Source organism: Pseudomonas sp. PB101 (assembly GCF_009764265.1).
Taxonomy (GTDB): Bacteria; Pseudomonadota; Gammaproteobacteria; order Pseudomonadales; family Pseudomonadaceae; genus Aquipseudomonas.
The window spans coordinates 1-115,343 of sequence record NZ_RWIR01000073.1 but is presented as its reverse complement, the minus strand read 5'-3'; the positions used below and the strand labels follow the sequence as shown (position 1 = coordinate 115,343).

General features: G+C 59.1%; 99 protein-coding genes, 4 tRNA genes, 2 pseudogenes and 1 riboswitch (1 of these 106 running past the window's edge). Of the genes and pseudogenes, 56 read left to right on the top strand and 49 right to left on the bottom strand.

Annotated features, from left to right (window positions below):
• From EI969_RS22735 to EI969_RS22710, 6 genes are all read right to left on the bottom strand, one after another.
• Positions 1-252, bottom strand: the 5' portion of a protein-coding gene (locus tag EI969_RS22735; RefSeq protein ID WP_056725897.1) for a TylF/MycF/NovP-related O-methyltransferase. Its footprint begins 471 nt before the window's first position; the window shows 252 of its 723 coding nt (coding positions 1-252); the start codon lies at positions 250-252; the stop codon falls past the left edge of the window.
• Positions 249-1,115 (bottom strand): hypothetical protein, encoded by an 867-nt coding sequence (locus EI969_RS22730; protein ID WP_160389743.1) that lies wholly within the window; start codon positions 1,113-1,115, stop codon positions 249-251. Before EI969_RS22730 ends, EI969_RS22735 begins: the two co-directional genes overlap by 4 nt.
• A 191-nt stretch (positions 1,116-1,306) precedes the next feature.
• Positions 1,307-2,920 carry an inorganic phosphate transporter gene (locus EI969_RS22725; RefSeq protein ID WP_160389742.1) on the bottom strand — a complete coding sequence of 538 codons (1,614 nt, stop codon included), beginning with the start codon at positions 2,918-2,920 and terminating at the stop codon, positions 1,307-1,309.
• 229 nt (positions 2,921-3,149) lie between these two features.
• Positions 3,150-4,172 carry a transporter gene (locus tag EI969_RS22720; protein WP_160389741.1) on the bottom strand — a complete coding sequence of 341 codons (1,023 nt, stop codon included), beginning with the start codon at positions 4,170-4,172 and terminating at the stop codon, positions 3,150-3,152.
• Between the two features lie 184 nt (positions 4,173-4,356).
• Positions 4,357-4,665, bottom strand: a complete 309-nt coding sequence (locus tag EI969_RS22715) for a PepSY domain-containing protein (protein ID WP_160389740.1) — start codon at positions 4,663-4,665, stop codon at positions 4,357-4,359.
• A gap of 214 nt (positions 4,666-4,879) precedes the next feature.
• Positions 4,880-6,007, bottom strand: a complete 1,128-nt coding sequence (locus EI969_RS22710) for a glycerophosphodiester phosphodiesterase (protein WP_160389739.1) — start codon at positions 6,005-6,007, stop codon at positions 4,880-4,882.
• 211 nt (positions 6,008-6,218) lie between these two features.
• On the opposite strand from EI969_RS22710, the gene EI969_RS22705 reads away from it, so the two are divergent.
• Complete coding sequence (locus EI969_RS22705; RefSeq protein ID WP_160389738.1) at positions 6,219-6,545, top strand: DUF2025 family protein; 327 nt, start codon at positions 6,219-6,221, stop codon at positions 6,543-6,545.
• A 141-nt stretch (positions 6,546-6,686) separates the two neighbouring features.
• On the opposite strand, the gene EI969_RS22700 is transcribed toward EI969_RS22705, so the two are convergent.
• Positions 6,687-7,397: a CTP synthase gene (locus EI969_RS22700; protein WP_160389737.1), complete on the bottom strand. Its 711-nt coding sequence runs from the start codon at positions 7,395-7,397 to the stop codon at positions 6,687-6,689.
• Between the two features lie 55 nt (positions 7,398-7,452).
• Between EI969_RS22700 and EI969_RS22695 the strand changes: the two are divergent.
• Positions 7,453-7,578: pseudogene (locus EI969_RS22695) on the top strand (LysR family transcriptional regulator); the annotation flags it as partial.
• A 6-nt stretch (positions 7,579-7,584) separates the two neighbouring features.
• Here EI969_RS22695 and EI969_RS22690 read toward each other — a convergent pair.
• The 3 genes from EI969_RS22690 to EI969_RS22680 all read right to left on the bottom strand — a co-directional run bounded on the left by EI969_RS22690 (position 7,585) and on the right by EI969_RS22680 (position 10,033).
• A complete protein-coding gene (locus EI969_RS22690) occupies positions 7,585-8,118 on the bottom strand; it encodes a DUF1003 domain-containing protein (protein ID WP_160389736.1) in 534 nt (177 codons plus the stop codon).
• An 81-nt stretch (positions 8,119-8,199) separates the two neighbouring features.
• Positions 8,200-9,267, bottom strand: a complete 1,068-nt coding sequence (locus EI969_RS22685; RefSeq protein ID WP_160389735.1) for a diguanylate cyclase — start codon at positions 9,265-9,267, stop codon at positions 8,200-8,202.
• Between the two features lie 157 nt (positions 9,268-9,424).
• On the bottom strand, positions 9,425-10,033 hold the full coding sequence (locus EI969_RS22680; RefSeq protein ID WP_160389734.1) for a TetR/AcrR family transcriptional regulator: 609 nt from the start codon (positions 10,031-10,033) through the stop codon (positions 9,425-9,427).
• A 218-nt stretch (positions 10,034-10,251) separates the two neighbouring features.
• On the opposite strand from EI969_RS22680, the gene EI969_RS22675 reads away from it, so the two are divergent.
• The gene (locus tag EI969_RS22675; RefSeq protein WP_160389733.1) at positions 10,252-11,307 is read left to right on the top strand and encodes an MBL fold metallo-hydrolase; all 1,056 of its coding nucleotides are present in this window, start codon (positions 10,252-10,254) and stop codon (positions 11,305-11,307) included.
• A 127-nt stretch (positions 11,308-11,434) separates the two neighbouring features.
• On the opposite strand, the gene EI969_RS22670 is transcribed toward EI969_RS22675, so the two are convergent.
• Positions 11,435-11,752 carry a helix-turn-helix transcriptional regulator gene (locus EI969_RS22670; RefSeq protein ID WP_160389732.1) on the bottom strand — a complete coding sequence of 106 codons (318 nt, stop codon included), beginning with the start codon at positions 11,750-11,752 and terminating at the stop codon, positions 11,435-11,437.
• Positions 11,753-11,871: 119 nt separating this feature from the next.
• A complete protein-coding gene (locus EI969_RS22665) occupies positions 11,872-12,837 on the bottom strand; it encodes a hypothetical protein (RefSeq protein WP_160389731.1) in 966 nt (321 codons plus the stop codon).
• 118 nt (positions 12,838-12,955) lie between these two features.
• On the opposite strand from EI969_RS22665, the gene EI969_RS22660 reads away from it, so the two are divergent.
• Positions 12,956-14,734 carry a SulP family inorganic anion transporter gene (locus EI969_RS22660; protein ID WP_160389730.1) on the top strand — a complete coding sequence of 593 codons (1,779 nt, stop codon included), beginning with the start codon at positions 12,956-12,958 and terminating at the stop codon, positions 14,732-14,734.
• Between the two features lie 789 nt (positions 14,735-15,523).
• Here the strand turns inward: EI969_RS22660 and EI969_RS22655 are convergent.
• The 10 genes from EI969_RS22655 to EI969_RS22610 form a co-directional block, all read right to left on the bottom strand.
• Complete coding sequence (locus tag EI969_RS22655) at positions 15,524-17,197, bottom strand: nuclease-related domain-containing DEAD/DEAH box helicase (RefSeq protein WP_160389729.1); 1,674 nt, start codon at positions 17,195-17,197, stop codon at positions 15,524-15,526.
• The gene (drmB, locus tag EI969_RS22650; protein WP_160389728.1) at positions 17,197-19,050 is read right to left on the bottom strand and encodes a DUF1998 domain-containing protein; all 1,854 of its coding nucleotides are present in this window, start codon (positions 19,048-19,050) and stop codon (positions 17,197-17,199) included. Before drmB ends, EI969_RS22655 begins: the two co-directional genes overlap by 1 nt.
• Positions 19,040-22,231 (bottom strand): helicase-related protein, encoded by a 3,192-nt coding sequence (locus tag EI969_RS22645; protein ID WP_160389727.1) that lies wholly within the window; start codon positions 22,229-22,231, stop codon positions 19,040-19,042. Before EI969_RS22645 ends, drmB begins: the two co-directional genes overlap by 11 nt.
• A 4-nt stretch (positions 22,232-22,235) precedes the next feature.
• On the bottom strand, positions 22,236-24,110 hold the full coding sequence (locus tag EI969_RS22640) for a UvrD-helicase domain-containing protein (protein WP_160389726.1): 1,875 nt from the start codon (positions 24,108-24,110) through the stop codon (positions 22,236-22,238).
• 687 nt (positions 24,111-24,797) lie between these two features.
• Positions 24,798-25,307: a Bro-N domain-containing protein gene (locus tag EI969_RS22635; RefSeq protein WP_160389725.1), complete on the bottom strand. Its 510-nt coding sequence runs from the start codon at positions 25,305-25,307 to the stop codon at positions 24,798-24,800.
• Positions 25,308-25,951: 644 nt separating this feature from the next.
• Complete coding sequence (locus EI969_RS22630; RefSeq protein WP_160389724.1) at positions 25,952-26,701, bottom strand: hypothetical protein; 750 nt, start codon at positions 26,699-26,701, stop codon at positions 25,952-25,954.
• Complete coding sequence (locus EI969_RS22625; RefSeq protein ID WP_160389723.1) at positions 26,698-27,483, bottom strand: hypothetical protein; 786 nt, start codon at positions 27,481-27,483, stop codon at positions 26,698-26,700. The genes EI969_RS22630 and EI969_RS22625 overlap by 4 nt, the downstream gene beginning before the upstream one ends.
• On the bottom strand, positions 27,458-29,386 hold the full coding sequence (locus EI969_RS22620; RefSeq protein WP_160389722.1) for a hypothetical protein: 1,929 nt from the start codon (positions 29,384-29,386) through the stop codon (positions 27,458-27,460). The genes EI969_RS22625 and EI969_RS22620 overlap by 26 nt, the downstream gene beginning before the upstream one ends.
• A gap of 27 nt (positions 29,387-29,413) precedes the next feature.
• Positions 29,414-29,635 (bottom strand): hypothetical protein, encoded by a 222-nt coding sequence (locus EI969_RS22615; protein WP_160389721.1) that lies wholly within the window; start codon positions 29,633-29,635, stop codon positions 29,414-29,416.
• Between the two features lie 221 nt (positions 29,636-29,856).
• Positions 29,857-30,306, bottom strand: coding sequence for a very short patch repair endonuclease (locus tag EI969_RS22610; protein WP_305989812.1), 450 nt, complete (start codon positions 30,304-30,306; stop codon positions 29,857-29,859).
• A 1-nt stretch (position 30,307) separates the two neighbouring features.
• Here EI969_RS22610 and dcm point away from each other — a divergent pair, with 1 nt between their 5' ends.
• Positions 30,308-32,053, top strand: a complete 1,746-nt coding sequence (gene dcm, locus EI969_RS22605; protein ID WP_256678353.1) for a DNA (cytosine-5-)-methyltransferase — start codon at positions 30,308-30,310, stop codon at positions 32,051-32,053.
• Positions 32,054-32,157: 104 nt separating this feature from the next.
• Here the strand turns inward: dcm and EI969_RS22600 are convergent, their stop codons facing one another.
• The 4 genes from EI969_RS22600 to EI969_RS22585 all read right to left on the bottom strand — a co-directional run bounded on the left by EI969_RS22600 (position 32,158) and on the right by EI969_RS22585 (position 34,664).
• The gene (locus tag EI969_RS22600) at positions 32,158-33,405 is read right to left on the bottom strand and encodes a ribonucleotide-diphosphate reductase subunit beta (RefSeq protein ID WP_160389719.1); all 1,248 of its coding nucleotides are present in this window, start codon (positions 33,403-33,405) and stop codon (positions 32,158-32,160) included.
• A 199-nt stretch (positions 33,406-33,604) separates the two neighbouring features.
• Positions 33,605-33,847 (bottom strand): hypothetical protein, encoded by a 243-nt coding sequence (locus tag EI969_RS22595; protein WP_160389718.1) that lies wholly within the window; start codon positions 33,845-33,847, stop codon positions 33,605-33,607.
• Positions 33,848-33,933: 86 nt separating this feature from the next.
• Complete coding sequence (locus EI969_RS22590; RefSeq protein WP_160389717.1) at positions 33,934-34,209, bottom strand: hypothetical protein; 276 nt, start codon at positions 34,207-34,209, stop codon at positions 33,934-33,936.
• A gap of 191 nt (positions 34,210-34,400) precedes the next feature.
• Positions 34,401-34,664 (bottom strand): DUF2790 domain-containing protein, encoded by a 264-nt coding sequence (locus tag EI969_RS22585; protein WP_160389716.1) that lies wholly within the window; start codon positions 34,662-34,664, stop codon positions 34,401-34,403.
• 474 nt (positions 34,665-35,138) lie between these two features.
• Between EI969_RS22585 and acs the strand changes: the two genes are divergently transcribed.
• From acs to argR, 7 genes are all read left to right on the top strand, one after another.
• Entirely contained in the window at positions 35,139-37,094 is a 1,956-nt protein-coding gene (acs, locus tag EI969_RS22580; RefSeq protein ID WP_160389715.1) for an acetate--CoA ligase, read from the top strand.
• A 700-nt stretch (positions 37,095-37,794) separates the two neighbouring features.
• Positions 37,795-38,568 (top strand): ABC transporter substrate-binding protein, encoded by a 774-nt coding sequence (locus EI969_RS22575; RefSeq protein ID WP_008154331.1) that lies wholly within the window; start codon positions 37,795-37,797, stop codon positions 38,566-38,568.
• A gap of 91 nt (positions 38,569-38,659) precedes the next feature.
• Positions 38,660-39,349, top strand: a complete 690-nt coding sequence (locus EI969_RS22570; protein ID WP_034151464.1) for an ABC transporter permease — start codon at positions 38,660-38,662, stop codon at positions 39,347-39,349.
• Positions 39,346-40,044, top strand: a complete 699-nt coding sequence (locus EI969_RS22565) for an ABC transporter permease (RefSeq protein WP_160389714.1) — start codon at positions 39,346-39,348, stop codon at positions 40,042-40,044. The genes EI969_RS22570 and EI969_RS22565 overlap by 4 nt, the downstream gene beginning before the upstream one ends.
• A 1-nt stretch (position 40,045) precedes the next feature.
• On the top strand, positions 40,046-41,158 hold the full coding sequence (locus EI969_RS22560; protein WP_160389713.1) for a M14 family metallopeptidase: 1,113 nt from the start codon (positions 40,046-40,048) through the stop codon (positions 41,156-41,158).
• 27 nt (positions 41,159-41,185) lie between these two features.
• Positions 41,186-41,950 (top strand): ABC transporter ATP-binding protein, encoded by a 765-nt coding sequence (locus tag EI969_RS22555; RefSeq protein WP_046042317.1) that lies wholly within the window; start codon positions 41,186-41,188, stop codon positions 41,948-41,950.
• Between the two features lie 249 nt (positions 41,951-42,199).
• Entirely contained in the window at positions 42,200-43,180 is a 981-nt protein-coding gene (gene argR, locus EI969_RS22550) for a transcriptional regulator ArgR (protein WP_160389712.1), read from the top strand.
• Between the two features lie 12 nt (positions 43,181-43,192).
• On the opposite strand, the gene EI969_RS22545 is transcribed toward argR, so the two are convergent.
• Positions 43,193-48,133: a dermonecrotic toxin domain-containing protein gene (locus tag EI969_RS22545; protein WP_160389711.1), complete on the bottom strand. Its 4,941-nt coding sequence runs from the start codon at positions 48,131-48,133 to the stop codon at positions 43,193-43,195.
• 309 nt (positions 48,134-48,442) lie between these two features.
• Here EI969_RS22545 and EI969_RS22540 point away from each other — a divergent pair, with 309 nt between their 5' ends.
• From EI969_RS22540 to astE, 7 genes are all read left to right on the top strand, one after another.
• A complete protein-coding gene (locus tag EI969_RS22540) occupies positions 48,443-49,663 on the top strand; it encodes an aspartate aminotransferase family protein (protein ID WP_160389710.1) in 1,221 nt (406 codons plus the stop codon).
• Between the two features lie 224 nt (positions 49,664-49,887).
• Positions 49,888-50,907: an arginine/ornithine succinyltransferase subunit alpha gene (gene aruF / locus EI969_RS22535; RefSeq protein WP_007971023.1), complete on the top strand. Its 1,020-nt coding sequence runs from the start codon at positions 49,888-49,890 to the stop codon at positions 50,905-50,907.
• 70 nt (positions 50,908-50,977) lie between these two features.
• Positions 50,978-52,003: an arginine N-succinyltransferase gene (astA, locus tag EI969_RS22530; RefSeq protein ID WP_160389709.1), complete on the top strand. Its 1,026-nt coding sequence runs from the start codon at positions 50,978-50,980 to the stop codon at positions 52,001-52,003.
• Positions 52,000-53,469: a succinylglutamate-semialdehyde dehydrogenase gene (astD, locus tag EI969_RS22525; RefSeq protein ID WP_371926013.1), complete on the top strand. Its 1,470-nt coding sequence runs from the start codon at positions 52,000-52,002 to the stop codon at positions 53,467-53,469. The genes astA and astD overlap by 4 nt, the downstream gene beginning before the upstream one ends.
• Positions 53,470-53,632: 163 nt before the next feature.
• Positions 53,633-54,979 carry an N-succinylarginine dihydrolase gene (astB, locus tag EI969_RS22520; RefSeq protein WP_150714771.1) on the top strand — a complete coding sequence of 449 codons (1,347 nt, stop codon included), beginning with the start codon at positions 53,633-53,635 and terminating at the stop codon, positions 54,977-54,979.
• Between the two features lie 60 nt (positions 54,980-55,039).
• Positions 55,040-55,330 (top strand): hypothetical protein, encoded by a 291-nt coding sequence (locus tag EI969_RS22515; protein WP_064119940.1) that lies wholly within the window; start codon positions 55,040-55,042, stop codon positions 55,328-55,330.
• 12 nt (positions 55,331-55,342) lie between these two features.
• A complete protein-coding gene (gene astE, locus EI969_RS22510) occupies positions 55,343-56,353 on the top strand; it encodes a succinylglutamate desuccinylase (protein ID WP_160389707.1) in 1,011 nt (336 codons plus the stop codon).
• 163 nt (positions 56,354-56,516) lie between these two features.
• Here astE and EI969_RS22505 read toward each other — a convergent pair whose 3' ends face one another.
• Entirely contained in the window at positions 56,517-57,029 is a 513-nt protein-coding gene (locus EI969_RS22505) for a 6,7-dimethyl-8-ribityllumazine synthase (RefSeq protein WP_150714775.1), read from the bottom strand.
• A gap of 103 nt (positions 57,030-57,132) precedes the next feature.
• Positions 57,133-57,305: riboswitch (FMN riboswitch) on the bottom strand.
• Between the two features lie 197 nt (positions 57,306-57,502).
• Here EI969_RS22505 and ltaE point away from each other — a divergent pair.
• The 8 genes from ltaE (at position 57,503) to mgtE (ending at position 65,374) form a co-directional block, all read left to right on the top strand.
• Positions 57,503-58,507: a low-specificity L-threonine aldolase gene (gene ltaE, locus EI969_RS22500; RefSeq protein ID WP_160389706.1), complete on the top strand. Its 1,005-nt coding sequence runs from the start codon at positions 57,503-57,505 to the stop codon at positions 58,505-58,507.
• Between the two features lie 146 nt (positions 58,508-58,653).
• Entirely contained in the window at positions 58,654-61,272 is a 2,619-nt protein-coding gene (gene alaS / locus EI969_RS22495; protein ID WP_160389705.1) for an alanine--tRNA ligase, read from the top strand.
• A 91-nt stretch (positions 61,273-61,363) separates the two neighbouring features.
• Positions 61,364-62,605: an aspartate kinase gene (locus tag EI969_RS22490; protein ID WP_007971040.1), complete on the top strand. Its 1,242-nt coding sequence runs from the start codon at positions 61,364-61,366 to the stop codon at positions 62,603-62,605.
• Positions 62,606-62,792: 187 nt separating this feature from the next.
• Positions 62,793-62,981, top strand: a complete 189-nt coding sequence (gene csrA, locus EI969_RS22485; RefSeq protein ID WP_002554426.1) for a carbon storage regulator CsrA — start codon at positions 62,793-62,795, stop codon at positions 62,979-62,981.
• Positions 62,982-63,043: 62 nt separating this feature from the next.
• Positions 63,044-63,134, top strand: a tRNA-Ser gene (locus EI969_RS22480).
• Positions 63,135-63,241: 107 nt separating this feature from the next.
• A tRNA-Arg gene (locus EI969_RS22475) sits at positions 63,242-63,318 on the top strand.
• Positions 63,319-63,390: 72 nt separating this feature from the next.
• Positions 63,391-63,467 (top strand) — tRNA-Arg (locus tag EI969_RS22470).
• A gap of 464 nt (positions 63,468-63,931) precedes the next feature.
• Positions 63,932-65,374 (top strand): magnesium transporter, encoded by a 1,443-nt coding sequence (mgtE, locus tag EI969_RS22465; protein ID WP_160389704.1) that lies wholly within the window; start codon positions 63,932-63,934, stop codon positions 65,372-65,374.
• Between the two features lie 329 nt (positions 65,375-65,703).
• On the opposite strand, the gene EI969_RS22460 is transcribed toward mgtE, so the two are convergent.
• The 3 genes from EI969_RS22460 to EI969_RS22450 form a co-directional block, all read right to left on the bottom strand.
• The gene (locus tag EI969_RS22460) at positions 65,704-66,030 is read right to left on the bottom strand and encodes an Arc family DNA-binding protein (RefSeq protein ID WP_003178899.1); all 327 of its coding nucleotides are present in this window, start codon (positions 66,028-66,030) and stop codon (positions 65,704-65,706) included.
• Positions 66,031-66,441: 411 nt separating this feature from the next.
• Complete coding sequence (locus tag EI969_RS22455) at positions 66,442-66,621, bottom strand: PA3371 family protein (protein WP_160389703.1); 180 nt, start codon at positions 66,619-66,621, stop codon at positions 66,442-66,444.
• Between the two features lie 23 nt (positions 66,622-66,644).
• Positions 66,645-66,878, bottom strand: a complete 234-nt coding sequence (locus tag EI969_RS22450) for a hypothetical protein (RefSeq protein WP_160389702.1) — start codon at positions 66,876-66,878, stop codon at positions 66,645-66,647.
• 290 nt (positions 66,879-67,168) lie between these two features.
• Between EI969_RS22450 and EI969_RS22445 the strand changes: the two genes are divergently transcribed.
• The 5 genes from EI969_RS22445 (at position 67,169) to EI969_RS22425 (ending at position 72,657) form a co-directional block, all read left to right on the top strand.
• Positions 67,169-67,245 (top strand) — tRNA-Arg (locus EI969_RS22445).
• Positions 67,246-67,472: 227 nt separating this feature from the next.
• Entirely contained in the window at positions 67,473-69,077 is a 1,605-nt protein-coding gene (locus EI969_RS22440) for a tetratricopeptide repeat-containing response regulator (protein ID WP_160389701.1), read from the top strand.
• A complete protein-coding gene (locus EI969_RS22435; protein WP_160389700.1) occupies positions 69,074-69,766 on the top strand; it encodes a sensor histidine kinase KdpD in 693 nt (230 codons plus the stop codon). The genes EI969_RS22440 and EI969_RS22435 overlap by 4 nt, the downstream gene beginning before the upstream one ends.
• 201 nt (positions 69,767-69,967) lie before the next feature.
• Positions 69,968-71,212: a glutamine synthetase family protein gene (locus EI969_RS22430; RefSeq protein ID WP_178120792.1), complete on the top strand. Its 1,245-nt coding sequence runs from the start codon at positions 69,968-69,970 to the stop codon at positions 71,210-71,212.
• A 62-nt stretch (positions 71,213-71,274) separates the two neighbouring features.
• Entirely contained in the window at positions 71,275-72,657 is a 1,383-nt protein-coding gene (locus EI969_RS22425; protein ID WP_160389698.1) for an MFS transporter, read from the top strand.
• Between the two features lie 63 nt (positions 72,658-72,720).
• Here EI969_RS22425 and EI969_RS22420 read toward each other — a convergent pair whose 3' ends face one another.
• The 4 genes from EI969_RS22420 to flgA form a co-directional block, all read right to left on the bottom strand.
• Complete coding sequence (locus EI969_RS22420) at positions 72,721-73,467, bottom strand: flagellar brake protein (RefSeq protein WP_160389697.1); 747 nt, start codon at positions 73,465-73,467, stop codon at positions 72,721-72,723.
• Positions 73,468-73,560: 93 nt separating this feature from the next.
• Positions 73,561-74,028 carry a flagella synthesis protein FlgN gene (locus EI969_RS22415; RefSeq protein WP_160389696.1) on the bottom strand — a complete coding sequence of 156 codons (468 nt, stop codon included), beginning with the start codon at positions 74,026-74,028 and terminating at the stop codon, positions 73,561-73,563.
• 48 nt (positions 74,029-74,076) lie between these two features.
• Entirely contained in the window at positions 74,077-74,403 is a 327-nt protein-coding gene (gene flgM / locus EI969_RS22410) for a flagellar biosynthesis anti-sigma factor FlgM (protein WP_160389695.1), read from the bottom strand.
• A gap of 167 nt (positions 74,404-74,570) precedes the next feature.
• Positions 74,571-75,329, bottom strand: a complete 759-nt coding sequence (flgA, locus tag EI969_RS22405; RefSeq protein ID WP_160389694.1) for a flagellar basal body P-ring formation chaperone FlgA — start codon at positions 75,327-75,329, stop codon at positions 74,571-74,573.
• A gap of 83 nt (positions 75,330-75,412) precedes the next feature.
• Between flgA and EI969_RS22400 the strand changes: the two genes are divergently transcribed.
• The 6 genes from EI969_RS22400 (at position 75,413) to flgE (ending at position 80,524) form a co-directional block, all read left to right on the top strand.
• Positions 75,413-76,345, top strand: coding sequence for a chemotaxis protein CheV (locus tag EI969_RS22400; RefSeq protein ID WP_007980130.1), 933 nt, complete (start codon positions 75,413-75,415; stop codon positions 76,343-76,345).
• Positions 76,346-76,389: 44 nt separating this feature from the next.
• The gene (cheR, locus tag EI969_RS22395; RefSeq protein WP_110662516.1) at positions 76,390-77,217 is read left to right on the top strand and encodes a protein-glutamate O-methyltransferase CheR; all 828 of its coding nucleotides are present in this window, start codon (positions 76,390-76,392) and stop codon (positions 77,215-77,217) included.
• Positions 77,218-77,568: 351 nt separating this feature from the next.
• Positions 77,569-77,976, top strand: a complete 408-nt coding sequence (gene flgB, locus EI969_RS22390; protein WP_160389693.1) for a flagellar basal body rod protein FlgB — start codon at positions 77,569-77,571, stop codon at positions 77,974-77,976.
• A 3-nt stretch (positions 77,977-77,979) separates the two neighbouring features.
• A complete protein-coding gene (gene flgC, locus EI969_RS22385; protein ID WP_007980123.1) occupies positions 77,980-78,423 on the top strand; it encodes a flagellar basal body rod protein FlgC in 444 nt (147 codons plus the stop codon).
• A 15-nt stretch (positions 78,424-78,438) separates the two neighbouring features.
• On the top strand, positions 78,439-79,161 hold the full coding sequence (gene flgD / locus EI969_RS22380; protein ID WP_160389692.1) for a flagellar hook assembly protein FlgD: 723 nt from the start codon (positions 78,439-78,441) through the stop codon (positions 79,159-79,161).
• A gap of 31 nt (positions 79,162-79,192) precedes the next feature.
• On the top strand, positions 79,193-80,524 hold the full coding sequence (gene flgE / locus EI969_RS22375) for a flagellar hook protein FlgE (protein WP_160389691.1): 1,332 nt from the start codon (positions 79,193-79,195) through the stop codon (positions 80,522-80,524).
• A gap of 253 nt (positions 80,525-80,777) precedes the next feature.
• Here the strand turns inward: flgE and EI969_RS22370 are convergent, their stop codons facing one another.
• Complete coding sequence (locus tag EI969_RS22370) at positions 80,778-83,672, bottom strand: ribonucleoside-diphosphate reductase subunit alpha (RefSeq protein WP_160389690.1); 2,895 nt, start codon at positions 83,670-83,672, stop codon at positions 80,778-80,780.
• A 736-nt stretch (positions 83,673-84,408) separates the two neighbouring features.
• Here EI969_RS22370 and EI969_RS22365 point away from each other — a divergent pair.
• Both EI969_RS22365 and EI969_RS22360 read left to right on the top strand, forming a co-directional pair.
• Positions 84,409-85,131 (top strand): winged helix-turn-helix domain-containing protein, encoded by a 723-nt coding sequence (locus EI969_RS22365; RefSeq protein ID WP_160389689.1) that lies wholly within the window; start codon positions 84,409-84,411, stop codon positions 85,129-85,131.
• Positions 85,128-86,738: an ATP-binding protein gene (locus EI969_RS22360; protein ID WP_160389688.1), complete on the top strand. Its 1,611-nt coding sequence runs from the start codon at positions 85,128-85,130 to the stop codon at positions 86,736-86,738. Before EI969_RS22365 ends, EI969_RS22360 begins: the two co-directional genes overlap by 4 nt.
• A 126-nt stretch (positions 86,739-86,864) precedes the next feature.
• Here the strand turns inward: EI969_RS22360 and EI969_RS22355 are convergent, their stop codons facing one another.
• Both EI969_RS22355 and EI969_RS22350 read right to left on the bottom strand, forming a co-directional pair.
• Positions 86,865-87,590, bottom strand: coding sequence for a 4'-phosphopantetheinyl transferase (locus EI969_RS22355; RefSeq protein WP_218575249.1), 726 nt, complete (start codon positions 87,588-87,590; stop codon positions 86,865-86,867).
• Between the two features lie 91 nt (positions 87,591-87,681).
• Positions 87,682-87,798 (bottom strand): annotated as a pseudogene (locus EI969_RS22350) (dienelactone hydrolase family protein); the annotation flags it as partial.
• A gap of 148 nt (positions 87,799-87,946) precedes the next feature.
• On the opposite strand from EI969_RS22350, the gene EI969_RS22345 reads away from it, so the two are divergent.
• From EI969_RS22345 to EI969_RS22335, 3 genes are all read left to right on the top strand, one after another.
• Positions 87,947-88,549 carry a hypothetical protein gene (locus tag EI969_RS22345; protein ID WP_160389686.1) on the top strand — a complete coding sequence of 201 codons (603 nt, stop codon included), beginning with the start codon at positions 87,947-87,949 and terminating at the stop codon, positions 88,547-88,549.
• A 119-nt stretch (positions 88,550-88,668) separates the two neighbouring features.
• Positions 88,669-89,346: a response regulator transcription factor gene (locus EI969_RS22340; protein WP_160389685.1), complete on the top strand. Its 678-nt coding sequence runs from the start codon at positions 88,669-88,671 to the stop codon at positions 89,344-89,346.
• On the top strand, positions 89,343-90,689 hold the full coding sequence (locus EI969_RS22335) for an ATP-binding protein (RefSeq protein ID WP_160389684.1): 1,347 nt from the start codon (positions 89,343-89,345) through the stop codon (positions 90,687-90,689). The genes EI969_RS22340 and EI969_RS22335 overlap by 4 nt, the downstream gene beginning before the upstream one ends.
• A gap of 137 nt (positions 90,690-90,826) precedes the next feature.
• Here the strand turns inward: EI969_RS22335 and EI969_RS22330 are convergent, their stop codons facing one another.
• Positions 90,827-91,825 (bottom strand): AraC family transcriptional regulator, encoded by a 999-nt coding sequence (locus EI969_RS22330; RefSeq protein ID WP_160389683.1) that lies wholly within the window; start codon positions 91,823-91,825, stop codon positions 90,827-90,829.
• Between the two features lie 337 nt (positions 91,826-92,162).
• On the opposite strand from EI969_RS22330, the gene EI969_RS22325 reads away from it, so the two are divergent.
• Both EI969_RS22325 and EI969_RS22320 read left to right on the top strand, forming a co-directional pair.
• Positions 92,163-93,497 carry a dicarboxylate/amino acid:cation symporter gene (locus tag EI969_RS22325; protein WP_160389682.1) on the top strand — a complete coding sequence of 445 codons (1,335 nt, stop codon included), beginning with the start codon at positions 92,163-92,165 and terminating at the stop codon, positions 93,495-93,497.
• 146 nt (positions 93,498-93,643) lie between these two features.
• A complete protein-coding gene (locus EI969_RS22320) occupies positions 93,644-94,825 on the top strand; it encodes a CaiB/BaiF CoA-transferase family protein (protein WP_160389681.1) in 1,182 nt (393 codons plus the stop codon).
• A 135-nt stretch (positions 94,826-94,960) separates the two neighbouring features.
• Here EI969_RS22320 and EI969_RS22315 read toward each other — a convergent pair whose 3' ends face one another.
• The gene (locus tag EI969_RS22315; protein WP_048394212.1) at positions 94,961-95,455 is read right to left on the bottom strand and encodes a SprT family zinc-dependent metalloprotease; all 495 of its coding nucleotides are present in this window, start codon (positions 95,453-95,455) and stop codon (positions 94,961-94,963) included.
• Between the two features lie 157 nt (positions 95,456-95,612).
• Complete coding sequence (locus EI969_RS22310; RefSeq protein WP_160389680.1) at positions 95,613-96,215, bottom strand: Yip1 family protein; 603 nt, start codon at positions 96,213-96,215, stop codon at positions 95,613-95,615.
• Positions 96,216-96,498: 283 nt separating this feature from the next.
• Between EI969_RS22310 and ttcA the strand changes: the two genes are divergently transcribed.
• On the top strand, positions 96,499-97,323 hold the full coding sequence (gene ttcA / locus EI969_RS22305; protein ID WP_160389679.1) for a tRNA 2-thiocytidine(32) synthetase TtcA: 825 nt from the start codon (positions 96,499-96,501) through the stop codon (positions 97,321-97,323).
• A gap of 86 nt (positions 97,324-97,409) precedes the next feature.
• On the top strand, positions 97,410-98,084 hold the full coding sequence (locus tag EI969_RS22300; protein WP_160389678.1) for a DNA-3-methyladenine glycosylase I: 675 nt from the start codon (positions 97,410-97,412) through the stop codon (positions 98,082-98,084).
• Between the two features lie 131 nt (positions 98,085-98,215).
• Here EI969_RS22300 and EI969_RS22295 read toward each other — a convergent pair whose 3' ends face one another.
• From EI969_RS22295 to arsC, 3 genes are read right to left on the bottom strand one after another with little or no spacing between them, the layout of a single operon-like run.
• Positions 98,216-98,641 (bottom strand): DUF2069 domain-containing protein, encoded by a 426-nt coding sequence (locus EI969_RS22295; protein WP_160389677.1) that lies wholly within the window; start codon positions 98,639-98,641, stop codon positions 98,216-98,218.
• Between the two features lies 1 nt (position 98,642).
• Positions 98,643-99,239 carry an NAD(P)H:quinone oxidoreductase gene (wrbA, locus tag EI969_RS22290; protein ID WP_160389676.1) on the bottom strand — a complete coding sequence of 199 codons (597 nt, stop codon included), beginning with the start codon at positions 99,237-99,239 and terminating at the stop codon, positions 98,643-98,645.
• Positions 99,236-99,589, bottom strand: coding sequence for an arsenate reductase (glutaredoxin) (arsC, locus tag EI969_RS22285; protein WP_160389675.1), 354 nt, complete (start codon positions 99,587-99,589; stop codon positions 99,236-99,238). The genes wrbA and arsC overlap by 4 nt, the downstream gene beginning before the upstream one ends.
• Positions 99,590-99,703: 114 nt before the next feature.
• On the opposite strand from arsC, the gene EI969_RS22280 reads away from it, so the two are divergent.
• Complete coding sequence (locus EI969_RS22280; RefSeq protein ID WP_160389674.1) at positions 99,704-100,171, top strand: TlpA disulfide reductase family protein; 468 nt, start codon at positions 99,704-99,706, stop codon at positions 100,169-100,171.
• Between the two features lie 77 nt (positions 100,172-100,248).
• Here EI969_RS22280 and EI969_RS22275 read toward each other — a convergent pair whose 3' ends face one another.
• The 4 genes from EI969_RS22275 to EI969_RS22260 form a co-directional block, all read right to left on the bottom strand.
• Positions 100,249-100,653 (bottom strand): META domain-containing protein, encoded by a 405-nt coding sequence (locus EI969_RS22275; RefSeq protein WP_160389673.1) that lies wholly within the window; start codon positions 100,651-100,653, stop codon positions 100,249-100,251.
• A complete protein-coding gene (locus tag EI969_RS22270) occupies positions 100,653-101,087 on the bottom strand; it encodes a hypothetical protein (RefSeq protein WP_160389672.1) in 435 nt (144 codons plus the stop codon). Before EI969_RS22270 ends, EI969_RS22275 begins: the two co-directional genes overlap by 1 nt.
• A 77-nt stretch (positions 101,088-101,164) precedes the next feature.
• A complete protein-coding gene (locus EI969_RS22265; RefSeq protein WP_160389671.1) occupies positions 101,165-102,157 on the bottom strand; it encodes a 2-hydroxyacid dehydrogenase in 993 nt (330 codons plus the stop codon).
• Between the two features lie 120 nt (positions 102,158-102,277).
• Positions 102,278-105,031, bottom strand: a complete 2,754-nt coding sequence (locus EI969_RS22260; protein ID WP_160389670.1) for a response regulator — start codon at positions 105,029-105,031, stop codon at positions 102,278-102,280.
• A gap of 215 nt (positions 105,032-105,246) precedes the next feature.
• Here EI969_RS22260 and EI969_RS22255 point away from each other — a divergent pair, with 215 nt between their 5' ends.
• From EI969_RS22255 to EI969_RS22220, 8 genes are all read left to right on the top strand, one after another.
• Positions 105,247-105,966 carry a response regulator transcription factor gene (locus tag EI969_RS22255; RefSeq protein WP_160389669.1) on the top strand — a complete coding sequence of 240 codons (720 nt, stop codon included), beginning with the start codon at positions 105,247-105,249 and terminating at the stop codon, positions 105,964-105,966.
• A complete protein-coding gene (locus EI969_RS22250) occupies positions 105,956-107,377 on the top strand; it encodes a sensor histidine kinase (protein ID WP_160389668.1) in 1,422 nt (473 codons plus the stop codon). The genes EI969_RS22255 and EI969_RS22250 overlap by 11 nt, the downstream gene beginning before the upstream one ends.
• Before the next feature lie 168 nt (positions 107,378-107,545).
• Positions 107,546-108,448, top strand: coding sequence for a cysteine synthase CysM (cysM, locus tag EI969_RS22245; RefSeq protein ID WP_160389667.1), 903 nt, complete (start codon positions 107,546-107,548; stop codon positions 108,446-108,448).
• Entirely contained in the window at positions 108,448-109,800 is a 1,353-nt protein-coding gene (gene rlmD / locus EI969_RS22240; protein ID WP_160389666.1) for a 23S rRNA (uracil(1939)-C(5))-methyltransferase RlmD, read from the top strand. Before cysM ends, rlmD begins: the two co-directional genes overlap by 1 nt.
• Positions 109,801-109,923: 123 nt before the next feature.
• Positions 109,924-112,167 (top strand): GTP diphosphokinase, encoded by a 2,244-nt coding sequence (relA, locus tag EI969_RS22235; protein ID WP_160389665.1) that lies wholly within the window; start codon positions 109,924-109,926, stop codon positions 112,165-112,167.
• A gap of 130 nt (positions 112,168-112,297) precedes the next feature.
• Positions 112,298-113,131 carry a nucleoside triphosphate pyrophosphohydrolase gene (gene mazG / locus EI969_RS22230; protein WP_160389775.1) on the top strand — a complete coding sequence of 278 codons (834 nt, stop codon included), beginning with the start codon at positions 112,298-112,300 and terminating at the stop codon, positions 113,129-113,131.
• Positions 113,132-113,159: 28 nt separating this feature from the next.
• On the top strand, positions 113,160-113,702 hold the full coding sequence (locus EI969_RS22225; protein ID WP_160389664.1) for a DUF2058 domain-containing protein: 543 nt from the start codon (positions 113,160-113,162) through the stop codon (positions 113,700-113,702).
• 186 nt (positions 113,703-113,888) lie between these two features.
• Entirely contained in the window at positions 113,889-114,836 is a 948-nt protein-coding gene (locus tag EI969_RS22220; protein ID WP_160389663.1) for a hypothetical protein, read from the top strand.
• A 55-nt stretch (positions 114,837-114,891) separates the two neighbouring features.
• Here EI969_RS22220 and EI969_RS22215 read toward each other — a convergent pair whose 3' ends face one another.
• Positions 114,892-115,080 (bottom strand): hypothetical protein, encoded by a 189-nt coding sequence (locus EI969_RS22215; RefSeq protein WP_056728002.1) that lies wholly within the window; start codon positions 115,078-115,080, stop codon positions 114,892-114,894.
• Between the last annotated feature and the right edge of the window lie 263 nt (positions 115,081-115,343).

The following is a 115,343-nucleotide window of genomic DNA, read 5'->3' as shown; positions in this document are numbered from 1 at the left end:
CTCGAGAATCATCGACAGGTGCATGTAGAGCATCAACGAGTTGCCCTTGTACACGCCGCACTCAATGATTGCGCCAGGCACTTCTGCAACCTTCTTGAACAGTTCCATGCGCGACAGCGCGGCCGTGACGCCAATGCGGTTGGCGAAGACGAACGGAGCGTCGGCCACGTATTCGGCATCGACCCGTTTCAGGACGTTGGTGCGGGTTTCGTTGTACTGGGCCTCGGCGGGCGTGATGCGACGCTTGGTCATTGCTGGATTCCCTGGAAGTTCGAAAAGTCGTGGACGTGGAAGTAGTCTTTGAAGCCGGCGCCGACATCCGGGCAGGCGCTGTCGACGTTGATCGCGCCGCGCCGGTGCTTGAGGTCGTCGAGGTGCATCAGGCGAAAGTCCACACTGAAGCGGGTTTGTTGCGTGTAGTTGGGCACGGTGCCGTGCAGGTGCGAACCCGAGAACACGAGCATCTCGGCGGTGTTGCCGGCGATGCGCAGTTCTGAGGTGGTGTTGATCGCTTCGGTGGGCACCGGGTGTTGGCGCGCCTCTTCCTTGACGTTGTCCTTGGCGCGCTGGCGCTGCACGTCGATCCAGTCAGTCAGGCTCCACTGCGCCGAGGTGTTTTTCACCGGGGCATCGAAGTAGGCCGGGTTGATCATCATGGTCTGGTCAGGCTGGATCGTGTAGACCGGCATCCAGGTATTGATCTGGCAGTCGACGCCGCCGTACCAGGTATCGCGATGGGGCTTGTAGGCATAGCTGACGCCGGCGTGCAGGTAGTCGTAGTTGGGCACGACACGGATGCGCGGTACGTCGAAAATGAATTCCTCGGGCGCGGCACCGATTTCGTCGGTGAAGCTGCGGATCAGTTCCTTGACCCGCAGGCTGTTGGTGAACTGACCCTTGAGGCGAGTCACCAGCACCACGAACTCTTCCACCGGCATCAGCGTGTGCAGCGCCTGGTGGTTGGTTTCGCCATCGAAGGCGGCCGTAATGCTTTCCTGCGCGAACGCACAGAGTTCTTTGGCGGCGCGTAACTGCGTGTTCAGGAAAATATCGCCCGCATAAATGGCTTCTTTGAAGTCAGCTTTGTGTTGCAGCTGATTGATGTACAGATTCACGGTTCCTCTCCTGAATACATCGAGTGCCTTATGAGTCGGCATCCCATTTACAAACTGAAGGGCTGGCGGACGCGTGGCGCGTCAATAAAGCGTAAGCCGTCGAGCATGTGAGCAAATGCCGTGCCGCTGGACGAAAAAAATCCCGGCGGGAAAACCCGCCGGGATGATTGCCTGCAAGCCCGTTCCCACATTCAGAACAACTGCGTGAACAACCAGTACAGGCTGCCCGACAGCAGGATCGCCGCCGGCAAGGTCAGCACCCAGGCCATCAGCAGGTTGCGGATGGTCTTCATCTGCAGGCCGCCGCCGTTGGCGACCATGGTCCCGGCCACGCCCGAGGACAACACGTGAGTGGTCGACACCGGCAGGCCGAACATGTCGGCGGCGCCGATGGTCAGCATCGCCACGGTTTCTGCCGAGGCGCCCTGGGCGTAGGTCAGGTGGGTCTTGCCGATTTTCTCGCCGACGGTCACCACGATGCGCTTCCAGCCGACCATGGTGCCCAGGCCCAGAGCGATGGCCACGGCGATCTTCACCCACAACGGAATGAAGCGCGTGGAGTTGTCGATCTGTTGCTTGAACAGTTGCAGCTTGCCATTGGTGTCGGCGTCGAAATTGCCGACCTTGTTCTTGTCCATCAGGCGAATGGTTTCGCTGGTCAGGTACATGTCGTTACGCACGTTGCCCACGGCTTCGGCCGGGACTTTCGACAGCGAACCGTAGCCCTTGACCTCGGCGCCGATGCTGCCGGTCAGTGCGGCCAGCGCCGGCACCAGTTGCGGGGTCGCTTCCTTGCTGCGCACGTATTCGGACAGCACCGGGCGCGGATCGGCTGGCGCTGGCAGCGGCGCCGCCTTGACCAGGGCTTGCTGGGTGACTTCGGCCACCGCCGCGAACTGCAAGGCCTGATCGGCCGGCATGGTGCGGTTCAACGCATACGCCATTGGCAGCGTACCCACCAGAATCAGCATGATCAGGCCCATGCCTTTCTGGCCGTCGTTGGAACCGTGGGCAAACGACACGCCGGTGCAGGTCAAGATCAGCAAGCCGCGAATCCACCAAGGCGGCGGGGTCTCGCCCTTGGGCTCCTTGTACAGCGCGCGATTCTTGACGAACGCACGCAGGGCCAGCAACAGCAGCGCCGCGAAGCCGAAGCCCACCAGTGGCGAGAGCAGCAGTGCGTAGCCGATCTTGGTCGCTTGCGCCCAGTCCACGCCGCTGGTGCCGTCGCGGCCGTGCATCAGGGCGTTGGCCACGCCGACGCCGATGATCGAACCGATCAGCGTGTGCGATGACGATGCAGGCAGCCCCAGCCACCAGGTGCCGAGGTTCCACAGGATCGCGGCGATCAGCAGGGCGAAGATCATCGCGAACCCGGCGGACGAGCCGACCTGCAGGATCAGCTCCACCGGCAGCAGGGCGATGATGCCGAACGCCACCGCGCCGCTGGACAGCAGCACCCCGAGGAAATTGAAGAAACCGGACCAGACCACCGCAACGTTCGGTGGCAGCGAGTGGGTGTAGATCACCGTGGCCACCGCGTTGGCGGTGTCATGGAAACCGTTGACGAACTCGAAGCCCAGGGCGATCAGCAGCGCCACGCCGAGCAGCAGGAACGGGGTCCAGGTGGTCACCACCGTGCCGAGTTCGTTCATGTCGTGCATCAGGCTGTAGGCGGTAAACAGCAAGCCGATGGCCATCACGGCAACAAACACCACGATGGTGATCAGGCCGGGCTTCTTGTCCAGTTGCGGTCTGGCGCTACCGGCAGGTGCCTGGGCGGCGGTGAAGGAGGGTGTAGCCATCACGGACATTCCTGAGAAGGGAGGTGTACCGGTGATAATCGTTGCCAATTGTTACAGGGAGACTGCTCTGGGTCAGTGTTTGGGTTTTTCGCAGGCTGCTGATCTGAAATCGAGCGCTTAAAACTGTGGGAGCGAGCTTGCTCGCGATGACGTCGGCAAATTCAACATTGTTGTCAGCTGATATATCGCTATCGCGAGCAAGCTCGTTCCCACAGGGGCCCGGGTGCGTTCAGTAATCCCGCTGCTTGCGAAACGCCCAGCGCCCGGCAATCACGGTAAAGCTTGCGACCAGCGCCACCAGGATCCAGAACCCCTGCGGATCACCGGCCAGCGGAATGCCGCCGACGTTCATGCCGAAGAAGCCGGCGATGATGTTGATCGGCAGCGCCAGCACCGTCACCACCGTCAGGGTGAACAGCGTGCGGTTGGTCTGTTCGTTGATGTTGGCGGCGATCTCTTCCTGCAGCAGCTTGATCCGCTCACCCAGCGCCGTGAGGTCGTTGATGATCAGGGCAAACTCCTCGGTGGATTTGCGCAGCTCCTTCACGTCTTCCTTTTGCAGCCATTGCGGCGGCCGGTTGAGCAGGCGCAGCAATGAGCCGGGCTCCAGCGCCAGCAGCCGTTGCAGGCGCACCAACACCCGACGATTGGCGCCCAGTTCGGCGCGGTTGGTCGACAGGCGCGAGGAGAGCAACTCGTCCTCGATCTGGTCCACGCTCTGGCTGGTCTTGCGCACGATCTGGGTCAGCACTTCACCCTGGTCGCGCAGCAAATGCACCAGCAGCTCCAGCGGGGAGCGAAAGCACTCCCGGGCCTTCACCGACGAGCGCAACTTGTCCACCGAGTGCAGCGGTTGCAGGCGGGCGCTGATGATCAGCCGGCTGCGGGCGCACACCCACAGCGTCGAGACATCCGAGGAGACCATGTTGCTGAGGTTGAACACCACATCGTTGACCACCGCCAGCAACGCCGAATCGACATGCTCGATGCGCGTCGAGCGCGAGCCTTCGTGCAGCGCTTCGAAAAACTCCTCGGGCAACTCCAGATGACTTTTCATCCAGCGCTCGCATGCGGCGTGGGCGAGGTTCAGGTGCAGCCAGAGAAATTGCTCGTCACTTTCCGGTTGTTGCAGATAGTGCAGGGCCTCGGCGGAGTTGATTTCCCGACCGGGTTCACCGGGGCGAAAGCTGAAACCGTAGAGCAGGCCGAACAGATCCGTATCGCGATGGCTGTGATCGATGCTGTGGTTCATGAGGGCTCGCAAGGGGAGGTGCCTGTCACGTGTTTTGCAGGTTCACTTGAGCGGCATCATCGCAAGCGCTGATGACAGCCTTGTGACGCAGGCCTTGCAGGATGAGGGCTTGGCACTTCGGTCTGAATCCTGGACGCAAAAAAGCCGCACGATCCGAAAATCGTGCGGCTCTTTACTGTGTGTATCAGTCGTCTTGCTTGTTCTTCAGGACTTCGCCGGTGGCGGCGTTCAAATCCACGTCCCATTCAACATTGCTGGCGTCACGCAGTTCGACTTCGTATTCGTAGATAGTCGAGTGTTTGTCCAGGTCGCTGTCGGTGATGGTGGCGCCCGGGTGCAGCTTCAACACGATCTGGTTCAACTCTTCCAGCGGCTTGATCTTGCCGTCCTTGACCAACTGAGGGATCTGGTCGACGGGAACATCTTTAGCCTGGGCCAGGCCCGCGGTGAGGGTCAGGGTTGCAGCGGTGAACAAGGCAGTCAGGGTCTTCATGGGATTCTTTCCTTGGGTGATCCGTTTAAGTGAGATCAGGTTAGCGTGTGTAACTTAATCCACCCTTAAAACCTCCGTCATGTCCTGCATCAATCCAATCCCTGTGGGAGCGCGGCTTGCCCGCGATAGCGGAGTGTCAGCCAACGTTGATGTTTGAGCTGATGGCCTCTTCGCGGGCAAGCCACGCTCCCACAGGGTTTTGCACGACTCTGGATTAGTAGCCGTTGTTCTTTAGCACCTGCGCCACGCTTGCCGCCGCCGGACGTTTATAGAACTTCAACAGCTCACTGGCGCGATTGGTGAAGATACCGTCGACCCCGGCGCCCATGACTTTCTGGTAGTCCACCGCATCGTCGATGGTGTAGACGTGCACCAGCAGGCCCTGGTCGTGGGTGTACTGGTTCATCCAGGGTTGCACCAGGTCCGAATAACTCTGGTCGCCGCCTTCGCTCAGTGCGGCGGACGGGCCGGTGCCGATGGCGCCCTGGGCCTTGGCGTAGTCGACCCATTGCTGGAATTCGGCTTTGTCCTTCGGTTGCTGTTTGGCGTAGTAAGCGGCTTTGTCCTTTTCGCCGGACTCGGCAAATGTCACGTTGGACTTGGGCTCGATACTGCCTTCTCCGACCCACAACAGCAGGATCTTCGGCACCTGCGGCATTTCCTTTTGCAGCAGTTCGAGGCTGCTCTTCTCGAAGGTCTGCAGGACCACTTTGCCGTTGCCCTGGCCGACCGCGAGCGGGCTGTTCGTCGGTTTCGATTCGCCCGGATTCAGCCAGCCGCGCGCCTGGAGTTTGGCCTTGAGGTCGTGCTCGATGCCGGGAAACTGCTTGGGCTCCTTGGTCTCGATGTACAGGCCGGGCTTGTGCAGGGCATTGCCTTCGGCGATGTCGATGATTTCATCAAGGGTCAGAATCTTCAGGCCGGCGAAGGCGGGACGCGCGCGATCCGGGAACGCGGCATTGAACCAGCTGCCCGCATCCAGGGTTTTCAGCTCGGCCATGGTGAACGCATTGGCCGGGCTGTCCTTGCGCTCGGGGAATTTGCTGGCGACGTCGGTGGTGCGTTGCAGATTGTTGTCGTGCAGGACGAACAGCACGCCGTCCTTGCTGCGCTGCAGGTCCATTTCCAGGTAGTCGGCGCCCAGGTCGCGAGCGGTCTTGTAGGCGGCGGCGGTGGATTCCGGTGCATCGAAAGACGCACCACGGTGAGCGATCACCGCTGGATACGGAATGCCCAGGCGCGTCGCGAGTGCGGCGGGAGTGGGCTCGCTGGCGGCCTGCACCTGGCCGAGGCCGAGCAACAGACTCAAGAACAGGGCGCTTTTGGTAAAGGTTGCAGGCATGGTCGAGTTCCTTTCGTGATGAGTGAGCAGTCCCTTTTAACAACTGATCTTTGCAGGCGCTATCGCGAGACCGACATAAACCTGTCTAAAGCTGATGTTCGTCAGCACTTTTGTGCACCCGTTTGCAGTACGCTGGGGCCCTGCAATTTCCCCGGCAGAGGGAAACGCAGGCCCTGCGTGCAAATCAATGCTCACCATTGCGGGGTTTACCATGCGCATCACCTCCCAGCTCATCTGTCAGGCTGCCGACCAACTCAAAGGCTTCGTTGGCCTCAACCGCAAGACCGGCCACTACATCGTGCGCTTCAGCGAAGACTCGTTCGGCATGGACGTGGCGGACGACGGCATCATCCCGACCAGCGAATTCGTCTGGGCCCCGGGGCCTGTACAGATCATGACGTTAAAGCGCGAATTGATTCAGTTGCTGCTGGACCAGAACATCGATGACCGGATCAACATCACCGAGCCGTTGCGGGTGTATATGAGTCGGGTGGAAGTGCCGGAGATTTCGGCGGTTCGTTGTTTGGTTCAGGGTTGAGTTTTTTTGGTGACTGTTCTGGCCTCATCGCGGGCAAGCCCGCTCCCACAGGATCTCTGGCGTTCACAGAATTTGTGTCCACTGGAGATCCCTGTGGGAGCGGGCTTGCCCGCGATGGCTGCCTCAAGCACACCGCATCATTTACAGGCTGGAGCGCCCCGAACAAGCTTCGACAAAGGCGCCAACCAACGGCGGCAAGACGCCCTTGAGCGCCGCCCGCTCGGGCTGGAACAAGGTCGCGACAAAAAACGGATGCCCGCAGAGTTCGACCGCGCGCAGTCCCTGTTCCGAATCGTGGCCGACAGCGTGCAGTTCGCGCTTGAGCAGCGCCTCTTCGAACTGCGGATTCACCCCATAACGACAGCGATAGCCTTCATGAATCTCGGCGCTTTCGTACGCCTGGGCGAGCAACGAGCCTTCACGTAAATGAATGGTATCGACCGCTTCCACCAGCGCGCACGTCAGCGGCGTGAGGATTGCCCGTGCGGCATCGGGCGCCGTCTCGCCGTGTTCGGCGTCCGACCAGCCCAGCACATTGCGCGCGTATTCCAGCACGGCGTGTTGAAAACCGCCGCAGGTGCCTAGGAAAGGTCGCTGTTGTTCGCGGGCAAAACGGATCGCCAGCAATGCACCGTCCATGTTGCGATAGGGGCTCGCCGGTACACACCAGAAACCATCGAATGCGTGCAGCGCTGCCTCGGCGTGGATTTCATTGGTGGCCAGCCACTGCCATTGCACATTCAGACCACTGTGTTCAGCGGCCATCTCAAGGGCTACGGGAATGGCTTGGTGGGCGGTGACTTGCGGGTCGTAGTCACCGATCAGGGCGATGCGAATCGGATGGTTTTCCATGGATAGCCTCTGCACTTGTTGATTCCTGGTGCCCACTATAGATTGGCGTTATTAGCCGCTGAGCGAGCCGTTGCACGGATACGACACCGCGCTGTGGCTGCTGACCCGTCCCGATTGCCGTGCCTTGCGCTCGGTGGTCACCTTGTTCGATGAGTTGGGACGGGCACTGAAACTGCCGTGAAACCGTTCAGGCCTTGGGCTCATGTTTGGGCACGAAATGTTCGTGCATTTGCGTGGTCAGGCTTTCGATGCGCTCGGTGAGGGCCTTGGTCATCTCCGTGAGACGGGTGTTCTGCTCAAGCAACTCCAGCAGTTGCGCGGCGTTTTTCGCGGCATCCGCCTGCCGCTCGCTGTTGGCGATCGCCAGCGCTTCGCGGTGCTGCGCATCGGCATCGGATTGGGCCTTGTCCCGCGCGGCCTGACGGGTCTGGGCCAACAGAATCAACGGCGCGGCATAGGCCGATTGCAGGCTGAACGCCAGGTTGAGCAGGATGAACGGGTACGCATCGAAGTGGGTGACACCGGACAGGTTGAGGCACACCCAGGCCACCACGATCAGCGTTTGTGCACCGAGAAAAGTCGGCGTGCCGAAGAACCGCGCAAAGGCTTCGGCGCGCAGGGCAAACTTGTCATTGCCGAACGTCGGCGCCAGGTGGGCATGCGGGCGATGGAAACGCAGATGATCGACGGGGGCGGTGGTGTCGTGGCGAGTGGTGGTCATGATGCTCTCTGTCTGGCGCTGGGACTGAGGCTCACTATAGCCTCAGCGTCATTCGAGCAGCGCAATCGTCAAGCTGCTACATCATGCGGTCGACGTTTCCAGGCCAATGCTGCCTGGGTTGACACTGACCTTGTTGCGCCCGGTGTTTTTCGCGATGTACAGGGCTTTGTCAGCGTCCTCGAGCCAGGTCGTTGCATCGGTAAACGACGATTGATAAGCCGCCAGGCCGATACTCAGGCTGACCCGCAACTCGGGCACTTCCCGATGCCGATAGTCTTGCAACACTTTGCGCAATCGCTCCATAACGTCCATGGCCTGGTTCAGCGGCATGTTGGGCAGGATCACGCAAAACTCGTCACCCCCATAGCGGCCGGCCAGATCGCTTTCGCGCAGGTTGCATTTGAGCTCAATGCTTAACTGGCGCAACACTGAGTCACCGATGATATGACCGTAGGTGTCATTGATGACCTTGAAGTGGTCGATGTCGATCAGCGCGATGGTGGCCTGCTGATGACGCTGGCTGCACTCGCGAAACTTCAGTTGCAGCAAGTCCTTCCAGGCACCATGGTTGAGCAACCCGGTCAAACTGTCAGTGCGACTCAAGGCGCTCAGCATACGTTTATGTTCAGATAACTTGATTGCCAACCGGTAGCAGACCATGCCCACCGCCAACGGGTAGAGCGTCAGCATCGGCAAGCACGCCCACACCTGCAGTTGCGTGGTCGACAGGGTGTATGACGCGCCGAACAGTGACCAGGCAATCATCATGCCTGCCACCTGACTCAGACTGCCCAACAGGAACATCCGATGGCCACCGGCGGCGACATTGTTCATCGCCATCATCGCCAGAATAGTCACGGTGCAAAGTGGATTGAACTGAAACGTCGCGACCCAAAACCCACCGCACAGCGAATCGTAAAGTAGATTGCGCCGTTCGGCCTTGTAGGGAAAAGCCGAGCGACTCGACAGTTGATAAGCGAGATGCGGCCAGACAAAACCATTGAGTGCCAACAAAACCCAGACCCAGACCGGCAGGTGCAACGGATACAGTGCGGCGGCCACACTGAAACTGCCGATGCCCAAGCCAATGGTTCGAGGCATGTAGATGCGTCTGGCAAATGACAAACCCTTGCCGTGTTGATTATCCATAATTCCCTGCGCCAGATTCATTCCGAAACACTTTACCCCATGGGGTTTAGAATCACCGTTCATCGGTAAAGTCGGCGCATATTGTCATTTATTCCAGTCGGAATAATCAGTGTCCTTCGAAGCCATTTAATTCCAGCCTGTGCTCCAGGCAACTGATCTACAGCTGGTAACAGGCCAGGAACATGTCCAGCGCGGAATCCGCCACCGTATTTTGCTCCTCGGCGGACAAGCTGGGCTGCCCCATGGAAATCTGCGGCCAGAATGCAAAAGACTTGAGCAGGCCATGGATCTGTTGAGCGGCGAACTCGGGAGCCACGGCCTTCAGTCGGCCATCCGCTTGAGCGGCCCGAATCCACACCGTCAGTCCCTCTTCGCGCGCGCCCATTCGGGCCACCATGTCCTGCGCCCGCTCCGGGGAATGAATGGTCGCGGCAATAGCGACCCGCGCTAGGTCGAGCAGATTGTCGTCACCCAGCATTTGCAGTTTGGCCATCAGCAACACGCGCAGTTGATCGCGTAGTGGCAGCTCGGGCCGGTAGAACGTTTCCTGTTCTGCCGTCACCCGGATCCATAACTGATTGAGGATCTCGGCGAACAACTCTTCCTTGCTGGGGAAGTGGTTGTACACCGTGCGCTTCGACACGCCGGCAGTGGCGGCAATCTTGTCCATGCTGGTGATCTCGAAACCGTTGTCACGGAATTCGTTGATCGCAGCCTGGATGATCGCTTGGCGTTTTCGGTCGGTGAGGCGCTGTGGAGCTGTCATAAGTACGCTTCGGCAGGGTGGAGGGGAAGAATTACACTCAGCAGTTTACTTGCGATCGACTTTGATGCAACCTAGAAACTACACTGTGCAGTGTAATGTTTTGTTAATCCTGCCCGGTAAAAATAGAAAGTCCGGCTGATGCGTGCGTGCCTTGGCCATTTAAATCGTCCCGAAGCGGAGAATCGCGTCAGACGCGGTTTTTCTGGAGTCATTCAGTCATGGCCAATTCAAACTCCCCGGCGGACAACGCCTCCACACCTGAAGCGTCCCGACAGGCTCAAGGGCAGTATCAGAACTTCACGCCGGTTCAACGCCTCGGCTTTGGCAAAACCATGGGCATCCTGTGGAACGCGCTGTTTAACAAACCGCAAAATACCCGCCCGAGCGCACCCGTCCCGGTGCAAGCCCTGACTCAAGCAGCGCTGATCGCCGCGCCCAACCACAGCGTGTATCGCCTGGGCCACTCCACGGTGTTGCTCAAGCTGCGCGACAAGTTCTGGATCACCGACCCGGTCTTCGCCGAGCGCGCCTCGCCCGTGCAATGGGCCGGCCCCAAGCGTTTCCACCAGCCACCGATCAGTCTGGAAGAATTGCCACCGATTGAAGCGGTGATCCTGTCTCACGACCACTACGACCACCTGGATCATCAGACCGTGCTCACGCTCGCGGACAAGACCCGATATTTCCTGACCCCGCTGGGCGTCGGCGACACCCTGATCAAGTGGGGCATCGACGCCAACAAAGTCCGCCAACTGGATTGGTGGCAAGGCACGGAAGTCGATGGCATCCAGTTCATCGCCACCCCATCTCAACACTTCTCCGGCCGCGGCCTGTTCGACAGCAACAGCACCCTCTGGGCCTCGTGGGTGATGATCGACGGCGATACACGCATCTTCTTCAGCGGCGACAGCGGCTACTTCGACGGCTTCAAGCGCATCGGCGAACAGCACGGCCCCTTCGACCTGACCCTGATGGAAACCGGCGCCTACAACGTCGACTGGCCGCACGTGCACATGCAACCCGAACAAACCCTGCAAGCCCACCTCGACCTCAAGGGCCGCTGGTTACTGCCGATCCACAACGGCACCTTCGACCTGTCGATGCACGCCTGGTACGAACCCTTCGACCGCATCCTGGCCCTGGCCTGGGAACGCAACGTATCGATCACCACACCGCAAATGGGCGAGGCGTTCAACTTGATGCATCCGCAGCGCGGTGGGGCGTGGTGGCTGGCGGTGGAAGGGGAGAGTGATCGGGTGGTGGCTGTCCTGTAGGAGCGAGCTTGCTCGCGATGGACGTTAACGATAACGCGGATTTCCTGACTAAACAGGTTGTCCTTTAGTCCATCGCGAGCAAGCTCGCTCCTACAGAAGGCCATTTATCGTCAACCGATGAATCGGCTCACTCCACCATCGCAAAATCCGCCCGCCCCACCGGATTCGGCGTTGACCCTTTCACATTCATCCCCCGACCCGGCGCGAACCCCGGGAAAAACACCAACCCTTCGGCCTCGAGCCGATAGGCCAACGCCAGGCGCGTGACATCCAGCACCTCCTGGCGCGCCTCGAAACGTTGAATGGCCTGTACCGAGACCCGGGATTCCCGCGACAGCTCTTCCACACTCCAGCCCAGCATCGCTCGGGCCTGGGCGCAGTGGGCCGGGGTGAATTGGAAGAGGGCGATACGTTCCAGGGTGATTTTCATCGCTTGAGAGGCCATGGTGTTCTCCGGGCTCGAGAGTGTTGGTCAAAATATACTGTGTTTTTGTACAGTTGTTTTGAGCCCGGATCAAATGCATTTTTTGATTTGTCTTTTCAGGCAGACGAACGGCACTGCCCTTATTTGTCCGCCAACCCCGGCGCCTCCCGCACGATAAAGTGATCCAGATTCTCGATGTTGGCGCTGAACACCCCGAACGTCTGCTCGGGGTTTTTCTTGCTCGGCACCTGCTTCAGCTCGGGCGTCACGCCATAAAAGAAGCAATACAACTCCCGCCCGCTCTCGATGGCATGCTTGATCTCCTCAAGGAACGCCTTGCGCTTGCGGTAGCTGTCGATGAGTTTCTTGCTCAGGTAGACGTTGACCGAGTAAGGCTTCTTCTCGAACCAGACCTTCTTCTCGAAATCGATGCGAAAGCTCTGGGTGTAGTCCTTGATCTCCTTGACCTTGCCCCAGTAAATCAGCCCCTTGTTGTCCTGCAGGTATTCGATCTTCTTGAAAAACGACCCGTAAGGCGCGGTGTGCTCGCCAATCTTCAGCGGCACGCGCTTGAGCAAATCCTTGTCGTCGAAGTTTGAAACGAAGCATTCCACCGGATGGGCGAAGACGCTGGTCTTGTCCGGTGTCGAATCCCGGCTCGGTTGCTCGACATGGCTGGCCGCCCTGGGTGCCATCGGCTCATCCCGGGCGCCATCCGCAATCACCTCCGGTACGCTGGGCTTGCGCACATACTCACGCCGGCTCAGTAACAATTCCGACGGAAAGTTTTCCTCGCGACTATCATCCGTTTCCGCCTCATCCACACCTGGCGCCGGTGTCTTCAAGCTGACATAAGGGCAGCCCTCGACATGCCGGGTACTCGGCAGGTTCTTGAAGTGCGGCGTGCGCACGTAATTCACATTCCTGGCGTTGAACGTGCCCAACTCATTGGTCGCATCGAACGCCAGACGGCAGGCATCGTTCGGGCACTGGAAATGCTCCTTCGCCGAATCGAACGCCATCGTCTCGTCGAAATTCAGATCCCGAACGTCATAGATCGACAGCTTTTCGTCGAGGCTGAGGCAGTAGGCGAGGTCGAATTTCATGTCGGGTTCCAAATCCATTAGGTGACCAGCTTCCAGTGATGGCGCATTCGAAGCAAGGGCTACAATGAGATCACTTCGATATCGCCGAGTCTGCATCGTCCATCAAACAGGGCGGTTTATGAGCCACTCAGATGCTTCGCCCCCTCTACCGGAACCGGGCCGCATAGCCCGCCGGGATGAACGGCACGGTTGGCGCCGCTGGCTACCGGGGCTGGGCGTGCTGCGCGAATACCAATGGGCATGGTTGCGTGACGACATCGTCGCCGGCCTGGTGCTGACCACCATGCTGGTGCCCGTCGGTATCGCCTATGCGGTGGCGTCGGGCGTGCCCGGCATTTATGGCCTCTACGCGACCATCGTTCCGCTGCTGTTCTATGCCTTGTTCGGCCCCAGCCGCATTCTGGTGATGGGACCGGACTCCTCCCTGGTGGCCGTCATCCTAGCCGTCATCATTCCACTCTCCGGCGGCGACCCGCAGCGCGCCGTCGCCCTTGCGGGAATGATGGCGATCGTCTCGGGAGCGGTATGTATCCTGGCCGGTATGGCGCGCCTGGGTTTCATCACCGAGCTGCTGTCCAAACCGATCCGCTACGGCTACATGAACGGCATCGCACTGACCGTATTGATTAGCCAGTTGCCCAAGCTGTTCGGTTTTTCGATTGAATCCGACGGCCCCTTGAGAAACATAGCGGCCATTGTCTCGGCGCTGACGGAGGGAAAGATCAACTGGATCACCTTCATGGTGGGCGGCCTCACGCTGGCGGTGATCCTGCTGCTCAAACGATGGCCGCGCCTGCCGGGCATCCTGATCGCCGTGGTGGGCGCGACAGTCGCCGTCGGTGTCCTCGACCTCGCGACACGCGCCGGTGTGTCGGTCCTCGGTTCGCTCCCGCAAGGCTTGCCCGGCTTCGCCATCCCCTGGATCACCCGCGCCGACATCGTCCCGGTGTTGATCGGCGGATGCGCCGTCGCACTGGTCTCGTTCGCCGACACCAGCGTGCTCTCGCGCGTCTATGCGGCGCGCACCCGAACCTACGTCAACCCGAACCAGGAAATGGTCGGCCTCGGCATCGCCAACCTCGCCGCCGGTTTTTTCCAGGGCTTCCCGATAAGCAGCAGCTCGTCACGCACGCCCGTGGCCGAGGCCGCCGGCGCCAAAACCCAAATGACCGGCGTCGTCGGCGCACTGGCGGTCGCCTTGCTGTTGGTGGTGGCACCCAACCTGCTGCAACACCTGCCGTCCAGCGCCCTGGCGGCCGTCGTGATCGCCTCGGCCATTGGCCTGATCGAAATCACCGACCTGCGCCGGATCTATCGCATCCAGCGCTGGGAATGCTGGCTGTCGATCGTCTGCACCGTCGGCGTGGCCGTGTTCGGCGCGATCGAAGGCATCGGCCTGGCCATCGTGATCGCGATCATCGAATTCCTCTGGGACGCCTGGCGCCCGTACTCCGCAGTATTGGGCCGCGCCGACGGCGTCAAGGGCTACCACGACATCAAACGCTACCCCGACGCACGCCTGATCCCCGGCCTGGTCCTGTTCCGCTGGGACGCCCCCTTGTTCTTCGCCAACGCCGAACTGTTCAGCGACCGCGCGCTGGACGCCGTGGCGGCATCACCCACGCCTGTGCGCTGGCTGGTGGTCGCCGCAGAACCGGTCACCAGTGTCGATGTGACGTCTGCCGACATGTTGGCCGAACTGGATGACAGGTTGCATGCGGCGGGGATCGAGTTGTGCTTTGCCGAGATGAAGGATCCGGTGAAGGACAAGCTGAAGCGGTTTGGGTTGTTTGCAAGATTGGGGGAGACGGCGTTTTTTCCTACGATTGGGACGGCGGTGGATAGTTATGTGGCGAATTATCGGGTGGATTATGTGGAGGGGGAGGTGCAGCGCTGAGCGGCGACTGGCTGAAGCGCTGGGAGGGCGGTTGGGGCGCACTCAATCGCCTTGATCAAGTGCAAATCCGGCGGGAGCCGATTCGCGCTTCTCAGATACAGCGTCAATGTAGGAGGTACCTCAGCAGTATTGCTCGTCTGCCACATCTACACTGTTTCGGCCTGAGCGTTTTGCATGGTACAGGGCAGTATCCGCAGAGCTGTGGGCCGTATCGGAACTGGTTCCCGCAGGATTGGCGCTCACACCGAAACCGGCAGTTTTTTCGTCGAGACTTAGGCAGCGGACGAGGTCGAATTTCATGGTGGGCTTGGGCTCACGCGGGGAAGGGCATTAATAGCGGGAGGCGGGCGGGTTGCACTGCCTTCAATACGCTGCAAATCAATGACTACCCACCAAACTTGTGTGAACTTGCCAGTTTGCGATGCCCACAATCACCACCTCTCTCAAGCCAACCACCAAGCTGTGGCGAGGGGATTTATCCCCGTTGGGTCACGCAGTGGCTCCAATGCGAAATTGCACTCCACTTGACCGCTTGTTGCGTTCGATCTGCCCACCGATTGAATCGGATTCCACCAGCATGTTTCGTAACCATGACGGGCAGAGAACTACCCATAACTGCCGGTGGCGATAGGCAAAAATCAGCCCAAAGTGGACACCCCAATATGTCCTAGTATCAGGGGCCATTCGCATGGCGTCTCTTGGTGGGCCTCGGAGGTTTCAGGGGATACGGAGCCTATTCAGTGTTGTTACGTACGAAAACCGAATGGTGGTACGTTAGTCATTGTGTTTTTACTTTTCTGAAAGCCACCGTGCGTCATTTTCGGAACACACAACGCACAAATAGGCCCGTGCTCTCGAGAACGCGACATAAGCCAGTTCGCGACGCTCCATTTCGTCGCCGCTGACAATGAGAATTATTGCCGGCCGTTCCAGCCCTTTAAACCTCCGTACGGTATCGACAACTACATCTTCGAGCACCAGTGTTTCGGCGTCTGTAAACGGAATATTTGTCCCGAAGCTTTTTTCGAGAAAGCTCGTCCGGCCGGTGGGTCCGTTGACAAGAACTGCTATGTCACCCGGAACCACTTCCTCCTTATTTATGAGCCGTCGAAGCTCCCTGTACGCAGCTTCAATTTTCGCCCCAGGATTATCAGCGTTGATCCAAGAAACCTCGAGGCCGTCGGGCCCATCGGCAATTATCTCGTGGCCCGAATAATGCACCGAAGCGGCCTCATGGATTTTCTTTGTGTTGCGAAGATTTCGGGAAAGCCGAACGGGAATTACGCTCAGATCATGAATGCCATTCCCTACGCTGTCGTAGACATTCTGATTGCTATCCATGAAAACACGGAGGTGACCATTGCTGTTCAGGCAGGCATCGATCGCGATCCACCATTCGGCACGGAAGTCCTGGCCTTCATCAACAATGATCGTGTCCCACTTAAGCGCAGGCTTGATTTCCATCGCACTGTAGAGGGCATCAGGCAGCACGTTCTCATAGAGTTCCCTTTCGCTGATGCCGGTAGGTGTCTGGACTCCTGCCTGACCTGCCATGCGCCCGCACAGCATGTGAAAGCTTGCGACCGTTAGGTTCGCTACGGCTTTCAGTCTTCGTTCAAGGACAATTCCCAACGGGCGACTGTAACAAGTCAGAAGTGTCTTCTTGCCAGTAGCGGCGGAGCGCAGCGCTTCCTCGATCGCCACTACAGTTTTGCCTGTGCCTGCACCACCCTGAATTAGTGCCCGCGGGATATCGGCGATGACATCGAGGATATGGTACTGGGAGGGCTCAAGGACGCGGAACGTTCCTTCAGCTTCAGCAAGTGCGGCACCGATGCGGAAACTCAGGGTGAAGGGATGTGCCAGCAATCTCTCCAGCGCCGCTATACCGTCGCGACCGAGAGAATCATAGTTATCAGGTAGCTGCCCTTCTTTCAGCCTATCTGCGATCCACTCATGCAGACCTCGCTGAAACTGATTTGAACAACAGAATATAAAAGCCGGGCGATCAGCGCCGAGATTGCCACGAGGTGATCCAGCACTTGGGAAAATAACCCCATGAGCAGCATGTATCACACGCTTTGTACCTCTCATTGATTCCTTGAGGCGCTTCAGAATCTCATGCTTTGCACTACGTGCCTGCGACACCGGGTCTTTGATCTTGTGAACGAAGCCACGGTGATCTGTACTGCGCCACTGAGCATCCATCGGGTCGAACGAGATTTCCCTCCCCCCTTTGACCTCGATCGCGAGGATACCGTAGCGGGAGTGTGCGATCAGGAAGTCGCATTCGCCGTCCTTTTCATTTCCCAACCTATCGGTCCCCAGCCAAGGACTCGAGTAAAAGACATGGAAAGTGTCGTCGAGAACTTCGGCGAGGCGGTTGTAAACCTGAACCTCGGCCCAGCGCTTCGAATCGTCCAGTACCGAACGTGGCAAACTCCTTGGCCAGAGCACCGCCATCAGCCTCTCCTCAGCATGTGTTCGAAATATCCAAGTCCCGAATCTGTCCCATCACCGATCAAGAGAGCGCGGTCAAGGAAGCTGTTGAAAGCTTCGCATGATGTCTCCGGAGCAAGACAGCAGGCGTGGCAAACTGAGTGTGAATAGCTGTTGATCGCCCCCATCATATCCGTGATGCAGAGTGGATCGGATGAGCACCACTCGATCGCGTCGATTGCACGCTGCAGAATGCCTTCGATGCGGCCTGCCTTTCCTTGCCGCTCAAGACCACCAAGAGTTCCGTCCGAGTCTGGTGTCGCGGTATAAATCAGAAGCCCGGCCATGCGCTCATCACCAATCCCGGCATAAATCCTCTCCTGCAGCGATGCGGAGGAGTAGCCGCACTCCAGAGTCAGTTGGCGCATAAGAGCGTGCGCGAGGGTGTGGCACAGCATGTATCGCGGGGTGATTTCCTGAGGTGGCTTTGCGTCGTCTCCGTACCGTTCCTTCCAGTTCGCTTGGTGCTTAGCCTCGCACTCGGATGCACGTGCACTGACATCCAGTCGATTCTCCCAATCGGACAGCCGCTTTTCATTCAGCGCAAGGAAGATGCCTTCACCACGTACCTCGATCGCCGGTAGCCAATCAAGCGGAACCTTGGAGAGCCGTGCCACTTCGGGCGAGTCCGGGTCGCCCGGCGGGTTGATCCGGGTGAACCCTTTGATTGCACGGACCTCGCGGAGGCGCACAGCCCGCACCACTCGGGAGATCCAGGGAGCTATTTCTGGGGATACAGCTTCTCTACGGGTTTCGAAGTCGGAGGTCCGGCTGCGACCGAGTTCGGTGACGAACTGCCGATATTCTGCCGGACGCAGGTCGTCGGTTTGCAACTGTTCGTACGACGTGAGGCGGATCCGGATCGCATCTGCCAACTCCGCGGGCGACATCTTCAGTTCCCGCAGAATGCTTTCCAGATCACCCATGGCAAGGATCCCGATGTACTCCTCCAACCTCGACGGGTCATCAAGATTCGTAAGAGAACTCCACCATTCACCTAGAACTTCCTGGAGACGGTCAGACCAAGGCGGGATGCTGAGGGCTGACTCTGTCACCGCAAAGTACAGATTGGAGGCACCTCGCTGAACGGCATACTGCTCCCTGTCGCATGTTTCGTAGCCGTCGCTCAGCCATGGTCGATTCCCCCGACATTTCGGACCTTGCTTCCAGGTTTGTTTCGAGAAAATGCCGTCCATCGACCGACGCGCACCACATTTCGGACAACTGAGGATGAGACCGGCAAGTCCTGGGCTTTCCGCTCGAAGTATAAGACCGGGATGGCGTTCCGGATTATCACGCTTCAAAGTCGAGCACTCCGACTTGTGCGCCACCCACCAGTCCCAAGGAAACTCGTCTAAGTGACCATGCTTGCAGGCCATGACAAAGCGAACCGGGATGACGAAGACCTTGTCGCGTCCAGGAGACTTTTCGGTGCAGGTCGGACAGTAGCGATAGGCCTCGCCCGGATCGTTTGCCCATCGGCGTTCCGGCTTGACGATATCGCAGCGCGGACATTGCAGCCATTTCGGAAAACGCACGGCGACAAGACGCCTGGTATCTGGTCCGTCATCTTTCCTCCGCTCAAACGTGACAGGGGGAGTCCTGAAACCTTTAACACCAAGCTTCTTCTGTAAGCGTGGCTCGCGGGTCACCTGTGGGTGGGCCAGTCCTGCAGGAGGAAACGAGCGATCCCACTCCTCCAGTCCAGCAGCTATGCCCGAAACAGCTCCTCCACCAGCCCTGAAGTCTACAACTGAGCCTGGGCCGAAAGTTGAAACAACTGCGCTGCGTCGCAGATCCTGAAGTTCATTCTTCATGCGTGTCATCCTTTGCCCTGAGAACAGGGGCCATCCTGAAAGGGGTTCCAGCTTCCACGGTCCGCATGGAGTTGAGGGTTGGCCAAGCAGCTCCCGTTTCGCGGTTGGCAGCCCGACGAGCCGCGGCCCGCTCTGCACTCTGGAGAAGAGAACCCCCTCCCTTGTAGTCGCTCCAGTACACCGCAGGGGATCTTGTTCGCCATGTGTCAAGACGGCGCTCAAGCTCTTCCCTTACGGCCGTCTCCTCGGGATCGACCCGCTTCGCGCGCTCGACGATCAGGTCGATGAGATCCATAGCCTCGTCCTCTGCATCATCATCCATTCGAGGAGAGTCGAGCATGTCGACAACAAGATGACGTACAGCAGCCACTAGCGCTGCATGCAATGCCCTGTCGCGAGCCCGTGAGGCGAATGGGGTGACGCTCGTTGCCTCTACATCCCTGTAGAGTGTGCGATGCCAGCTGCAGAACGTCTCGTAATGTGAACGGTCACGTGCTTTGGCGTTGTTGAGCACAGAGACTACAAGCCCGCTCACCTCACCTCGACCGACGCGGCTGGTGGACTGGATATATTCGGCAATTGTCTTGGGCTGCCCGTTGACCAGCATCAGTCCTAGCCGGGAGATGTCCACGCCAACACTGACCATATTCGTCGCTAATACCGCATCGACTGCACCAGGAAGCCCGACTTTAATGTCTAGGACGTCTAACATCTCGCGGATTTCTTCCTGTGTTCTTCTGGAAGTCAGCTCCTCAACGTTCCTGAGGGATCTTTTCTCTTCGCTGCGTGCGTTAGCGTAGAGCGCGATACTGTCAGTAACGTCGTCCTGCATGAGGACAAGCGCGCCACCAAGCTCACGAATTGAGTTGAAGTACCCGACGAGCGTCCAGTAGGCATCTCGGCGAACATCATCGCTGAATGCCGCGGAAGCAGTTTGCAACAATGAGCCTGCGACGGCCTGCAGGGTGAACTTTGCCGATCTACCGGCCGTAGTGATACCAAGATAGCGTCTTCCCACCGCTTTCGGCCGCCGATCACGAACTGCAAAGCCGGAGTCGTCGTGATCAATTGCTGGCGGGGGGAACTGGAATGCTTCACGATCGAACAGTGCCAGCACTTGCTCTGACGCCCTACGGATTGTTGCTGTAGAGCCGATGACCTTTGCGCGATATCCGCGCGCGGCGAATAGCAAGTCGAATGCTGTCTCATACAAACCAGCGATAGTTCCGAGAGGACCGGAGATAAGATGCAGCTCGTCCTGGATGATGAGATCAGGTGGAGATCCGTCTGAAATACTGAACAGTCTATTGGTTCTCTTCTCGCGGACGATCTGTGCGAACTTGTCGGCAGTTCCGATCAACAACGTCGGCCGGTTTTCGTAGACGTCATCGTCTACTGTAAAGACGGGCAATATTCCGCGTATCTTGCACGAACTATTCGTGCATTCGGCGTCAACGGGCGAGGTTGCACTCGCCATCGACCATTGCAGCTTCTCGCCACATGCGGGGCAGCAAGTGAGCTGCTTCGGTGATGCCACCTCCAATGCCCCTCGAAGAGAAGCAAATGCATCTGCGCGCTTGTTGGGGGTTGCATCTCCTCCGACCCAAAGGCCAATCGAGAATGGCGCATCACCTTGAAGTGGCAAGCCATCAGGAGATGCCGCCCGGCCAGAACGTATCGCCTCTAATGCCAAGATCATGGCCGCCGACCGTGCGAACTGCTGTGTCGTCAGCAGTCGTAGTGTGTAGCGCATGAGGGCACAGACACCACCATGGTCAGCCGGGTCATCGGAGAGCCGACGATATACAGCAATGCATGCGATCAGTGCGAGATAGGCCTCGGTCTTGCCTCCCCCGGTGGGGAACCAAAGGAGATCCATGATTCCTCGATGCTTGTGTTCGCGGATAACCGAGGACGGTGCACTCAGCAGAAGAAAGCCCAGCTGAAAAGGACGCCAGCGCAAAGGACCGTGTTGGCTCTTTGAGCTGTCCCACGAGTGCTGCAAGTGCATAGCGAGATTCGCCAGCTGAAATGCTCTCTGAAGTCGCGGATTAGTGTGGAGTTCGAGAACAGATGCTGAGATGCGTTCAAGCGCCTCATCACATCGGGCAAGATGTGCCTCAGCTATATACTTCAGCTCGGAGCTCACCTCCATCACACTATCGAGTCGCTCGCGCTGCACTCCTATCCAACGCTCGTAGGTATCACAAAAGAGTTGCAGTCCCTGCTGGAGCGTCGTTCTGTCGGCGGAAGCCAGAGATTCGGCCGAAAGCGGATCGAAGGCTCCGTGCTCTTTTCCAAGCTCGGTAAAGAAGACATGACCATTCGGGTCGACGCTCTCGACAATAGCGGAGGGGACCCACGTCGTTCCCACCCATAGTGCACAGGGTCGAACATCGGCTGCATGGTTGTCATGCTCCCATTCGGCCGAGCAGACGTGCCCGACAGCGAACTCGGCCACATTCCTGTACAGCAGTGCTCCGCTTTCCTCGTCGCTGATAGAGCTGGTCCTACCGCTTTTTACTTGAGGCAGCGAGATGACACGCATAGGGGGCTTCGGTACTAAAAGAGTGCCCTCGCAGGGCTCAATGCGAAGCTCTGTCTGGAATAGCGATGCGGCTTCGATCTCGTTTCGGCCCTGTTCTGGCACGACCGAATTCACGAGCGTCAGAGTAGCTAAGACGGCGTTCCCTGCATTGATGGATCGGACATTGAGCGAGACATCGGGTAGCCCCTTGCAGAGCGCTGCAAGCGCTATCTTCCGCGTTGGGCCTGCCGATAAATCGAGACTTGGAATATCGACTATATGTGGCTGTCGAACCCAAATATCGACATCGTCGAGCTTTTCGATCCGGTACGTAGCGAAGCTACAGATGACCCGTACTTGTGGTGTGCCGATGGAAGCAACGCTGAACGATATGCCTGCAACGGATGGCTTCTGAAGAGACCCAGTTCTGACTACTTCGGCCTCACCGTCGCTCTCCTCGCCCGAACCGACCCCCGCAGATCCAAGTCTCTCATCATCTTCCCCGAACATTGCCGTGTGCTGGGGCCATAGGATGCCGGTGAGATAGACATCGGATGGACGTGTCGTTAGTTTTTCACCCTCTGTACGTGGCCCGACCAAATCCTCGGCAAGTCTAATAGCAACGATATCTCTGTCCTGCGATTTGTCCTGCATGGCGCTACCTCCGGCCATGAAAGTAGAAGGGGGGGAACGCCGCGATTCTCGGTGCGAGTACGAAACCAGAGGAGGCCCAAGGCTCATGAAGGGTTTCGAGATCACTGTCGTCTGGGCCCAGAACGATCGTTTCACAGCCCTGACCTCTCACATGGTTCACGTAGCTCGGTGGCCTGTGGCTTTGCTTCTGGTTTCTGTACGTAAGTATCTCCCAGAGGTCGTGCGTGAGGTTGCGGGACAGTGCACCAACACAGAGGTTGTCGCTATCGGTATGGATCCTGTAGCGCCAATCTAGATTGGGGTCAGCTTCCAGCTTGTAGGTGGTGACAACATCGGCGACCCTGGTTAGAAAAGCTTGGCTTGCCGATGCATCCGCTGCGCTGAACTCGTTACAACCGACAAGACCACGCGACGTTATATCGCCGTCTCGCCCAATCTCGACCATCACCGATTGGCGTTTTCTCGTCGAGCGATGACCCCGTCCCGATCGCAATGTTGACGCTCTGAGGGAGCTACTCTCTCCAACAATGAGGGATGCGCGCGCGCGCGTAGCTCCGACAAAAAGCACGCGGGCCTCTTCGGCTTCATCCTCAATGCACTCGAATTCCGTAGCATTCGGTAGCAGCAGAACGACATTGCTCGACTCCCGTCCCTTGCTCGCGTGGATCGTCCCTACGATCGGCCCTTGTAGGCCGTAATCAGGGAGAGTCAGCTCGACCGGGGGCCGGGGCTGGCCTAGCCGCCGCCTCAGTTTTTGTATGTCGATCGACCCATCCTGACGTCCTGCGACGCGCATGAGATGCCGCCAAGCTTCGACAGGCCCATACTGAGGCGCAGCCTTTCCCTCTATGCGCGAGGCCCAGAGGTCGAGAAAATGCCGCTCTGCGAGGAATGGGTCTACGAAATCAAAAAAGCAGATCGCCAGCCATGCCGGCAGGGTTCCGCCATACCCTGATAGACGTAGCCGATGGGGAAGCTCACAGAACTGCGACGCCATGAGTACTTCAGCACGAGTTCTGAATAGAAGAAGATCGTCGCTGGTGAAATCGGCAACCTTCATATTGATCCAATTTAGCCCGCTCTGGTCCGCCAACTCTCGGATTCTGTCCGCTGTTTCGGCATGCAATCCGTCGCGGTGTTTTTTTTTGTCGAGGATATCGTGGCGCAATTCCGAGAAAATTTTCCGAAGCCCAGGAGAGGACGTACGATAAATCTCCTTCAGGACCAGTGTTGTGAAACCCAGAACTTTCTCGGACCGCAAACGGCCGAGCAACGACTGCCCTTGCTCGGCCCCATCCCCATTACGGCGCTCGATGCTGTTGTCAGAAAAGCCATAGATTGCTTGGGCCTCGTCGGAGAAAACGGTGACCCCGCAGTCCGAAGGCAGCCGCTCCACTAGAGCCTCGATCAGATCCGCTCGCCGCCCAACGAGGTCTTGCGCCTCGTCAATTACGACGTGTTCTATCTGTGACAGCTCGTCTGCCACATCTGGGTCTGTCTTCAACAGCTCGATGACTCGGTCTATGTTCTCCTCGTAGGATCCAGTCAGCCTGGCACTCGGATCATGCCCGGAATGGATGGACCACGCATGCGAGTCGATGGTCGCAATCCTGATAGCAAAGGAAGCATCGCCAACGTAAGAGTGCAGCCGCGCACGAATCTCCGCTACTGCAGCCCTCGTGAAGCTGATCATCCAAGTGTTGCTGGGCTCAAGATCTTCTTGAGCAATCAAATAGGCGAGGCGCGCGCAAGCGACAGCCGTCTTTCCCGTTCCGGGGCCCGCCTCGACGACGACCCGGGCATCCGGACTCCCCTCGATCACCCGAAACTGCTCTGCATCCCAGCCTGAATCAAGAACCGTATTTCCAGCAATATTCATGGCTAAAGAGTTCCTTACTTCAGCTCGAGGATCACTTGCAGTTGCGAGGAGTAAGAGCGGTCTCTTACTTTCAACCAGCATTCGGTCTTTTTGGCCCTCTCTGAAATCACTTTAGCTTGCGGAGGGCCAGAAAAAACATATTTTATTGCATTTGCAGGCAAAATGCCTTCATTAAGAAAGGCCTTATAGAGTTGTTTTTTGCGTAATCTCTACAGAAGGGCGCAGGAGGTGGTTCAGTGGTGGGCGTTTTCGGGTGAGTATTCCCGAGGGGTGAATGGCCCCGAGGCTAGAGCTCTGAACCAAAAAGAGAGGCCCTTCTTGGATGGGGGAGTCATCGAACCTTAGACAGCCCTAGCTGATACTGTCTGTGGCGGACACTATAGCTGGCTGTAACCGTTCGCTTTGTAGCGGTACTGTGTGGAGAGCTGGCGGACTGGACCGATTTCTACCGATGTCCGCCTGCAGCTCAGAGGCGTTCTCTACCGGTCATAGTTACGAAACGTGCTGGTCAAATCCGATGCGAATGACAGTTCAAGTCGAAAGCAAACGGGTGGGCAGATCCGTGCAATACCCGCAAAACAAGCAAATGCGGTGCATCAGATAATACGGATTGGGATCATTGAAGACAGGGCGAAATAAAAAGTCCGCTGTCTGAAAATTAAACAGCGGATTTTGAGATGGACGAAATCAGAATCCGCGCATCAATCGCGATGCCTTCCTCCACCAAGACTCACGCCGATTGAACGGATCATCCGCCAACACACACGGCATATCCCGCAACCGAATCCATGGTTCATCCTGCCAATGCAGCATACAGAGTGACATCTTCGGCCAATCAAGCACACTCAGCGTCGGACGCTCCACCATTCCAGATGGCCGTGCATCACGCAGCGCTGGTACCACCTGATGAGTCAGCCACTCCCGCAGTAATCGATTCTCAGGGTAGTAGTGATAAATCAGCAGCGCGTACGCACCTGACTCGCTCACCATCAAGCGCTCTTTCGCAGCGCCATAAACATCGACGAACATCATTTGTCTCTGATCTGCATCGAGTTTGCGCGTCATACGTTCATCAAGGTGTTTACCCATCAGCCGCCCTAGATCATGCGCGCAGAACCACGCCTGGTTCTCTAGAAGAAGAGCGTGCAGGTTGACGTTGTGACGGGTGAAAAGGGTAGGCTTGAGTGATTCAGGCATGGCGTGCCTCCTGGAGCGGAAGCGCGTGGCTGGATCTGTGGGTACGGCGATTCACCTTCATCGTGAAGGTCGGATAGTCAGGCATTTCCATTACCTCTGGCTGCTTTCTTAGGGCATTCGTTAAGGGTGTCGGGAGCTAAGAAACCCACCAGAGACGGGCCGGACATATTCCCCTTTCGGGTCTTGTATTCGCCCACTCCCGACATAACGGGGATTTTTCGCAGACGTAGAGAAACCGCAGACGAAAAAAAGCCGCATGACTGTCGGGTGCGGAGGACCGCTCTGGTTTAAGGCGTTTCTTAGGCGCCGAATCGAAAGCCTAGGGGCTCAACGCTGTATAGTCAACCCTACAAAAACGACAAACTTTTGAGGCAAAAGGTATGTAGGCCTTAGGCATCATACATTGAACGTATATTGGATCTTAAGACGTAGGAAATCTCTGTTTTTTGTATGGCATTCCCAGTGGTCACCCACCAGCTATAAATTGCCTAGTGTTTGCTGGGTTTTGAGATGTCTTTCAGTATTCTTCACTAGGCTTGCTCTGCCAGAAATCGACTCGCATGCACTCCTGTGCGATGTGAGAAACTGCGCACAACCAGTTTCTGGTGAATCTGTTTTTGAGTGCGCAGTTTCGGATTGTTTGATCAGCTTCCCGCACGCCACTTGACGTACTCACTCGGCAGCAGTGTCGCAATTTCCTCGCTGGCCATCTGACGCAAATTGTAAGTGCGCTCGAATTGTCTGAAGGTGAAAGGTAGGCGACGGATGCCACCTAACCCGGCTTTGCTCTTCGGGTCGCAGCGATCTTTCTTCAGGCGCTGAGAAGTCACCCCTTTTTTTACCGAACCATCAGGCATGGCGTAGAGCGAATTGGCTACCGGCCAAAAACTTCGATGGGCGTAGATTTCCTGGCGCGACGTCATCTGTTCGGCCATTTCACCCCATGGTGATCTCAGGGAACCCAAGGCAACCTTGGCTGCCGCCCCATGTAGACTTACCAGGTCCCATGCAGTTCGAGCAACCAGGCGGTAGGCTAGTCGCGGAGACTGCATGATGTAGTGCGGTTTTGCCAAAGGCTTTCCTACACCAGTGCCTCGACTTTTACTCACCAAGCTTTCGATGAAAACTAACGAAATCCATGCCCACATACCATGATTCGACAAGAGGGCAAATCGGTCCACGTTGCCTACAAAAACTTGGTTTGCCAAATATTCTCCCAGCTCGAAGCTGGTTGAAAAGTTTCTGGACAAATCGATCTGGTATTCACCATCTACAACATCGGTAAATGTATCGTCCTTCAAAAGCTCTTTTGGAGCTGCGCTGGTAGGGTTGTCGATCCATGCTGCAAGCTTGGCGATGCCGACTTCACTCAGTGATCGGACCTGACTCGTCATGACTGTTCACCTTCCATCTCTGCCAAAGCCACAGCCATGTGGTGTTTGAAAATTCCCTTTGCTGCGAACCTCGTGACAACGTCATCGGCCCAAGCCTCTTGAGCTAGAATGTCGTCTTCCTCGAACTCGATGGGAGGATTAGCACCCAATGCGGCTATGAAGTCCGCCCATGCTGCAATCCAAGTTTCCGAGTCATCGAGTGCCGATGGGTCTTTTGCTATTGCTATTGCAACTTGGCGCATGACTTCAGGCATAACAAGAACGCCAAACCAAGGTTGATTTACTGCAGAAACGGCGGTGGGGAACAAAGATCGTTCCACTAGCACATTCGGTTTTTCGCCGGCCCCCTTGCCCTCTGGAAGTACAAGTTTCCAAGCTATGCCGTGCAGATCGGTGGGCTCGATGTCCACCAAGCTGGAGCCGAGATTTCCGGCCTCATCCAATGCCCTGACACCATCCGTGTATCCGACGAGCAATGATTCGCCCGGTCTGTTAAAAATGAACCTGAACTTCAACGGCTTGTCGGTGGCGATATCCCGGATGCTCGTAGGCGTTTTCTTGAAATCGGACAAAGGGCCAAGTTCGAAGTATTCTTCTGTACTTCCAGCATGGACGATGCAGCCCAGTTGCACGGAAGGATCAAGATCAGCCGCCCCATAATCGAAGCTGTCCAGCCAGAAAACTCTGCCGTTAGAGGAATCATTTCTGACTCGTACCACGAAATGCTTCTTGTCGATTTGCCTCAGTCGGGTGGGATTAGTTGTCCTCGTTATTTGCCCCATCGGACACCTCCTGATACTTCACGCGGATTTCAAGCTGTCGGTTGAGATCAAAGCCGTCAACTGCCAGCCAAGAGTTCTCATCGTCCAAGCGGAAGCTCATCGTATTTAGTGCAGTGGCAGGCTCGGAAATCCCTGAATGCTCACGTGGATACAACGAATCATCACCGATCCAGAAGTCGGCGGCATCCCACAGCTTGAATGCGTCACCCACCACAGTGGCGTAGGCCAAAGTAATCTTGCAATCAATCGGGAAAGTGATTCCTTCTGCTGCTTTCGCACGAACCTCGAATCCGTCATCGAGAATCTTGAGTACAACAGGCTTGGATTTTGGCTTCGGAATTTCTTTCGGCGGTTGTTGCTCACCCTTGGGTGTTTCCGGCGTCACTCCGCCACCACCTAAACGTTTGGCAGGTTCGGAAGCCGGATCGGCGAAATAAACCGCCAAGGCTGTTTCATCCTTCTTGCCTTCCGGTGAGATCAGTTGTACTAGTCGAAGCGCTGCGTTGCGAACCGCATTCAGCGCATCATTGGGCGAAAAGTACTGAGCCACAACCTTCGGCCGCCGAGCATTCCAGTTGCGATGGGTCGGTTCTTCGGCTGCCACTAGCAAATCAGAGAGTTTGGGATCCTGTATGAAGGTAAGCGCCATCACCGGAACGATGGTCCGTGCCGCCTTCAATCTCTTTTCGCCGTCGATTCCTAAGTCTTGTCGAACGAACAGCTCCTGGCTCTGCTCTGCGTTTTCGTCTTGCTGGAGGAAAACGCGGAACTTTGCGGTTGAAGTTTCTTTCGGTTGTTTCTTTTTGACTGGGATGAGGAAATCCACCGAAACCATTTCGGAGGTGCCAAATTTTTCCTTCAATGATGTCAGCTCAGCCTCCTCGAATGCACTAACTGTCAGCTTCGCTTCTCTCGACCATGAATCCTTCGCTGTGGCTGTGGCCGCTACATTTACGTCCCTCGCAGTTAGTGCGAGAAATTCTCGATAACCCTTGATCAGCCGGCAATCCCCTCCCATGTCATCCGCCACGCCGGCAATACTTGACGTATCCAATGTAACATTGCCGACTTTCACCACTAGGCGACCACGATTGATGGCGAAAAAGAACTCGTTGACCACGGCATTGCGCAACGCCTTTTCCGTGATGTCCTCTGCTGGCATAGGGACAATGAAGGTCGTGCCGGCTTCTGCTCCCCTAGCTAATCCGAGTTCGGCCTTAATTCCGTCAAGCATCTGAGTTCTGTCGACGGGGACTGCCAGTTCGTTAGGGTTACTTATTGCTCCCCACCTTGCTTCCTTTGCCCAGCGCCTATTGTCGTCGGGCAGCTTGTAGTTACGTTTGAAGCGGCAGCAGCCGAAGAGAAGGTCGACGCCATCTGATTTGCGCTTAGTTAAGGCAAAAACGCTTCTCAACTTACTAGCCAAGTACAAGGTGATTTTTCCTTGACCAGCCCCACCATTGGATTTTGTCGTTTTCGCGCCTTCGCCTTCGCGGAACCAGAATGCATTCCAATTTTCAGTCGAGCCCTCACATGAGGAGTCCGTGTAGCAGCCCTCCAGACCGGTCGTTCCGAAATCCTCGATGACAAGAAACCTCATCTCGGCAGGGAGTGCATCGCTCTCTATCAGTTCGCCGGCCCGGAAGTGCTTGATCCAATCGTCTGAGAAGATGGATCGAGCGAACTTGGTGGTGGCTAAGTCCACCGTGACCAGCTTGTATTCAACGCGAACGACGCTTTCGCTGCTTCGCGCATCCAATGGATTCTGGAGAGTTTCGCGGACGAGAATTTCAACGCTGGTGCGCTCTTCGTCCGCGAAATTGTCGTCTGAAATGCTAGACCCCGAAGTCTCGTTCGGATTTAGCGGGCGGAACTGCCAATGAACCACAATAAACTCTCCCAACTAGTAGTGGATCCAGATCAATTTCTGCTACAGCTTGAAGTCGCCACCAGAGGCATTTTCAGCGTCAGAGAAGCGCGCTTTGGCCTGGTCCAGCTCCTTCTGTAGAGTCTTAAAGATCTTTTTTACGTCCTCGTCGGTAAAGCTGTAGGCGTTTCTGTTGGAAAGGTTTCCGATCAGACGGACGTCGTTGAGAGCACGATTTACACGTTGCTCTGCAAGCCTTACGAATTTTTCTCTTTTTTCTGACATTGAGGTCTCACATATCCTACAAATAAATCAGGTTTTTCTCGAATATTTAGTAAATATTTAGTAAATATTTGCTAAGTCGTCAAGTTTTTTTGTGGGCGGTTTGCTGGTAGTCGTCTTGTAAAAGACGTTTGCTAGGGGGAAGGGAGGGGCGGCGTAAATTTTTTGGCGTTTGGGAGAAGGCTAAGTCGGAGAAAATTAGGAATCGGCGTCTAGGCTTTTTGTCAGTCTGGCTTAGCTGACCTGCGAATTTCTGATGCTTTACCCATAAAGAGGTCAGGCCAAGAGACGGATTTTTGATTACAATCCCTGATCGCATCCAAGATCCAGATAATTTCGGCTTCCGGCCCACGTATGCCGCATTCCCACAGTTCGAAAACGCGCCACCCTGATGCCAACAAACTCTCCTTGTTCTTGGCATCCCTGGCAACGTTCTGGTCAAACTTTGTTCGCCAGAATTCGTCATTGGTTCTCGGAGTGGTCGCGTATCGGCAGCCGGGGTGTCTGTGCCAGAAGCAACCGTGAACAAAAATACAGACCCGATAACGCGAGAGCACCAGATCGGGTCTTCCAGGTAGATTCCGTTGATGCAAGCGATACCTGAAACCATACCGATGCAGCATGCGCCGGACTTTTATTTCCGGAGATGTATCGCTACCACGGATGCCAGCCATCATGCGAGACCTGACTTCTTTGCTGACTATGTCCATAAATGACTCCCAGATAAATCTGAATCTTCCAGAAGATGTGACCCCTGAGCCTATCGGATTTCTCAATGAGCCGATCCAGGTCGTAGACCTCTTTGCCGGCCCTGGAGGGCTTGGGGAAGGTTTTACTTCATCTGGTGGGGGGGATCGCTTTGAGATCGTTGTTTCTGCGGAAAAAGACCCAAAAGCTTGGCAAACCCTCCGGTTACGTGCGTTCTATCGACTGCTCAAAAAGCGAAGACCAGACCTGCTTTTTGAATACTACAATTTCTGCAACGATCCAAAAGCCCCAGACATGTTTGAGCCTTCTGTTAATACAGAGTACCTGTGGGACTTGGCGGGGAAGGAAGCCAAGTGCATCACTCTGGGGAGTGACCAAGGCAATATAACCCTAGATGAAGCCCTGAACGACGGACTGAACGAAAGGCGCCCGTGGGTGCTGATCGGTGGACCTCCATGTCAAGCATATTCGATCGTGGGGCGCGCGCGGAACCAGTCCAAGGTCGATTACAAGGCAGAGGAAGACCACCGACATTTCCTATACAAGGAATACCTGCGAATCATTCGGGAGAGGCAGCCCACAATGTTCGTCATGGAAAATGTAAAGGGAATTCTCTCATCCAAGGTTAACAATGAACGGATATTTTCGAACATTTTAAAGGACCTTTCGGACCCTGGCCAAGCTCTTCATCTAGAGGGGGCGGGCAAACAGTACCGTATTTACTCTCTGGTAACTGGCAGTTCTTTTGGTCCTGGTGAGGATGTGGAAAAGATTGATCCAAAAGCCTTTATCATTAGGGCGGAGGATTATGGTATTCCCCAAGCAAGGCATCGGGTAATCCTTTTAGGTATTGCTACAGATAGTCTCCCTGCGTCGAATGATTGGGTAAAGCTGGCTTCTGATAAATGCAAAGAGTCAAAGGTTTCAGTAGGGCAAGTGCTAAATAACCTGCCTAGACTTCGCAGTGGTCTTTCAAAAACCGAGGACAGCCAAGCAGGCTGGATTGATGTTGTTACAGAACAGCTGAATTATATTCAAAGCCAGACCAATCCTGTCAACGTAGAGCTATGGTCTGGGTTTCAAGACCTGTCTAGAGCCTTTGAGGGGCCAGACGTGCCGGTGAGTCCTGGTGGGAGAAGGGTAAAAAGAAAGGATGCGAAGGATGATGGCTCGACTAATAGTTTGAGCCTGGACGAATGGTATTTAGACGAAAATTTAGAATATTGGCTAAATCATGAGTCTCGTGGGCATATGCCGACGGATCTACGTAGATACCTATTTGCTGCTGTGTATGCAAAACTTCATGGTTCTTCGCCTAAAGGACATGAGGGATTCTTCCTAAAGGGATTGGCGCCCGACCATAAGAACTGGGAAACAGGAAAGTTTAGCGATCGATTTAGAGTTCAGATTGAAGATAGGTATGCCACAACTATCACAAGTCATATCTCCAAAGACGGACACTATTTCATCCACTACGACCCAACTCAATGCCGAAGTTTGTCTGTTAGAGAAGCCGCCCGTATCCAGACATTTCCAGACAACTATTTCTTCCAAGGCAGTAGAACCGACCAGTTCCATCAAGTTGGAAACGCAGTGCCACCATTACTGGCGTCAAAGATCTCGAAAGTGGTGTTTGGTATCCTATTCGACAAGGTAAGGGTTTACGACCAACGCTTTGCTGAAGAGGCGAAGGGTGAAGAGAGCTACGCCTAAGCTTGCTTAAAGATTGGCTGTTGAAACTAAAAAGCCCCGATTGGATCGGGGCTTTTTAGTTCTGCTATTTAAATGCGATTAGCGAATCGCGAATAAAACCAGAATCAATCCCAGCTCAAAGCCCCACCAGTCTGATACTCAATAACCCGAGTCTCAAAGAAGTTCTTCTCCTTCTTCAAGTCCATAATCTCGCTCATCCAAGGGAACGGGTTAGTCGTCCCTGGGTACTCTTCCTTCAACCCAATCTGCGACAAACGACGGTTAGCGATGAACTTCAGATAGTCCTCCATCATCGCCGCGTTCATGCCCAGCACACCACGAGGCATGGTGTCGCGTGCGTATTCGATCTCCAGCTGAGTGCCTTGCAGGATCATCTGCGAAGCTTCTTCCTTCATTTCGGCATCCCACAAATGTGGGTTTTCGATTTTGATCTGGTTGATCACGTCGATGCCGAAGTTCAGGTGCATGGATTCGTCGCGCAGGATGTATTGGAACTGCTCGGCGACGCCGGTCATTTTGTTGCGGCGGCCCATGGAGAGGATCTGGGTGAAGCCGCAGTAGAAGAAGATGCCTTCCAGAACGCAGTAGTAGGCGATCAGGTTGCGCAGCAACTCTTTGTCGGTTTCGACGGTGCCGGTTTCGAACTTCGGATCGGAGATCGAGCGGGTGTATTTCAGGCCCCAGGTGGCTTTTTTCGCGACCGATGGGATCTCGTGGTACATGTTGAAGATTTCGCCTTCATCCATGGCCAGCGATTCGATGCAGTACTGGTAGGCGTGGGTGTGGATCGCCTCTTCGAAGGCTTGGCGCAGGATGTACTGGCGGCATTCCGGGTTGGTGATCAGGCGGTACACGGCCAGGACCAGGTTGTTGGCAACCAGGGAGTCGGCGGTGGAGAAGAAGCCGAGGTTGCGCATCACGATGCGGCGCTCGTCGTCGGTCAGGCCTTCCGGGTCTTTCCAGAGGGCGATGTCGGCGGTCATGTTGACTTCTTGCGGCATCCAGTGGTTTGCGCAGCCGTCCAGGTACTTCTGCCAGGCCCAGTCGTACTTGAAAGGTACGAGTTGGTTGAGGTCGGCGCGGCAGTTGATCATGCGCTTTTCGTCAACGGCGACACGGGCGGAGGCGCCTTCGAGTTCGGCGAGGCCTTCGGCGACGTCGAGGGAATCCAGGGCGGCTTTGGCGCGGGCAACGGCGGCGGAGTCAGCAGCGGTCACGGCACGGGCTTCCAGGGCGGCGGCACCGCCGGCGCTGTCGAGACGGTCCATGTTGGCTTCGGTGGCGTGGCCAGCGTTGGCGCTCTTGACTGCTACTTCCGTGTCTTCTTTGTCGAATTCGTCCCAGCTCAGCATGACGTGTCGTCTCCTGCGTGAGGGCCAGTGTGCCCGTGTGAAATTGGATGGGTCGGTTTTTCACACGGCCGTACCGGCCGCGTTGGATCTAAAGGAATCGTTTTTTGCGGCAGCTATACGCAGGCATCAAACAGAATTTTGTACGGGGTTCCGAGAGCCACTGATGGGCGCAGCAAGCGTTGATCGCCTGTGCGGGGCTTCAGACTGGCTTTTCATCCCTGTAAGGGGATATTGCAGGCCCGTTTAAGGCCGCATTATAGGGAAGTTTTGCGAGCTGTGGTGCGGCGAAATGGCTCACGGATCGGTCGACGGCGGCCGCATTTCGGTCGGAGCGAGGGTTTACAGGGCTTTGGGCGATGTTGGCGGGGGGAAGATTTTTTTTCTTGATTTTTTGCCCCGGGATTTTTTTGTACAAGAAATAACCAAAAAAGGCTTTTTTCACTACATCTTGTGTTTCGGTGGGGTTTTCTCCGGCTCCAGACACAACTAAGCCCGACCGAAGTCGGGCTGTGAAGTCACGCAGGCGGATCAGCTCAGGCGACCTGCACCGACGTGATCGGCGCCATCGGCAGCGAGGCGGGCGGCACCGGTGTGGTCAGAGCCGTCGGAGGCGAGTTTGCCGGCGCCAACGTGATCTGCGCCATCGGCTGCGAAGGAGGCTGAACCGGTGTGGTCGTAACCGTCGGAAGCGACAGCTGCTTCAGTGGTGTAAGCGGCCGAGCCGGTGCGGTCGTAACCATCGGCGGCGAAGGTGTTGGCAGCCAGGACGGAGAGGGTCAGGGCGAGGATCAGTGGGGTTTTCATGGTCGTTGCTCCAGTTTCGTCAGCGTTGTTTGTCTTGGGTTGCAGTTGATTTTACGCCGACAATTTCGATTAAAAAGCGCAAATAAGTGCTTAAAACAATCTGTTTAATCGATAGGTAGGCTGCGACGTTTCACCTGCCTGATTGCGGCGGATGGTTGGAACCTTTTCGGGAGTAGGGGTGAGGCAGGAGGTCAGCCGTTGGTGCAGCCGTTGCCCATCATGCTGTAGCGCAGGATATGCCGTTGGCCGTGGGAGTCTTCGTATTCCATTTTCATCGGCACAACTTCACAGACGTTTGGCGCTTCGCTCATGGAGATCACTTTGGCGATGTCCAGATGGGTGGAGTAGGTGTATTCCTCTATGGCCGGTTGTTGCTGCGCGACATCAGTCGGGACCTCGTTTGCCATGGCGGTTGCGCACAGACTGCCGAGGGCCAGAACTAATAAAGCTTTCATTGCGGATTTACCTTTTGGAGGTCGAAAGGGGGCACGCAATCCTTTTGAGATTGCGTGTGGAACTTCAGTACCGGAGTGTTTGATTAACTGCCTTCGTGGGGGCTGCAACTGGGTTAATCAGGTTGCCTTGTCGGCGTGGCTGATTTTAGGCGTGGGCGCCTCGTCCATATAGCCGTGGATTTGATAAACACTTTTGACAGATCCTGTAACAATCCCTGAATAGCCTCTTCTTTTGTGGGGGCGAGCTTGCTCGTGATGAGCCAGAGAGCACCGTGGGGTGTCAGATTTGGCGCGTTATCGTTGACGACCATCGCGAGCAGGCTCGCTCCCACAGGTACCGCGGCGGTAGTGGGTTTGACGGGTTTTCACGACAATTTGTAGGGGCTTGTTACTACCATCGTCGAATGGTTCTATAGGCCCGGCCCGGCTACAACAGGGCCATACAAAAACAACTATTCCACCGAGGTAAGAAAGATGAGTGCGGCTTCCCTGTATCCCGTTCGTCCCGAGGTTCTGGCTAACACGCTGACCGACGAGGCGACCTACAAGGCCATGTACCAGCAGTCGGTCGTCAACCCGGACGGCTTCTGGCGCGAGCAAGCCAAGCGCCTCGACTGGATCAAGCCTTTCACCACGGTGAAGCAGACTTCCTTCGACGATCACCACGTCGACATCAAATGGTTCGCCGACGGCACCCTCAACGTTTCCTACAACTGCCTCGACCGTCATCTGGCCGAGCGCGGTGATCAGGTGGCGATCATCTGGGAGGGCGACGACCCTGCCGAGAGCCGCAACATCACCTATCGCGAACTGCACGAGCAGGTCTGCAAGTTCGCCAACGCCCTGCGCGGCCAGGATGTGCACCGCGGCGACGTGGTGACTATCTATATGCCGATGATCCCCGAAGCCGTGGTCGCCATGCTGGCCTGTACCCGGATCGGCGCGATTCACTCGGTGGTGTTCGGCGGCTTCTCGCCGGAAGCCCTGGCCGGTCGCATCATCGACTGCAAATCCAAAGTGGTGATCACCGCCGACGAAGGCATTCGTGCCGGCAAGAAGATCCCGCTCAAGGCCAACGTCGACGACGCGCTGACCAACCCGGAAACCAGCAGCATCCAGAAAGTCATCGTGTGCCAGCGCACCGGTGGCGACATCAAGTGGAACCAGCATCGCGACATCTGGTACGAAGACCTGATGAAAGTGGCCGGCACCGTGTGCGCGCCAAAAGAGATGGGCGCCGAAGAAGCGCTGTTCATCCTCTACACCTCGGGCTCGACCGGCAAACCGAAGGGCGTGCAGCACACCACCGGCGGCTACCTGTTGTACGCGGCCATGACCCACGAGCGCGTGTTCGATTACCGTCCGGGTGAAGTCTACTGGTGCACCGCCGACGTCGGCTGGGTCACCGGCCACAGCTACATTGTCTACGGCCCGCTGGCCAACGGCGCGACCACGCTGCTGTTCGAAGGCGTGCCGAACTACCCGGACATCACCCGGGTGGCGAAGATCGTCGACAAGCACAAGGTCAATATCCTCTACACCGCACCGACCGCGATCCGCGCCATGATGGCCTCGGGCACCGCCGCCGTTGAAGGCGCCGATGGCAGCAGCCTGCGCCTGCTCGGTTCGGTGGGCGAGCCGATCAACCCGGAAGCCTGGGACTGGTACTACAAGAACGTCGGCAAGTCCCGTTGCCCGATCGTCGACACCTGGTGGCAGACCGAAACCGGCGGCAACATGATGAGCCCGCTGCCAGGCGCCCATGCCCTCAAGCCGGGTTCGGCGGCGCGGCCGTTCTTCGGCGTGGTGCCGGCCCTGGTGGACAACCTGGGCAACATCATCGAAGGCGAGGCCGAGGGCAACCTGGTGATTCTCGACTCGTGGCCAGGCCAGGCACGTACCCTGTTTGGCGACCACGACCGCTTCGTCGACACCTACTTCAAGACCTTCCGTGGCATGTATTTCACCGGTGACGGCGCCCGTCGCGATGCCGATGGCTACTACTGGATCACCGGTCGCGTGGACGACGTGCTCAACGTGTCCGGCCACCGCATGGGCACCGCCGAGATCGAAAGCGCGATGGTCGCGCACCCGAAAGTCGCCGAAGCGGCGGTGGTCGGCGTGCCGCACGACATCAAGGGGCAGGGCATTTATGTCTATGTCACCCTGAAAAACGGCGAAGAGCCGAACGAGCAGCTGCGCCTGGAACTGAAGAACTGGGTGCGCAAGGAGATCGGTCCGATTGCATCGCCGGATGTGATCCAGTGGGCGCCGGGGCTGCCGAAGACTCGCTCGGGCAAGATCATGCGGCGGATTCTGCGCAAGATTGCTACGGCTGAGTACGATGGGTTGGGGGATATTTCCACCCTGGCTGATCCGAGTGTGGTGCAGCATTTGATTGATACGCACAAGACGATGAATGTTGCGTAAGCGCTGATTCCTAGTCGCTGAAAGCCCTGCTAGGTGTGAGCCTGGTGGGGCTTTTTTGTGTCTGAGGGTTTTGTGTTGGCTGGACTGGCCTCATCGCGGGCAAGCCCGCTCCCACAGGGATTTGCGGTGTGCATGCGATCTAAGTCACACCACAAAATACTGTGGGAGCGGGCTTGCCCGCGATGGCGATCTTTCAGACACCCGATAAACAGGGCCAATAAATATCGGCTTCAGCCGTCGGAGGTTTCCTACTGTTACCTGGGATCTTTCAGGTTACTGAATGTGTAACCGCATCGCGCCATTACGGGGCATTGGGAAACGCCAGGCCCCAAATCAGGGGCAATAAACCGTGGATGAAAAATAAGACCCCACGCTGCGCTTGCCGGATTAGAAGGGTTTGCCAATAATAGGCCCGCAATTTGCAACATAGATCGGTTCCATGTCTTTTGCTCTTGCATGATTTTGCAGGGCTGTCAACGCGCTAAAACGACTTTCTCGGTGCTTCTGTAATTAGTTGTCGCATTGAAGAAATATCGGCCTCCGGCCTGTCGTTAGAATGCCGATCACTCGCTCGTCGTTGCCCGTGTTGAAAATTCGCACGCGCAATGTAGGACGCAGCACTGCTTTCCGGTTCCACTCATTCGCATATTGGGCTGTTGCTCACTCTGCCGTTTTTGCCCTTTACCGATGGAGTCCCAAGATGAAGAAACTCGTGCTGCTTGGCGCCCTGGCACTGTCCGTGCTGTCCCTGCCAACCTTCGCCGATGAAAAACCTCTGAAAATCGGTATCGAAGCGGCTTACCCTCCGTTCGCGTCCAAAGCACCGGACGGCAGCATCGTTGGTTTCGACTACGACATCGGCAACGCCCTGTGCGAAGAGATGAAGGTCAAGTGCGTGTGGGTCGAGCAAGAGTTCGACGGTCTGATCCCGGCGCTGAAAGTGCGCAAGATCGACGCGATCCTGTCGTCCATGTCGATCACTGAAGATCGCAAGAAGTCCGTGGACTTCACCAACAAGTACTACAACACCCCGGCTCGCCTGGTCATGAAGGCCGGCACTCCAGTCAGCGACAGCCTGGCTGAGCTCAAGGGCAAGAACATCGGCGTGCAGCGTGGTTCGATCCACGAGCGTTTCGCCCGCGAAGTCCTGGCCCCGCTGGGTGCCGAGATCAAGCCTTACGGTTCGCAGAACGAAATTTACCTCGACGTGGCCGCCGGCCGCCTCGACGGCACCGTGGCAGACGCTACGCTTTTGGATGACGGCTTCCTGAAAACCGACGCCGGTAAAGGCTTCGCGTTCGTCGGCCCGGCGTTCACCGACGTCAAATACTTCGGCGACGGCGTAGGCATCGCGGTGCGCAAGGGTGACGCGCTGAAAGACAAGATCAACACTGCGATCACTGCCATTCGCGAGAACGGCAAGTACAAGCAGATCCAGGACAAGTACTTCGCCTTCGATATCTACGGCAAGTAACACGCCCAGGCGACAAGTCCGAAATGGCGCAAGCAGCAGGATCTCTGAGGTTTGCGCCATTTTTTCATCCCAACGTTCGAGGACCTGAATCATGTTGAAAGGCTACGGGGCTGTCATCCTCGATGGCGCTTGGCTGACGCTTCAGCTCGCCTTGTCGTCCATGGCTCTGGCCATTGTGCTGGGCCTGATCGGCGTGGCACTGCGTCTGTCGCCAGTGCGCTGGCTGGCCTGGCTGGGCGACCTGTATTCCACGGTGATCCGCGGTATTCCCGACCTGGTGCTGATCCTGCTGATTTTCTACGGCGGCCAGGACCTGCTCAACCGCGTCGCGCCGCTGCTCGGTTTTGACGACTACATCGACCTGAACCCGCTGGCCGCCGGTATCGGTACCCTGGGCTTCATCTTCGGTGCGTACCTGTCGGAAACCTTCCGTGGCGCCTTCATGGCGATCCCCAAGGGTCAGGCCGAAGCCGGCATGGCCTACGGCATGAGCAGCTTCCAGGTGTTCTTCCGGGTGTTGGTGCCGCAGATGATTCGTCTGGCGATTCCGGGTTTCACCAACAACTGGCTGGTGCTGACCAAGGCCACCGCGCTGATTTCGGTGGTGGGTCTGCAAGACATGATGTTCAAGGCCAAGCAGGCGGCCGATGCCACCCGCGAGCCTTTCACCTTCTTCCTCGCAGTGGCGGCGATGTACCTGGTGATCACCAGTGTGTCGTTGCTGGCATTGCGTCACCTTGAGAAGCGCTACTCGGTAGGCGTAAGGGCGGCTGATCTATGATCTTCGACTACAACGTCATTTGGGAGGCCTTGCCGCTGTACTTCGGCGGCCTGCTGACCACCCTCAAACTGCTCGCGCTGTCGCTGTTCTTCGGCCTGCTGTGCGCATTGCCGCTGGGCCTGATGCGCGTTTCGAAGAACTCGGTGGTCAACATGTCCGCCTGGCTCTACACCTACGTGATCCGCGGCACGCCGATGCTGGTGCAGCTGTTTTTGATCTACTACGGTCTGGCGCAGTTCGAAGCCGTGCGCGAAAGCTTCCTCTGGCCATGGCTGTCCAGCGCAACGTTCTGTGCGTGCCTGGCGTTCGCGATCAACACCAGTGCCTACACCGCCGAAATCATCGCCGGCAGCCTGCGGGCCACGCCGAACGGCGAGATCGAAGCGGCCAAGGCCATGGGCATGTCGCGCTTCAAGATGTACAAGCGCATCCTGCTGCCGTCGGCCCTGCGTCGGGCGCTGCCGCAGTACAGCAACGAAGTGATCATGATGCTGCAGACCACCAGTCTGGCGTCCATCGTGACCCTGATCGACATCACCGGCGCCGCGCGCACGGTCAACGCCCAGTTCTACCTGCCGTTCGAGGCTTACATCACGGCCGGTGTGTTCTACCTGTGCCTGACCTTCATCCTGGTGAAACTGTTCAAGATGGCCGAGCGCCGCTGGCTGGGCTACCTGGCCCCGCGGAAGCACTGATATGGAACGTATCGATCATGCTTTGCCGTGGAGCCACCTGGGCAGCGAACGCCGGATTTCGGTGTTCCGCTTCGGTAGCGGCGAGCGCAAGGCCTACATCCAGGCCAGCCTGCACGCCGACGAGCTGCCGGGCATGCGCACAGCCTTCGAGCTGAAAAAACGCCTGGCCGAACTCGAAGCCCAAGGCTTGCTCAACGGTGTCGTTGAACTGGTGCCGGTGGCTAATCCGCTGGGCCTCGGTCAACTGCTTCAGGGCAATCATCAAGGGCGTTTCGAAGCCGGCAGCGGCAAGAATTTCAACCGCGATTTCGTCGAGTTGAGCGCACCGGTTGCGGCTGCATTGGCTGAAAGCCTGGGCGATGATCCACACGCCAACATTCGCCTGATCCGTCAGGCGATGGCCGATCACCTGGCTGCATTGCCAGAGGCGAGCAGCCAGTTGCAGGGCATGCAGCGCGTCCTGCTCAGCCATGCCTGCACGGCGGATGTGGTGCTGGATCTGCATTGCGATGCCGAGGCGGCGCTGCACCTGTATGCCTTGCCGCAGCACTGGCCGCAGTGGCGTTCGCTGGCCGCGCACCTGAACGTGCGGGTCGGTTTGCTGGCGGAAGATTCTGGTGGCAGTTCGTTCGACGAAGCCTGTTCGTTGCCGTGGCTGCGTCTGTCGCGCCTGTTCCCGGACGCGCAGATTCCACTGGCCTGCCTGGCGACTACCATTGAATTGGGTGGTCAGGCCGACACCGGTCGCGAGCAAGCGTGCGCCCACGCCGAAGGCATCCTGGCGTTCCTCGCCGAGCAAGGCCTGATCGGCGGTGAATGGCCCAAGCCTGCGCAGGATCCTTGCGAAGGCATGCCGTTCGAAGGCACCGAGTTGTTGTTGGCACCGCACCCCGGTGTGGTGAGTTTCCTGCGCAAACCTGGTGAATGGGTTGAAGCCGGCGACGAGATTTTTGAAGTGATCGATCCGTTGGCGGATCGGGTCAGCACGGTGTGTGCTGGTACGTCCGGGGTGCTGTTTGCCATTGAACGGCTGCGTTATGCCCAACCCGGTTTCTGGCTGGCCAAGGTGGCGGGGCGCGAAGCGCTGCGTCACGGGCGCTTGCTCAACGACTGACTGACTGTTTTTGTGAGAACCGACCGCATGTACAAACTTGAAGTCCAAGACCTGCATAAACGCTATGGCAGTCACGAAGTGCTCAAGGGCGTGTCCCTGAAAGCGGCAGCCGGCGATGTGATCAGCATCATCGGCTCCAGTGGCTCCGGCAAAAGTACGTTCCTGCGCTGCATCAACCTGCTGGAGCAGCCGCACGCGGGCAAGATCCTGCTCAACAACGAAGAGTTGAAGCTGGTGGCGAACAAGGACGGCGCGCTGAAGGCGGCCGATCCGAAACAGCTGCAGCGCATGCGTTCGCGCCTGTCGATGGTGTTCCAGCATTTCAACCTGTGGTCGCACATGACCGCGCTGGAAAACATCATGGAAGCGCCGGTCCACGTGCTCGGTATGTCCAAGGCCGAAGCCCGCGAGAAGGCCGAGCACTACCTGAACAAGGTCGGTGTGGCCCATCGTAAGGATGCTTACCCTGGCCACATGTCCGGCGGCGAGCAGCAGCGCGTGGCGATTGCCCGTGCGCTGGCGATGGAACCGGAAGTGATGCTGTTCGACGAACCGACCTCGGCCCTCGATCCGGAGCTTGTGGGTGACGTGCTGAAAGTCATGCAGGCCCTGGCCCAGGAAGGCCGGACCATGGTCGTGGTGACCCACGAAATGGGCTTCGCCCGTGAAGTGTCGAACCAGTTGGTGTTCCTGCACAAAGGCGTGGTCGAAGAAAGCGGCAACCCGCGTGAAGTGCTGGTGAACCCGCAATCCGAGCGTTTGCAGCAATTCCTGTCCGGCAGCTTGAAGTAATCAGGGCTGCCGTTGTGCACCGCGATAGTGCATGCTTCGCAACTTAGCGGCTGGCCCCGATTCCTTGTAGGAGCCGGCTTGCTGGCGATAGCGGTATGTCTGTAGCAGATATGCAAACTGACCCACCGCTATTCGCCAGCAAGCCGGCTCCTACAGGTTTGATCTCTGCCGGTTCTGAGATTTGCGTTCATTTACGGGCTAGCATTGGCCCATGCCTTCATCACAGTTCTTCGCTTCGGATTGCCCACCATGACTGCCCATCGAATTGGTTTCCTGATTTGGCCCAGCACTAAAGCACTGACGCTTGCGCTGGCTGAGGAGGCCTTGCGTGTTGCCCAGCGTGTGCATCCGGACGTGGTTTACGAATTGTCGTTCCTGCAGGCAGAACCTCCCGCTGAAAGTGCCTGGCAATTGCCCGGTGAGGCCTGGACCGGCAAGCTGGAAAACTTCCAGAAACTGTTCCTGCTCGCTGACGAACCGCCGACCACGCTGGCGCCGGCGCTGAGCAGTGCGCTCAAGCAACTGGTGCGTTCCGGTTGTGTGATCGGTGGCCTGTCGGCCGGTGTCTACCCGTTGGCGCAGCTGGGTTTGCTCGACGGTTATCGCGCCGCTGTGCACTGGCGCTGGCAGGACGATTTCGCCGAGCGTTTCCCCAAGGTCATCGCCACCAGCCACCTGTTCGACTGGGATCGCGATCGCCTGACCGCGTGCGGCGGCATGTCGGTGCTCGATTTGTTGCTGGCGGTGCTGGCCCGTGATCACGGTGCGGAGCTGGCAGGTGCGGTGTCGGAAGAACTGGTGGTCGAGCGTATCCGCGAGGGCGGCGAACGTCAGCGTATTCCGTTGCAGAATCGCCTCGGCTCCAGTCATCCAAAGCTCACCCAGGCCGTGCTGCTGATGGAAGCCAACATCGAGGAGCCGCTGACCACCGACGAAATCGCGCAGCATGTGTGCGTGTCCCGTCGGCAGTTGGAGCGGATTTTCAAGCAATACCTCAACCGTGTGCCGAGCCAGTACTACCTGGAGCTGCGCCTGAACAAGGCCCGGCAGATGTTGATGCAAACCAGCAAGTCGATCATCCAGATCGGCCTGTCCTGCGGTTTCTCTTCGGGGCCGCATTTCTCCAGCGCCTATCGCAATTTCTTCGGTGCCACGCCGCGCGAAGATCGCAACCAGCGGCGCAGCAGCAGCCCGTTCGAATTGTCATCGGTGCCGCCGGAGCGCGGCTGAGTCAGCTGCCGGTTATTCGTCCGGTTCGGAATCCCCCGAGCTCGATACTTCCAATTCAGCCTGTTCGATCACGGCTTCGACACCGAAGTCGATGCTGGTTTTTTTGAAGTAGGCGATCAGTGTCTGCACGCTTTGCGCATCCAGCGGGTTGCCCCTGAGGTTGATGCTTTCTGCTATGTCCATTGGCAGCTCGAGAATGTCGTCGGGGATGTGACTGATAGCGTTGTTGTTCAGGTCAGCGACATCCAGGCTCGTCAGCTTCAGCAGGCCTGGCGGCAGCTCAGTGATACCCGTGCGAGACAGATGCAGTGACGACATGTTCGGCATCTGACTGACATCGGGAGTCAGCCCCAGCGGATTGTTGCTCAGGTCGAGGTAGTCGAGGCGATCCAGTTGGGCCAGCGCCAGCACGGATTGAGTGTTCAGTGTGATGTCGCACTCGCTCAGCGACAGTGAAGTCAGCTTGCCCATGGTGAATACGGCCTCAGGTATCTGGTGCAGGGCGTATTCGCGGATGGTCAGGTGCTTCAGATGGGGGAAACTGCGCAGAAAACCCTCGACACCGCCGGTCAGCCCGGCTTCGCTGTGCATGTACAGCAGTGAGACGTGGCTGAAGTCCGCAGGCAGTTCAGGCAGTTCGCCGGTGATGATGGTGGTCAGCGCCAGCTCGTAGCCGGGGTCAAGTACCTGATTGAGATCGTCCATCTCGGTCTCTCGACGCCAGCAGCGTTCCATCAGTTGCTTGAATTCATCGCGGGTGGCGTGTTCGATCAACAATTGCTGCGGGGTAAAGGGTTCACCGGTGTCCGGGTGCAGCGCGGGGATGTCGGCGGTCCAGGCGGCCAGTACGGTACGCAGGGTGTCGTACTCGGTTTCCAGGCGCGTTATTTCGATTCGACCCTCGGCCAGGGTTCCAGGCAGGCGATAGATGAATGCGCTGGCCTCTTCCTGATCCATTAGCGGGTAGAGCCTTTGCAAGCGCTGGATGTCGGCCTGTTCGGCAAGGACGCCAAAGTCGCACCCGGTCTGATTGAAATGGATCTTTATCCGTTCGCGGTCGGCGGAGGAAACGGGGTTGCCACCCAGGTCGAAACCTTCTTGAGTTTTGCGGGGCAACTTGAACAGCGCGGGGGACAGTTCCTCGATCCGGTTGTCATTGAGCAGGGCGGTCCGCAGGCGTGGTCGCGTCAACAGGCCGGGAGGCAGTTCGGACAGCCCGGTACCGGAAAGATCGACGTAGTTGAGGTACGGCATGTTTTCCAGGGACGGGCACAGGCCGAGCGGGTTTTTGTACAGGTCGAGCGCGCTCAATCGGTTCAGGGCAGAAAGGGTGACGCGGCTCTGCTCTGTGAGGGTCACGGCGCAGTCGCTGAGGATCAGTGCGTCGAGTTGCGGCCATTGTGCAATGGCATCCGGCAGCTGACCCAGTTCGAAGTTGCGTAGCGCCAGGCGGTTGAGCGCGGAAAACCCTTTCAGGAAGTCATTCACGCCGCGGGTGGCACGATGACCTTCAAGCATCACGCTGCGCACCTGAGGGAAATCGACGTTCAGCCTTGGCATCTCGCCAAAGATCGGCTGGGAAAACTCAAAGGAAACCGGCTCGCCATGGGCGCTGTCGTAGGTGGCCTGACGCCGCCAGCAGTCGAGCAGCCTGGCGATGAATTCCCGGCGCGCATGCCGTTGACTGACGATTTGTTCGACACTCAACCTGGTTTGCGTGCCCGGAACATACAGCGGGATCTCGTCGCGCCAAACGCTCAGTTCGTCGAACAATTGCGCGTGTTGATAAAACAGACGCTGGAGTTCTACCCGCGGTCCGGCGGGATTTCGTTGCAATCGTGCGGCAAAGGCCTCGAGTTCCTCTGCGTTCAGATGGGGGAACAGCCGAAAGATGTGATTTTGCAATGACGGGGTATTGACCGGCATCATGCGATAACCATCGCTCCCGCCGAGCAAACGCATGACCGCCGGGTCGTATGCAGGCTTGAGATTTGGGTGTTGCGCCAGCAGCGTACGCAAAGCCACTCGGGTGAGTGCGTGGGTGCGAATCAATTGCTTGAGCCTATCGCCCTCACCGATGTTGATGTTCAGGGCGATTCGCTCGCTGTCGGGCATTGCTTGTAACAGGCTGGCATAGAGGGAGTCGGTACTGCTGAGCTGTTCACCGGCGTCATCGAAGGCCTGATAAGCCCCTTCATCGGTCAACACCAGCACCTTGCGCAAGGGCGCGTCCGGCTCGCCAATGCTGTCGATCAGCGGCCCGTTGTGCGTGTATTGGCGGATTTCCAGGCGCAGTTGCCCCGACCAGCCAGGCAGGCGTTCCAGCGTGTGCAGCGCCAGGCGATCGGTGTCGAGATTGTTGCGCGTCGAATACAAGTCGAACCCTTCGTAAGCGCGAGAGACGCGCACTTGCAAACCGGCCTCCTGTGCCAGTTCAGTGAGGCGTTTGGACAAAGTTCCCCGCTCCAGTAGCTGGCGTTCCTCAGCGCTGGCGCTGTCGAGCAGCGCTTCGGCGAGGCTGGTTGGCAAGTCGGGTTCGCTGTCGATGATGCGCTGGACCAAGGGGCGCGCACCTTGTTCGATTTTGCGGTAGCGCTCACTGAAGAGCGTCTCCCGTTTTTCTGCGGCGAGCGTTGCCAGGTCGCGGCGTAATGATCTTGCGTCAGATTTGTCGAGGTGGTGCAGCAGGGTTTTGATCAGGTCGCCATCGTCCAGCTGCGCTTGATTGATCTGCACCACGACCTGGTTATTCTTGATGCGCTCCCAGACGGTGTTTCCCGTTGCATCGAGCAGTCGCAGCCCCTTGTCCGCTGGCCAGTCACCGTAGTCGCACAGCAATTCCAGTTGCATGACCGGATCGGCCTGCAGGTATTGCTCTGGACGTTCGCTGCCGATTCTCTCGATGAAAGTCTGCAGGTCCTGATCGATCTTGAAGCGTTTGAGTGTGTCGGCCAGCAGTGGCGGCAGCTGTTCGGCGTTGACGTGCATCTTGCGCAAGGCGTTTTCGTGGCAGCCGCTGATGCTGAGGATGCGCTCGCGCTCGGTCGGCGAAAAACGCTGCATGTCCGGGCCGATACGGCGCAGCAGGGTGGCCTGGTCCCAGGTCAGTGGCTGGTCGAGTTCGGTTTGCCAGGCCCCGTTGCCGTTATGCTTCAGGGTCGGTTGGTAAGCGTCGGGACGAGTGGGGTGCTGGATGCGATGCTGCCCGGTCAGTGGATCTTCGGTGACTGAGTAGTGGCTGTTTTCCAGCGTCAGCAGGGTTTTGCCCTGATGGGCGTGCAGTCCCGTCGCGTCGGGTTTCGCGTCTTTGGCAATCGCGACGTTTTGTTCGTAAACCGTCAGATCGGGCTTCCAATAGCGGGTTTCGCCATCGGGTCGTTTCACCGAGTTGAAGCGGTCGATGAATTGCACGATTTCCCGGGGCAGGACCGCGCGGAATTCGTTGGCGGCAATCGCGCCTCCTGCCGCGAAAGTGCCCAGTTGCACTGCAGATTCAACCATCCCCATGAAATGCTCGAAGGCTTCGCTCGTCTGGCCTTCTGCCCAGTCGACAATGCTTTCGAAGGTTTCATCGAGCAACTGATAGGCAATGTAAGCCAGCATCAATTCGCCCAGGAACGGGACGAACGGCAACGCGATGAAGGCGGCGATGTTGAGCAGCGCCGAGGCGATTTCCGTGAAGGAGTCCCACAACGCCCATCGCGCCTTGCGGTCGACCGTGGCCGTCGACACGGCGATGACGCGGGCGTCATTGAGGATCTTGTCGAGTTTGCGTTGATAGAGATGAACCCACAGGTCGCCTCTGATGGGTAGGACGGCCATCTGCAGGTCGGGGCGCTGGTTGGGGCTTTCTCGCCAGGTCGGCCGTGGATCGCCAGGCGGGACCGGTTGCCAGGTGATGGGGTCGAGGCGGTTGTTCAGTTCGGCGAAGAAGTAACCGCGGTCCTCATGACTGATGAAACGACTGAAAAACTGTTGATAGTCGGGCACCCGCAAGCGCTGGCTCAGTTCCTCGGCGAATGCCGCCGAAGAGGGGTATTGCTTGACTGGATGTTCGGGGTCGTCAGGAATCCAGGCCACGACCCCCACCGTTTGGCGGGCGCGCTCCAGTTCCGGGGCGAACAGCACGACGCCGGTCAGGCGGGCATTCATGATGGTCAGTTCATGAGGCTTCCAGAATTGCCCGTGCGCATCGGTGAGCAGTCGATGATCGTCGCTGGCCAGCAGGTTTTGCATCTGCGCCATATGCAGGGCGGCGGCCAGTGCGGTTTTTTGGCTTTGGCGAATTTTCGCTTGCAGGACCGCCGCCGTCACCGGGTTGCTGATGCCCAGGTTGTCCTCCAGATAGCTTTTATAGCGCTCGCCAATGTCGAGTTCACGGCATAGTCGGGTGAACGCGGCGATGGGTATCTTGTCCAGAATCTGTGGCAGGGTACTGAACTGCCCGGTGGAAGAGGGCGCAGTGATGTAAGTCGAGGCAGGCTCAAAGGCGTCGTCTTCGGTTTCGGCGCTTTCGAAGTTGTGCAGCGCGGCGTCCAGCAACGATACCGTCCAGATGCGTGCGGCCCCGGACTTCAGGCGCAACCAGGGTATGTGCGCGGGGATGTACAGACGCAGAAAGATATTATTGACGTCCGCTTCCACACCGAAACGTGTCTTGAGTGCGCCCTTGAGCATGGGTTCGGCGAAGGCGGCGGGGTTCAACAGATTCGCCAGGGACTGATCGACCCGGTTCTGGCTTGTCGCCTGCCTGCTGATGAGTTGGGCGAGTTCGGCGTGCTGATCTGCGGATGCATGCCTGGTGTGGGGGGGCAGTCCTGGCTTGCTGTTGCTCAGCGCTTCGCGCCGTTGTGGCGTCGTTTGGCGAAGCCAGGGAGGAATGACGTTCATCAGGTGCTGATAATGCGCGTCGGGCCTGAAGGTCTCAGGGATGTCGGGGTTTTCGGTATTCATGGGGGAGGTCCACCATCGCGGTTGATAGACCGTCAGGAGAACCCGTAAACGACGACGACGCGCGGTACATATCTACCGCCTTCTTCGAATCGGCCGGGGTTACGACACGACGACCTGCCGCAAACACCCGCCGCCAGTTAAACTGCGCCTTTGCGACCCTATATGTCGCATTGCCGTAAACCCGGGAAAATCCGGGGTTTGCGCTATAAGAAGTTGTCGCTTGGCGGCAAGGCCGGGCTGAAAACTGTCCTTACAATCCTCACCAAGCTCGCCAGTTTCAGGCGAGTGTTTTCTCTTCAGGAGACTCCGATGTCCGTTGAGCACGCTGCGGTACAACGCGCCGATTTCGATCAGGTAATGGTTCCCAACTATGCGCCTGCCGCATTCATTCCTGTGCGTGGCGCCGGTTCCCGCGTTTGGGACCAGTCCGGTCGCGAGCTGATCGACTTCGCCGGCGGGATCGCCGTCAACGTGCTGGGCCACGCGCATCCGGCGCTGGTCGGTGCCTTGACCGAGCAGGCGAACAAGCTGTGGCACGTGTCCAACGTGTTCACCAATGAGCCGGCCCTGCGCCTGGCGCACAAACTGGTCGACGCCACCTTTGCCGAGCGTGCGTTCTTCTGCAACTCCGGCGCCGAAGCCAACGAGGCCGCCTTCAAGCTGGCCCGTCGTGTCGCGTTCGACCGTTATGGCAGCGAGAAGTACGAAATCATCGCGGCGCTCAACAGCTTCCACGGTCGTACCCTGTTCACCGTGAACGTCGGTGGCCAGTCCAAGTATTCCGATGGCTTCGGTCCGAAGATCACCGGCATCACCCACGTGCCGTACAACGATCTGGCCGCGCTGAAAGCCGCCGTTTCCGACAAGACCTGCGCCGTGGTACTGGAACCTATTCAAGGCGAGGGCGGCGTGTTGCCGGCCGAACTGGCCTACCTGCAAGGCGCCCGCGAGCTGTGCAACGAGCACAATGCGTTGCTGGTCTTCGACGAAGTGCAAACCGGCATGGGCCGTACCGGCCACCTGTTCGCCTACCAGCATTACGGCGTGACGCCGGACATCCTGACCAGTGCCAAGAGCCTGGGCGGCGGTTTTCCGATTGCCGCCATGCTGACCACCGAAGCGCTGGCCAAGCATCTGGTCGTCGGCACCCACGGCACCACTTACGGCGGCAACCCGCTGGCGTGCGCTGTCGCCGAAGCCGTGATCGACGTGATCAACACCCCCGAAGTGCTGGCCGGCGTCAATGCCAAGCACGACAAGTTCAAGGCGCGCCTGGAGCAGATCGGCGAGAAGTACGGCCTGTTCACTCAGGTCCGTGGTCTGGGTCTGTTGATCGGTTGCGTGCTGAGCGACGCCTGGAAAGGCAAGGCCAAGGACATCTTCAACGCCGCCGAGCAAGAAGGCCTGATGATTCTGCAAGCCGGCCCGGACGTAGTGCGTTTCGCCCCGAGCCTGGTGGTGGAAGACGCCGATATCGATGCCGGCCTGGATCGCTTCGAACGTGCCGCGGCAAAACTGACGCAAGCCTGATAGACCCTTCGATGCCTGACTTTTCAGGCGTCGAACCCAATTTTGTATGCCGGATCCGCTCTGACTCACCACACCTGTAGGAGCCGGCTTGCTGGCGATGAGGCCCGAAAGCCTTGCGGCGATCAACCTGCCGCCATCGCCAGCAAGCCGGCTCCTACAAGGGGTGTTTCAGGGTGAACCCGGTGTTTTTTCCTATAAGAGTTTTACGAGAAAGGAGTGACACCATGCTGGTGATGCGCCCCGCGCAAATGGCTGATCTGGGCGAGGTACAGCGTCTGGCTGCGGACAGTCCGATTGGTGTCACTTCCTTGCCGGATGACGTTGAGCGCCTGAGCGACAAGATCGCGGCAAGCGAAGCCTCGTTCGCCGCCGAAGTGAGCTTCAACGGTGAGGAAAGCTATTTCTTCGTCCTCGAAGACTCTGCCACCGGCAAGCTGGTCGGTTGCTCGGCCATCGTCGCGTCGGCCGGTTACTCCGAGCCGTTCTACAGCTTCCGCAACGAAACCTTCGTGCACGCCTCGCGGGAGCTGAAGATCCACAACAAGATCCACGTGCTCTCGCAGTGCCACGACCTGACCGGCAACAGCTTGCTGACCAGTTTCTACGTGCAGCGCGACCTGGTGGGTTCGCCGTGGTCGGAGCTCAATTCCCGTGGCCGCCTGCTGTTCGTGGCCAGCCATCCGGAGCGCTTTGCCGATTCCGTGGTGACCGAGATCGTCGGTTACAGCGATGAAAACGGCGACTCGCCATTCTGGGATGCCATCGGCCGCAACTTCTTCGACCTCAACTACGCTGAAGCCGAGCGTCTGTGTGGCCTGAAGAGCCGGACGTTCCTCGCCGAACTGATGCCGCATTACCCGATCTACGTGCCCCTGCTGCCGGACTCCGCGCAAGAAGCGATGGGCCAGGTGCATCCACGGGCGCAGATCACCTTCGACATCCTGATGCGCGAAGGCTTCGAGACCGATCACTACATCGACATTTTCGACGGTGGCCCGACCCTGCATGCCCGTGTCTCGGGGATTCGTTCGATCGCCCAGAGCCGTGTGGTGCCGGTGAAGATCGGCGAGCCAGTCAAAGGTGTCGGTCGCCAGTATCTGGTGGCCAATGCCCAGTTGCAGGATTACCGCGCCGTGATGCTCGAGCTCGATTACGCGCCGGGCAAGCCGGTGACCCTGGATCTGGAAGCCGCCGAAGCCCTGGGCGTCGGCGAGGGTGCCAGCGTGCGCCTGGTGGCGGTTTAACGTCGCAATTGATGCCTAGAAAGCAGCGAAGTTTCACGGGTGGCGCAAGCGGCCCGTTTGAGGAGATAGCATGATCGTTCGTCCCGTACGCAGCAGCGATTTACCCGCTCTGATCGACCTGGCCCGCAGCACCGGCACCGGCCTGACCACCTTGCCGGCCAACGAAGAACGTCTGGCCCATCGGGTCGGCTGGGCCGAGAAGACCTTTCGCGGCGAAGCCGGGCGGGGCGATGCGGACTACCTGTTCGTGCTCGAAGACGACGACGGTCGCGTGGTGGGTATTTCCGCCATTGCCGGCGCCGTCGGCCTGCGTGAGCCCTGGTACAACTTCCGGGTCGGCCTGACGGTCAGCGCTTCGCAAGAGCTGAACATCTATCGCGAAATCCCGACGCTGTTCCTGGCCAACGACCTGACCGGCAACTCCGAGCTGTGCTCTTTGTTCCTGCACGCCGATTACCGCACCGGCCTGAACGGTCGCATGCTGTCCAAGGCGCGGATGCTGTTCATCGCCGAGTTCGCGCAACTGTTCGGCAACAAGATCATTGCCGAGATGCGAGGGGTGTCCGATGACGCCGGGCGTTCACCGTTCTGGGAAAGCCTGGGCCGGCACTTCTTCAAGATGGAATTCAGCCAGGCCGACTACCTGACCGGCGTGGGCAACAAGGCGTTCATCGCCGAACTGATGCCGAAATTCCCGCTGTACACCTGCTTCCTGTCGCCGGATGCGCGCAACGTGATCGGCCAGGTGCACCCGGACACCGAGCCGGCGCTGGCCATGCTCAAGGGCGAAGGCTTCAGCTACCAAGGCTACGTCGACATTTTCGACGCAGGTCCTGCCATCGAATGCGAAACCGGCAAGATCCGCGCAGTGCGCGACAGCCAGGCACTGGTGCTGGCCGTCGGCACGCCGGGCGACGATGCCACGCCATTCATCATTCACAACCGCAAGCGCGAAGACTGCCGCATCACTGCTGCACCGGCACGTCTGGCCGCCGGCACCCTGGTGGTCGATCCGCAGACCGCCAAACGTCTTCAACTCAACGCTGGCGATCAAGTGCGCGCCGTGGCGTTGTCCGCAGCTCGGGAGTCGAAATAATGAAGTCGCTTTATATCGCAGGTGAATGGCTGGCAGGTCAGGGCGAAGTCTTCGAGTCGCTGAACCCGGTGACCCAGCAAGTGCTGTGGTCCGGTGCCGGTGCCACCGCCGCTCAGGTCGAGTCGGCCGTGCAAGCGGCGCGTCAGGCGTTCCCGGACTGGGCGCGACGTACCCTGGAAGAGCGCATTTCGGTGCTGGAAGCCTTTGCCGCCGCGCTGAAGAATCACGCTGACGAGTTGGCCCGTACCATCGGCGAAGAAACCGGCAAACCCCTGTGGGAAGCGGCGACCGAAGTCACCAGCATGGTTAACAAGATTGCCATCTCGGTGCAGAGCTACCGCGAACGTACCGGCGAGAAGAGCGGCCCGCTGGGCGACGCCACCGCCGTACTGCGCCACAAGCCACATGGTGTGGTCGCGGTGTTTGGTCCTTACAACTTCCCCGGCCACTTGCCGAACGGCCACATCGTACCGGCACTGTTGGCGGGTAACAGCGTGCTGTTCAAGCCAAGCGAGCTGACGCCGAAAGTGGCCGAACTGACGGTCAAGTGCTGGATCGAGGCCGGTCTGCCGGCGGGTGTGTTGAACCTGCTGCAAGGCGCTCGCGAAACCGGCATCGGCCTGGCGGCGAACCCTGGCATCGACGGTCTGTTCTTCACCGGTTCCAGCCGCACCGGCAATCACCTGCACCAGCAATTCGCCGGTCGCCCGGACAAGATCCTCGCGCTGGAAATGGGCGGTAACAACCCGCTGGTGGTCGATCAGGTCGCTGATCTGGATGCCGCGGTGTACACCATCATTCAGTCGGCCTTCATCTCCGCCGGCCAGCGCTGCACCTGTGCCCGCCGCTTGCTGGTGCCGCAGGGTGCCTGGGGCGATTCGTTGCTGGCGCGTCTGGTGGCGGTCAGCGCGACTATCGAAGTCGGTGCCTTCGATCAGCAACCGGCGCCGTTCATGGGCTCGGTGGTTTCCCTCGGCGCTGCGAAAGCGTTGATGGATGCGCAGGAGCATCTACTGGCCAACGGCGCCGTGGCGCTGCTGGAAATGACTCAGCCTCAGGCTCAATCGGCCTTGCTGACCCCGGGCATCCTGGACGTGAGCGCCGTTGCCGATCGTCCAGACGAAGAGCTGTTCGGCCCGTTGCTGCAGGTGATCCGCTACGCTGATTTTGCAGCGGCGATCGCTGAGGCCAACGACACCGCCTACGGTCTGGCCGCCGGTCTGCTGTCGGATTCCGAGGCGCGATACCAGCAATTCTGGCTGGAAAGCCGTGCCGGTATCGTCAACTGGAACAAGCAGCTGACCGGTGCCGCGAGCAGCGCGCCATTCGGTGGCGTAGGCGCTTCGGGCAACCATCGCGCCAGCGCCTACTACGCGGCGGATTACTGCGCGTACCCGGTGGCGTCGCTGGAAACGCCGAGCCTGGTGTTGCCTGCCACCCTGACACCTGGCGTGAAGATGGCGTGATGCCTATCGCGGGCAAGCCCGCTCCCACAGGGACCGCGTCGTACACGAAATTTGTGAGCAATGCTGAACCTGTGGGAGCCGGGCTTGCCCGCGATGGCCGCGACCCGGTCTTACTGAATAGTTACGCAAGCCTATAACAACAGATTCTCGTGGAGCCTCGCTGATGAAATCCTATGAAGTCAATTTTGACGGTCTAGTGGGGCCGACCCATAACTACGGCGGCCTGTCCTACGGCAACGTCGCGTCCCAGAGCAACAGCCAGCAGTCTTCCAACCCCAAGGAAGCGGCGCTGCAAGGCCTGGCGAAAATGAAAGCGCTGATGGAGATGGGTTTCCAGCAAGGCGTGCTGGCACCGCAGGAGCGCCCGGATGTGGCCGCGCTGCGTCGCCTGGGCTTTGCCGGTACCGACGCGCAAGTGATCGAGCGCGCTGCCAAGGAAGCGATGCCGTTGCTGGTGGCCAGTTGCTCGGCTTCGAGCATGTGGGTGGCCAACGCCGCCACCGTCAGCCCGAGCGCCGACACCGCTGACGGCCGCGTGCATTTCACCGCCGCCAACCTCAATTGCAAATATCACCGCAGCATCGAACACCCGACCACCAGCCGCGTGCTGGGGGCGATGTTCGCCGACCAGAAACACTTTGCCCACCACGCCGCCTTGCCGGCCGTGGCGCAGTTCGGTGACGAAGGCGCGGCCAACCACACGCGTTTCTGCCATGAGTACGGCAAAGCCGGTGTCGAGTTCTTCGTGTTCGGTCGCAGCGCGTTCGATACCCGCTACCCGGCGCCGCAGAAGTACCCGGCGCGCCAGACCCTCGAAGCGTCCCAGGCCGTTGCCCGTTTGCACGGCCTGAGCGATGACGGCGTGGTCTACGCCCAGCAGAACCCGTCGGTGATCGATCAGGGTGTGTTCCACAACGACGTGATTGCGGTCGGTAACGGCGAAGTGCTGTTCTATCACGAGGACGCGTTCCTCGAGACCGAGCAGATGCTCGCTGAACTGCAGAGCAAACTCGCCAAGGTCGGTGGGAAATTTCAGTCAGTCTGCGTACCGCGTTCCGCGGTAAGCGTGGAAGACGCGGTACGTTCCTACCTGTTCAATAGCCAACTGCTGTCGCGTCCTGACGGCTCCATGCTGTTGATCGTGCCGGAAGAATGCCGTGGCAACGAGCGCGTCTGGCAATACCTGCAGGGTTTGACCAGCTCCGGCGGCCTGATCCGCGAAGTGAAAGTCTTCGATCTCAAGCAGAGCATGCAGAACGGCGGTGGCCCGGCTTGCCTGCGGTTGCGCGTGGCCCTCAACGAAACCGAACTGGCGGCCGTCAACCCAGGGGTTATCATGACGGCACCGTTGTACGGCACTCTGACCGAATGGGTCGAGAAGCACTACCGCGACCGCATGACCGAAAACGATCTGGCGGACCCGCAATTGCTGCTTGAGTGCCGGACGGCACTGGATGAACTGACGCAAATCCTTAAACTGGGCGCGGTTTATCCATTCCAGATCAATTGATCGACGGCGCGCTGCCTCCCATGGCAGCGCGTCGCTTCATCTCAAACGAGAGCGTAAAACATGAGTGATTCCCTGCAGCTGATCCTTGAAGACACCGACGGCACGCAACTGGAAACTTCCTGCACCCGTGTCGCGGTACTGTGGCAAGGCAAAGAGCTGTGGATCCAGCAGGACGGCCGTGGCCAGTTGCTGATCGGCGTGGACGTCGAAGAAGGCGATGCCGAGTACGCCAACCTGCTGCTGCGCCCATTGGCGACTAATCTGGTAAGTCTGCAACTGGAGATGGAACCGGCTGACGTCGGCGACGACGAGGATCACGTTCACGGCCCGGATTGCAACCACGACCACTAAGGAAACCGCTCTATGCTCGCCCTCGGCAAACTGCTTGAACTGACCCTCGCCGGCCGCGAACCGGCGGAGAAGACTCAACTGACTGTCGAAGGCGTGCGCATGCGCTGGTTGAGCGAAGGTGCGCTGGAAGTCCGGCCGCCTGAAGCGCGTGACAATGGCCTGGACCTGCTGCTGTCGGCGGGGATCCATGGCAACGAAACAGCGCCGATCGAATTGCTCGATCGCCTGTTGCACGACATCGCCCGCGGCGATCTGAAGCCGCGTGCTCGCATTTTGTTCCTGTTCGGCAACCCGGAAGCGATTCGCAAGGGCGAGCGTTTCGTCGAGCAGGACGTCAATCGGCTGTTCAACGGCCGTCACGAACAAAGCAGTGGCTCCGAAGCCTTGCGTGCCTGTGAGCTGGAACGCCTGGCCGCGAGTTTCTTCAGCCTGCCTGACCGGCAGCGCCTGCATTACGACCTGCACACGGCGATCCGCGGCTCGAAGATCGAGCAGTTCGCCCTGTACCCGTGGAAGGAAGACCGCCAGCATTCGCGTCAGGAACTGGCGCGCCTGCGTGCTGCCGGCATGGAAGCGGTGTTGTTGCAGAACAAGCCGTCGATTGTGTTCAGCTCCTACACCTACGACAAGCTCGGTGCCGAGGCCTTCACCCTGGAGCTGGGCAAGGCGCGGCCGTTCGGTCAGAACGACGGGGTCAATGTCTCGCTGCTGGAGGCGCGCCTCAAGCAGATCATCGAAGGCACTGAACCGGAACTGACGGAAGATGCACTGGACGGGTTGCAGCTGTACAGCGTGGCGCGCGAAATCATCAAGCACAGCGACAGCTTCCGCCTGAACCTGCCGGCGGACATCGAGAACTTTTCAGAGCTGGAAGTGGGTTACCTGCTGGCGGAAGACATTGCCAACACCCGCTGGATCATCGAAGAAGAGGGCGCCCGGATCATCTTCCCGAACCCCAAGGTGAAGAACGGCTTGCGTGCCGGCATCCTGGTCGTGCCGACCACCGACGAAAACCTCGCCTGACACAGAACCATTGTGGGAAAACCCTGTGGGAGCGAGCTTGCTCGCGATAGCGGGCTTTCAGACGATGAATTTGTTGACTGAAACACCGCTATCGCGAGCAAGCTCGCTCCCACAGTTGATTTGGGTGAAGCCGGAAGTTTCACCCGGATCGCAGGTTTTGTGTTTAGACGGCTACCGCGCGTGGCTCGGTGCGGCGCAGCGCACGAATCTTGTGCAGCGTATCGGCACAGGTCTTTGCCGCTTCCTGGCCTTTGTGCACGAAGTGATCGAAGAAGAACTTGTGATGCAGTTCTTCGCCGGCATGGAAGTGGTGCGGGGTCAGGGACACAGAGAACACCGGCACTTCGGTTTCCAGCTGAACCTGCATCAGGCCGCTGACCACCGACTGGGCGACGAACTCGTGACGGTAGATGCCGCCGTCCACCACCAGGGCTGCGGCGACGATGCCGGCGTAACGGCCGGTCTTGGCCAGCAACTTGGCGTGCAGGGGCATTTCAAAGGCGCCGCCGACTTCGAAGAAATCGATGTCGGATTCCTGATAACCCTGGGCAATCATTTCGGCGACGAAGCCTTTACGGCTCTGGTCGACAATGTCCTTGTGCCAGCAGGCCTGGATGAACGCAACGCGTTCGCCGTGATGGTTTTTGCTTTTGCTGTCGATTGCGGTGGGTTGCATGTTCTGACTCCTGTTTGTGTGAAAAACAGGGCGTTATGAATCGAAGGGGATCTGAGGGTACGCGCGCTCGCACGAGTGCTGGCGGACGGCCCTTTGGTGCCAATCCCGTTCTCTCTTCATCCGGACTATGACCGTCGGCCCCGGGATCACACCGGGTCTGCTGACCTTGCTTTCATTCACGGCCATTTGCCGTGTCTGTCAGCAAGCGCTCGCGGGCTATGCGCATTGCGCGCAATTACCGCCGGTGGGGAGTTGCACCCCGCCCTGAGAACGTTTTTGCCGCCGGAAAGTGTGGCGGCGCAGCGTTTTTAACACATATTTGCGGCATCCGCATCGATGCTTTTGGATGATTGTTATCGAGTATTTCGCTTTATTAGCGGGCATTATCCGGGTCCAAGGGTTGAATATTCACCGCCATGCCCGCAGTAATTCCTTCCTGAAAGGGATTTCCCCTGCTTACCGAGGCCAGATTCATGAGCGTTATCGATCTTCGCAGCGACACCGTCACCCAACCTTGCGCTGGCATGCTCGACGCGATGGCCAAAGCCGCCACCGGCGATGACGTGTATGGCGAAGATCCGACGGTCAACCGCCTGGAAGCCGAGCTGGCCGAGCGCCTGGGTTTCGCCGCGGCACTGTTCGTGCCGACCGGCACCATGAGCAATCTGCTGGGGTTGATGGCCCATTGCGAGCGCGGTGACGAGTACATCGTCGGCCAACAGGCCCACACTTATAAGTACGAAGGCGGTGGCGCGGCGGTGCTCGGCTCGATCCAGCCGCAGCCGCTGGACGTGCAGGCCGATGGTTCGCTGGACCTGGCTCACGTCGCCGCCGCGATCAAGCCGGATGACTTCCACTTCGCCCGTACCCGCTTGCTGGCGCTGGAAAACACCATGCAGGGCAAGGTCCTGCCGCTGGAGTACCTGGCCCGGGCGCGCAGTTTTACCCGCGAGCATGGCCTGCAGTTGCACCTGGACGGCGCACGTCTGTACAACGCGGCGGTGAAGCTGGGTGTCGATGCCCGGGAAATCACCCAACATTTCGATTCCGTCTCGGTGTGCCTGTCCAAAGGCCTGGGCGCGCCGGTCGGTTCGGTGCTGTGCGGCTCGGCTGAGCTGATCGGCAAGGCCCGGCGCCTGCGCAAGATGGTCGGTGGCGGCATGCGTCAGGCCGGGATTCTCGCGGCGGCCGGCCTGTATGCGCTGGATCACAACGTCGAGCGCCTGGCCGATGACCACGCCAACGCACAATTGCTGGCAGAAGGCCTGCGTGCGGCGGGCTTCGAGGTCGAGCCGGTGCAGACCAACATGGTTTACGTGCAGATGGGCGACAGGGCCGAGGCGCTCAAGGCGTTTGCCGCCGAACGCGGGGTCAAGCTCAGTGCCGCCGCGCGTCTGCGCATGGTCACGCACATGGACGTCAGCCGTGCGCAAATCGAGCAGGTCGTCGCGACATTCGTCGACTTTTCGCGCAAGTGATAGCGTTAGCCGTCCAATTGACCGTTTCTATCGTATAAACACGCTGTACCCCGCGCGCAGGGCCGATATAATGCGGCCCTTTGCCGTCGCTTCGTCTGTTGACGTTTCGAACAGGCCTTTGGCCGCAGCCTCCGTGGAAGAACCTAATGAAAAGCGCAGAAATCCGTGAAGCCTTCCTTCGCTTCTTCGAAGAGCAAGGCCACACCCGTGTAGCCTCCAGCTCTTTGATTCCGGGCAACGACCCAACCCTGCTGTTCACTAACGCGGGGATGAACCAGTTCAAGGACTGCTTCCTGGGCCAGGAAAAGCGCGCGTACACCCGCGCCACCAGCAGCCAGAAATGCGTACGTGCCGGCGGCAAGAACAGTGACCTGGAAAACGTCGGTTATACCGCTCGTCACCACACCTTCTTCGAAATGCTCGGTAACTTCAGCTTCGGTGACTATTTCAAGCACGATGCGATCACCTTCGCCTGGACCTTCCTGACCGGCGTTCTGAAACTGCCGAAGGAAAAGCTCTGGGTCACCGTCTACGCCTCGGACGACGAAGCGTATGACATCTGGACCAAACAAATCGGCGTGCCGGTCGAGCGCATGATCCGCATCGGCGACAACAAGGGTGCGCCATACGCCTCCGACAACTTCTGGACCATGGGCGATACCGGCCCGTGCGGCCCATGCACCGAGATTTTCTACGATCACGGCGACCACATCTGGGGTGGCCCACCGGGCTCGCCTGAAGAAGACGGCGACCGCTACATCGAGATCTGGAACAACGTCTTCATGCAGTTCAACCGCACCGCCGATGGCGTGTTGCATCCGTTGCCAGCGCCGTCGGTCGACACCGGCATGGGCCTGGAGCGGATCAGTGCGGTGATGCAGCACGTCAATTCCAACTACGAAATCGACCTGTTCAAGAACCTGCTGAGTGCGTCGGCCGAGGCGATCGGCTGCGAAAATGGCGATCAGTCTTCGCTGAAAGTGGTTTCCGACCACATCCGTTCGTGCGGTTTCCTGATCGCCGACGGCGTCCTGCCGTCCAATGAAGGCCGTGGCTACGTGCTGCGCCGGATCATTCGTCGTGCCTGCCGTCACGGTAACAAGCTGGGCGCCACCGGCAGCTTCTTCTACAAGATCGTTGCCGCGCTGGTTGCCGAGATGGGCGAAGCCTTCCCGGAACTGAAGAAGCAGCAGAGCAACATCGAGCGCGTCCTCAAGGCCGAAGAAGAGCAGTTCTCCAAGACTCTGGAGCACGGCCTGAAGATTCTCGAGCAGGACCTGGCTGAGCTCAAAGGCACCGTGGTGCCGGGCGACGTGGTGTTCAAGCTGTATGACACCTACGGTTTCCCGATGGACCTGACCGCCGACATCGCCCGTGAGCGCGAGCTGACCATCGACGAAGCCGGTTTCGAGCGTGAGATGGAAGCCCAGCGTGTGCGTGCGCGTTCGGCCAGCTCGTTCGGTCTGGACTACAACACCCTGGTCAAGGTTGACGTGGCCACCGAATTCACCGGCTACACCGATACCAGTGGTTCGGCAAAAATCGTGGCGATCTACAAGGATGGCCAGTCCGTCGACGTCTTGAGTGAAGGCGAAGAGGCTGTGATCGTTCTGAACCAGACGCCGTTCTACGCTGAATCCGGCGGCCAGATCGGCGACTGCGGCTTTCTGCAGGCGGGCAACGCGCGTTTTGATGTACGCGATACCACCAAGACCGGCGGCGCGTTCCTGCACCACGGCGTGCTGGATTCGGGCAGCCTGACGATTGGCGCTCCGGTGGAAACCCACGTGGACGCCGACGTGCGTCACGCCACTTCGCTGAACCACTCTGCAACTCACTTGCTGCACGCCGCATTGCGTCAGGTATTGGGCGATCACGTTCAACAGAAAGGCTCGCTGGTCGACAGTCAGCGCCTGCGCTTCGACTTCAGCCATTTCGAAGCGATCAAGCCTGAGCAGATCAAGGCGCTGGAAGACATCGTCAACGCCGAGATTCGCAAGAACTCCGAAGTTGAAACCGAAGAAACCGACATCGAAACCGCCAAGCAGAAAGGCGCCATGGCGCTGTTCGGCGAGAAGTACGGCGACAACGTGCGCGTACTGAGCATGGGCGGCGATTTCTCCGTCGAGCTGTGCGGCGGTATCCACGCCAACCGTACCGGCGACATCGGCCTGCTGAAAATCATCAGCGAAGGCGGTGTGGCATCGGGTGTGCGTCGTATCGAGGCAGTTACCGGTGCGCAAGCGCTGGCCTACTTGAACGCGGCGGAAGAACAACTCAAGGAAGCGGCCAACCTGGTCAAGGGCAGCCGCGACAACCTGATCGACAAGCTGTCGGCTGTGCTGGAGCGCAACCGTCTGCTGGAGAAGCAACTCGAGCAGTTGCAAGCCAAGGCTGCCAGTGCCGCGGGCGACGATCTGTCGGCCCAGGCACAGGACGTCAAGGGCGTGAAAGTGCTGGCCGTGCGTCTGGACGGTCAGGATGGCAAGGAGCTGCTGGCGCTGGTCGATCAACTGAAAAACAAACTCGGCCGCGCAGTGATCCTGCTCGGCAGTGTCCATGAGGAAAAGGTCGTTCTGGTTGCAGGCGTAACCAAAGACCTGACTGGCCAACTCAAAGCCGGTGATTTGATGAAGCAAGCCGCTGCGGCAGTGGGCGGGAAGGGCGGTGGTCGTCCAGACATGGCGCAAGGCGGCGGTACCGACGCTGGCGCACTGGACGCGGCACTGGCGCTGACCGTTCCGTTTGTAGAGCAGGGTCTATAAGGCAGTACGTGCGGCTCGCAGTCTAGTGGCGGGCCGCAACGCTGTTTGAGTGATTATTTGGGCGCCCTTCATGGGCAGAGGCGGCTTTGAAATGGCTTTGATCGTACAGAAATTTGGAGGCACCTCGGTCGGCACCGTCGAGAGAATCGAGCAGGTCGCCGACAAGGTTAAGAAATTCCGCGATGCCGGCGATGACCTGGTGGTTGTGCTGTCAGCAATGAGCGGCGAAACCAACCGTCTGATCGATCTGGCCAAGCAAATCAGTGGCGACGGCCAACCGGTTCCGCGCGAGCTGGACGTGATCGTTTCCACCGGTGAGCAGGTGACGATTGCCCTGTTGGCCATGGCGCTGATCAAGCGTGGCGTGCCAGCGGTGTCGTACACCGGCAACCAGGTGCGGATCCTGACGGATAGCGCGCACAATAAAGCACGTATCCTGCAGATTGATGACCAGAAGATTCGCGGTGATCTGAAGGCAGGTCGCGTGGTGGTTGTCGCCGGTTTCCAGGGCGTCGACGAGCACGGCAACATCACCACCCTCGGTCGTGGCGGTTCCGACACCACCGGCGTGGCGCTGGCGGCAGCCCTGAAGGCTGACGAATGCCAGATCTACACCGACGTCGACGGCGTCTACACCACCGACCCGCGTGTGGTGTCCGTGGCTCAGCGCCTGGACAAGATCACCTTCGAAGAGATGCTGGAAATGGCCAGCCTCGGTTCCAAGGTGCTGCAGATCCGCGCGGTCGAATTCGCTGGCAAGTACAACGTTCCGCTGCGCGTACTGCACAGCTTCAAGGAGGGTCCGGGCACCCTCATTACTATTGATGAAGAGGAAACCATGGAACAGCCGATCATTTCCGGTATCGCTTTCAACCGCGATGAAGCCAAGCTGACCATCCGTGGCGTGCCAGACATCCCGGGCGTTGCCTTCAAGATTCTCGGCCCGATCAGTGCCGCGAACATCGAAGTCGACATGATCGTGCAGAACGTCGCGCACGATAACACCACCGACTTCACCTTCACCGTGCACCGCAACGACTACCAGGCGGCGCAAGCCGTGCTGGAAAAGACCGCTGGCGAGCTGGGTGCCCGTGAGGTCGTGGGCGACACCAAGATCGCCAAGGTGTCGATCGTCGGCGTTGGCATGCGCTCCCACGCAGGCGTGGCCAGCCGCATGTTCGAATCCCTGGCCAAGGAAAGCATCAACATCCAGATGATCTCGACCTCGGAAATCAAAGTCTCCGTAGTGATCGAAGAGAAGTACCTGGAACTGGCTGTGCGCGCCCTGCACACGGCTTTCGAACTGGACGCACCGGCCCGCCAGGGCGAGTGATGCGTTTGCCAAGGGGCGCGGTTTGACCGCGCCCCTTGTTTTTTTGCAAGGCGCGACCCGTTGGCTGTTCTTTTGCTCGCGCTGGTCAATACTCAGGCATGTAGGACTTCGGCCGTTTTGGTTGTAGGTCGATTGCCTTTTTTTTGCAGACTGTTGTCCCTGAAATGAAATGCGTGAGGAGAAAGGTATGCTGATTCTGACTCGTCGGTGCGCAGAAAGCCTGATTATCGGTGATGGCGAAATCACCGTGACCGTGCTCGGCGTCAAAGGAAATCAAGTGCGCATCGGTGTTAATGCCCCCAAAGAGGTAGCGGTTCACCGGGAAGAAATTTACCTGCGTATCAAGAAAGAGAAGGACGAAGAACCAAGCCATTAATTTTTATCGTTTTTTATGTTTGCAAACGGGGAAGAAGCTGGTTAATATACGCCCCGTGTTGCGGAGAGCTGGCCGAGTGGCCGAAGGCGCTCCCCTGCTAAGGGAGTACACCTCAAAAGGGTGTCGGGGGTTCGAATCCCCCGTTCTCCGCCATTATTTGCTTAGTACGTCGTAATCTGGCTTTTTCGGTAAGTTGTTGAAATTACTAGAAAAAGTGTTTGACATAGAGATTAGACGGCCTATAATGCGCGGCAACAAATGCACTCGTAGCTCAGCTGGATAGAGTACTCGGCTACGAACCGAGCGGTCACAGGTTCGAATCCTGTCGAGTGCACCATTTAAGAGTCATTTATAGTAATGTAAGTGACTTGGCTTCAACCAGTTGTGATCTGGTCTAAAAACACAAATTGCACTCGTAGCTCAGCTGGATAGAGTACTCGGCTACGAACCGAGCGGTCACAGGTTCGAATCCTGTCGAGTGCACCATACAAACAAAAAGCCCGCATTTCATGCGGGCTTTTTGCCGTCTGGCGTTTGGCTTTTCCCTTCTTGCTTCCCTTCCTGTTGAACGCCACGCGTGCCCGGCGTCTTGCTGGCTCTTGCCGGTTGAAGATCGCCTCTGCGTGCACCCGGGCGTCCTGGGTGCATTCCATTTCAAGGCTGGCGGCTACAATTTTCGAAGGGGCGTGTGTTTTCCTCTCGGATTGCGTCGTCGCATTTTCACGGATCAGGACAATGCTCAAGTTTGTTGTGCAAGCGCTTGTTTCAGCCAAGATTTTTTAACGTTTAAAACCGTCAGGCGGTGTATCATTGCGCCCGTCAGCCCCGCCGGGGCTTGTGGAATACCTCCATGGACTTACCCAGTAGTTACTCAGTACCTAGTTTTACCAATCATGAATTGACTGATTGATCCTTCCGGCGTGCCCCGCTGCTGGGAGTGGAGTTCGCCTATGTCTGAAATCGAAGTAAAGAAAACGCAGGAAAGCTTGCAGGATCGCCTGGCTCAGGTGGTTGAGTTGCTGCAGCGCCAGCGAGTAGTAGAAGACCTGACTCACCGCCAGGAAGGCCCGCATCATGACCGGGTCGAGAACCTGGTCCACCGGCAGAACCTCGTCGAGTTGCAACGCAAGCTCGATGACCTGCACTCCGCCGACGTCGCCTACATCCTTGAAGCCCTGCCGCTGGACGATCGTCTGACGCTGTGGCAATTGGTCAAGGCCGATCGCGACGGCGACATCCTTCTTGAAGTATCAGATTCGGTTCGTGAATCGCTGATCGCCGACATGGACGATCACGAGCTCCTGGCTGCGGCCAAGGACATGGATGCCGACGAACTCGCTGACCTGGCCTCCGAGCTGCCGCGAGACGTCGTCCATGAGCTCATGGAGACCCTCGACCAGCAACAACGCGAGCGCGTGCGTTCGGCTCTGTCCTACGACGAGGAGCAGGTCGGTGCGTTGATGGACTTCGAGATGGTGACCATCCGCGAGGATGTCAGCCTTGAAGTGGTCTTGCGTTATCTGCGCCGTCTCAAAGAGTTGCCGGGCCATACCGACAAGCTGTTCGTGGTCGATTACGACGGCGTGCTCAAGGGCGTGTTGCCGATCAAGCGTTTGCTGGTCAACGATCCGGACAAACAGGTTGCCGAGGTGATGGCCAGCGACCCGGTAAGTTTTCACCCGGACGAAGACGCCTACGACGCCGCCCAGGCGTTCGAGCGTTACGACTTGATCTCGGCGCCCGTGGTCGACAAGAACGGCAAGCTGATCGGCCGTCTGACCATCGACGAAATGGTCGACCTGATCCGTGAAGAGAGCGAAAGCGAAGTTCTCAACATGGCGGGTCTGCGGGAAGAAGAAGACATTTTTGCTTCGGTCTGGAAATCCCTGCGCAACCGTTGGGCCTGGCTGGCGATCAACCTGATTACCGCGTTCGTGGCCTCCCGGGTCATCGGTCTGTTTGAAGGTTCGATTGAGAAACTGGTGGCGCTGGCGGCATTGATGCCGATCGTGGCGGGCATTGGCGGCAACTCGGGCAACCAGACCATCACCATGATTGTCCGGGCCATGGCGCTGGACCAGGTGAGTACCGGCAATACCTCGCGCCTTATGCGCAAGGAATTGGCCGTCGCGTTGATCAACGGCGTGATCTGGGGCGGGGTGATCGGTGTCGTTGCCTATCTGCTGTACGGCAGCTGGTCTCTGGGCGTGGTGATGACCGCCGCGATGACGCTCAACCTGCTGCTGGCGGCATTGATGGGGGTCTTGATTCCGATGACCCTGGCGAAGATGGGGCGCGATCCGGCAATGGGTGCCAGCGTGATGATCACGGCCGTGACCGACAGCGGCGGCTTTTTCATCTTCCTCGGCTTGGCAACAATCTTCCTGCTCTGAGGCACTGCCCAGTAAAAACCCGCCAATTGGCGGGTTTTTTTGTGCCCGGATTTCAGGAAGCACCGACAACGCAATAGCTGTAGGAGCCGGCTTGCCGGCGATGGACTCAAGTGCGCCGCGTTTATCCGGTTCACACGCGATATCGTTAGCAACCGGGGAATTGTAGGAGCCGGCTTGCTGGCGATGGACTCAAATGCGCCGCGTTTATCCAGGTACACGCGTTATCGTTAACGACCATCGCTGGCAAGCCAGCTCCTACAAGGAAGCAGTGTCCAGTAAATGCCCAAAAAAAAGCCAGCGATCAGGCTGGCTTGAGCTTTCTGGCTGAATCAGGACGCGTCGGCGGCCATTTCAGCATCATGTGCGATCAGCGAGACGAGGGCGTTCTGCTGTCGGTGGGAGAGTTGGCGGAAGCGTTGCAGCAGCTCGCGTTCGTGCAAGGAAAGCTCCGGGCTGTCCAGGCGCATGCTCAACTCTTCTCCCAGTGCGCCTTCCTGAATAAGACTCTGCTCAAGGCGCGCAATGATTTCGGAGTTCATGCTGCGATGATGGTTGCGAGCCACTTCGGCAATGCGTTCACGCATTCCGTCTGGCAGACGTACGACGAACTTGTCAGCCGTACGGCTGGAATAAATTGCCTGTTTCAATGGGCGCATATATTTAACCGGTTAGTTCAGGGGAGCGGTTTTCGGGATTGGCCGCAGGATGTCTGGTAGGACAAGCGCTCTGACCAAATGTTCAACCTGAATTGATAGAAGCGCGCATCATGCCTCAAGCCAGCCAGATCCTTGGCGTCAATTCTGTGACAAATATTGAACTGGATAAAGGCGTTCTGCCAGCACCAATTATCAGAAATGCGGACTGGTTTGAAAAGTTCGACCGGCCGTATCGCTTAACGCTTTCTCCGCCCGACAAAAGGTTGCCCAAGGGCAGAAACAACGCACTCGATCACTGTTCCATACCTATACAGAATAGTGGCAAATGGCCGATTTACTAGGGGGAGTCGTATAGAGGGGATGAATTGGGGATGGATGGCAGGCCCTTGCACCGGGACTGCCAAGCCAGGATCAGCGCAGTACCGGATCAAACTTGATCTTGCGCCCGGCAATCAATGCGAGCACGAACAGAGCGCTGAATACACCGCAGGCGATCAGGGGGAGGGTGACGACCATGTCCTGGGTCAAGACCCGATGAAAAATGCCGCTCGACAAGGCGAGGATGAGAAAGCTCGCGGCTGATTTGGACATGCTGTGCTCCTGGTGGGGGTCATTCAAAAAACCAAACGTTCGGCAGGTGGAGTCGCTACCAGGATGTTTTCCTGGCTGACGTCCTGGCTGACAAAGCCGTGCTGGTCGCTCATCACGGCCAACTGCGGTGCTTTCTGCAGTTGAAGGTAATGGGGCATTCGCTGGGCAACCTGCGTAGCACCACTCTCGGGGAAATAATGAAAACCCAGCAAAACCGTCAGGGCGATTGCATTCGAGAGTAAAAGGGCACTATTCATGGCGCTGGCCTCGGTTGTTCTGTGAGAACAGTGGAAGCAGCTCGCATGCCAGAGTCTATCGGCAATTAAATTCTTTAAAAACAATGTATTAAGTTATTTTTGGTAAGGCGCTGCATTGCATTTTGCAATGATGGCTTTTTGAGGTGATGCAATTTGCACGGTAAACGAATCCGCGCCCGGCAGAGGCTTCTTCCTACACTTAAAAAGCCTACGGACGACATGACAAATGCAGGCCCGGCCGTTAACATGCACGCCGTCCATCGCGTCGCGTTTCTTCGCGACCGACTTGTGTCTCAGTAGCTCAATTGGATAGAGCATCCCCCTCCTAAGGGGAAGGTTGGCAGTTCGAACCTGCCCTGGGACACCATCATTCATCAGCGCTTCGCTGTGCACAAAAGCCCCGTCGGAAATTTGCTTCCGGCGGGGCTTTTTTGTGCGCGATGTCTCGTTTTCAGTAGTGCCTTCACTTATTCAGAGTAAGCGTTGGGGAAGGTTCTCAAGGGAACGCCACTGCTGGCCGATAACCCGGACAGTCAGGGGCCGGCTGCGCATTTGCCTTTGGGTTGTTCCTCTTAAATTGCCTGGAAATCTTCGATGCTGTCGTATCACCAAAAGCGTTTTCTGATCGTCGATGATTTCTCGGACTTCCGCAGTTCGGTTCGGTCGATGTTGCGCGAACTGGGCGTCAAGGAAGTGGACACTGCCGACACGGGCGAGCAGGCGCTGAAAATGTGCTCGCAGAAGGCCTACGATTTCATCCTGCAGGATTTTCACCTGGGCGACGGCAAGAAGAACGGCCAGCAGGTGCTCGAAGACCTGATGGAAGAGAAGCTGATCAGCCATGAAGCGGTGTTCGTCATGGTCACCGCCGAAACCAGCCAGGCCATGGTGCTCAGCGCGCTGGAGCACGAGCCCGACGCCTACCTGACCAAGCCGTTCAACCGTTCCAGCCTGGCCCAGCGTCTGGAGCGCCTGGAGCAGCGCAAGACGCTGCTCAAGCCGATCCTGCAGGCCCTCGACCGGGGCAAGCCGATGGAGGTGCTCAACGCCTGCATCGCCCTGTGCAAGCAGGACATCCGCTATTCGCCGTTGTGCCTGCGCTATCGCGCCGATGCCTTGCGCGACCTCAATCAGAACGAGGCGCTGGAGCGTCTTTACGACGGCATCATCGCCGACCGTCCTTTGCCGTGGGCGTTTGCCGGCCTGGGCAAGTTGCTGTTCAAGCGCGGTCAGGTCGCACAGGCCAAAGGCGTCTACGAAAAAGCCCTGAAAGTCTTCCCGATGATGCCGTCGCTGTATGACGGCATGGCTGACGTGCTGGTCGCCGAAGGCGACACCAAGGGCGCGCAGCGCGTTCTCGAAGAGGCGATTCGCCTGTCGCCGCTGGCGGTGCGCCGGCAAGCATTGCTCGGCAAGCTGGCGATGACCAACGAGGACTTCGACACCGCTTCCAAAGCCTATCGTCAGGCGGTGGCCCAGGGCGCGCAGTCACGCTTCAAGGACCCTGAAAGCAACCTCGGCCTGGCTCACGCCTTGATCAGCAAGGGCAGCGACAGGGGCCTGGATACCCGTACCCGGCTGGAAATCAATACCACGCTGAGCGCCGTGGCCAAGGACAACCCTGGCGACCCTGGCCTGCAGATTCGTGCGCGCTTGATGAAGGCCACCAGCATGCTGATCAACGATGCGGAAACGGCCGACAAGCTCACCGAGCAAGCGCTGTTGCGCCTCGATGGCATGGAGCAATTCATGAGCGCCGAAGCGGCGTTGCTGGTGGCCAAGCAATTGAAGATGCTCGGGCAGACCGAGGCCGGCACCGCCATGCTGAAAAACTGCGTGGAAATCTACGGCGACGATCCGGCGGTGATGAAGGACATCGCCAAGCAGACCGACGACCCGAGCATCCTCAATTCCGGCAATGCCGCGGCGGAACTCAACCGCCAGGGCGTGCGCGTGTACAAGACCGGCAATCTGGTCGAGGCGCGGCAGGTCTTTCGCAAAGCCCTGGCGATGCAACCGAAGAACATCAGTATCGCCCTCAACCTGGCGCAGTCGTTGTTGCACGGCACCGATACCGGCGTTGCTTCGGCGGAGCTGGAAGAATGTCGGACCTGTCTGAAAATGGTCGGTCTGATGCCCGACTCCGACGCGCGCTTTGCGCGTTACCAGAAGCTGAAAAGCAAGGCGTTTGGCCAATGAACGACGACCAACAGGCACTGGATTTCTCCACGGTGATTGCCTCGACCGTGCACGATATGAAGAACTCGCTGGCCATGCTGATGCAGGCCCACAGCCAGTGGTTGGCGCGATTGCCGGCGTCGGCGCAGCAGACGCCGGAGCAGGGCGTGATCGACTTCGAGTTCGCCCACCTCAACGGCATGCTGGTGCAGTTGCTGGGGCTGTATAAGCTCGGCGTCAACCAGATGCCGTTGCAACCGGCCTACCATGAGCTGGACGACTTCATCGAAGCGCAGCTGGCGTGTCATCAGGAAGTGTTCGCCAGCCGCGGCATCATGGCCACCTATGAAGTGGACCCGCTGAGCCCGCTGGGTTTCTTCGATCGTGAGTTGATCGCCTCGGTCCTGGCCAACTGCATCAACAATGCGATCCGCTTTGCACGGCATGCCGTTTTGATCAACGTCAGCGACGAAGCCGGGCAACTGGTGTTGACGATCAATGACGATGGCCCGGGGTATCCGGCGCAGATGCTCGAGCGTCAGGCCGATTACGTGCAGGGCATCAATCAAACCACCGGTAGCACCGGGTTGGGTCTGTACTTCGCCGGGCGAATCGCCGCGCTGCATCAGCGCAACGGCGTCGGCGGACGTACCGAAATCAGCAATGGCGGACCCTTGGGGGGTGGCGTGTTCCGCCTGTACCTGCCCTGACCGGCAGCATATTTATCGACGCTGCTTGAAATTCCGAACACGCGGAGCCTATTTTGTACGGTCGCCGTTCGCGGCCCGCACAATAACAAGGATAGCGTCATGACGACCGTTGGCCTGAGTTCACTCGCGCAGCGATTGACGGGCATTGATGAAGTTGAATGTGTCACGCCGGATTTGAACGGCGTTCCACGGGGCAAGGTGATGACCAGCGAGGGCTTTCTCGACGGTCGACGGTTGCAGTTGGCGCGGGGTGTGCTGCTGCAATGCATCATGGGCGGATACCCGCCAGCACGTTTTTACGGCAGCGATGATGGCGACCTCGCACTGATTCCGGACCCGGCACAGATTCACCGCCTGCCCTGGAGCAACCCGCCCCGTGCCTTCGCCATTTGCGACGCGGATGAACTGGGCACCACCACCAGCTCCAATCTGTCGACCCGTGGCCAGCTCAAGGCGGTGATTGCCCGTTACGCGGCCCGTGGCCTGGCGCCCGTGGTGGCGACCGAGCTTGAATTCTTCGTGTTTGCGCCGAACACCGACCCGACCCAGCCGTTCCAGCCACCGTTGGGGCTGGACGGGCGTCGCGAGGATGGTCAGTCGGCGTTCAGCGTCAGTTCCAACAATGGCTTGCGGCCGTTCTTCAATGAGGTCTACGCGTGCATGGCGGCCCTGGGGTTGCCGCGCGATACGTTCATGCACGAAATGGGCGTGAGCCAATTCGAGATCAATCTGCTGCATGGCGATCCGTTGCTGCTGGCCGACCAGACCTTTCTGTTCAAGCATTTGCTCAAGGAAGTTGCCCTCAAGCATGGCCTCAGCGTGGTGTGCATGGCCAAGCCGCTGGCGCATACGCCGGGCAGTTCGATGCATATTCACCAGAGCGTCGTCGAAATCGGTTCGGGGCGTAACGTGTTCAGCGATGAGGCGGGGCAGGAGACAGCCACCTTCCGCCACTTCGTTGCCGGCCAGCAAGCCTGCATGGCCGACTTCACCGCGTTGTTTGCGCCGAACGTGAACTCCTACCAGCGTTTGTGCCACCCCTACGCCTCACCGAACAATGCCTGCTGGTCCCACGACAACCGGGCGGCGGGCCTACGCATCCCGGCCAGTTTGCCGGTGGCCCGTCGGGTCGAGAACCGCTTGCCCGGAGCCGATGCCAACCCCTATCTGGCGATTGCCGCAAGTCTGGCGGCCGGGTTGCATGGCATCGAGAACGCATTGGAGCCGAGCGCGCCGATCCAGGGGGAGTTCGAAGTGCCGGATAATCTTTCGCTGCCCTGTACCTTGCATGCGGCACTCGAGCGTCTGAAACGTAGCCGGTTGGCCAAGGAACTGTTCGGTGCGGAATTCATCGAAGGCTACATCGCTTCGAAGACCCTGGAACTGACCAGTTTTTATGATGAAATTACTCCCTGGGAACGGCGTGTTTTAGCAGCCCAGGCCTGACGACCCGTCGACATCCGGCTATCGTTTAGCGATAGCCGATTCTCACTGCAAGGAGTCGCTCGTTGCGCCAAATCTGGAAATCCTTTCGAGCGCTGTATTTCGCCTCGCTGATGATGTTGATCGGCTCGGGCCTGTTGAGTACTTACCTGGGCTTGCGCCTGGCGGCCGACAATGTCGACAGCCTGTGGGTCGGTGCGTTGATGGCCGCCAACTATTTCGGCCTGGTGCTGGGGGGCAAGATCGGTCACCGCTTGATTGCCCGGGTCGGGCATATCCGGGCTTACTCGGCCTGTGCCGGGATCGTCGGCGCGGCGGTGCTGGGCCATGGCCTGGTCGACTGGCTGCCGGCTTGGCTGTTCCTGCGGGTGATCGTCGGCCTCGGCATGATGTGCCAGTACATGGTGATCGAGAGCTGGCTGAACGAGCAGGCCGAAGCCAAACAGCGCGGGCTGGTGTTCAGCGGTTACATGATCGCGTCCTACCTGGGCCTGGTGTTGGGGCAACTGATCCTGGTCATGCATCCGGCACTGGGGCTGGAGCTGCTGATGCTGGTTGCCCTGTGTTTCGCCCTGTGCCTGGTGCCGGTGGCCCTGACGCGCCGGATTCACCCCGCGCCCTTGCATCCGGCGCCCATGGAACCACGGTTCTTTATCAAGCGCGTGCCGCAGTCATTGAGCACGGTGCTCGGGGCGGGCCTGATCGTCGGTTCGTTTTATGGTCTGGCGCCGCTGTATGCCTCGCAGCAAGGGTTATCCACGGAGCAGGTCGGTCTGTTCATGGGTAGCTGCATTTTTGCCGGGTTGCTGGTGCAGTGGCCGTTGGGCTGGTTGTCCGACCGCTACGATCGGGCTGTGTTGATCCGCAGTTTCGCTTTCAGCCTGGCCCTGGCGGCACTGCCGCTGGCGATCATGCCGAAGGTGCCGCTGGAGGTTCTGTTTATCGCCGGTTTCATCTGTTCGCTGGTGCAGTTCTGCCTGTATCCGCTGGCGGTGGCGTTCTCCAACGACCATGTCGAGGGTGATCGCCGGGTGTCCCTGACGGCGATGTTGCTGGTGACCTACGGCGTTGGCGCGAGTATCGGACCGCTGGTGGCAGGCGTGCTGATGAAGCTGTTCGGCAGCCAGATGCTTTACGCGTTTTTCAGTTTTTTTGCGTTGGTGCTGGTGTGGCGGATTCGTCCGAAAGCCGTGACCAACCTGCACCAGGTGGAAGATGCGCCGCTGCATCACGTGGCCATGCCGGACAACATGACGAGTTCACCACTGGTGGCCTGCCTCGATCCGCGTGTTGACGAGCAGGTGGTGCAGGAGCAGATGCAAAATCCGGTGAGCAACGGGCCAGAGCCTGAAGCAGAACCTGAAACTGTAACCGAAACTGAAACCGGTCAGCCGCCACAAGACCCGGATACAGGGCGGGACCCTAACTTCAGCGAAGCCAGGCCATAAATCCAGGGCATAAAAAAACGGGCAGTCACCGCAAGGGACTGCCCGTTTTTTGTTGACGCTCTATTACATGTCGTCTTTGTCGAACCGACGTGCTTCGCGTTGCAACTGGTAGACGAAGCGCTCGACCTGGCGCTGCACCAGCCCGCTCATGTTGTGGAAGCGAACGCCGGCGAAGGTGGTGGAGATCTTTTCTTCGAAGTGCAGATAACGCAACTCGACCGGAGCGGTCATCTTGCCAAAGGGCAGGTCGGCGTTGAAACGGTCGTAAACCTGGCCCAGTTGCAGGCTGCCGGTGATGTCGCCGTCGAAACGCAATTTGCAGCCGGTAGCGGAAATATCCAGCAGTTTGCCGCTGATCGGGGCCTTGAGCTTTTCGCCGTCGAGGTTGACGTTGACCAGTTGGGCCAGTTTCAGCGCCGCGCGGAACGCGTTGCGGCGCTGGTGGTACGACACTTCATCGGGCAGGGGCCCGCGATAGCAGCGGCTGCCACCGGATTCGTCGATGTTCAATGGGCCGTTGCTTTCCCAGGCAATGCGCACGCCTTCGTGGAAGCCTTCGACCCTGAAGGGTTCGCCCGCCATCAGGTAGCGCTCGCCATCGCGGGGGATCATTTCGTCCAGGGCGATCATGTTGCTTTCACGGTCCAGGTCCACCAGATAGCTCTGGAAGCGCTGGCTGCGCTCATGGAACGTGATGATCAGCGGGTCATGGCTTTCGAGCAGCTGGCGCAGGTTGCTGGAGATTTCCAAGGGCGTGGAGAGCACCTTGGGTGGCTGCGGCGAATCATCCACGGATAAGGCATTGGACACGGTTAATCAATCTCCAGACAAAATTTGACTACGACTGGCCAGCATTCTGCCAGCATCTTTCGCGTCTTGGATAGAGCGGGCTCATCGAGCGGCCTAAGCCTGACTGAGCGGGCGCGGCTTAGCAAGCTTGGAGAATGTTCCGCTGGCATCGTAAAGCGCCGGGGTTTCACCGCCGGTAAGGATTTTCAGCTGAGTGGCCGTAGCGACCTGCTGAGTGAGGATCGACTGACCGTTGTTGGCGTTGATGGCCTGGCACTGGGCCAGGAGATCGGTCAGTACGTCACTTTGCGCGAGCAATTGCTCGCCAATGCTCGATTGACTGGCCAATTGCTCAAGACCGCCACGGTTGGTCGGCAGGTTGAGGCTGGCGAGGATTTCACTGCGCTTGCGGCCATGCTGTTCGAGCAAGACGACCAATGCCTGTTTCTGCGCCAGGATGTCCTCGAGCAATGGCATGTCGCGGCCATGCAAGGCGAGGGATTCGGTGCGCAGCAATTCCAGCAGGTGTTGCGCCGGGGCAAAATCGTCGGTGATCAGTTGCAGTAGATTAGTGTCGTGCATGGCTGGCCTTGGGTTTTAAGCGTCCAAAAGCCTGGCGCCGGCGGTGGCCTAGCGCTGGGCTTCGAAGTTGAGCAGTTTGCTGGCTACACGGTTGCTGTCGACTTTATAGCTGCCATCGGCAATCGCTGCTTTCAACTCGGCCACGCGGGCGTTGTCGACGGCAGGCTGATCGCGCAGCTTGTCAGTGACCTTCTGCAACTGTTGAGCCTCATTGCTGAGATGTACCGATTCCCCGCTTTTGACGGTGCCGGCCTGTTCGGCCGCGGACTCCAGCGGCGCGGTTTTGCCGGTTTCGGCGCTGTCCTTGCTGGCGCTGGTACGTGTACTGCCCGTCAGGGACGAGGAGCTGTTCAAACGGCTGAAATCGATGACCATGATAAAAAACCTCTGGGAATTTGGACGCTTGCCATGTTTTCGGCCATTCCCTGGAAAACTTTAGGCTCATTTATCAATGAACCTCGCGCGCGTCAGCGCTTGCCCTGCATGGAGCACAGTCTAGGGAACAGCCGCGGCAAGCGCCACATTGCGATGAACTCAGAGCCTTACATGGACACTTCCACCTGCCCCGGCGCCATGACCTGCGCCTTGATGACCCGCTGGGAATTGAGGTTTTTCACCCGGATCTGTTCGCTCAGGCTGCCGTTCGACAGGGCTTCACCCGGCATGCGCACGCTGAGCGTACCGCTGCGTGCGGTAATGACCACCTGATCGCCCTTGCGGATGACCTCGGCCTGTTCGATATGCACCAGGGTAATCACTTGGTCGGCGACCATTGGTCGGGTCAGACGCTGCCCGATCGCCTGGTCGAGGGAGGTCAGGTAGCCCTGGCTGATCAGGCTGATGTCGCGCTCGCGCAGCACCACATCGCCGGGTTCGACAATGGCGGCGCGACGCAGTGGCCGGGCGGCGCTGACGACGTCGCGAAACAGGCGGACTTGAGCGGGTACGTACACGGTCCAGGGGGAGGAACCCTCGCAGCGGACCTTGACCGTGACGCGTCCCAGGGGCTTGGAACTCTCCAGCGTTGCTGTCAATTCCTTGTCGCACATGGGCATGTGCATGCGCGGATCGAGCTGCTTGACCTCGATCTCGTAGCGACCTTCCGTTTGACTGGTAGCCAGATAGTCTTCTACGGTGAATTCAAGAAAGCCCTGAGTGACGCCGATAAGCATGTCAGGCAAGGTAACCGCGTCAGCAAGGGCAGGGCTGCCAGCGTTGAACAGGCAAACGGCCGCCAGCACACCAAGCCATTTGCGGTAGGGTGTGGTCAGGCGTCGAAAAAATGTCGGTTCTGTGTTCATAACGATTAAAAAAGCAAGCGCCGTGCCGTTTAGTGATCAAGGCGCGTCGCAACAACACTTGGCGTTGGTGTAGGAGTCTGGGCATGGCTGGTGTAATGGATTCGGTAAACCAGCGCACGCAACTGGTGGGGCAGAATCGCCTTGAGCTGTTGTTGTTCCGTCTCGACGGCCAGCAGCTGTACGGGATCAACGTCTTCAAGGTTCGGGAGGTGCTGCAATGCCCCAAACTGACGCTGATGCCCAAGTCCAGTCCTGTCGTGTGCGGTGTGGCGAACATCCGGGGGGCGACCATTCCGATCCTTGATCTGGCAATGGCGACCGGCTCGGGTGCATTGAAGGACAAGAACAATCCCTTCGTGATCATCACGGAGTACAACACCAAGACCCAGGGTTTCCTGGTCCGCTCGGTGGAGCGCATCGTCAATATGAACTGGGAAGAGATCCATCCGCCGCCCAAGGGCACCGGACGCGATCACTACCTGACGGCGGTGACGCGGGTCGACAATCAGTTGGTCGAAATCATCGACGTCGAGAAGGTGCTGGCGGAAGTGGCGCCGACGCCGGAAGCGATTTCCGTCGGTGTGGTGGATGTCGAAACCCAGCACAAGGCGCTGTCGTTGCGCGTGCTGACGGTCGACGACTCGTCGGTGGCACGCAAGCAGGTCACGCGTTGCCTGCAAACGGTCGGCGTCGAAGTGGTGGCGTTGAACGACGGTCGGCAAGCGCTGGACTACCTGCGCAAACTGGTCGACGAGGGCAAGAAGCCGGAAGAAGAGTTCCTGATGATGATCTCCGACATCGAGATGCCGGAGATGGACGGGTACACCCTGACGGCGGAAATCCGCAACGACCCGCGCATGCAAAAGCTTCATATCATCCTGCATACTTCGTTGTCGGGGGTATTCAATCAGGCGATGGTCAAGAAGGTCGGTGCCGATGACTTCCTGGCCAAATTCCGTCCTGATGACCTGGCATCCCGGGTAGTCGACCGGATCAAAGCAGCAGATATCAGCTAGGGGCCCCGCCCCTGGCAGTCAACACGATTTAAGAGGCGGCATCATTGTCTACGGGTAATTTGGATTTCGAACAGTTCCGGGTATTCCTGGAAAAAGCCTGTGGCATTTTGCTCGGTGAAAACAAGCAGTACCTGGTCTCCAGCCGTCTCAACAAACTGATGGAACAGCAAGGCATCAAGTCTTTGGGTGAGCTGGTTCAGCGCATGCAGACCCAGCCGCGCAGCGGTTTGCGCGAACAGGTGGTGGATGCCATGACCACCAACGAAACCCTGTGGTTTCGTGACACCTACCCGTTTGAAGTCTTGAAGAACAAGGTACTGCCCGAAGCGATCAAGGCCAGTCCCGGCCAGCGCCTGCGTATCTGGTCGGCGGCGTGTTCGTCGGGCCAGGAACCGTATTCGCTGTCGATGTCCATCGACGAGTTCGAGCGGGTCAACATGGGCCAGTTGCGAATGGGCGTGCAGATCGTTGCCACCGACCTGTCCGGCACCATGTTGAACAACTGCAAGACCGGCGAATACGACAGCCTGGCGATCGGCCGCGGTCTGTCGCCCGAGCGCCTGCAGCGTTATTTCGACCCGAAAGGGCCGGGGCGCTGGGCGATCAAGGCGCCGATCAAGAGCCGGGTGGAGTTCCGTTCCTTCAACCTGCTGGACAGTTACGCGGCCCTCGGCAAGTTCGACATCGTGTTCTGCCGCAACGTGTTGATCTACTTCTCCGCCGAGGTGAAGAAGGACATCCTGTTGCGCATCCACAGCACGTTGAAGCCGGGCGGTTACCTGTTCCTCGGTGCTTCCGAAGCGCTGAACGGCTTGCCGGATCATTACCAGATGGTCCAGTGCAGTCCGGGGATCATTTACCAGGCGAAGTGATTTCGTTGGTGTTGTCAAAAAACGGGAGCCCTTTGGGGCTCCCGTTTTTTTATGCCTGCTGATTTCCAATTTACACCGCATGCCCTTGTAGGAGCCGGCTTGCTGGCGATGAACGATGACACGGTCTGTCTGGATGACTGCGGCGCCTGGATCGCCAGCAAGCCGGCTCCTACAAGGTGACGTGGTGCCAAGCGGCAGAAAAGCGGCAGGCGGCGGAAAACCGTTGCCGCTTTTCTGGCATTGCCGCGTTGCCACGGCCGGCAAAGCCCCGGTTTTCGGGCTTTTTTGAATTGGCATGGGGCTTGCTAAGTTGATCCTACGAAAAATCAGGTCACCCGAAGGTTTCCCGACATGAGCATCAGCTTCGATAAAGCGCTCGGTATCCACGAACAAGCCCTGGGCTTCCGCGCCCAGCGTGCCGAAGTCCTGGCCAACAACATCGCCAACGCCGATACCCCGAACTACAAGGCTCGGGATCTGGACTTCTCGAAAGTGCTCGCCGAGCAGAACGAGAAAACCAAGGGCGGCACTTTTGCCTTGAACATGACCAACAGCCGACATATCGAAGCTGAAGGCCTGGGCAACGGCGACGAGTCGTTGCTGTATCGCACGCCGATGCAACCGTCGATCGACCAGAACACTGTGGACGCTCAGCTGGAGCAGTCGAACTACGCGCAAAACGCGGTCGGCTTCCAGGCCAGCTTCACCCTGCTCAACAGCAAATTCAAAGGGCTGGTATCAGCCCTGCGCGGAGAGTAAGCCATGTCTCTATCCAGTGTTTTCAACATTGCCGGTAGCGGCATGAGTGCGCAGACCACGCGTTTGAACACCGTCGCTTCGAACATCGCCAACGCCGAGACCGTCTCGTCGAGCATCGACCAGACCTACCGCGCGCGTCACCCGGTGTTCGCCACCATGTTCCAGGGCGGCCAGAGCGGCGGCAGCGACTCGCTGTTCCAGAGCCAGGATGCCGCCGGTCAAGGCGTGCAGGTGCTCGGTGTGGTCGAAGACCAGAGCAACCTCGAGGCCCGCTACGAGCCGAACCATCCGGCAGCCGATGCCAAGGGCTACGTCTACTACCCGAACGTCAACGTGGTTGAAGAAATGGCCGACATGATTTCCGCGAGCCGTTCGTTCCAGACCAACGCCGAAATGATGAACACCGCCAAAACCATGATGCAGAAGGTCCTGACCCTCGGTCAGTGATAAGGGGCGACTCAGATGAGTGTTACCGATTCCACCAGCGGTTTGAGCCTCAACGACATCCTGGCCAACTCCTCGATCAAGACCAACACCACGACTGACGGCCTCGCGTCGGCAGCCGGCAGCGCTTCGGGCAACCAGGCGCTGGGCAAGGATGCGTTCCTGCAATTGCTGGTGACCCAGCTGAAAAACCAGAACCCGCTGGAGCCCCAGGACAACGGCGCGTTCGTGGCCCAGTTGGCGCAGTTCAGCAGCCTGGAAGGCATCACCACGCTCAACGACACCGTGAGCGGTCTGGCCAGCAACTACAACTCGTCCCAGGCCTTGCAGGCGTCGTCGCTGGTTGGCCGTTCGGTCATCGCGCCGGGTGACAAGGCTGTGGTCGACACCACCAAGAGCCTCAGCGGCACAGTGGTCGTTCCGTCTTCGGTGACGTCCGCCACCCTGAAGATCACCGACTCGACCGGCAAGACCGTGCGCACCATCGACCTCGGTTCGCAGAAGGCCGGCAACGCCAGCTTCATCTGGGACGGCAAGAACGATGCGGGTGAAACGGTACCTGCCGGCACCTACACGTTCGGCGCCACGACGACGATCGATGGCCAGTCCGTCGCGTTGATCACCAACCTGCCCGCGACCGTCAACAGCGTGACCATCAGCCAGACCGGCGGTGAGTTGATGCTCAATCTGGCCGGGCTGGGCAGCGTTGCCCTGTCCAAAGTACAAACCATTGGTATGTAAAGCCGACTAACCCGGCATAAAGGAGTGGATGATGTCTTTCAATATCGGCCTTAGCGGTCTCTTTGCAGCCAACAAACAACTGGACGTGACCGGCAACAACATCGCCAACGTCGCGACCACCGGTTTCAAATCGTCCCGTGCAGAATTCGAAGACGTGTACTCGGCGACCCGCCTGGGTACCGGCAGCAAGACCGTCGGCAACGGCGTGCGTCTGGCCAACGTTTCCCAGCAGTTCACCCAGGGTGACGTGAGCAACACCGGCAACGTGCTCGACATGGGTATCCAGGGCAACGGCTTCTTCGTCCTGAGCAACAACGGTTCGCTGACCTACACCCGTGCCGGTACGTTCAAGACCGACAAGGACGGCTACGTCACCAACAGCGACGGCACTGCCCGCCTGCAAGGCTACGGTGTGGATGCCAACGGCAAGATCGTCAACGGCGTGCTGACCGACCTGCGGATCGACACCTCGAACCTGGCGCCGAAGTCCACCAGCAACGTGTCGTCGACGATCAATCTGAACTCCACGTCGCCGGTGATCGATCAGACGGTTGCGGCCAACAAGTTCGACCCGTCCAAGACCGAGACCTTTACCAAGTCGTTCAGTACCCCGATCTACGATACTCAGGGTAACCAGCACACCATGGATCAATACATGGTCAAGACTGGCGCGAACACCTGGGACACCTATACGCTGATCGATGGCCGCAACCCGGATGGCAGTGATCCGAAGGTTACCGCTCCGATTGCTTCGACCATGTCGTTCGATTCCGCCGGTAAACTGACTTCGGTCAGCACACCCGTGACGCCGCCAACCACGCCACCGACTTCGGTGATCAGCAGTGATCTGAAGGTCGCCAACTGGACTCCGGGCAGTGTCACCAATGGCGTCTGGACACCCAACGGCGCGTCAGCCGACCCGGCAGGCTTGACCATTGCCATGGCCAACACCACTCAGTTCAACGCTGATACCGCGCGTTCGATTCCGGCACAGAACGGTTACGCCACTGGCCAGATCACCAACCTGACCATCGACGGCAACGGTGTGCTGCTGGCGAACTTCAGCAACAACCAGACCAAGCCGATCGGCCAGATATCCCTGGCCAGTTTCACCAACGAGCAAGGCCTGCAGCCGGTGGGCGGCAGCAGTTGGAAAGAAACCTACACGTCGGGCATCCCGGGCTACGATGCGCCAGAGACTGGCACCCTGGGTTCGATCGTTTCCAACTCCCTGGAAGACTCCAACGTCAACCTGACCAACGAACTGGTCGACCTGATCAAGGCGCAGAGCAACTACCAGGCGAACGCCAAGACCATCTCCACCGAGAGCACCATCATGCAGACCATCATTCAGATGGCTTGATGCTGGATTGAGCTGTGCAAGGAGCCCCTCGAAAGAGGGGCTTTTTTGTGCCCTGAGGTTTTGTGTTGGAGGTGATGGCCTCATCGCGGGCAAGCCCGTTCCCACAGGGGGCACGATCAACTGTGGGAGCGAGCTTGCTCGCGATGGGGCCTGCACAGACACAATAATTCGTACAGGCAAAAGAAAACCCCCGATCCGCCAGAGGCTGATCGGGGGTTTCGAGTAAGCGCCTTGCGACGCCTACAGGCTCAGCTTATTGGCAAGCTTCGCAATCCGGCTCGTCGATGGCGCAAGCCTTCGGCACTGGAGCAGGGCCGGCAGGCGCTGCCAGGACCGAATCTTCACCGTGGTTGCCGCCGCTGGAAACAGCGTTCAGCTTGCCGGTGTTGATGGTCGACTTCTCGGTGCTGGTCGCGGCCAGGGCACGGAGGTAGTAAGTGGTTTTCAGGCCACGGTACCAGGCCATGCGGTAGGTCACGTCCAGCTTCTTGCCCGAAGCGCCGGCGATGTACAGGTTCAGCGACTGAGCCTGGTCGATCCACTTCTGACGACGGCTGGCCGCGTCGACGATCCACTTGGTGTCCACTTCGAACGCGGTCGCGTAGAGCTCTTTGAGTTCTTGCGGGATGCGCTCGATCTGCTGCACCGAACCGTCGTAGTACTTCAGGTCGTTGATCATGACCGAGTCCCACAGGCCGCGAGCCTTGAGGTCGCGAACCAGGTACGGGTTGATCACGGTGAATTCGCCCGACAGGTTCGACTTCACATAGAGGTTCTGGTAGGTCGGTTCGATCGACTGCGATACGCCGGTGATGTTGGCGATGGTCGCGGTCGGTGCGATGGCCATGATGTTCGAGTTACGGATGCCTTTCTGTACACGGGCGCGAACCGGTGCCCAGTCCAGGGACTCGGTCAGGTCGACATCGATGTACTTCTGGCCGCGTGCTTCGATCAGGATCTGTTGCGAATCCAGCGGCAGGATGCCTTTGGACCACAGCGAACCCTGGAACGTCTCGTATGCGCCGCGCTCGTCAGCCAGGTCGCAGGACGCCTGGATCGCGTAGTAGCTGACCGCTTCCATCGACTTGTCGGCGAACTCGACGGCAGCGTCGGAACCGTAAGGGATGTGCTGCAGGTACAAAGCGTCCTGGAAGCCCATGATGCCCAGGCCGACTGGACGGTGCTTGAAGTTGGAGTTCTTCGCTTGTGGCACCGAGTAGTAGTTGATGTCGATAACGTTATCGAGCATGCGAACGGCGGTGTTCACGGTGCGTTCCAGCTTGGCGGTGTCCAGCTTGCCGTTGACGATGTGGTTCGGCAGGTTGATCGAGCCCAGGTTGCAAACGGCGATTTCGTCCTTGTTGGTGTTCAAGGTGATCTCGGTGCACAGGTTCGAGCTGTGAACCACGCCGACGTGCTGCTGCGGGCTGCGCAGGTTGCACGGGTCTTTGAAGGTCAGCCATGGGTGGCCGGTTTCAAACAGCATGGAGAGCATTTTGCGCCACAGGTCTTTGGCCTGGATGGTCTTGAACAGCTTGACCTTGCCTGGGTATTCGGTGAGGGCTTCGTAGTACTCGTAGCGCTCTTCGAAGGCCTTGCCGGTCAGGTCGTGCAGGTCCGGCACTTCGGACGGCGAGAACAGGGTCCACTTGCCGTCGTCGAAGACACGCTTCATGAACAGGTCAGGGATCCAGTTGGCGGTGTTCATGTCGTGGGTACGACGACGGTCATCACCGGTGTTCTTGCGCAGCTCGATGAACTCTTCGATGTCCATGTGCCAGGTTTCCAGGTAGGCACACACAGCGCCTTTGCGCTTGCCACCCTGGTTAACCGCTACGGCGGTGTCGTTCACTACTTTGAGGAACGGCACGACGCCCTGGGATTTGCCGTTGGTGCCCTTGATGTACGAGCCCAGCGCACGAACCGGCGTCCAGTCGTTGCCCAGGCCGCCAGCGAATTTCGACAGCATGGCGTTGTCGTGGATCGCGTGGTAGATGCCCGACAGGTCATCCGGCACGGTGGTCAGGTAGCAGCTCGACAGCTGTGGACGCAGGGTGCCGGCGTTGAACAGGGTCGGGGTCGACGACATGTAGTCGAAGGACGACAGCAGGTTGTAGAACTCGATCGCACGGTCTTCTTTCTGCTTCTCTTCGATCGCCAGGCCCATGGCCACGCGCATGAAGAAGATCTGCGGCAGTTCGAAACGAATACCATCCTTGTGGATGAAGTAACGGTCGTACAGGGTTTGCAGGCCCAGGTAGGTGAATTGCTGGTCGCGCTCGTGGTTGATCGCCTTGCCCAGTTTTTCCAGGTCGAAGGAGGCCAGCACAGGGTTCAGCAGTTCGAACTCGATACCTTTGGCGATGTAGGCCGGCAGGGCCTTGGCGTACAGGTCGACCATTTCGTGGTGAGTGGCGCTTTCGGCCACACCGAGGAAGCCCAGGCCTTCGGCACGCAGGGTGTCCATCAGCAGGCGGGCGGTCACGAACGAGTAGTTCGGCTCACGCTCGACCAGAGTACGGGCGGTCATCACCAGGGCGGTGTTGACGTCGGTCAGGGCCACGCCGTCGTACAGGTTTTTCAGGGTTTCACGCTGGATCAGGTCGCCGTCGACTTCTTCCAGGCCTTCGCACGCTTCGGTGACGATGGTGTTCAGGCGACCCATGTCCAGAGGAGCAAAGGTGCCGTCGGCACGGGTGATGCGGATCGACGGGTGAGCGTTGACCGCTTCTTCGGCCGGGGCGTGGGCGGCGCGTTCTTTCGAACGACCGTCACGGTAGATCACGTAGTCGCGAGCCACTTTCTGCTCGCCGGCACGCATCAGGGCCAGTTCGACCTGGTCCTGGATTTCTTCGATGTGGATGGTGCCGCCCGATGGCATGCGACGCTTGAAGGTCGCGGTGACCTGTTCGGTCAGGCGGGCAACGGTGTCGTGGATTCGCGACGAGGCAGCAGCGGTGCCGCCTTCAACTGCGAGAAACGCTTTGGTGATGGCGACGGTGATTTTGTCATCGGTGTAGGGAACGACAGTGCCGTTACGCTTGATCACGCGCAGTTGGCCAGGCGCGGTGGCGGACAGATCCGAATTCGAATCAGCGGCCTGCGGCAAGGTGCCCTGCGGGTTCTCGCGAGTTGTGTCGGTTTGCATGGGGGGGTGTCTCCACATTCTCTATGTTTGTTTGGGCACCATCACGGTGCCCACCGTTCTGTCCTGAAGCACTACAACCGACAAGGCGTCGGGCATAACAACTTCGGGACAGTAGGAAAAAGGCTAATGATGCCGCTTCCGTGCCGAAGTCTTTGGCCCCGAGCCTGAGCTCGAAGCCGGATTCCTTTCTGGGGTGCCAGTCATGACTGCAACACCCGTACCGTTCCGGCCATGCGGGCCTGAAAAAACGGTGCCATCCGCCTGTGCGGTTTGGGCTTGTAAAATCGTGCTTGGTTCAACCATAAACTGGCAATAAGCGCTTGAGTTTGTGGTCTGAAATGTGGTTGGGCTTTTAAGCTAAAACCCTACATGTAGGGTTTTTTTAGCGCCGAGGTACAAGATAATGCGTTTTTGAGGGGGTTGCAACGTACTGCCTGTGGATAAACCTGTGCGTAAATTGTGTGTGAAAGATGGAACGGGCGTGTAGGCCGCGAGCTAGCTGGAGCGGACTGTTTTTCACTGATTTTCAGCGATTGAAAACAGCCGTTCGGATTTTTAAGGGCGCGAACCCTATCACAAAAAACCCTGTCGTCCGAACGCATTTACCTGCTTGTGTTCTCGACGGGCGACGTTTATACAATCGGCCCAGCGTGTATACATATTTGTCCCCCCGAATCATTACAAAAAGACGGGCGGATCCTTCCTTTATAAGTGTTTTGGCAAGCAGAGGTCACCCGTGGAGCAAGAAGCCTGGCAGGTATTGATTGTGGAGGACGACCAGCGACTGGCCGAACTGACCCGCGATTACCTCGAAGCCAATGGCCTGCGTGTATCGATCGAAGGGGATGGTGCGCTCGCTGCGAACCGCATCATCACGGAACAACCGGACCTGGTGATCCTCGACCTGATGCTCCCCGGTGAAGATGGCCTGAGCATCTGCCGCAAGGTTCGCGCCCGTTACGACGGCCCGATCCTGATGCTCACCGCCCGAACCGATGACACCGACCAGATTCTCGGCCTGGACCTGGGCGCTGACGACTACGTCTGCAAACCGGTACGCCCGCGCTTGCTGCTGGCGCGCATCCAGGCGTTGCTGAGGCGCAGTGAAGCACCCGAAGTCGCCCCGGAAAAACAGCGGCGTCTACAGTTCGGCCCGCTGATCGTCGACAACGCCTTGCGCGAAGCCTGGTTGCAGGGCAACGGCATCGAGCTGACCAGCGCCGAATTCGACCTGCTCTGGCTGTTGGTGGCCAATGCCGGGCGCATCCTCTCGCGCGAAGAGATCTTCACCGCGCTGCGGGGTATCGGCTATGACGGTCAGGACCGTTCCATCGATGTGCGCATCTCGCGCATCCGCCCCAAGATCGGCGATGACCCGGAACACCCACGGCTGATCAAGACCGTGCGCAGCAAGGGCTATCTGTTCGTTCCCGAGGCTTGCGTAGACCAGACCCTGTGAACTCGATCTTCCTGCGTATCTATGGCGGCATGTGCGCCGCGCTGATCCTGGTGGCGGTGCTCGGTGTGCTGGCGTTGCACCTGCTCAATCAGGTGCGCAGCGAGCAATACCGCGAGCGCCTGGCCCACGGCACCTTTGCGCTGATGGCCGACAACCTGCAACCGATGAACCAGACCGAGCGCCACCGCGCCTTGCTGGTGTGGGAGCGGCTGCTGGGCATTCCGCTGGCGCTGAAAACTTTTGTCGAGACCGACCTCGACCTGACCCAGCGCACCCGTGTGTTGCGCGGCCAGGCCTTGGTGGAACAGACCGGGCCGCACGCGGCGAAGGTCTACAAGCTGGTCAGCGACAAGGAGCAATTGATGCTCACCGGGGAGGTGCAGCAGATCAGCGAACAACTGGCCCGGGCGACCATCTACCTGTTGACCGATGAGTTGGTGCGCACCCCGGTTGCCGACCAGCCCTTGCGCTTGGCGAAATTGAAGCAAGACAAGGGTTTCGGCTTCGATCTGCGCCTGGTCACGGTGGATGAAGCGGACATGGACGAAGACCAGAGCCGCCGGGTGTCCGAGGGCGACACCGTGATGGCGCTGGGCAAGGGGGGCGATTCGATCCGGGTGTTTGCCGGTATGGTCGGCACGCCGTGGGTCCTGGAAATCGGCCCGTTGTACCAGATGAATCCTTATCCACCGGAGTGGCTGGTGCTGATCGCCGCGCTGGGCCTTACGCTGATCGGTTTGATCGTTTATCTGTTGGTGCGTCAGCTCGAGCGCCGTCTGCGTGGCCTGGAGGCCGCCGCCACGCGCATTGCCAAGGGCAGCCTGGAGACCCGCGTGCCGGCACGCGGCGCGGACTCGGTGGGGCGGCTGGCCTCGGCGTTCAACGGCATGGCCGAGCACTTGCAGCAGTTGCTGGCGATCCAACGCGAACTGGTGCGCGCGGTGTCCCACGAATTGCGCACGCCGGTGGCGCGCCTGCGTTTTGGCCTGGAGATGATCGGTTCGGCCACCACGCCGCAGGCCCTGGAAAAATACTGCCAGGGCATGGACAACGATATCGAGGACCTCGACCGGCTGGTGGACGAGATGCTGACCTACGCACGGCTCGAACAGGGTTCTCCGGCGCTGAACTTTCAGCGCATTGATCTGGATGCCTTGGTCAACCAAGTGATCGAGGAGCTGGCGCCGTTGCGCGCCGAGGTCACGGTACAGCGGGGGTTGTGCCTGTCGGCGGCCGATAACGACGATGCCTGGGTCGAGGCCGAGCCGCGTTACCTGCACCGGGCGATCCAGAATCTGGTGACCAACGCCATGCGCCATGCGCAATCGCGGGTGACCATCAGCTATCAGGTGGGGCAGCAGCGATGCCGGGTGGATATCGAGGATGACGGGCCGGGTGTGCCGGAGTCGGCCTGGGAGAAGATCTTTACCCCGTTCCTGCGTCTGGACGACAGCCGCACTCGCGCGTCAGGAGGCCATGGGTTAGGCCTGTCCATTGTTCGACGCATCATCCATTGGCACGACGGGCGCGCGTTGATCGGCAAGAGCAAGAGCTTGGGCGGGGCGTGTTTCAGCCTGAGCTGGCCGCGCAATCAGGAGAAGCGTTGAGATGTGCGGTGGATGCTCGGGCCCCATCGCGGGCAAGCCCGCTCCCACAGGGGTTTGTGGCGTGACATAGATCCAGTGTGGGAGCGAGCTTGCCCGCGATGGGGCCCTAACAGGCAGCAATAAACCTCAGGCCTTGATGCTCACCAGGCTCAACAACTGTCCATCCTTGACCCCGAACTGGGCATCCAGCTCCGTACCGTTGCGCCATTCGCTGGACAAGTCAGTGAGCAGTCGCAACCGCACCTCCCCCGACTCACGCCATTCCAGCACTTCGGCGTGCTCGAAGTAAAAGCGCTGCTGAACGATCGGATAGAGCGCCTTGAACAGGCTTTCCTTGACCGAGAAAGTCAGGGTCACCAGCAACGCCAGTTGATCGCGAGGACCGGCCGCCATGCGCTGTAGCTCCGGTGGGTTGAGGATTTCCCCGGCCAGGCGTTCGGCGCGTTCGACGTTGAGCAGGTTTTCCAGGTCCATGCCCAGGCCGCGCCAATGGCTTTTGTTCGCCACGATGGCCGCGGCGCGGCCCGTACTGTGAGTGATCGAGCCAGTGATATGCGCAGGCCAGACCGGTGCGCGGTCTTCACCAATCGCCGGAATGACGCTCAAGCCTTCCAGGCGCTGGAGCGCGGCCCGGGCACACACCCGTCCGGCAAGAAACTCCGCCTGCCGTTTGGCCACGGAGCGCTGAATGGTCGCCGGCGCCTCCACGGCACTGCGCTGAAAGTCATCGCTGGCCAGGCGTGCGCTATCGAAGACCGTGCTCAACAGGACCGTATCGGGCAGCACGAAGGGTAGCGGCCAATGGTCATCGAGGGGGGTGCAGCAGAGGGGCAGGGCGGGGACTGGATTCATGTCAGGCATTTTGCCGGGTTGGCTTGGGGCTGGGTAGTGGCAGGTGGCTTTTGTGGCGAGGGGGCAAGCCCCCTCGCCACAGATGACAGGGTTAACCAAAGATTTTTTTGAAAAACGCCTGCATGTCCGCCCAGGATTTTTCATCCGCGGCCTTGTTGTAGCCAATGTCCGGCCCGCCATGATCACCATGGCCCAGTCGATCGGCGTCGAGCCTCAGAACTCCTGTTGAAACGTGTCGAAACATTCGCGAAAGGGCGGTTCAGCCCAGGTTCAGAGTGCGTTCAGGGGGAGTTCAGGGCGCGCTGAGTAACCTTGCCCCGTACCCAAAAAGCAAACGGCACATGAGGAACTTCCCAATGACTGGATTCAAAAAACTGCTACTGGCATTCACGGTTCTGGGCGCAAGCACCGCAGCCTTCGCGTCCGACGACAACTTCGCCAGCCTTACTCTTGGACAGACCAGCAACAAGATCAAAAAATCCCACGCCCTGAACGACAACTTCGATCACCCGAACGCCGATGGCGTGATCGGCAAGGACACCACCTGGGGTGTTCGTCTGGGCCAGCAAAACACCAAGGGCCGCTACTACGCCACTTACGACAATGTATCGGGCTCGCACAACGGCATTAAACTGCGTCAGGAAAACCTCCTGGGCAGCTACGATCTGTTTTACCCGGTGGGCGCCAGCACCAGGCTGTTCGGTGGTGCCACGGCCGGCCTGACCAAAATGACCCAGGAATCGCCAGGCTTCAGCCGCGACAGCAATATTGGCTACGCCATCGGTGGTCAGGCGGGTGTGCTGCAACAGGTTTCGCAGAACACCTCGGTTGAACTGGGTTACCGTTACCTGCGCAGCAACGCGAGCACCGAGATGAATGAGCGCGGTGGCAGCAAGCAGGGTTCGCTGGACCTGACCAGCAGCGCCCAGACTTATCTGTCCGCCAACTACGCTTTCTGACAAGCGTTCGAAAGCGGCCTGCGCCGGATCAGCCCGAGTGTCTGATCCGGCGTTGCCATGTCAGTTATTGAGGTGCGACGTTGCGCCTTTGGAGATGTTGTTTTGCCCGGGAGAGCGTTATGAAACTGCTGGTCGTCGAAGATGAAGCGTTGCTGCGTCATCACCTGCAAACCCGCCTGAGGGAGAGCGGCCACGTGGTCGAGTCCGTGGCCAATGCCGAGGAGGCGCTGTACCAGACCGCGCAATTCAACTTTGACCTGGCGGTGATCGACCTCGGTCTGCCGGGCATGAGCGGACTCGATCTGATTCGTCAGTTGCGCTCAGGTGGCAAGACCTTCCCGATCCTGATCCTCACCGCGCGCGGCAACTGGCAGGACAAGGTCGAAGGCCTGGCCGCCGGTGCCGACGATTACGTGGTCAAGCCGTTTCAGTTCGAAGAGCTGGAGGCTCGCCTGAATGCCTTGCTGCGCCGCTCCAGCGGTTTCACCCAGTCGACCATCGTCGCGGGTCCGTTGTTGCTGGACCTCAATCGCAAACAGGCGTCCCTCGACGAACAACCCCTGGCACTGACCGCCTATGAGTACCGCATTCTGGAGTACCTGATGCGCCACCATCAGCAAGTGGTGCCCAAGGACCGCTTGATGGAACAGCTCTACCCGGATGACGACGAGCGTGATCCGAACGTGATCGAGGTGCTGGTCGGCCGTCTGCGCCGCAAACTGGAAGGGCCGGGCGGGTTCAAGCCGATCGACACCGTGCGCGGCCTGGGCTACCTGTTCAATGAGCGTTGCACTTGATCCGTTCGCTGCGCATTCGCTTGATGCTCGCCGCCACGCTGTTGGCGGTGTTGTTCATGCTGGCGTTGTTGCCGGCGATGCAGGGGGCATTCAGCCTGGCGTTGCAGGACTCCATCGAGCAGCGCCTGGCCTCGGACGTGACCACATTGATCTCTGCCGCGCGGGTGGAAAACAACAGCTTGCAGATGCCGGCGCAATTGCCCGACGAGCGCTTCAACCTCACCGACAGCCGGTTGCTCGGCTACATCTATGACCGTGAAGGGCATCTGGTCTGGCGCTCAAAGGCGACCCGGGAAGAACGCATCAACTACAAGCCACGCTACGACGGACGTGGCAACGAGTTTGCGCGGATCCGCGAAGACAATGGCCAGGAGTTCTTCGTCTACGACGTCGAGGTCAAGTTGCTCGGCGGCAAAAATGCAGCCTTCAGCATCGTGGCGCTGCAGCCGGTTCGTGAGTACGAGTTGACCCTCGAAGGCCTGCGCGAAAATCTTTACCTGGGTTTTGGCGCGGCACTGTTGGTGCTCCTGGCGTTGCTGTGGATCGGCCTGACCTGGGGTTTGCAGGCATTGCGGCGCTTGAGCCAGGAACTGGACCAGATCGAAGGAGGCACCCGCGAAAGCCTCAGTGAAGAGCATCCGCGGGAATTGCTGCGCCTGACCGGTTCTCTCAACCGTTTGCTGCACAGTGAGCATGAGCAGCGCAGCCGTTACCGTGATTCGCTGGATGACCTGGCCCATAGCCTGAAAACGCCGCTGGCAGTGTTGCAGGGTGTCAGCGAGGACATGGCCCAGCGTCCCGAGGATCGTGATCAGGCCTGGGTGCTGCAAGCCCAGATCGAACGCATGAGCCAGCAGATCAGCTATCAGTTGCAGCGTGCCAGCCTGCGCAAAAGCGGTCTGGTGCGTCATCAGGTGCACCTGCACCCGGTGCTGAAAAGCCTGTGCGACACGCTGGACAAGGTCTATCGCGACAAGGGCGTGCACGTCGCGTTCGACCTGCCCGACCCGTGCTACGTACCTATCGAGCAGGGGGCTCTCCTGGAGATGATGGGCAATCTGCTGGAAAACGCCTATCGCCTGTGCCTCGGCGAAATACGCATCAGCGTGCGTGAAACCCTCGGCGGCACCGAGTTGTGTGTCGAGGACGACGGCCCCGGTGTACCCCAGGATCAGCGCGCACGGATTCTCGAGCGCGGCGAGCGCCTGGACCGTCAGCATCCGGGGCAGGGTATCGGCCTGGCAGTGGTCAAGGACATCATCGAGAGCTACAGCGCCAAGCTGACCCTGGGTGATTCGCCGATGGGCGGGGCGGCGTTCCGGATTCACTTTCCGGTGGTTTAGTGGTGCTCTGTCGGACCTCATCGCGAGCAAGCTCGCTCCCACAGGGAACGCATTTACCTTGGGTACGCGGTCAACTGTAGGAGCGAGCTTGCTCGCGATGAGGCCAGTGAATTCACCCTGTAACTGAGCCCTGAAACTCAGTTTTCCTGCGCCCGATAAGCCCCCGGCGTCAGCCCCGTCCATTTCTTGAACGCCCGGTGAAACGCCGAGGGCTCGGAAAACCCCAATTGCTCGGCGATCTGTTGCAACGACAGGTCGGCGCGACTCAGGTGGTAAATCGCGATGTCCCGGCGCAGTTGGTCCTTCAACTCCTGAAAGCTCGAACCCTCTTCGCGCAAATGCCGACGCAAGGTCTGCGGGCTGATGTGCAGGTGCGCGGCCACGGTTTCCAGATCGGGCCAGGATGAGCTGTCGCGGCTGAGCAAGCGGCGCAAGCGACTGCTCAAACTGTCGCCATCGTCCGGGCGTGAGAGCAGGTCGGCGGGGGAGCGCTCGAGGAAATGCTTGAGCGTGCGTTCATCCTGCAGCAGCGGCATGGCCAGGTAGCGGCTGTGAAACAACAGGCTGCTCTGAGGGCTGGAAAACGCCAGCGGGCAGGAAAACAGCAGGTCGTACTCGGCGCCGTGTTCCGGTCGGGGGTAGCTGAACGTGGCCTGTTCCAGGCGAATGCGCTGGCCGATCAGCCAACTGCCGAAACGATGCCAGATCACCAGCAGGCTTTCGCTGAGGAAATGATCCGGGTCCCAAAGCTGCGAGTCATCGAGGCTCAGGCGAACCCATTCATCTTCGCGGTTCAGGGTCAGGCGCGGAGCCCCGGGGAATAGGCTATAAAACAATAAGCCGCGATTGAGTGCCTTATCCAGGCTGCGGCAGTGAATCACGGCATGGCACATCATCGCGAAGCTGCCCGGCCTGCTCGGGGCTTGCCCGAACCCCAGGTACTCGTCGTCGAGTGCCAGCCACAAGGCCTTGATCAGTTGGGTGAATTGCTCTGGAGCGATGCGCGCCCGTGGCTCATCCAGCAACTCGGGGCTTATTCCCAATTGTTGGAGCAGGCCCGAGTAGTCGTAGCCGTGCCGACGCGCACCGCCAAGGACGGCGCGGGCGAAATGACTGGCAATGGTGCGTTCGCGCATGGCAGCAGTTCTGACCGTTGAGCGACCGATGGTAGCTGCGCGCTGCGGGCATGAACAGGGCGGATATCCGCCAAATTGCAGGACGACTTTTAGTGGAAGGGCGGAAATCCGCCACATGCTTGCAGCCGTCCGCTGACAGGGAATTCGCTGCGACCCCTGATATCAAAAGGCATGCAGGGATTTTAAGGGAGGTGGCACGGGCCTTGCGATACAACGTGCAGATGCCTGCCGTTGCGCAGCTCGAAAAAACAAATCCCTCCAGTGCAGGAGGGTTCGCAATTGCGGTGTTGCGGGCAACAGATGGATGTTGTCACGGGCACCCTGGAGGAACTTTGCAATGACGACTCGTCAGCCACTGTACAAATCCCTGTATTTCCAGGTGATCGTTGCAATTGTCATCGGTATCGCGCTCGGTCACTTCTACCCGCAGCTCGGTGTGGCCGTTAAGCCACTGGGTGACGGGTTCATCAAGCTGATCAAAATGATCATCGCCCCGATCATCTTCTGTACGGTCGTCAGTGGTATCGCCGGCATGCAGGACATGAAGTCGGTGGGCAAGACCGGTGGTTATGCGCTGCTGTACTTCGAGATCGTTTCGACCATTGCCTTGCTGGTCGGTCTGGTCGTGGTCAACATCGTGCAGCCGGGCAGCGGCATGCACATCGACGTCGCCACCCTCGATGCCTCCAAGGTTGCCGCTTATGTGGCGGCCGGTGCCGACCAAAGCGTCGTCGGTTTCCTGCTGAACGTGATCCCGGCCACCATCGTCGGCGCCTTCGCCACCGGTGACATTCTGCAAGTGCTGATGTTCTCGGTGATCTTCGGTTTCGCCCTGCATCGCCTGGGTGCCTACGGCAAGCCGCTGCTGGACTTCATCGATCGCTTCGCGCACGTGATGTTCAACATCATCAACATGATCATGAAGCTCGCGCCAATCGGTGCCTTCGGCGCCATGGCGTTCACCATCGGTGCCTACGGTGTCGGCTCGCTGGTGCAGCTGGGTCAACTGATGGCCTGCTTCTACATCACTTGCGTGCTGTTCATCCTGATCGTGCTGGGCTCCATCGCCCGCCTGCACGGCTTCAGCGTGCTGAAAATGATCCGCTACATCCGTGAAGAACTGCTGATCGTGCTGGGTACTTCTTCTTCGGAATCGGTACTGCCACGCATGCTGATCAAGATGGAGCGTCTGGGCGCGCAGAAGTCTGTCGTGGGTCTGGTGATCCCGACCGGTTACTCGTTCAACCTCGACGGTACCGCGATCTACCTGACCATGGCGGCCGTGTTCATTGCCCAGGCAACTGACACCCACATGGACATCACGCACCAGATCACCCTGCTGGTGGTGTTGTTGCTGTCCTCCAAAGGCGCCGCCGGTGTGACCGGTTCGGGCTTCATCGTACTGGCAGCCACCCTGTCCGCTGTTGGCCACCTGCCGGTTGCCGGCCTGGCGCTGATCCTCGGCATCGACCGCTTCATGTCCGAAGCTCGCGCCCTGACCAACCTGGTCGGCAACGCCGTGGCCACCATCGTAGTTGCCAAGTGGGTCAAGGAACTGGACACCGACGTGCTGCAGGCCGAGTTGGCTTCGGGCGGTCGCGGCATTGCCGATGAGCCTAAAGACGATGTTCTGGGGCATGTCGAAGGGGCAACCCCGACCAGCGCCAAGTAAACCTTGTCGTGATGAAAAAACCCGCTTCGGCGGGTTTTTTTCTGCCTGCGAGATGAGCACAAAGGTCAGCGTCACTGGCACATAAGGTGATTGCCCCTGAGCGTTCGACTGCCTAGTCTGGGGGGCATCATTCAGGGAGAACGTTCATGCTCGGTCCACTGGCATCACTCAAGGTTCTGGATTTCTCGACCCTGCTGCCGGGGCCGTTTGCCTCGTTGCTGCTGGCGGACATGGGCGCCGAAGTGCTGCGCATCGAATCACCGACCCGGATGGATCTGCTGCGGGTGTTGCCGCCCCACGATCAAGGCGTGTCAGCCAGTCATGCGTACCTCAACCGCAACAAGCGCAGCCTCGCCCTGGACCTCAAGCAGCCCGAGGCGCTGGAGGTGATCAAGTCGTTGCTGCAAGACTATGACATCGTGCTCGAGCAGTTCCGCCCCGGTGTCATGGAGCGTCTGGGCCTGGGTTACGAAGCCCTGAAGGCGATCAATCCGCGATTGATTTATGTGTCGATCACCGGCTACGGCCAGACCGGTCCCTACAAGGACCGCGCCGGCCATGACATCAACTACCTGGCCCTGTCCGGGCTGGCGAGTTACACCGGCCGGGCCGACAGCGGGCCGCTGCCGTTGGGCATGCAGGTGGCGGATGTCGCCGGTGGCTCGCTGCACGGAGTGATTGGCTTGCTGGCGGCGGTCATTGCCCGGCAGCAGACGGGCCAGGGCCAGCACCTGGATGTCAGCATGACCGACTGCGCGGTCAGCCTGAATGCACTGGCGGGGGCCGGATATCTGGCCTGTGGTGTCGAGCCAGGCCCGGAAAACCAGGTGCTCAATGGCGGCAGCTTCTACGATTACTACCGCTCCCGGGATGGGCGCTGGCTGTCGGTGGGCAGCCTGGAGCCGACCTTCATGAAACAGTTGTGCACGGCGTTGGGGCTGGAGGCGCTGGCCGGACTTGGCCTGTCACCGCAACCGGCGCATCAGAAACAGCTTAAAGACGCGTTGAAGGTCGAATTCGAAAAGCATGACTTCGCCGATTTGCGCGCGCTGTTCGCCGAACTGGATGCCTGTGTCGAGCCGGTGTTGAGCCTGGGAGAAGCGCTAAGTCATCCGCAGTTGCAGGCGCGGGAGTTGGTGACCGATGTGCCTCGTGGCGATGGCTCGAGCCAGGCGCAGATGGCGTGCCCGCTGAAGTTTTCCGATGGCTTGCCAGAGCCGAAGCATATCGGTGCGACGCTGGGGCAGCATACGGATCAGGTGTTGGGGGAGTTGGGGTTCAGTGCTGAGCGGATTGCCGAATTGCGGTTTGCCAAGGTAATTCTCTAGCGTCTGATCCGGCCTTATCGCGGGCAAGCCCGCTCCCACAGGGGTCAGCGTTGATTAAAAGTTTTGTGGACAACCCCGACCACTGTGGGAGCGAGCTTGCTCGCGATGGCTGCAGCACATACACCGGAAATCCAACTACTCGACCCGCATCTCCCCACTGAACACCAGGGTATTGCGACACCGCCGGCACAAGTACCGCCGTCCCTGCCGAACCAGGCCGTGGCGCTGGGCCGAGAACGGGAAGTCGCTGTCGGCGCACGGGCACTTGTAGATGTAGCGGGTCACGCTGCGGCGTTTGACGTCATAGGTGTGGCAGCGGTTGGGCGGCAGTTCGTACACACCGCGCATGATCAATTGCCACTCTTCGCCATGGGGCTGGATGCGGTCGCCAAACAGCTGATGGGCGATCAGGTGTGCGACTTCATGGGCCACGGTCTGCTTGAGAAAGTCCTCGGTGTTTTCCCGGTACAACTGCGGGTTGAAGCGCAGCAGGTTCTCGTGCAGATGCGCGACACCGGCTTTTTGCCCGCGCAGCTTGAGGCTCACCACGGGGCGCTTGAAAGGTCGTTTGAAAAAGGATTCGGCTTGTTGGAAACAGTCTTCGACGCGGGTATTGAGTTGCTCGGGCATGCTTGATGGATCTCCAGAGCGCTCGAGTATGCCGCAACCCTCGGATCTTGCGAATCGCCAGGTTGACGAATGGTCGTGAGCCGTCTCGTTGCTGAAGAATGAAAAGGCCGCCTTGCGGCGGCCCTTGTCGGCGGTTCCGGTTTTCAGTGATGTGCGGCTAACTGGTGTAGACCGGCCCCACGCCGAGTCCCCAGACGATCACGGTGAACGCCATGATGGCGACCAGCACCACCAGGCCTACGGCGAGTACCGAGCTGGAAAACAGGAAGCCCTCGTCAGATGGAATGTTCATGAATGTCGGCAGGCCCACATACAGCAAATACACCGTGTAGCAGATGGCGGCGGTGCCGATGATCATGCCCAGCCACAGGTGCGGGTACAAGGCGGCGAGGCCACCGATGAACAGCGGTGTAGCGGTGTAGGTTGCAAATGCAATGCAGCGGGCGAGGCTTGGGTTGGCGTCATAGGTGCGGGCCATCCAGTGAATGAATGCGCCCATGACCGCTACACCCCCGAGCATCGCCAGGTACGACATGACCGTCATCCATATCGCGCTTTCCACGGTCAGCATCACGGGAGGCCGATTGCCGATGACCCAGCCGACCTGTGTGGTGCCAATGAAGGCCGACACGGCGGGGATCGCCGCCAGGATCAGGGTATGAGTCAGGTACATGTGGCTGATGCTTTCCTCCTGGTCGCCACGGATGTCTTTCCATTCTTGGTCAGGGTGGGTGAAGAGCCCCACTACGTGATGGATCATGCCAGTCACTCCTCTTGTCTTTACCGTCGCCCCCCAGTGGAGCGCCTACGGGCCAATGCGGCCAAGCAAGTCACAGGTCTGAAATTTGAATGCGACCTTATGTCGCAGTATAGGGAGGAGTTTCCCCAGAGGGAGTAAGGGCTTTAGAGCAAATCGCGCTGTAAACACAGCTGTTAATCGCCGCCGGGTCTGTGCCGGCCAGCCCTTTTGGCGGGACACTTCGCCCCTGAGGCGTTTTTGCGTAAAATGCCCGCCTTTCGTCACACCTCACGGATTTCGCGTCATGGGCACTCTCACGGTCAACCAGAACAAACTGCAAAAGCGCCTTCGCCGACTGGCCGGTGAGGCGGTTGCCGATTTCAACATGATTGAAGACGGCGACAAGGTCATGGTCTGCCTGTCCGGTGGCAAGGACAGCTACACCATGCTCGATGTGCTGATGCACTTGCAGAAGGTCGCGCCGATCAAGTTCGAGATCGTGGCCGTGAACATGGACCAGAAGCAGCCGGGCTTCCCGGAGCACGTGCTGCCGGCCTACCTGAAAGAACTGGGCGTCGAATACCACATTGTCGAGAAAGACACGTATTCGGTGGTCAAGGAGCTGATTCCGGAAGGCAAGACCACTTGCTCGCTATGCTCGCGTCTGCGTCGCGGCACGCTCTACACCTTTGCCGACGAAATCGGCGCGACCAAGATGGCCCTCGGTCACCACCGCGACGACATCGTCGAAACGTTCTTCCTGAACATGTTCTTCAACGGTTCGCTCAAGGCCATGCCGCCAAAGTTGCGCGCCGACGATGGTCGTAACGTGGTGATCCGCCCGCTGGCCTACTGCAACGAAAAAGACATTCAGGCCTACTCGGACTTCAAGCAATTCCCGATCATCCCGTGCAACCTCTGCGGCTCCCAGGAAAACCTGCAGCGTCAGGTGGTCAAGGACATGCTGCAGGACTGGGATCGCAAGACCCCGGGCCGGACCGAGAGCATTTTCCGCAGCCTGCAGAACGTGATCCCGTCGCAATTGGCGGACCGCAATCTGTTTGACTTCACCAGCCTGAAGATTGACGAGTCCGCGGCATCGCGCTTCGTCAACGTGGTCAACCTCTAAACACCATTACTGTGGGTGCCAGCAGACTGGCTCCCACAGGTTTTGTTGCAAGTGGGCAGTTCATTTTTCATTCCTCAGGAGAGGGCATGCGCGATTACAAGTGGCTGAACGAATACTGCCTGAACCGCTTCGGTTCGGCGGCTGAACTGGAAGCCCATCTGCCCGTTCCCAAGACTCCCGCACAACTGCGCAAGATCAGCGACGATCGCTACCTCTCGACGATGGCGCTGCGGGTGTTCCGCGCCGGGCTCAAGCACAGCCTGGTGGATGCCAAGTGGCCGGCTTTCGAAGAAGTGTTCTTCAGGTTCGACCCGGAAAAAGTCGTGCTGATGAGCGCCGAGCACCTTGAGCGCCTGATGCAGGACACGCGGATCATCCGTCACCTGGGCAAGCTCAAGAGCGTGCCGCGCAATGCGCAGTTCATACTGGACGTGGCCCATGAAAAGGGCAGCTTCGGTGCGCTGGTCGCCGACTGGCCGGTGACCGATATCGTCGGGCTCTGGACCTTCCTGAAAAAACGCGGCCATCAGTTGGGCGGGCTGTCAGCCCCGCGCTTCTTGCGGATGATCGGCAAGGACACCTTTGTACCGAGCTATGACGTGGTGGCGGCACTGAATGCGCAGGACATCATCGACAAAGTGCCGAGCAGCCTGCGCGACCTGGCGTTGGTGCAGGACGTGTTCAACCGGTGGCATGAAGAAAGCGGCGGGCGGCCGATGAGCCAGATTTCGATGATGCTGGCTTATACAGTGAATCATTAAGATCGAGTCGCCCGAATCGCGGGCAAGTCGAATCGTCGCACCGCAGCTCCCACAGGATCTCTGTTGAATCACAAATGTGTGATCGACACAAAAAAACCTGTGGGAGCTGGCTTGCCAGCGATGAGGCCCGATCAGGCGACGGAAATCTCACCCTCGCCAGCCAGCTTGCGGTTCAACTGATACCGCCAGCGCACATACAGCAGCGCCGAGCAGAACACCGCCAGGCTCGCGCCCATCTCCAGCAAGCCGAAGATCTGCCGGTTCGGGTCATAGGCCGCCAATGCGCCCTTGATGAAGTACAGGTTCACCACAAAGCACATCCACGAATGCCCGCGCGGGCTGCCGATGATCATTCCTGGCGCCAATATCAACAGTGGCACCAGTTCGATCAGCAGAATCACCCAGGGCCGGGCGCCATGCAGGTCTGCGACCAGCAGGTAGTAGACGCACAACAGTCCCACCAGCCCCAAAAAACACAGCAGGCTGATGACGCGCATCGCCTTCACGCGTGGTTCGAGCCATTCGAGGGTGGGCAGAATCTTCGGCTTCTTGGCCACCTCAGCTCTCCAGTTTCTGTGCAGTCTTCGCCAGGCGCATGCCCAGCGCGCGGCACAGTGCCACTTCATGGGTATCCAGGCCGCTTTTGCCGTCGGCACCGGCATGGTGGCTGGCGCCGTACGGCGTGCCGCCGCCCTGGGTTTCCAGGAGTGCCGATTCGCTGTAGGGCAAGCCGGTGATCAGCATGCCGTGGTGCAGCAGCGGCAGCATCATCGACAGCAAGGTGGTTTCCTGGCCGCCGTGCAGGCTCGCCGTGGAAGTGAACACACCCGCCGGTTTGCCCACCAGGGCACCGGTCAGCCACAGGTTGCTGGTACCGTCGAGGAAGTACTTGAGCGGTGCGGCCATATTGCCGAAGCGGGTCGGGCTGCCGAGCGCCAGGCCGGCGCAGTTCTTCAGGTCGTCGAGGCTGGCATAGAGCGCACCTTCGTCGGGAATTTCCGGGGACACGGCTTCGCATTCGGTGGAAATCGCCGGCACCGTGCGCAGGCGCGCTTCAAGCCCGGCCTGTTCAACGCCACGGGCAATCTGCCGGGCCATTTCGTTGGTCGAGCCGCTGCGGCTGTAGTACAGGACCAGAATGTAAGGCGCAGTCATGGCAACAGTTCCAGGATCTGCTCCGGAGGACGGCCGATGATGGCTTTGTCGCCGACTTCGAGAATCGGGCGCTCCATCAGTTTCGGGTGGGCGGCGATGGCGGCGATCAATTGCGCTTCGCTCAGGCTGGTGTCGGCCAGGTCGAGGGTCTTGTACTCGTCTTCGCCGGTGCGCAGCAGTTGCCGGGCGCTGATCCCGAGTTTGCCCAGCAGGCCCTGGATTTGCGCGGCGTCCAGCGGCGTGTCCAGGTAACGGACCACGGTCGGGGTCAGGCCACGGGCTTCAAGCAGTTCGAGCGCACCGCGGGATTTCGAGCAGCGCGGGTTGTGATAAAGCGTCAGATCGGTCATGAGCGGGTCGCATCTTGCGTAAGGTGGCGGCTATTCTAACTGTGCAGCGCGCAATCCAGAACCGTGAGAGGCGATGGGTCGCAGGCGCATTCAATTTTTGACAAGGAACACGACATGACAAGGCGACTGGCAGCAGCATTGGCGATCATCGGAGCGTTGATGCTGGGGGGCTGCGGGAATGACTATGGCATCGACCAGGACGGCCACAAGATCGCCGCCGACCGGCTGGACGGCAAATGGCTGGTGCTCAACTACTGGGCGGAATGGTGCGGGCCTTGCCGAACCGAGATCCCGGAGTTGAACACCCTGGCCGAGCAACTCAAGGACAGGAAAATCGGTGTGTTCGGAGTCAACTTCGACAACGTCCAGGGGCAAGAGCTCAAGAGTGCGAGCGAGAAACTGGGGATCAGGTTCACGGTGCTGGCCCAGGACCCTTCCGAAGTGTTTGAGCTACCGCGCAGCGAGGCGTTGCCGGTGACCTACATCATCGATAACAAGGGCAAGGTGCGTGAGCAGTTGATGGGGGAGCAGACGGCGGCGGGGGTGATGGCGAAGCTTGAGGCGTTGCAGGCGAAAAATTGAACACTGTGGCGATCGGGCTTTTTGTGGCGAGGGGGCAAGCCCCCTCACCACAGTCATTCACATGAAACAGAGGGCGATCAACCCTCCTCAAGCCACCAGCGCAGCGGTTTGCCTTCGGCCGGCCAGAAGCGGATCTGCTCGATCGGGGAGACGTCCCAGCGCTGGACGTTTTCCAGGGCCTGAAGGAAACGCTTTTCCTGTTCCATCAGTGCCGGCGCGCACATTTTGCGGGTGCTGCCGACTTTGCCGAAGGTCAGTTTGTCGCCATCAAGGGTGTACGGCGCGAACCAGTGGTTGCAGCCGCCATTGCCATAGGCCCGGCCATCTTCACCGAGGGTAATGGTCAGGTGGCTGTAGTCCATCAGCGGCCGCTCGCCGATCCACTCCAGAATGTAGCTGCGGTTTGGTTCAAGTTGCACCGGCTCGGCGGCGCAGCCCAGCAGGCTGGCGCCGACCATGGCGGTCAGAGCGAGGCGTTTCATCACGCGGGCTCCTGGCATTTCGGGCACAGGTGTTTCTCGCCGACGGTGGTCCAGCCCAGCTCGGCGATTCGCGCGGAGGCGGCCGGCTTTTCGGCCTTGTTGACCAGCTTGGCATCGACAGCGAACTCGAAGCTCAGCTCTTTGGCGCAGCTGTCACAGTTCACTTGCCAGGTGTGAATCGCCAGTTCGCCGAACACCGGGCCACTGGCCACCGCGACCCATTGGCCAGGCGGGTTGATCAGGTGGCGAACCGTTTCGACGGTCAGGCGCATGGACAAGTCCTTGGCACCCTTGAGGGTCACGACCAGCACGTCGTTGTTGCGAATCGAGCCACCGTTGCCGGTGACCTGATAACGCCCCGGCACCAGGGCGCGGCATTCGGTGAGGGTGTGTTGCGGGTTCATCAGGCTGTAGCGGAAATCGTGTTCGACCATGGGTCCTCCAAATATGCGCGATATGCTATCACGGGCTTGCACACCGCATCGCGCAGGCAGATGACCTTCGATCCGTTTCAGTCTCCCGTCACCAGGTTTTCCGGGGTACCCGCCGCCCAGGCTGAAATGTTGCGCAATGTGATGGTGGCAATCGCGTCCAGCGCTTCGCGGGTCAGGAAGGCCTGGTGCGCGGTGACGATCACGTTGGGAAAGGTCAGCAACCGTGCCAGCACATCGTCTTGCAGCGGCAGGTCGGAGCGGTCCTCGAAGAACAGTTGCGCTTCTTCCTCATACACATCCAGTCCCAGGTAACCCAGGCGGCCGTCTTTCAAGGCGTCGATCAGCGCCGGGGTGTCCACCAGGCCGCCACGCCCGGTATTGATCAGCATCGCGCCCGGTTGCATCTGCGCCAGTGATTGGCGGTTGATAAGGTGCTTGCTCTGCTCGTTGAGCGGGCAGTGCAGGCTGATGATCTGCGATTCGGCCAGCAGTTGCGGCAGGCTCAGGTAACGCGCGCCGAGGGCTTCGACCTGCGGGTTTGGGTAGGGGTCGTAGGCCAGTAGCTTGCAGCCAAAACCGTTCATGATCTTTGCAAAGGTAGCGCCGATCTGCCCGGTGCCGACCACGCCGACGGTCTTGCCCACCAGGTCGAAACCGGTCAGCCCCTGCAGCCTGAAGTCACCTTCGCGAGTGCGGTTGTAGGCACGGGTCAAGCGGCGGTTGAGTGCGAGGATCAGCGCTACCGCATGTTCGGCCACGGCGTGGGGCGAGTAGGCCGGGACGCGCACGATGGCCAGGCCCAGACGCTTTGCCGTCGGCAGGTCGACGTGGTTGTAACCGGCCGAGCGGAGGGCGATCAGGCGTGTGCCGCCAGCGGCCAGGCGTTCGAGCACCGCCGCGCCGAGGTCATCATTGATGAACGCGCAGACCGCTTCATGGCCTTGGGCGAGCGCCACGGTGTCGAGGCTCAGGCGCGCAGGCTGAAATTGCAGCTCGATACCGGCCGGTTGTTCGGCAGCGAGAAAACTGTCGCGGTCGTAGTTCTGGCTGCTGAAAAAAATCGTACGCATGATGTCCTCTCTATCCCAATTCTGTAGGAGCCGGCTTGCCGGCGATCGCAGCCTCAAGGGCTACGTGGATTTTGCGGCCGTCATCGCCGGCAAGCCGGCTCCTACAGTGTTTGCGCTGCATCAAGCATTCATGCGCGCCTGGGCCGCCAGACGATTGATCGCCCGGTCGAGTTCATCGAGCGCCATGCTGGCTTTCGGGTCCTGTTGCTTGAGCAGGGTTTCGCTGCGTTGGCAGGCCGCGCGCAATTGCGGTACGCCGCAGTAACGCGTCGCGCCGTGCAGGCGATGGACCCGTTCGATCAGGGCGTTGTGGTCATTGCTTTGCTGGGCGAGGCGAATGGCTTCGCGGTCGGCCTCCAGGGAGGCGAGCAGCATGGCCAGCATGTCCGCCGCCAGATCCGCCTTGCCGGCGGCCAGGCGCAATCCTTCCTCGTGGTCGAGCACCAGCAGTTCATGGGCGCCGCCATGCCCGTCGCCGGAGCGCTCCGGGCTGTGATTGCGCAGTGCCAGGCCGCTCCACTTCAGCACCACCTGCGCCAATTGCCGTTCGCTGATCGGTTTGGTCAGGTAGTCGTCCATGCCGCTTTGCAGCAGCGCGCGTTTTTCGTTGGCCATGGCGTGGGCGGTGAGGGCCACGATCGGCAGCGGCGTGCAATGCCGTTCGCTTTCCCACTGGCGGATCGCCTCGGTGCTCTGGCGTCCGTCCATGCCGGGCATCTGCACGTCCATCAAGACCAGATCGAATGCCTCGTTCTGCACTGCCTTGACGGCGGCATAACCGCTTTCCACGGCGAGCACCTTGGCGCCCATGTCTTCGAGCAGGGTCTGCACCAGCATCAGGTTGGCTGGATTGTCATCGACGCACAGGACCTTCGGGGCCCGGCTGGACAGCGGCTCGCCCGGTTCATTGCGCATCGGGCGCGGGCTGACCAGGTCAGACAGGGAGCGGCGCAACTTGCGCGTGCAGGCCGGTTTCGCCTGGAGCTGGCTGTGGGGGTTGGGCACGGAAAGATGGAACAGTGTCTGTTCCGTGGTCGGGCACAGTACCAGCACTTTGCAGCCAAGATGTTCGAGATCCCATATGTGCTGGTTGAGGCGTTCCGGCGGCATGTCGTTGCTGGTGATGCCGAGCACGGCGAGGTCGATCGCCTGATCGGTCTGGTGGGCGGCGGTGACGCCATTGGTCAGGCTTTCCAGGGTATTGAACGGCGTGGTGCTCAGGCCACAGTCTTCCAGTTGATGCTGCAGCGCCTGTCGCGCCAGCTCGTGGTTTTCCAGCACCGCCACCCGGCGTCCGAGCAAGGGCGCGGCGGGCAAGTCTTCGGCATCGTCGCGGGTTTTCGGCAGGCTCAGGCTGATCCAGAATTCCGAGCCTTCCCCTGGCGTGCTGTCGACGCCGATCTCGCCGCCCATCTGTTCGATCAGGCGCTTGGAAATCACCAGGCCCAGGCCAGTGCCGCCGGGTTGCCGCGACAGCGAGTTGTCGGCCTGGCTGAAGGCCTGGAACAGGGCGCGCACGTCCTGGTTCGACAGCCCGATGCCGGTGTCCTGAATGCTGATGCGCAACTGCACGGTGTCTTCGTGTTCTTCTTCGAGCATGGCGCGGGCGACGATGGTGCCTTCGCGGGTGAACTTGATCGCATTGCTCACCAGGTTCGTCAGGATCTGCTTGAGCCGCAGTGGGTCGCCCACCAGGGACAGCGGCGTGTCGCGGTATACCAGGCTCACCAGTTCCAGCTGCTTGGCGTGGGCGGCGGGGGCGAGGATGGTCAGGGTGTCTTGCAGCAGGTCGCGCAGGTTGAACGGAATATGGTCGAGCACCAGCTTGCCGGCCTCGATTTTCGAGAAGTCGAGAATCTCGTTGATGATGCCCAGCAGGCTGTCGGCGGATTTTTCGATGGTGCCCAGGTAGTCGAGCTGGCGTGGGGTCAGCTCGCTTTTTTGCAACAAGTGAGTGAAACCGAGAATGCCGTTGAGCGGCGTGCGGATTTCATGACTCATGTTGGCGAGGAATTCGGACTTGATCCGGCTCGCCTCCAGGGCTTCCTTGCGCGCCAGGTCCAGCTCGATGTTCTGGATCTCGATGGTTTCCAGGTTCTGGCGCACGTCTTCGGTGGCCTGGTCGATGCTGTGCTGCAATTCTTCCTGGGCGTTTTGCAGGGTGCCGGCCATGCGGTTGATGCCCGACGCCAGCTCGTCCAGCTCCTGGCTGCCGAGAGGCGGCAAGCGGGTTTCCAGGTGACCGTCCTTGAGTTGAGTCACGGCCTGCTTGATCTGGCTCAGCGGCCGATTGATCGTGCGGCCCATGCGCAGGGCCAGCAGTGCCGCACCGATCAGTCCCCCGATGATCAGCATCAGGCTGGCGAACAGGCTGCGGTAACCGCGCAACAGCATGCCGTTATGGGACAGTTCAAGTTCGACCCAGCCCAGCAGGCGGTCGGCTTCTTCGGGAATCACGTCGCCGGCCAGGTTGCGGTGTTTGCCGAACACCGGCAGCAGGTAGCGGGTCGCATCGCTGCCACTGCGGCGCAGCATCTGCGTGCCGGTGCCGGAGGGTGTCTGGTTGAGCATGGTCGGCCCGGCGTGGGCCAGCAGGGTGCGGTCGGGAGCCAGGAAGGTCACGGCCCGTACATCGGTTTGTTCCAGGGCCTGGGTGGCGATGCGCTCGAGCAGTTCGTTGTCCTGGTGGCCCATCGCTGGCGCCGCCAGTGGCGCCAACTGCTCGGCGATCATTTCGCCGCGCTGCATGAGTTGGGTTTGCAGGTCAGTCTGTTGCATCCAGGTAAAATAACCCCCCAGCACCAACGCCATCAGGCTGGTCGGCAACAGGGTCAGCAACAGCACGCGGCCTTTGATTCCCAGTTTCTTGAGCACGCATCTCTCCTGCATCCCGCTATTCATAGAACTGCACATGCATCCGCCATGCACCACTTGCGCAGTGTAGCGATTTGCTCGCGGGCAATCTTCGTATAAATGGTGCTGTCATTCGTCGGCCCGGGCGGCTCTTTGGCGATACGGACAAACCGTGGGTTGCCCCTGGCGAAGCAATCTTGAATAATCGATCAACTGAGAATTATTTGCAGATAGTCATGACTCCCATCGCTGCCGGCCTTCCCCGAATCCTGTCCATCGAAGACGACCCGGTGCTCGGCGCCTATGTTCACGAGCACCTGGACCGCAGCGGCTTCCAGGTGACCTGGTGCCAGAACGGCCAGGAGGGCCTGGACATCGCCCGCCGGCAACCCTTCGACGTGGTGCTGATGGATATTCTGCTGCCGGGCCTGGACGGCCTGGCGGTACTCACCCAATTGCGCCAGAGCCATGCCACCCCGGTGTTGCTGATGTCGGCCCTCGGCGCCGAGGCCGATCGCATCAGTGGCTTTCGCCTGGGGGCCGACGATTACCTGCCAAAGCCCTTCAGCATGGTGGAGTTGCGGGTACGCATCGAAGCCATTCTGCGACGGGTGGCCCTCGACCGTCGGCCCGCACCCCCGGTACCGACCCCTTCGATGGACAACCTGCGCTTCGACGATGAAAGCTTCGAGGTGTTTTATGGCGAGCAGGCTGGCGGCCTGACCCGCAGTGAATATCGTTTGCTGGAGACGCTGCACCGCAGCGCCGACGAAGTATTGAGCAAAGCCTTCCTTTATCAGCAGGTGCTGCAGCGTGGGTACGCAGCCCATGACCGCAGCCTGGACATGCACATCAGCCAGATTCGCCGCAAGCTCAAGGCCATTGGCTACACCGATCGCGAGGTGCGTACGGTATGGGGCAAGGGCTACATCCTGAGCGCCGCCGATGAAATGTAAATTGCCGGGCAGGCATTCGCTGTTCTGGAAACTGGCTTGTCTATTGGTCGCTTTCTGTCTGCTGATGATCTGGTTGAGTTGGTCCTGGGGCCGTTACATGGAGCAGCGCAACCAGTTCCTCTCCGATGAGGCCCGCGGCACCCTGACGCGCTACGCCGCCGAAGCCGAACAGGCCTGGCAGCAGCGCCAGAGCGCCGGCATCGATGACTGGCTGCAAGGCATGCATCAGCGGGAAAAAGGCTGGGTCGGTGTCATAGGCGGTGATTTGCAGTCCTTGAGCAACCAGGCGCTGACCGACAAGGAAGTCGAACGCCTGACTTTTTTGCGCGGCCTCGATTGGCCGATCCACAAGAAAGGCCGGCCCTGGATGCGCATACCCTTTCCCGGCGATCCTTCCGTCGGCAGCCTGGTGATCGAGCTGCCCAAGCGCTTCGTTCCCGGGCATTACCGAGTGTTCTGGCGGGTGATCACCAACGGCGTGATTCCGGGATTGTTCACCCTGCTGCTGTGCGTCGGGTTGTACCGTCTGTTGGTGGTGCCACTCAACCACCTGCGCGCGCAGGCCAATGCCTGGCGTGCCGATCAGCTGAACGTACGGCTATCGAGCCGGACCACCAATCGTTCCGATGAACTGGGTGAGTTGGGCAGGGCGTTCGATCACATGTCCGAGCGCCTGCAAAGTACCGTGGCCTTGCAACAGCAACTGCTGCGCGACTTGTCCCACGAATTGCGTACGCCCTTGAGCCGCCTGCGGGTGGCCAGTGAAAGTGAGCAGGGGCTGGAGTTGTTGCGCGAACGCATCGGTCGTGAGGTCGATGGCATGCAGCGCCTGGTGGAAGACACGTTGCAACTGGCCTGGCTGGACACCGAACGCACCCGGCTGCCCGACGAAGCCATCCAGATCCAGGCGCTGTGGGAAATGCTCACCGAGAATGCCTGCTATGAAAGTGGCTGGCCGGATACCCGGTTGCAATGCACGGTGGACTCATCCTGCTGGGTGCGCGGTCATCTCAATACCCTGGCCCAGGCACTGGAAAACATTCTGCGAAATGCGATTCGTCATTCGCCGGCCGGAGGCATTGTCCAATTAGGCGGACGGCGTGATGGCGATTTCTGGTACCTGTGGCTGGAGGATCAGGGCGGCGGTGTGGCGGAGGCCGATCTGGAACGGATCTTCCTGCCGTTTACCCGTCTTGACGGCTCAAGGCCGGGGGATGGTGGATTCGGGTTGGGACTGAGCATTGCGCGCAATGCGGTGCAGCGTCAGGGTGGACAACTTTGGGCGCAGAACACCGGGACCGGGTTGCGGCTGAATATGCGGTTGTTGGCGGATGATGGTGATGCTCTTGACGACGCCATCGCGGGCAAGCCCGCTCCCACACTGACGGTGTTTCAACCGCAAAATGTGTGATCACCTCAGCCCTCTGTGGGAGCGGGCTTGCCCGCGATGAGGCCGATCCATTCACCACAAAACCAAGCCTTATTCCCATAAACCATAAGCATCACACTTTGCGTGATATGGCCTTGCGAGGTTTGCCGGTATGATAGGCGCCCCCGCAGTCTGGATTGCGAATACGCCATGACCTTGCAGTACCCAACCATCGCCGATTGCGTCGGCAACACTCCGCTGGTCCGTTTGCAGCGCCTGCCCGGCGCCACCAGCAATACCCTATTGCTCAAGCTCGAAGGGAACAACCCGGCGGGTTCGGTCAAGGACCGTCCGGCGCTGTCGATGATCACCCGCGCCGAACTGCGCGGGCAGATCCACGCCGGCGATACGCTGATCGAAGCGACCTCGGGCAACACCGGGATCGCCTTGGCCATGGCCGCTGCGATCAAGGGTTACAAGATGATCCTGATCATGCCGGACAACTCCAGTGCCGAACGCAAGGCGGCCATGACGGCCTATGGCGCCGAGCTGATCCTGGTCAGCCAGGAGCAGGGCATGGAAGGTGCCCGTGACCTCGCGCAGAAGATGGAAGCCGAAGGTCGCGGCAAGGTCCTGGACCAGTTCGCCAACGGTGACAACCCCGAGGCGCACTACACCACCACCGGCCCGGAAATCTGGCGCCAGACCCAGGGCAGCATCACCCATTTCGTCAGCTCCATGGGCACCACCGGGACCATCATGGGCGTTTCGCGCTACTTGAAAGAGCAGAACGAAAACGTCGAGATCATCGGCCTGCAACCGATGGAAGGCTCGGCGATCCCGGGTATCCGCCGCTGGCCTCACGAATACCTGCCGAAAATCTACCAGGCTGACCGCGTGGACCGGATCGTCGACATGGCGCAAAGCGAAGCCGAAGACGTGACCCGTCGCCTGGCCCGCGAAGAAGGCATCTTCTGCGGCGTGTCCTCGGGCGGTGCCGTGGCTGCGATGCTGCGCCTGTCCAAAGAAGTTGAAAACGCGGTGATCGTCGCGATCATCTGCGACCGTGGCGACCGTTACCTGTCGACCGGCATTTTCGACGCGCCCAACTGATGGCCAAACATGAAAGAGGCCTGCGCTTCCAGCCCACCGGCGGCAGCAAGGCCCCGCAAGTCCCGACCGGCAAGAAGCAGCGCCTGACCATCGAGCGCCTGGCCAATGACGGTCGCGGCATCGCGTTTTTCGAAGGCCGCACCTGGTTCGTCATCGGTGCGTTGGCCGGTGAAGAAATCGAAGCGCGCGTCCTCGGTGCCCACGGCAAAGTGGTCGAGGCGCGCACCGAGCGAGTGTTCACGGCCAGCGAATTGCGTCGTCCGGCGCCGTGTGCCCATGCCGGCCGTTGCGGCGGTTGCAGCGTGCAGCATCTGCCTCATGACGAACAGCTTGCCCTGAAACAGCGCATGCTTGCCGAGCAATTGTCCAAGGTTGCCGGTGTCGAGCCTGAAGAATGGGCGGCGCCTTTGAGTGGTCCGGAATTCGGCTACCGTCGCCGTGCCCGCGTCGCCGTGCGCTGGGACATGAAGGCAAAGAAACTCGAAGTAGGATTCCGCGCCGCTGGCAGTCAGGACATTGTTGGTATCAATGAATGTCCGGTGCTGGTACAGCCCTTGCAGCCGATCATGACCCGTTTGCCGGAGATGCTCCGTCGTTTGAGCAAGCCTCAGGCGCTCGGGCACGTGGAATTGTTCAGCGGTTCCTCGCTGGCGGTTTTGCTTCGACACATGGCGCCGTTATCGGAAGCCGACCTGACCATCCTCAAGGATTTCTGCGCGTTCCATGAAGCCCAGTTGTGGCTGCATGGTGAGGGTGAACCGCAGCCGGTCGAAGCAGACCAGGCGTTGGGCTATCGTCTGGAACAGTGGGATCTGGAGCTGGCTTACCGGCCTGGAGATTTCATTCAGGTCAACGCCGGGGTCAACGAAGCGATGGTAGCCCAGGCGCTGGAGTGGTTGAAGCCGACCGCGGATGAGCGCGTTCTCGATCTGTTCTGCGGCCTGGGCAACTTTGCCTTGCCGCTGGCCCAGACCGTTCGCGAAGTCGTTGCGGTCGAAGGCGTACAGGTAATGGTCGAGCGGGCAGCCGCGAACGCCGCTAGCAATAATCTGCATAACGCGAAGTTTTTTCAGGCCGATTTATCCCAGCCTTTGACGGATGCCGAATGGGCCGCCGAAGGCTTTTGTGCGGTACTCTTGGACCCACCGCGTGACGGTGCTTTCGAGGTCGTGCGCAAGCTCAAGACCCTGGGCGCCGAGCGGTTGGTGTATGTGTCATGCAACCCGGCAACTCTGGCGCGCGACACGGTCGAATTGATCAAGCAGGGCTACCGGTTAAAACGTGCCGGGATTCTCGATATGTTTCCTCAAACGGCACATGTCGAGGCCATGGCGTTATTTGAAGCGAGCTAGGATGCTCGTCTGGTCCGACTGGCCCGCCCGTGCAGCCGCGCACCCCAGCCCGACGTGGGCACACGGGCAACGAAGGTCAGCGATTTGACGCATTGAATCTGCGTCGTAGGGAAGGTAAGCAAGATGGTACAGGTGAGAGCACACCAGCCGATCAACACCGACGGCAGTATCAATCTCGAGGCTTGGCTCGATCACGCGGTGAGTGTCGATTTGGCACTGGATCGCGAAGCCTTGAAAGAAGCCTGCGAGTACGCTCGCGAGGCTGAGCAGCAAGCCAATGCTGCACAGAATCTATGGTCGGAAGGGAACTCCACGTTCCGTACCGGCCTTGAGATCGCCGAGATTCTCGCCGATCTCAAGCTCGATCAGGACTCACTGGTCGCCGCGATCCTCTATCGGGGCGTGCGTGAAGCTCAGATCAAGCTGCCGGCCGTCAGCCAGCGCTTCGGCCCGGTGGTGGCCAAGCTCATCGATGGCGTGCTGCGCATGGCCGCGATCAGCGACAGCCTGAGCCCGCGCAAATCCCTGGTGCTGGGCACCCAGGGCCAGGTGGAAAACCTGCGCAAGATGCTGGTGGCCATGGTCGACGACGTTCGCGTCGCCCTGATCAAGCTGGCCGAACGCACCTGCGCGATTCGTGCGGTGAAAACCGCCGACGACGAAAAACGCAACCGCGTGGCCCGTGAAGTCTTCGACATCTATGCGCCACTGGCCCACCGCCTGGGTATCGGTCACATCAAGTGGGAACTGGAGGACTTGTCCTTCCGTTACCTGGAGCCGGACCAGTACAAGCAGATCGCCAAGTTGCTCCACGAGCGGCGGCTGGATCGCGAGCGCTTCATCAGCGAGGTGATGAGCCAGCTGAAAAACGAATTGCAGGCCACCGGCGTCGATGCCGACATCAGCGGCCGGGCCAAACACATCTATTCGATCTGGCGCAAAATGCAGCGCAAGGGTCTGGAGTTCAGCCAGATCTACGACGTGCGTGCCGTGCGTGTGCTGGTGCCGGAAATGCGCGATTGCTATACCGCGCTGGGTATCGTCCACACCCTGTGGCGACACATCCCGAAAGAGTTCGACGACTACATCGCCAACCCCAAGGAAAACGGCTACCGCTCGCTGCACACGGCGGTGATCGGCCCCGAGGGCAAGGTGCTGGAAGTGCAGATCCGCACCCACGCCATGCATGAAGAGGCCGAGCTGGGGGTTTGCGCGCACTGGAAGTACAAAGGCACCGACGTCAAGTCCGGTTCCAATCACTACGAAGAGAAAATCTCCTGGCTGCGCCAGGTGCTCGAGTGGCATGAAGAACTGGGCGACATCGGTGGCCTGGCGGAACAGTTGCGGGTCGATATCGAACCGGACCGGGTCTACATCTTCACCCCGGACGGTCATGCCATCGACTTGCCGAAGGGCGCGACGCCGCTGGACTTCGCCTACCGCGTACACACTGAAATCGGTCACAACTGCCGCGGCGCCAAGATCAACGGGCGCATCGTGCCGCTCAACTACAGCCTGCAAACCGGTGAACAGGTCGAGATCATCACCAGCAAGCACGGCACCCCGAGTCGTGACTGGCTGAACCCGAACCTGGGTTACGTCACCACCTCGCGGGCGCGGGCCAAGATCGTTCACTGGTTCAAGCTGCAGGCCCGTGACCAGAACGTCGCAGCCGGTAAAACCCTGCTCGAGCGCGAGCTCAATCGCCTCGGCCTGCCGGCGGTGGATTTTGACAAGCTGGCCGACAAGGCCAACATGAAAACCGCCGAAGACCTGTTCGCCGCCCTCGGTGCCGGCGATTTGCGCCTGGCGCAACTGGTCAACCTGGCGCAGCAACTGGTCGAGCCGGAGCGCGGCAACGAACAGCTGGAACTGATTCCGCGCAAGGCCACCGGCTACAAACCGGGCAAGCGCGGCGATATCCAGATCCAGGGCGTCGGCAACCTGATGACCCAGATGGCCGGCTGCTGCCAGCCATTGCCGGGCGATGCGATCGTCGGCTACATCACCCAGGGCCGTGGCGTCAGCATTCACCGCCAGGACTGCGCCTCGGTGCTGCAACTGGGCGGGCGCGAGCCCGAGCGGATCATCCAGGTCAGCTGGGGGCCGGTGCCGGTGCTCACCTATCCGGTGGACATCGTCATCCGCGCCTACGACCGTTCCGGTCTGCTGCGTGACGTCTCGCAAGTGCTGCTCAACGAGCGGATCAACGTGCTGGCGGTCAACACCCGCTCGAACAAGGAGGACAACACTGCGCTGATGTCCCTGACCATCGAGATTCCGGGTCTGGATGCACTGGGGCGGTTGCTGGGACGGATATCCCAGTTGCCGAACATCATCGAAACACGGCGTAACCGAACGCCGTAATGGTGACATCGATCCAATGTGGGAGCTGGCTTGCCAGCGATGCAGGCAACTCGGTCTCTCAGGAGTATCGAGGTGATGCCATCGCTGGCAAGCCAGCTCCCACAGGATTTTGTGGTGAGACAGATAAATGATGTACAGCCTTGAAGACTTGCTGCACCTGATGAACCGCCTGCGCGATCCGCAGTACGGTTGCCCGTGGGACATCAAGCAAACCTACGCCACCATCGTCCCCCACACTCTGGAAGAAGCCTACGAAGTCGCCGACGCCATCGAGCGCGGTGACTTCGATCACTTGCAGGGTGAACTCGGCGACTTGTTGTTCCAGGTGGTCTATTACAGCCAGTTGGCCAGGGAAGAGGGGCGTTTCGAGTTCGCCGGCGTGGTCGACAGCATCACCCGCAAGCTCATCCGCCGTCATCCCCACGTATTCCCCACGGGTGAGCTGTACGCACCGCTGGATGTCCCGCGCCTGAGTGAAGAACAGGTCAAGCAGCGCTGGGAAGAGATCAAGGCCGAGGAGCGCGCGGAAAAGTCGTCGGCACCGGAGCAGTTGTCGTTGCTCGATGACGTCCCCGCTGCACTGCCTGCACTGTCGCGCTCGGCAAAATTGCAGAAGCGCGCAGCGCAGGTCGGCTTCGACTGGCCGGACGCCTTGCCGGTGCTGGATAAAGTGCGTGAGGAGCTCGATGAAGTCCTCGAAGCCATGTCGGAAAACGATCCCGAGGCCGTGGCCGACGAGATCGGCGACCTGCTGTTTTCCGTGGTCAATCTGGCGCGGCATCTCAAGGTCGATCCGGAAACCGCACTGCGTGGCGCCAACGGCAAGTTTGAAAGACGCTTTCGTTTTATCGAACAGGCATTGCGCGATACCCGTCGTCCCATGGAAGATTGCACCCTCGAAGAGTTGGACGCCTTGTGGGGCGAAGCCAAACGTCAGGAAAAGAATTTGCCCAGCTGCGGTTGAGCAGTGGCCTAAGTGAGTAATAAGCACCATGAGCATTTCCCTTCGCGACCAGTTGCTCAAAGCAGGGCTGGTCAACCAGAAGCAGGCCAAGCAGGTCAGCAAAGACAAACAGAAACAACAGCGCCTGGCGCACAAAGGCCAGGTCGAACTGGATGACTCCCAGCAGCGTGCGGCACAGGAAGCCATGGCCGAGAAGGTCAAGCGCGACCAGGAACTCAACCGCCAGCAGCAGGAAAAGGCTGAGGCCAAGGCCCGTACCGCCCAGGTCAAGCAATTGATCGAAGCGACGCGCCTGCCCAAGTTGACGACCGAGGACTACTACAACTTTGTCGACGACAAGAAGGTCAAGCGCCTTTCGGTCAATACCCTGATGCGCAACAAGCTCAGCAATGGCTCGCTGGCCATCGTCCATCATGGCGGCGGCTATGAAGTCATCCCCCGTGAAGCCGCGCTGAAGATCCAGGAGCGCGACCCGCAGCGCATCGTGCAGATGAACGTGAAGACCGAAGAGGTCAGCGTCGAAGACGATCCGTACGCGGCGTACCAGATTCCTGATGACCTGATGTGGTAATCGATTTAATGTTCTAGCAGGCTTACATGTTTGCTAGTACTTTTCATGATTTATACATTGAGCCCGAATGATCGTGTCGATACGATCTTTCGGGTTTTCTTTTGCCAAAAATAATCTTTGCTTATAAAGATGTTTGTGGTCTGAGAAAACAAATTTAATAAACTTTAGTTTCCAAGGATGGAATAAATGTTTGTAAGTATCGCTTCGTTACGCCAGCCAACTTTCAAGTCGCAATTTTCACAGCCGCGACCGCACGATCAATCCATTGGCGATTATCTGGACGATGAGCTGGTCGCTCGTGCCGAGCTTGTGCGCCGAAAAATCAAGATCGCCGCAAAAGCCGCTCGCGAGGACCATGGCGCATCCGCTTGTGTGTTCTTTACCCTGCCCGAATTCTTCTGGAACATACCCTGGCACGTGGTTCGCAATGAAGAGGAGCTCCATGAGCTGAACTCTGCCTATCTGGAGAAAGTGCCAGCGTGTGTGGCTTTATTGATGACTGAACTGCCAGTGGAGCGTTATGGCAAGATCGTATTGCTGGCGGGAAGCTGTGCGACACTTATAAAAGTAGGGGAGGGTGAGTCAAGTTATTATGATGTTATTAATTATTTGTTGGCGATAACCAATAAAGATTATGAGGTTGATATTCCATTGATGTCGATGTGGCCAAAGCGTCATGTATCAGGTATCGACTTCGGCAGCCACCAGGGTTCGGATAGGGAGTATTGGTTGTTCAAACTGTCCGAAGGGATCGAGGTGAGGGTGAAGAAGCTCAGCAGTGTGCGGGCAGAGCACAGTTATTTTGGTGGTTATGAAGGAAGGTTCATCAACAGTCTCGTCAATGGCTGCCCTTTTACAATCAACCTGTGCCTGGATTACTACAGTCTGAAAGAAGGCGAGCGCGATACTCAAGTTGAACTGACCGAGGCAAAAATCGATTTCCTGATCGCGTGCGGCATGAGTTTCGATTACGCCAAGCGTCACCCGTCATCGCTGCAGTTTTCGATCCGCAATGACGGAATGGGCGATGGCGAGGTCGAGGTGGTCAGGCTTCAAGCGGGCTGGATTCTTGAAAGTGTCCCTTCGGTGCTGATCGATGACAACCTTCATTTGACGTTGATCGAGGTTGTCTGATTCGGCTTGCAGCCTGCCCGCCAGGAAGAGGGCAGGCTGCACGTGGAGTCAGTCTTCAACCGGTTGCGAGCTCGCGTTTACGCTCGAGCATTTCCAGTTCGGCCCTGTAGTTTTGCGCGTCGGTCTCGGAATGGAACATTCCGACCAGCAGGTCTTGCTGGTGCACGTCCCAGATCCGGATACCGGCGGCTACACCCTCATGGGATTTATGTGAATCGTCGCGTTCAGTTACTTTTACAGTCATCTGCTAGCTCCAATCTCTGTTATCTGCAGCAAGGCATGTGCAGGACTCTGTTATAGAGTTTGGTAGCTTGCTAAGTAAACGCTTCGATTTGGAAACAGACTTTTGCAAAATTGGAGAAAATCCCGCAGCCCGCTAAACACGTGACATTCGGTCGCAGGCCCCTGGGTTTCATGACAAACGTTTCATGTTCAGACACCACCTGTAGGAGCCGGCTTGCTGGCGATGGCGTCCTTGAAAATGCCATCGCCAGCAAGCCGGCTCCT

Bases quoted from the DNA above. Each gene is read 5' to 3' on its own strand.
- EI969_RS22540 (WP_160389710.1), top strand. From the start codon at position 48,443: ATGTCCGTTGAGCACGCTGCGGTACAACGCGCCGATTTCGATCAGGTA.
- EI969_RS22460 (WP_003178899.1), bottom strand. From the start codon at position 66,030: ATGCGCCCATTGAAACAGGCAATTTATTCCAGCCGTACGGCTGACAAG.
- EI969_RS22430 (WP_178120792.1), top strand. From the start codon at position 69,968: ATGACCAGCGAGGGCTTTCTCGACGGTCGACGGTTGCAGTTGGCGCGG.
- ltaE (WP_160389706.1), top strand. From the start codon at position 57,503: ATGAGCGTTATCGATCTTCGCAGCGACACCGTCACCCAACCTTGCGCT.
- EI969_RS22705 (WP_160389738.1), top strand. From the start codon at position 6,219: ATGCGCATCACCTCCCAGCTCATCTGTCAGGCTGCCGACCAACTCAAA.
- EI969_RS22215 (WP_056728002.1), bottom strand. From the start codon at position 115,080: ATGACTGTAAAAGTAACTGAACGCGACGATTCACATAAATCCCATGAG.
- ttcA (WP_160389679.1), top strand. From the start codon at position 96,499: ATGGGCACTCTCACGGTCAACCAGAACAAACTGCAAAAGCGCCTTCGC.
- EI969_RS22565 (WP_160389714.1), top strand. From the start codon at position 39,346: ATGATCTTCGACTACAACGTCATTTGGGAGGCCTTGCCGCTGTACTTC.
- EI969_RS22220 (WP_160389663.1), top strand. From the start codon at position 113,889: ATGTTTGTAAGTATCGCTTCGTTACGCCAGCCAACTTTCAAGTCGCAA.
- EI969_RS22345 (WP_160389686.1), top strand. From the start codon at position 87,947: ATGACTGGATTCAAAAAACTGCTACTGGCATTCACGGTTCTGGGCGCA.
- EI969_RS22435 (WP_160389700.1), top strand. From the start codon at position 69,074: ATGAACGACGACCAACAGGCACTGGATTTCTCCACGGTGATTGCCTCG.
- EI969_RS22660 (WP_160389730.1), top strand. From the start codon at position 12,956: ATGAGCCACTCAGATGCTTCGCCCCCTCTACCGGAACCGGGCCGCATA.
- EI969_RS22400 (WP_007980130.1), top strand. From the start codon at position 75,413: ATGGCTGGTGTAATGGATTCGGTAAACCAGCGCACGCAACTGGTGGGG.
- EI969_RS22255 (WP_160389669.1), top strand. From the start codon at position 105,247: ATGACTCCCATCGCTGCCGGCCTTCCCCGAATCCTGTCCATCGAAGAC.
- astE (WP_160389707.1), top strand. From the start codon at position 55,343: ATGCTCGCCCTCGGCAAACTGCTTGAACTGACCCTCGCCGGCCGCGAA.
- csrA (WP_002554426.1), top strand. From the start codon at position 62,793: ATGCTGATTCTGACTCGTCGGTGCGCAGAAAGCCTGATTATCGGTGAT.
- EI969_RS22315 (WP_048394212.1), bottom strand. From the start codon at position 95,455: ATGCCCGAGCAACTCAATACCCGCGTCGAAGACTGTTTCCAACAAGCC.
- EI969_RS22370 (WP_160389690.1), bottom strand. From the start codon at position 83,672: ATGCAAACCGACACAACTCGCGAGAACCCGCAGGGCACCTTGCCGCAG.
- alaS (WP_160389705.1), top strand. From the start codon at position 58,654: ATGAAAAGCGCAGAAATCCGTGAAGCCTTCCTTCGCTTCTTCGAAGAG.
- EI969_RS22700 (WP_160389737.1), bottom strand. From the start codon at position 7,397: ATGGAAAACCATCCGATTCGCATCGCCCTGATCGGTGACTACGACCCG.
- EI969_RS22655 (WP_160389729.1), bottom strand. From the start codon at position 17,197: ATGGCGGTGCTCTGGCCAAGGAGTTTGCCACGTTCGGTACTGGACGAT.
- EI969_RS22640 (WP_160389726.1), bottom strand. From the start codon at position 24,110: ATGAATATTGCTGGAAATACGGTTCTTGATTCAGGCTGGGATGCAGAG.
- EI969_RS22505 (WP_150714775.1), bottom strand. From the start codon at position 57,029: ATGCAACCCACCGCAATCGACAGCAAAAGCAAAAACCATCACGGCGAA.
- EI969_RS22275 (WP_160389673.1), bottom strand. From the start codon at position 100,653: ATGAAACGCCTCGCTCTGACCGCCATGGTCGGCGCCAGCCTGCTGGGC.
- EI969_RS22225 (WP_160389664.1), top strand. From the start codon at position 113,160: ATGAGCATTTCCCTTCGCGACCAGTTGCTCAAAGCAGGGCTGGTCAAC.
- EI969_RS22685 (WP_160389735.1), bottom strand. From the start codon at position 9,267: ATGGATAATCAACACGGCAAGGGTTTGTCATTTGCCAGACGCATCTAC.
- EI969_RS22490 (WP_007971040.1), top strand. From the start codon at position 61,364: ATGGCTTTGATCGTACAGAAATTTGGAGGCACCTCGGTCGGCACCGTC.
- arsC (WP_160389675.1), bottom strand. From the start codon at position 99,589: ATGACCGATCTGACGCTTTATCACAACCCGCGCTGCTCGAAATCCCGC.
- EI969_RS22560 (WP_160389713.1), top strand. From the start codon at position 40,046: ATGGAACGTATCGATCATGCTTTGCCGTGGAGCCACCTGGGCAGCGAA.
- EI969_RS22690 (WP_160389736.1), bottom strand. From the start codon at position 8,118: ATGACCACCACTCGCCACGACACCACCGCCCCCGTCGATCATCTGCGT.
- EI969_RS22680 (WP_160389734.1), bottom strand. From the start codon at position 10,033: ATGACAGCTCCACAGCGCCTCACCGACCGAAAACGCCAAGCGATCATC.
- flgB (WP_160389693.1), top strand. From the start codon at position 77,569: ATGAGCATCAGCTTCGATAAAGCGCTCGGTATCCACGAACAAGCCCTG.
- relA (WP_160389665.1), top strand. From the start codon at position 109,924: ATGGTACAGGTGAGAGCACACCAGCCGATCAACACCGACGGCAGTATC.
- EI969_RS22665 (WP_160389731.1), bottom strand. From the start codon at position 12,837: ATGAAATTCGACCTCGCCTACTGCCTCAGCCTCGACGAAAAGCTGTCG.
- flgM (WP_160389695.1), bottom strand. From the start codon at position 74,403: ATGGTCATCGATTTCAGCCGTTTGAACAGCTCCTCGTCCCTGACGGGC.
- flgD (WP_160389692.1), top strand. From the start codon at position 78,439: ATGAGTGTTACCGATTCCACCAGCGGTTTGAGCCTCAACGACATCCTG.
- EI969_RS22310 (WP_160389680.1), bottom strand. From the start codon at position 96,215: ATGATCCATCACGTAGTGGGGCTCTTCACCCACCCTGACCAAGAATGG.
- EI969_RS22645 (WP_160389727.1), bottom strand. From the start codon at position 22,231: ATGCAGGACAAATCGCAGGACAGAGATATCGTTGCTATTAGACTTGCC.
- EI969_RS22450 (WP_160389702.1), bottom strand. From the start codon at position 66,878: ATGAATAGTGCCCTTTTACTCTCGAATGCAATCGCCCTGACGGTTTTG.
- EI969_RS22325 (WP_160389682.1), top strand. From the start codon at position 92,163: ATGACGACTCGTCAGCCACTGTACAAATCCCTGTATTTCCAGGTGATC.
- EI969_RS22320 (WP_160389681.1), top strand. From the start codon at position 93,644: ATGCTCGGTCCACTGGCATCACTCAAGGTTCTGGATTTCTCGACCCTG.
- dcm (WP_256678353.1), top strand. From the start codon at position 30,308: ATGCGAGACCTGACTTCTTTGCTGACTATGTCCATAAATGACTCCCAG.
- EI969_RS22615 (WP_160389721.1), bottom strand. From the start codon at position 29,635: ATGTCAGAAAAAAGAGAAAAATTCGTAAGGCTTGCAGAGCAACGTGTA.
- EI969_RS22715 (WP_160389740.1), bottom strand. From the start codon at position 4,665: ATGAAGACCCTGACTGCCTTGTTCACCGCTGCAACCCTGACCCTCACC.
- astB (WP_150714771.1), top strand. From the start codon at position 53,633: ATGAAATCCTATGAAGTCAATTTTGACGGTCTAGTGGGGCCGACCCAT.
- astA (WP_160389709.1), top strand. From the start codon at position 50,978: ATGATCGTTCGTCCCGTACGCAGCAGCGATTTACCCGCTCTGATCGAC.
- EI969_RS22710 (WP_160389739.1), bottom strand. From the start codon at position 6,007: ATGCCTGCAACCTTTACCAAAAGCGCCCTGTTCTTGAGTCTGTTGCTC.
- rlmD (WP_160389666.1), top strand. From the start codon at position 108,448: ATGGCCAAACATGAAAGAGGCCTGCGCTTCCAGCCCACCGGCGGCAGC.
- drmB (WP_160389728.1), bottom strand. From the start codon at position 19,050: ATGAAGAATGAACTTCAGGATCTGCGACGCAGCGCAGTTGTTTCAACT.
- EI969_RS22300 (WP_160389678.1), top strand. From the start codon at position 97,410: ATGCGCGATTACAAGTGGCTGAACGAATACTGCCTGAACCGCTTCGGT.
- EI969_RS22555 (WP_046042317.1), top strand. From the start codon at position 41,186: ATGTACAAACTTGAAGTCCAAGACCTGCATAAACGCTATGGCAGTCAC.
- EI969_RS22455 (WP_160389703.1), bottom strand. From the start codon at position 66,621: ATGTCCAAATCAGCCGCGAGCTTTCTCATCCTCGCCTTGTCGAGCGGC.
- wrbA (WP_160389676.1), bottom strand. From the start codon at position 99,239: ATGACTGCGCCTTACATTCTGGTCCTGTACTACAGCCGCAGCGGCTCG.
- EI969_RS22355 (WP_218575249.1), bottom strand. From the start codon at position 87,590: ATGAATCCAGTCCCCGCCCTGCCCCTCTGCTGCACCCCCCTCGATGAC.
- EI969_RS22610 (WP_305989812.1), bottom strand. From the start codon at position 30,306: ATGGCTGGCATCCGTGGTAGCGATACATCTCCGGAAATAAAAGTCCGG.
- EI969_RS22575 (WP_008154331.1), top strand. From the start codon at position 37,795: ATGAAGAAACTCGTGCTGCTTGGCGCCCTGGCACTGTCCGTGCTGTCC.
- EI969_RS22590 (WP_160389717.1), bottom strand. From the start codon at position 34,209: ATGAAAACCCCACTGATCCTCGCCCTGACCCTCTCCGTCCTGGCTGCC.
- EI969_RS22600 (WP_160389719.1), bottom strand. From the start codon at position 33,405: ATGCTGAGCTGGGACGAATTCGACAAAGAAGACACGGAAGTAGCAGTC.
- mgtE (WP_160389704.1), top strand. From the start codon at position 63,932: ATGTCTGAAATCGAAGTAAAGAAAACGCAGGAAAGCTTGCAGGATCGC.
- EI969_RS22625 (WP_160389723.1), bottom strand. From the start codon at position 27,483: ATGGGGCAAATAACGAGGACAACTAATCCCACCCGACTGAGGCAAATC.
- EI969_RS22725 (WP_160389742.1), bottom strand. From the start codon at position 2,920: ATGGCTACACCCTCCTTCACCGCCGCCCAGGCACCTGCCGGTAGCGCC.
- EI969_RS22545 (WP_160389711.1), bottom strand. From the start codon at position 48,133: ATGAATACCGAAAACCCCGACATCCCTGAGACCTTCAGGCCCGACGCG.
- EI969_RS22515 (WP_064119940.1), top strand. From the start codon at position 55,040: ATGAGTGATTCCCTGCAGCTGATCCTTGAAGACACCGACGGCACGCAA.
- EI969_RS22570 (WP_034151464.1), top strand. From the start codon at position 38,660: ATGTTGAAAGGCTACGGGGCTGTCATCCTCGATGGCGCTTGGCTGACG.
- EI969_RS22340 (WP_160389685.1), top strand. From the start codon at position 88,669: ATGAAACTGCTGGTCGTCGAAGATGAAGCGTTGCTGCGTCATCACCTG.
- EI969_RS22585 (WP_160389716.1), bottom strand. From the start codon at position 34,664: ATGAAAGCTTTATTAGTTCTGGCCCTCGGCAGTCTGTGCGCAACCGCC.
- EI969_RS22250 (WP_160389668.1), top strand. From the start codon at position 105,956: ATGAAATGTAAATTGCCGGGCAGGCATTCGCTGTTCTGGAAACTGGCT.
- argR (WP_160389712.1), top strand. From the start codon at position 42,200: ATGACTGCCCATCGAATTGGTTTCCTGATTTGGCCCAGCACTAAAGCA.
- EI969_RS22670 (WP_160389732.1), bottom strand. From the start codon at position 11,752: ATGGCCTCTCAAGCGATGAAAATCACCCTGGAACGTATCGCCCTCTTC.
- flgC (WP_007980123.1), top strand. From the start codon at position 77,980: ATGTCTCTATCCAGTGTTTTCAACATTGCCGGTAGCGGCATGAGTGCG.
- flgA (WP_160389694.1), bottom strand. From the start codon at position 75,329: ATGAACACAGAACCGACATTTTTTCGACGCCTGACCACACCCTACCGC.
- mazG (WP_160389775.1), top strand. From the start codon at position 112,298: ATGTACAGCCTTGAAGACTTGCTGCACCTGATGAACCGCCTGCGCGAT.
- EI969_RS22280 (WP_160389674.1), top strand. From the start codon at position 99,704: ATGACAAGGCGACTGGCAGCAGCATTGGCGATCATCGGAGCGTTGATG.
- EI969_RS22265 (WP_160389671.1), bottom strand. From the start codon at position 102,157: ATGCGTACGATTTTTTTCAGCAGCCAGAACTACGACCGCGACAGTTTT.
- EI969_RS22635 (WP_160389725.1), bottom strand. From the start codon at position 25,307: ATGCCTGAATCACTCAAGCCTACCCTTTTCACCCGTCACAACGTCAAC.
- EI969_RS22630 (WP_160389724.1), bottom strand. From the start codon at position 26,701: ATGACGAGTCAGGTCCGATCACTGAGTGAAGTCGGCATCGCCAAGCTT.
- acs (WP_160389715.1), top strand. From the start codon at position 35,139: ATGAGTGCGGCTTCCCTGTATCCCGTTCGTCCCGAGGTTCTGGCTAAC.
- aruF (WP_007971023.1), top strand. From the start codon at position 49,888: ATGCTGGTGATGCGCCCCGCGCAAATGGCTGATCTGGGCGAGGTACAG.
- cysM (WP_160389667.1), top strand. From the start codon at position 107,546: ATGACCTTGCAGTACCCAACCATCGCCGATTGCGTCGGCAACACTCCG.
- EI969_RS22440 (WP_160389701.1), top strand. From the start codon at position 67,473: ATGCTGTCGTATCACCAAAAGCGTTTTCTGATCGTCGATGATTTCTCG.
- EI969_RS22720 (WP_160389741.1), bottom strand. From the start codon at position 4,172: ATGAACCACAGCATCGATCACAGCCATCGCGATACGGATCTGTTCGGC.
- flgE (WP_160389691.1), top strand. From the start codon at position 79,193: ATGTCTTTCAATATCGGCCTTAGCGGTCTCTTTGCAGCCAACAAACAA.
- EI969_RS22415 (WP_160389696.1), bottom strand. From the start codon at position 74,028: ATGCACGACACTAATCTACTGCAACTGATCACCGACGATTTTGCCCCG.
- EI969_RS22330 (WP_160389683.1), bottom strand. From the start codon at position 91,825: ATGCGCGAACGCACCATTGCCAGTCATTTCGCCCGCGCCGTCCTTGGC.
- EI969_RS22675 (WP_160389733.1), top strand. From the start codon at position 10,252: ATGGCCAATTCAAACTCCCCGGCGGACAACGCCTCCACACCTGAAGCG.
- EI969_RS22270 (WP_160389672.1), bottom strand. From the start codon at position 101,087: ATGGTCGAACACGATTTCCGCTACAGCCTGATGAACCCGCAACACACC.